Consider the following 115,343-nt stretch of genomic DNA (forward strand, 5'->3'; position numbering starts at 1 on the left):
AGAAAATCGGGTCACCCACGCCTGCCAGCGGCCCCATCAAACCCACTTTGATACCGTTAATGGCACCATCGTCGATCTCTGCGCCGTTCGCGCGCTGCTCTTCCATCGCCAACGTCACGCCCAGTACCGGTGCGGCAACGTACGGATGGGTGTTAAAGAACTCCAGATGACGTTTAATCGCCTGGCGACGCGCTTCGTTGTTTTCCGGATAGAGGCGTCTGATTGCCGGAACCATCGAGAAACAGAAGCCCAGCGCTTGCATACGTTCGAAGTTCCATGAACCCTGGAACAGGTTAGAACGAAGGAATACGCCACGAATGTCACTCTGGGTGAGTTTTTTCTCAGTCGGAGTTTTAGTCATATCAACCATGTCGTTCACCTGTTAATCCAGTTCGTTATCAAGATCGTTGGAACCCGCTGCCGGAGCCGCGCCACCTGCAGAACGGTTATATTTCGGGCTAAGCTGAATGTAGAGAATGGCCATAACCGCGCCGATAACACCCAGCGATACAAGGTTGAAGTTGGTGAATGCGGCAGTCACGAAGCCGAGATAGAAGAACGGCATCAGGTAACCTGCGCGCATCATGTTGATGACCATCGCATAACCAACGACCACAATCATGCCACCGGCGATATTCAGACCGCTGGTCACCACTTCCGGAATGGCGTTCAGCATGTTCTGGACTTCGCTGGTTCCGACAGAGATTGCCACGATCACCGCAGGAATGGCGATACGCATGGCCTGTAAGAACAGGGAAGAAACGTGAATCCAGGAGAGGGCCGTGAGGTTGCCGTTATCCGCCGCCTTATCCGCCGCGTGCTGGAAGCCCACGGTAATAGTACGAACGATAATGGTGAGCACCTGGCCTGCCGCTGCCAGCGGAATAGCCAGCGCGATACCTGCACCGATACTCTGGTTGCCACCGATAACCAGAATGGTTGAGATAATGGACGCCAGCGCCGCATCAGGCGCAACTGCCGCACCGATGTTCATCCAGCCCAGTGCGATCATTTCCAGCGTACCACCGATGATGATACCGGTTTTCATATCGCCCAGAACAATACCCACCAGCGTACAAGCCACCAACGGACGGTGGAACTGGAATTCGTCAAGTATCGACTCCATACCGGCAATACATGCGACGACGAAAACCAGCACAATCTGAAGAGTGGTAATCTCCATTGTACTTCTCCTATAGCTAAATCAGACGTAAGTGTGAAAACTGAGTCAATCAGGTCGTCGCGGTTATTTCGCCACTTTGCTGATCAAATCCATCATTTTCAGTTTCGGATCGTTTGAAACTTTACGGACTTCCAGCTCAATGCCGCGATCGTTCAACTTCTTGAACGCTTCGATATCTTTTTCATCCACTGAAACGGCGTTATTCACCTGGGTTTTCCCCTGACGATAAGCCATGCCGCCGATATTGACGGAGGTGATATTGACACCGCCCTCAACGATACGCTCCACATCTGTCGGGTTAGTAAACAGCAGCATCACCCTTTCTCGTGCGTATTTGGGGTTGTTGTAGACACGAATCATCTTATCAACGTCCACCACATGCGCCGTCACGCCCGGGGGCGCAACCTGAGTTAGCAGGGTTTTACGTACGGTATCTGCCGCGACTTCGTCGCTAACGACAATAATACGTGTGACGTTGGTTTCTTTGGTCCAGCGAGTCGCGACTTGGCCGTGGATCAAACGGTCATCGATACGGGCAAGGCCGATAACCATATAATCGTCCGGCCCCATCGGTTTCGCGGGTGTTGCCGCTTTTGCGACGGTAGAAGTGGGTGCAGCAGCAGGCGCGGTTTTTTCCACCGGCTGCGCTTTCAGCGCTTTGACGCCTTCGCGTCCGGTTTCAACCGCCAGCGCGACCAGCTCATCGAACGTGGGATTATCATCCCTGGCCATCAGTGTTTCCACCAGCATCGGGATGTTGACACCGGCGATCACCTCATAATGCTCTTTATCGACGACAATGCGGCTGGCGGCATTAAATGGGCTGCCACCCCATGTATCGACGAGAAATAGCACGCCTTTGTTGGTCTCCAGTTTCCCCAATTGTGCATTGTATTTTTCGATTAACGTTTCCGCATTTTCACCGGGAACGAAATCAATCCAGCCGACGTTTTCCTGCTCGCCCAGCAGCATCTCGGCGGTTTTAAGCAGTTGTTCCGCAGCCCAACCATGTGTGCCTATAACAATAGCAATAGTCACTTGCTACCTCCTTCTTCTTGTCGTTAACACACCATCAATTGATGTATTGTGAATCTGTCCCGGTAAACCGAATCGATTCAGATAAAAGTTAAAGAGAACACCTATGACTTCCGGGAATTATTTTAGATAGTGAAAAAATAATTTATGTGATGAAGATCCGTAATTTAGCTTTACTGTAAATGAAATTTTGAGGCGCAAAATATCCTCACATTTTGCAAAGTCTGGTAAATCTTTGCCAACGCCAAACTCTCTCTGTTATGTTTACCCTCCGTTTAATTCATCAGGAGTATAGGGCAGCAGCCCACCGTATGGACCGTCACCGACGTCAGTTCGCCTTTTGGCCTTCCCGCGCCACGCATTCCGGTGTTTCACACCACTTTCCAAATATGTTCGATGTCATCACGCCTGCGCAACTCAGTGCGCCGTATAACATTTCCCTTTTCAGGAGCCTGTCATGGAATTCTTAATGGATCCCCAGATTTGGGCGGGATTGTTGACACTTGTTGTTCTGGAAATCGTACTGGGTATCGATAATCTGGTATTTATCGCCATTCTTGCCGACAAACTGCCACCCAAACAGCGTGATAAAGCGCGTTTGATCGGTTTGTCGCTGGCGCTGGTTATGCGACTCGGTTTGCTGTCGCTTATCTCCTGGATGGTCACGCTGACGCAGCCGCTCTTTTCTGTCTGGAATTTCACCTTCTCAGGGCGTGATTTGATCATGCTGTTTGGTGGTGTGTTCCTGCTGTTCAAAGCCACTACAGAGCTACATGAACGGCTGGAAAACCGCGAGCATGACGATGGACATGGCAAAGGCTACGCCAGTTTCTGGGTGGTCGTGGCGCAAATCGTTATTCTTGATGCCGTCTTCTCCCTCGACGCGGTGGTCACCGCCGTGGGGATGGTGAACCACTTACCGGTGATGATGGCTGCCGTGGTGATCGCCATGGCCGTGATGCTGCTGGCCTCAAAGCCGCTGACCAACTTTGTGAACCAGCATCCGACGGTAGTGGTTCTGTGTCTGAGCTTCCTGCTGATGATTGGCCTGAGCCTGGTGGCCGAAGGTTTTGGCTTCCATATTCCGAAAGGCTACCTGTACGCCGCGATTGGTTTCTCAATTATCATCGAGTTCTTTAACCAGATTGCTCGTCGTAACTTCATTCGCCATCAGTCGCATTTGCCGCTGCGTGCCCGTACCGCTGACGCGATTCTGCGCCTGATGGGCGGTCGCCGTCAGAGCAACCCGCAGATTGAAGCGGACAGCAACGCGCCGGGGCCGGTGCCTGAAGGCGCGTTTGCTGAAGAAGAGCGTTATATGATCAACGGTGTGTTGACGCTGGCGTCCCGTTCGTTGCGCAGCATGATGACGCCGCGCGGGGATATCAGTTGGGTAGATGCGAATCTGAGCGTCGATCAGATTCGCCAACAGCTATTGTCCTCTCCGCACAGCTTGTTCCCGGTTTGTCGTGGCGAGCTGGACGAAGTGATTGGTATCGTGCGAGCTAAAGAGTTGCTGGTCTCACTCGAAGAAGGCGTCGATGTTGCCGCTATCGCGTCTGCTTCCCCAGCGATTGTGGTTCCGGAAACGTTGGATCCCATCAAGCTACTTGGCGTTTTACGCCGTGCTCGCGGAAGCTTTGTTATCGTCACGAATGAATTTGGTGTGGTGCAGGGGCTGGTCACGCCGCTGGACGTGCTGGAAGCCATCGCGGGTGAATTCCCGGATGCGGATGAAACGCCAGAAATCGTTGCCGATGGCGACGGCTGGCTGGTCAAAGGCACCACCGATTTGCACGCACTGAAGCACACGCTCGGCCTCGATAATCTGCTCAATGACGACGACGATATTGCTACCGTCGCCGGGCTGGTGATTGCGGCGAAAGGGCAAATTCCACCGGCTGGTGAAGTGCTTGAGATCGCGCCGCTGCACATCACGGTGGTGAAAGCCAATGATTACCGCGTAGATCTGGTTCGTATTGTTAAAGAACAACCGATTCACGACGAAGAGGAGTAATCCTCAACCCGGGATCAGCGGTGCGACCTGGTCGTTTTGCCTGGCCGGTGGGGCAGTGTTCCCCGCCAGCCAGTCAGGAAAATCCTCAATCGGCATTGGTACCGCAAATAAAAACCCCTGCAAAGTCTGAACACCCTGCTGGCGCAAATGCTGCGCCTGCTGCTGGGTTTCCACGCCTTCCGCCACCAGTTCAATATTCAGGCGTTGCCCAAGAGCAATAATCATATCGGTTACGGTCGAGTTCACCGCATCCGTGCCGATGGCGGCGGTATAAGATTTATCGATTTTCAAAATGTCCGGGTGCAACTTCTCCAGCCAACTGAGGGAACTGTTGCCGGTACCAAAATCATCAATTGCTATCTTCACCCCGTAACGGTGCAGCTCGCGCATCATGCGCGGATCAACATCCAGCAGCGCGTCACGTTCGGTGAGTTCGATCGTCAGTTGCTGAACAGGTCGTCCGGTAAACCATAGCCGATGCAAATCCTTGAGCAATTCGCCGTGGCGTATATGGCTCGGCGCGACATTAACGCCAATATGAAAATGCGCATCGGCCGGAAACAGATGCAGCTGACGTTTTGTTTCGATCAACACATAGCGGGTAAGTCGAGCGATCAGGTGTTGATCTTCTGCGATCGGGATAAACACTTCCGGCGAGATCCACCCCTGGCGCGGATTATGCCAGCGCAGCAGAATTTCAACGCCCACACACTGTAGGCTCTGCGCATGCACCAGCGGCTGGCAAAACAGCGCGAATTCGCGCCCGGCCAGCCCGAGGTTGATCTCGCGGGAGAAGCTCATACGGTTGGCGGTCGCAAACCAGGCGATAAAACCGGTCAACAGCCCCATCATCAGCGCCAGAGGTAACTGGGAAGGCAGATGACGAAGCGCCAGCCGCGTGGAGCCCGGTCCACTTACGCTGACCGTAAACGGAAAATTCTGTGAGGCTCGCTGATAACGTTTTTCATCGGCTAAAAGCGGCAAATCCGTCAAAACACTTTTGCCGTGAACCAAATGCCGTCCGGCGACGCTCAGAATGACACCCGTTATCAACGGCGCTTGCGGTTCCAGCATCAAACTGCTCAGCAACTCAATATTCACCGCTTCGATCACACCACTTTGCCCGTCTGGCGTGGTGGGGTACCACATGATCAACACTGGGCGATCTTTTAACAGTGATTGATCCGTTGAAAGCACCAGTAGCGGCTGGCTGGCGGGCAGAGCCGGTTGTAGTTGGTGAATGGGAACATTGCGGTTACCGAAGATGCTTGAGCAGTAGAGAATGCCATTTTCGATAAGGCCAATGGCCCGCACAGTTTGTAGGCTTGCCGCCTGTTTGCGCAGTTGCAAATGCACATCAGAACATGCCACGCCAACCAGCGGAGCCAACGCTTTGCGGCTGGATATCAGCGGTAGCATCAAGCGATCGAGCGTCGCAACGGCGTGGTGGGTGAACAATGCGACGCGCTGTTGATTTAAATTACGCTCCGAAATAAAGCGAAACGCCAGCGTCACCATAAGCGCGACAATGCCCGCCAGAACGCAAACAATGGCGCGTCGTCGTCGATAGCTTTTAATGATTCGCTGAGCCGTCTGCATGCCATGTTCGCCTGTGAAGTCTCTGGTCTGAATACATCCCCAGAACAAAGAAAGTGTAGTGGGGATTTACACAAGTCACGAGAAGATCGGCGAAAAATCATTTATCTGCAACGCACGGGCAAAAAAACGCCACTCGGCTGAACGGCGTTTGGGGGAGTGGGTGTTAATCACACTGAACTTTGATGGCGAGACCGCCGCGTGATGTTTCACGGTATTTGGCGTTCATATCTTTACCGGTTTCGTACATGGTCTCGATAACCTTATCAAGCGAAACGCGCGGTGCGCTGGTGCGGCGCATCGCCATACGTGAGGCGTTGATCGCTTTTACCGAGGCAATCGCGTTGCGTTCAATGCAAGGCACCTGTACCTGGCCAGCAACCGGATCGCAGGTCAAACCGAGGTTATGTTCCATGCCGATTTCCGCCGCTACGCACACCTGCTCCGGGCTTGCTCCCAGCAGTTCTGCCAGTCCCGCCGCAGCCATTGAACAGGCCACGCCGACTTCGCCCTGACAACCCACTTCCGCGCCGGAAATAGAGGCGTTCATTTTGTACAACGTGCCAATGGCACCGGCGGCGAGGAAATAGCGGATATAAATATCCGGGCTCACGGATTCGATAAAGTGATCGTAATAGGCCAGTACCGCCGGAACGATGCCGCAGGCGCCGTTGGTCGGTGCGGTAACCACACGGCCACCCGCTGCGTTCTCTTCATTGACCGCCAGCGCGAACATATTCACCCAGTCGACGACATTCATCGGATCGTTGGACAACTTGTCGCTGGCGACCAGCAAACGGCGCAACGCGGAAGCACGGCGCGGAACGCGCAACGGCCCCGGCAGCACGCCTTCGGTATTCATCCCGCGATCGATACAAGCTCGCATCGTTGACCAGACATTGGCGAAATACGCTTCAATCTCTTTTTTCGAATGCAGCGCCAGTTCGTTTTGCATCACCATGCCGGACAACGAAAGGCCGGTTTCTTTGCAATACTCCAGCATCTGCGTCGCGGAATTGAACGGGTAGGGAACGGTGACGGCACTAAGCGTTTCTTTGCCGAAATGCTCTTCATCGACGATAAAGCCGCCGCCAATGGAATAATAGGTTTTGCTGTAGACGGCGTTCTCACCGCTCAACGCAGTAATCCGCATGCCGTTTTCATGCAGCGACAGGTTATCGCTATGAAAACGCATGCCATCATTTTGTGGGAAATCCACTTCGTGACGACCCTGCGCCAGTAACAGGCGGCCACGACTTTCAACGTCACGGATAAAACTGGGAATCGCATCGATATCCACAGTAGCGGGTTCATTTCCCGCCAGCCCCATAATAATGGCGATATCGGTATGGTGGCCTTTCCCGGTAAGGGAGAGTGAGCCGTAAACATCGACCGCCACGCGGGTGACGCTTTCCAGCAATCCTTTTTCGACCAGGTCATCGACGAACTGCTTACCGGCCTTCATTGGGCCTACAGTGTGAGAGGATGAGGGACCGATCCCCACCTTAAACATGTCGAATATACTAATCACATTAACGCTCCTGACAGGGTTACTGGAGGTTCCAGTAACGATGTAATAACTGCGCATAGTGTAAGAGGGAAGTCTCGTATCAGCTTAACTATTCACATGAATTAAACTAATGAACAACCGCGAATAAACTAATAGCGCGAACGCTGTCACAAAGATGTTATGCGTAAAGTATAGTCAAGGTCTCAGGCCAATTTGCAGCGCCAGTGAACGAATAATCCCCGCCGTCATGCCCCAGACAAAATAATGCTGATACCAGGATAACCACACCCGATGCGCATTGCCGTGACGGTGGATGTCCAGGGGATGATAACGCCCAAGTCGCAGCGCTTCGGCGAGCGGCATTTCAAAGACAGCCGACACTTCATCTTCGCTGGCGTGATAGTGCAAATCCGGGGGAATAATGCCGACGACCGGCGTGACCTGAAAGCCGGTGACGCTATCAACAGGCGGCAAAACGCCAATCACTTCAACCGCTTCCGGTGGGATAGCAACTTCTTCGTGCGCTTCGCGTAGCGCGGCGGCGATAAGCGTCGCATCCGTGCTGTCGACCGCGCCGCCGGGAAAGGCCACCTGACCCGCATGTTTGCGCAAGAGCGATGAACGCTGAGTCAGCAGCAATCCAGGCTGTTCACGGCGCACGACAGGCACCAATACCGCCGCCTGGCGCGCGTTGATCGTTGCCGTATTCAGTTGCGGGCGTAAAAGTTGAAAACGCGATAAAAAATCATCCAGTGTTAAAGCAGGTTGCTCCACGAATCATCTCTCCAGTTGCCGCAAGATACGGTTAACTTTATCAAAGGTTTCCTGATATTCCGCTTCTTCCTGGCTATCGGCGACGATCCCACCTCCGGCAGAGCAGTAAATTTGCCCGTTGCAGGCGGTTAATGTGCGGATCGTGATGCTGGTATCCATATTGCCGCAAAAACTGAGATAGCCGATGCTGCCACACCAGGCGTTGCGCCGGTGCGGCTCCAGTTCATCAATAATCTCCATCGCCCGGACTTTTGGCGCACCGGTAATGGAACCGCCCGGAAACGCGGCGCGTAACAAATCCGTGGCATGCCGTCCGGTGGGGAGCTTCGCTGTCACGGTGCTGACCAAGTGATGTACCGCAGGGAAAGGCTCAACGACGAACAATTCCGGTACGCGCACTGAACCGGGAGTCGCGACTCGACCAATGTCATTACGCATTAAGTCGACAATCATCAGGTTTTCAGCGCGATCTTTCGTTGATGCGGCAAGCTTTACGGCCTGCTGCGCATCGGCTTGCGGATCGGCGAGGCGCGGCAAAGTGCCCTTGATCGGGCGGGTTTCGATGTTATCGCGCTCAAGGCGGATAAAGCGCTCCGGCGACAGACTGAGAATCGTTCCTTGCGGCAGACGTAAAAAAGCGCTGAACGGCGCACGATTCTCACGGTTTAACCGGACAAAAGCCTGCCATTCATCGCCGGTATATTGCGCCTGAAAACGTTGTGCGAGGTTGACCTGGTAGCAGTCACCGCTGTGCAACCAGGCTTGCACCTGGCGGAATTTTTCGCCGTATTCGGCGCGACTCATATTGGCTTGCCAGCCGGACGTCAAGTGGAAATCATCCTGCGGCGGCGCGTTTTGTGCTTGCAGCCACGCCAGGCGAGCATGTACATCGCCGTGGCTTAATAACGTGACTCTCTGCAACTGGTGATCGACCACCAGTGCCCAGTCATAAATGCCGATCGCCATATCCGCCAGCGCGATATCCTGTGTGGCGTGGGAGGGCAGCCTTTCAAAACGCCGCCCTAAATCGTAGCCAAATAAACCCATTGCGCCGCCCAGAAAAGGCAAATCCGGGTTCGGTTCGCAGTGCAAATTGCACTTATCCAACGCCTGTTGCAGCAATTGCAACGGATCACCGCTATGCTCATCTTTATCGTTAATGGTGGTGGTTTCGCCACGCGTTATGATTGTCATCAGCGGGGCTGCCACCAGAATATCGAAGCGGTTGTGCGGGTGATCCGCGTGACCGGAATGCAGCAGCATGACCCACGGTTGTGCGTTAAGCGGGGCGAAGTAGTGCTCAGCGGCGTCCGGGCGCCACGGCAACGAGATAACGTTGGGGGATAATGTGTTCATTGATCCTGACTCGTGTGTCTTCGCTGGCGAAGAGCGCAGACGCGTGAAATAATTAGCGCCGTCAATTTAGCAGGAGTTCACGATGTTTGCAGGTTTACCGTCCCTCAGTCACGAACAGCAGCAAAAAGCAGTGGAGCGTATTCAGGAGCTCATGGCCGGTGGCATGAGCAGCGGGGAAGCGATCACTAAAGTGGCCCAAGAGTTGCGCGCCAACCATACCGGCGAGCGGATTGTGGCGCGTTTTGAAGATGAAGACGAAGACGAGTAATTACGCCGCGGCAATAATTTTGATTTCAACTTTGTAACGCGGATTCATCAGTTTAGCCTGAACGGTGCAACGCACCGGCGCATGACCGGCAACGACCCACGCATCCCAGGCTTTATTCATGGCGGCAAAGTCGTTGCTATCGGCGAGAAAAATGGTGGCATCAAGAATACGGGACTTATCGCTGCCTTGCTTTGTCAGAATCGCGTCGATTTGCGCCAACGTATTGGTTGTTTGCTCGAACGCATCGGCGTCCAGGTTTTCCGGCACGCCGGTGTAGTAGATCGTCTGGTTATGGATGACTACATCAGACCAACGAGCTTCCGCATCAATACGCACAATTGTCATAACCTTTTCCTTTCTGTTTTCCATGTATTCGCGGGCAAGAGTGCCACAAAAACCTGGCTGGCGTAAATCCGCTCACCCTGACATAATCACTGTCGATTTAACCAGGGGGTAGTGTGACGGACGATTTTGCAACAGATGGCAGTCTTGCCAAAGCGATACCGGGATTCAATCCGCGCGAGCCGCAACGTCAGATGGCGTATGCCGTTACCGAAGCGATTGAAAAAACGCAGCCGCTGGTGGTCGAAGCGGGAACCGGTACCGGGAAAACCTACGCCTACCTTGCCCCCGCGTTACGCGCCGGTAAAAAAGTCATTATCTCCACTGGCTCGAAAGCCCTACAAGATCAACTCTACAGCCGCGATTTGCCGACGGTTGCCAAAGCGCTGGAATTTACCGGGCGCACGGCGCTGCTAAAAGGGCGCTCAAACTACCTCTGTATCGAACGTCTGGAACAGCAAGTGCTGGCCGGTGGCGATCTGCCTATACAGACGCTGAGTGATGTGATCCTGCTGCGCTCCTGGTCTAACCAAACGACCGACGGCGATATCAGCACCTGCGTCAGCGTGGCGGAAGACTCACAGGCCTGGCCGCTGGTTACCAGTACCAACGACAACTGTCTGGGCAGCGATTGCCCGATGTACAAAGACTGCTTTGTGGTGAAGGCGCGTAAAAAGGCGATGGACGCCGACGTGGTGGTAGTCAACCACCACCTGTTTCTTGCCGATATGGTGGTGAAAGAGAGTGGTTTCGGCGAATTGATCCCCGAGGCGGAGGTGATGATTTTTGACGAAGCGCACCAGCTTCCGGATATCGCCAGCCAATATTTTGGTCAATCCCTCTCCAGCCGTCAGTTGCTCGATCTGGCTAAAGATTTCACCATCGCCTACCGCACCGAATTAAAAGATACCGCGCAGTTGCAGAAATGCGCCGATCGGTTGGCGCAAAGCACGCAAGATTTCCGCTTACAGCTTGGCGAACCCGGTTATCGCGGGAACCTGCGCGAGCTGCTGGCCGATGCGCATATCCAGCGTGCGCTGCTGTTGCTCGATGACGCTCTGGAGCTGTGCTACGACGTGGCGAAGTTGTCGCTCGGGCGCTCTGCTTTATTGGATGCCGCGTTTGAGCGCGCGACGGTGTATCGCGCCCGGCTGAAACGCCTGAAAGAGATCAACCAGCCCGGCTACAGTTACTGGTACGAATGCACTTCGCGCAACTTTACCCTGGCGCTGACGCCGTTGACGGTGTCGGACAAATTTAAAGAGGTGATGGCGCAGAAGAAGGGCAGTTGGATCTTCACCTCCGCAACACTTTCGGTGAATGATGATTTGCATCACTTTACTGCGCGTCTCGGTATCGACGACGCCGAATCGCTGCTGTTGCCAAGCCCGTTTGATTATGAGCGCCAGGCGCTGCTGTGCGTGCCGCGTAATCTGCCGCAGACCAATCAGCCCGGTGCCGCGCGCCAACTGGCGGCAATGCTTCGGCCAATGATTGAAGCGAATAATGGTCGTTGTTTTATGCTCTGCACCTCGCACGCCATGATGCGCGATCTGGCTGAGCAGTTTCGCGCCACCATGAGCTTGCCGGTTTTGCTGCAAGGGGAAACCAGTAAAGGCCAACTGTTGCAGCAATTTGTCAGCGCCGGTAACGCGCTGCTTGTGGCCACCAGCAGTTTCTGGGAAGGGGTTGATGTGCGCGGCGACGCGCTGTCGCTGGTGATTATCGATAAGCTGCCGTTTACCTCGCCAGAAGATCCGCTCCTGAAAGCGCGTATGGAAGATTGCCGCCTGCGCGGTGGCGATCCCTTTGATGACGTGCAATTGCCAGATGCGGTTATCACCCTGAAACAGGGCGTTGGCCGCCTGATCCGCGACATCGACGATCGCGGTGTGTTGGTGATTTGCGACAACCGGCTGGTGATGCGCCCATATGGCGCGGTGTTCCTTGCCAGCCTGCCGCCCGCGCCGCGCACGCGGGATATCCGGCGTGCCGTTGAGTTTCTTGCTTCTCCTCCGGCGCAGTAATTTGCTACGGACTGTGGTAAGATGCGCGCCATTTTGTTGAAAGTGGACTGCTATACCCATGCGAATTCTGGCTATTGATACCGCCACAGAAGCCTGTTCTGTTGCCCTGTGGAATGATGGTACGACCTTCGCTCACTTCGAACTTTGCCCCCGCGAACACACGCAACGCATCCTGCCTTTGGTCAGGGATGCGCTTGGCGATGCTGAACTAAAATTACAACAATTGGATGCACTTGCCTTTGGGCGTGGCCCTGGGAGTTTCACCGGGGTGCGCATTGGCATTGGCATTGCGCAAGGTCTGGCGCTCGGTGCTGAATTGCCGATGATCGGCATTTCGACGCTCGCCACGATGGCGCAAGGCGCATGGCGTAAAACTGGCGCAACCCGTGTGCTGGCGGCAATTGATGCCCGCATGGGGGAAGTTTATTGGGCCGAGTATCAGCGCGATGCCGACGGCGTCTGGCACGGTGAAGAGACGGAAGCGGTGCTCAAACCGGAAGCGGTGAGTGAACGTTTGCAGCAGCTTGATGGCGGTTGGGCGACGGTGGGTACTGGCTGGCCTGCATGGCCGGATATGGCTGCCAATAGTCCTGTGACCTTGACCGATGGTGAGATTTTGCTGCCGACGGCGGAAGATATGCTGCCCATCGCTCGCCAGTTGTTTGCCGCGAATAAAACCGTCGCCGTTGAGCATGCCGAGCCGGTTTATTTGCGTAACGAAGTGGCGTGGAAGAAACTTCCTGGCCGGGAATGAATCTCAGTACTACCAACTGAGTTAAGGAGTCGCATCATGGCGAATCAAAAAGGGGTAATGCGCTGGTTGCTGGCAGGGCTGGCAACGGCGGTGTTGAGTGGTTGTGTTTCTGTGCCTGACGCGATTAAAGGAACCAGTGCCACTCCGCAAGAAGATCTTGTGCGAGTGATGAATGCGCCGTCGCTGTATGTAGGCCAGGAAGGGCGCTTCGGCGGGAAAGTTGTCGATATCCAGAATCAGCAGGGGAAAACCCGGCTGGAAATTGCCTCAATGCGCCTTGATAGTGGCGCCCGGCCTATCCTGGGCGAACCTTCCGTTGGGCGGATCTACGCCGAAGTAAACGGCTTCCTCGACCCGGTCGATTTTCGCAACCAGTTAGTGACGGTCGTCGGCCCGATTACCGGTACTGCCGAAGGCAAAGTCGGTAATGCGCCTTACAAATTCATGGTGATGCGGGTCGACGGTTACAAACGCTGGCGCTTGACTCAGCAGGTGATGATGCCACCGCAACCTATTGACCCGTGGTTCTGGGGCGCAGGGCCGCATCCGTGGCGCGCAGGCTACGGCGGATGGGGCTGGTACCCTCCTGAGCCTGCCCGCGTCGAGACGGTCGTTACCGAGTAATTTCTTGTTTTGCCAAGAAAAAGAGACAGCGGCCTGGCCGCTGTTTTTGTATTGATTGATTTATAAGAAAAATAATTAGTGATGTGCTTCGCAACCTTCATACCGGTTAATTAATAAACTGGTACGCTGAGTTAATATTATGTTAATGACTTGTTTATTATCTGGGGTTGCGATGACACAAAATACGTATTTTAGAGGTGATTCATTGAAGAAGGTTTGGTTAAACCGTTATCCCTCCGATGTGCCTGCGGAGATCAATCCCGACCGTTATCAATCCCTGGTTGAACTGTTTGAGAATTCCACGGCGCGTTATGCTGACCAGCCCGCATTTATCAATATGGGCGAGGTGATGACGTTTCGTAAGCTGGAAGAGCGTAGCCGGGCATTCGCCGCTTATCTCCAGCAAGGTTTAGGGTTACAGAAGGGCGACCGGGTCGCCTTAATGATGCCAAACCTGCTGCAATATCCTGTCGCGTTATTTGGCATTCTGCGCGCGGGCATGACTGTGGTGAATGTGAACCCGCTTTATACCCCGCGTGAACTGGAACATCAGCTTAACGACAGCGGTGCGGCGGCGATTGTTATCGTCTCTAACTTTGCCCATACGCTGGAAAAAATTGTCGATAAAACCCAGGTGCGCCACGTCATTCTGACGCGCATGGGCGATCAGCTTTCCACGGCGAAAGGCACGCTGGTGAATTTCGTCGTCAAGTACGTTAAACGCCTGGTACCGAAATACCATCTGCCGGATGCCATCTCGTTTCGCCGTGCGCTGCATAACGGCTACCGCATGCAGTATGTGAAACCGGAAGTGGTTGCGGATGATTTAGCCTTCCTGCAATACACCGGCGGGACGACCGGCGTGGCGAAAGGCGCGATGCTGACTCACCGCAATATGCTGGCGAACCTCGAGCAGGTAAATGCCACTTACGGCGGGCCATTGTTACATCGTGGCAAAGAGCTGGTGGTAACCGCGTTGCCGCTGTACCACATTTTCGCGCTGACGATGAACTGCCTGCTGTTTATCGAATTGGGCGGACAAAACCTGCTGATCACCAACCCGCGCGATATTCCCGGTCTGGTCAAAGAACTGAGCAAATACCCGTTCACCGCGATGACCGGGGTGAACACGCTGTTCAACGCCTTGTTGAACAATGAAGAGTTCCACAAACTCGACTTCTCCTCGATGCACCTTTCCGCTGGTGGCGGTATGCCGGTGCAACAGGCGGTCGCCGAGCGTTGGATGAAGCTGACCGGTAAATATCTGCTGGAAGGTTATGGCCTGACAGAGTGTTCGCCGCTGGTGAGCGTTAACCCGTACGATATTGATTACCACACGGGCAGCATCGGCCTGCCGGTGCCGTCGACAGAAGCCAAACTGGTCGATGACGACAATAACGAAGTGCCGCCGGGCCAGCCGGGCGAGTTGTGCGTGAAAGGGCCGCAGGTGATGCTCGGTTATTGGCAACGCCCGGACGCAACGGATGAGATCCTGCGCGACGGCTGGTTGCATACCGGCGATATCGCGGTGATGGACGATGAAGGTTTTCTGCGCATCGTCGACCGTAAGAAAGACATGATCCTGGTCTCCGGTTTCAACGTCTATCCGAACGAAATCGAAGATGTGGTGATGCAACACGAAGGTGTTAAAGAAGTGGCTGCTGTCGGCGTACCGTCAGAAAGCAGCGGCGAAGCAGTAAAACTCTTTGTCGTGAAAAAAGAGGCGTCACTGAGTGAGGCTGCGCTGATCGCTTTTTGTCGCCGACAACTCACCGGATACAAGGTGCCGAAGCAAGTTGAATTTCGCGATGAGCTGCCAAAATCGAACGTAGGTAAGATTTTGCGGCGAGAATTGCGTGACGAAGCGCGTGGCAAAGTGGACAATACCGCCTGAGCTATGCGTTAGTCTCCCGAACGCCGGTCAATCCGGCGTTTTTTATGGGCGCAAACTGAAGAGAAGATGATTTGAATTACCAGATGATAACGACGAACGACGCGCTGGCGGCTCTGTGTGAGGCCGCCAGTGCGTTTCCAGCCATTGCCCTGGATACCGAATTTGTCCGTACCCGCACTTACTATCCGCAACTGGGGCTGATCCAGCTGTACGACGGCGAACGTGTGGCGCTGATCGATCCGCTGACCATCACCGACTGGACGCCGTTTCGCGATTTGCTTACCAACACCCGCGTGACCAAGTACCTCCACGCGGGAAGCGAAGATCTGGAGGTTTTCCTCAATGCCTTTGGCGTACAGCCGCAGCCAATGATTGACACGCAGATCCTCGCCGCGTTTTGCGGTCGCCCGCTGTCATGGGGTTTCGCATCGATGGTGGAAGAGTTCACCGGGCTTGTGATCGATAAGAGTGAATCCCGTACCGACTGGCTGGCGCGCCCGCTCACCGAGCGCCAGTGCGATTATGCTGCCGCAGACGTCTGGTATCTGTTGCCTATCGCCGGTAAGTTGATGGCGGAAACGGAGCAGGCAGGAAGGTTGGATGCCGCGCTGGATGAGTGCCGTTTGATGATGCAGCGTCGCCAGGAAGTGCTGGCGCCCGAAGACGCGTGGCGTGAAATCACCAACGCCTGGCAATTACGCACACGTCAGCTTGCCTGCTTGCAGCTCCTCGCCGACTGGCGTTTGCGCAAAGCTCGCGAACGTGACCTGGCGGTCAACTTTGTGGTGCGCGAAGAGAACCTGTGGGCGGTGGCGCGTTACATGCCGGGCAGCATGGGCGAACTGGATAGTATTGGGCTTTCCGGCAGCGAAATCCGCTTTCATGGCAAAACCCTGCTGGCGTTAGTTGCGCAAGCGCAGGCGCTCCCGGATGAAGCATTGCCTGAACCCTTGCTCAACCTGATGGATATGCCGGGTTATCGCAAAGCGTTTAAAGCCATTAAAGCGCTGGTGCAGAGTATTAGCGAAAGCAAAAGTATTAGCGCGGAGCTGCTGGCCTCCCGTCGCCAGATAAATCAGTTATTAAACTGGCACTGGAAATTGAAACCGCAAAATACAGCACCGGAATTAATTAGCGGCTGGCGCGGAGAAGTGATGGCCGATCAGCTAAATGCGTTGCTAGCGGAATATCCGCGATAAAGACTGTAAATAATTACAGTATATTTGCGATGAAAAACAAAAAAGGCAGAAAATATTCTGCCTTTTTTAATTCCCATAAATAGCGGAATTTATTTCGTTTCTTCTGCTTCTGGCAAAGTAACGTTAAGTTCCAGAATGGAAATATCGTCCCCTTTTTGTTCCAGTTGCACCGACACCATTTCCGGATCAATCTGCACGTATTTGCAAATCACTTCCAGAATATCCCGCTTTAACTGCGGTAAATAATGCGGTTCAGCGTCACTGCGACGACGTTCTGCAACAATAATTTGCAGGCGCTCTTTAGCGATGCTGGCAGTGTTCTTTTTTCTGGAGAGAAAAAAGTCGAGTAATGCCATAACTTATCCTCCGAACAGGCGTTTGAGGAAACCTTTCTTCTCTTCTTCAATGAAGCGGAAAGGACGTTCTTCTCCCAGCAGACGGTCAACGGCATCGGCATAAGCTTTGCCGGCGTCAGCATCGGTATCCAGAATAACCGGTTCACCCTGGTTTGACGCGCGCAACACGGATTGATCTTCCGGAATCACGCCAACCAGTTTGATGCGCAGGATTTCCAGCACATCTTCCATACTCAGCATGTCACCACGGCTAACGCGGCCTGGGTTGTAGCGCGTCAGCAGCAGGTGCTCTTTAATCGGCTCATCACCGTTTTCCGCACGACGTGACTTGGAAGCCAGAATGCCGAGGATGCGGTCAGAGTCACGCACGGACGACACTTCCGGGTTGGTGGTGATAATGGCTTCGTCAGCGAAGTAGAGCGCCATCAGCGCGCCTGTTTCGATGCCAGCCGGGGAGTCACAGACGATAAAATCGAAGTCCATCTTTTTCAGATCTTCGAGCACTTTATCGACACCTTCACGGGTGAGGGCGTCTTTATCGCGCGTCTGCGATGCCGGGAGAATGTAGAGATTTTCAGTACGTTTATCTTTGATCAACGCCTGGTTCAAGGTGGCGTCGCCCTGGATGACGTTAACGAAATCGTAAACTACGCGGCGCTCACAACCCATGATCAGGTCAAGGTTACGCAGACCAATATCGAAGTCGATAACGACCGTCTTCTTGCCCTTTTGGGCTAAACCAGTAGCGATGGCCGCGCTGGAGGTGGTCTTGCCAACGCCCCCTTTACCCGAAGTAACAACAATAATGCGTGCCATAGGAGTTCCTTGTTAAAAGGGCTTAATTTAAGGGTTGAACTGTCAAAGCGTTACCTGCCAATTGCAGGCGCGCCGCTTTGCCATAAAATTCGGCTGGGATTTGGTCGCTCAGCCAGTATTCCCCCGCAATGGAGACCAGCTCCGGCGTGAGATGTGTGCAAAATATTTGTGCGTCTTTATCACCGCTTGCGCCTGCCAGTGCCCGGCCGCGCATCATGCCGTAAACGTGGATGTTGCCATCGGCAATTAATTCCGCGCCTGCGCTAACATGACTGGTAACAATGAGATCACAGTTTGGTGCATAAATGCGTTGACCGGAACGAACCGGGGCATCAATCAACCGTGTTTTTGTGACCGGGGTAGCAACTGACACAGGTTCAGAAGCCGCAGCTTTGCGCGGCGCTTTCTCTTTGCCTTCAGTCAATAAGGGAAACCCGGCGCGTTCGATTTCCGCTTTCAGTTCAAGGTTCTTACAACCGCTGATACCGACAACGCGCAAGCCGGTTGCGGCAATGCTCTGCTGAAGCCGGGGCCAGTTGACCGGGCCTTCCAGCGCGGAGACATTCACAACAACGGGAGCATGCTGCAGAAATGCAGGAGCCTGAGCGATTTTGTCTTCTAACGCCTGACGAATAACCTCGGGTTTTGCATCATGCAAATGAACCACGGATAAGGTAAAACTACTGCCTTTTAGCTCGATGGGCGTATTTGACATCCTGACCTTACTCATTTTGCTATAAACACCCGAAAACGGGGTGATATTCTGAAGACTATCAGGCATGTTATAGTCACTATTATATTCAGGCAAGTAACCACCCGCTAATTCCGAGTAAAAGTATGTTTTGTGTGATCTATCGAAGTACCCGACGTGAGCAGACTTATCTGTATGTCGAAAAAAGAGACGATTTCTCCCGCGTGCCGGAAACATTAATGCAGAGTTTCGGCCAGCCGCAGTTGGCAATGTTATTGCTACTCGACGGAAGCAAGAAATTGGCAGGCGCGGATCTGGATAAAGTAAAAGAATCCCTCACCTCGCAGGGTTATTATTTACAGCTCCCTCCGCCCGCAGAAAATTTATTGAAACAACACCTTGCCGCGAGTGGCAAAGAATAAACGAGCATATTGACAACGGCGGAATTTCCCGCCGTTTTCTTTTTTCTGCCTCCATCAACGCTCGTCACATTTTGACATTTGACAAACCGCCGGGTGGCGCGGATAGTCATTTTTCGCTCATGTTCAATGTGTTACCGGAGGGGCAATAATGTATCAACATCATAACTGGCAGGGCGCTCTGCTGGATTTCCCGGTGAGTAAAGTGGTTTGCGTTGGCAGCAACTATGCAAAACATATTAAAGAAATGGGGAGCGCTACCCCGGAAGAACCGGTGTTGTTTATCAAACCCGAAACCGCGCTTTGCGATATCCGCCAACCGCTGGCACTGCCGCAGGAATTTGGTTCGGTCCATCATGAAGTGGAACTGGCGGTACTGATTGGCGCGACGCTGCGCCAGGCCACCGAAGAACATGTCCGTAAAGCGATCGCCGGTTATGGCGTGGCGCTGGATCTCACCTTGCGCGATCTGCAAAGCAAAATGAAGAAAGCGGGGCAGCCGTGGGAGAAAGCGAAAGGGTTCGATAACTCTTGCCCGGTTTCAGGTTTTATCCCGGCGGCGGAATTCACCAGCGATCCGCAAAATACGTCGCTCGGCCTGAAAATCAACGGTGACGTTCGCCAGCAGGGCACTACCGCTGACATGATCCATAAAATTGTGCCGCTGATTGCCTATATGAGCCGTTTCTTCACCCTGAAAGCTGGGGATGTGATTCTGACCGGGACACCGGACGGTGTCGGCCCGCTGAACAGCGGTGATGAACTGGACGTTAGCTTTAACGGCCTTTCATTGACTACCCGCGTACTTTGACACAGTTTGCCGCCTTTTATTGGGCGGCAAAACTTGCATCCGCATGCCAGACTGGTTATAAGGTGCACCCTGGATTCAAATGGCGGATTTCATCATGAGCGACACTCCTTTCTGGCAAAGCAAAACTCTCGACCAAATGACGGACGCGGAGTGGGAGTCGCTGTGTGACGGCTGCGGGCAATGCTGTCTGCATAAGTTAATGGATGAAGACAGTGACGAAATCTATTTCACCAATGTCGCCTGTCGCCAGTTGAACATCAAAACCTGTCAGTGCCGTAACTACGAACACCGCTTCGAGTATGAGCCGGACTGCATCAAGCTCACCCGCGAAAATTTACCCACCTTTGAATGGCTGCCGCCAAGCTGCGCTTACCGCTTGCTGGCGGAAGGTAAAGCGTTGCCGATTTGGCACCCGTTACGCACCGGATCAAAAGCGGCAATGCACGCCGAACGCATTTCTGTACGTCATATTGCGGTAAAAGAATCGGAAGTGAGCGATTGGCAAGACCATATCCTCAACAAACCCGAATGGGCGGATTGAGATGTTGAATTGAAAGGATTTTTGCCTTACTGATTTTGTGCTTGGGGCATCAGTGGGGCAAAACCTCCAAAGTTAACGTTCAAGATTTCCATTTGATTGCTGTTATTATCGGCCAGCCAGGTTTTTTCGTCCCTTGCACCGAAGCCGGCTATTTCAAACACTGGCGGGGAGAGTGTCGATTCGCCGAATAACTCCCTCACAGGCCAGACCAACACGGCGCGCGTGTATAAAGCGAAGCCCGACATTTACGGGCAGGTCCGCTCTTTCCCTGACCTGATTCAGGAATCCCTCTTTGAATATGTGCACCAGACCGACAGTGACGGCGGCCTGAAATATGTTACCGAATGGATGTGTTTCGGCGTCGGCCAGTACGATTACGAATCAGTTCGCTATTCCGAATCAAGCCTCGGGTCGATGGCTGGTGCTGGATATCAGGTCTATCAACCAGGCACGGTTATCCCAACCATTAATGAGGGATATGGATTTGACGACGTAGACGGGCAGGAAGTGCCGGGGCCGAATGAAAGTGATAGCTTTCCAATAGAAACCGCAACAGCCAATACAGTTGTCAGCGGGAGCTATGCTGGTGGCCAGATTGCAGTGAAAATCGTCAAGCAGGATGCTTTCGATTATTTCATGGGTCTCGTTCTACCACATTCGGTCACGTTTACGATCAACGTCACTTATAACACAACATCCGGGAGCGTCACGCAGGATGTCGTGTTTTCCGGTTCGCTGATTTCAGCCGTTCAGACTGACGATGGCTCAGTGACAAACCCGGTCAGATGGTACACCTTCACGATGAATAATCTGAATGGCCCTTCTGACGTCCCGGCAAACGCAACAATCAATACGACAAAATTTATCCTGAATGACAATCAGGCGCTGATCGTTGGTCCGTTTTTCTCGCCCGTTGAATCGACACAACTGTGGGTTCATACCCAGTCTTCTCTTGGCGGAAGAAATGATACTGCCTGGAATGTAGTGATCTGGAAAATTGACGACGATTACAATCAGGTTCCGGGGATACAGCAAACATTCAGCTACCACCAGAGCACGCCGCATAAATCAACCAGCGAAGTTTTTTACCGGACCGACAGGATCATACCATCCGGTGGTTTTGGTAAATATGCCATCAGCTTTCAGCGGACGAATAACTCCGCTGACGCTTCGATTCTAAAGATCGAATAAATCCATGCAGTCAATATCAGGACGAATGTCGTTCACCCGACCGACACACTGGTGCGGGTGCGAGCGACAGAGAACGCGCCGGGAAGCCGTGAGCGTAAATATAATGCGCTGGTGACTCGCCGAACGATCACATACAGCCTCAACCCCCAGACCGTTGATTACACACTGCGCGCGTCACGCTCGTTTGCTGATGCTGTGGCTCATGAGTGGCTGATTATCGGCGAGCAGCCTGTAAGTAGCATTGACCTTTAAGGGCTCTACTCCATTGCTGAAAGCTTACCTGACGAACGCCTCGGTTTCTTCGACTACACGTTTGGCGATGAGAACGACTCACTCGGTGACCGCGTGCAGGCGATCTGCTATGCGGCGTCGGTGGTGGCGTACTGGGACGATAGTGTTCTGACGTTCACCCGTAGACTATCCGGCGGCGGTATTTAACCGGGCAAACATGAAGACGGACGAGTACAAGATCACGTACGAAGCCACGCTTCCCGGCGGTTATGACGGCGTGCAGGTGTCTTATGTTCACCCGACTACCAACAACAAAACGTACATCAACTATCGTATGCTGAACGGCGTCATCGTCGAGCAGGAGGCAGAGAATCCTAACAAGATAGAGATCGTCGGGTTCCGCAACGAGTATCAGGCGCGGGAGCGCGCGCTGCGGGAAACCAGACGCCTGATTTACTCCCGTGTGAAGATGAACGCTAAGGTTTTCGAAGACGGGATCATTCAGGTGGGCAGCGTCATCCAGATGCCGGATATTTATGACAGCAATCAGCAGCAGGGTTATATAACCGGCCGCTCCGGTAATGACTTTGATACCAGCGAGACGATCACATTTACCGGTTCCATGTATGTTCTGGTGACCGATAACTTGGGAAACCCAACGCTTCGCTATCCGGCAACAGCGCGCAGCGATACGAAATACGGCGTCACTGCGGAAGTGCCTGACATCCAGCTCAACATATGGGACGGAGACACGCAGCTACCTTCGCGTTATCTCATCGCGACGGTGGAAGAACTGGATAGCCAGCTATGGACGGTCAACAGCATCAAACCCAACACAGATAACACAGTCTCCCTCACCGTCGCCGAATACAGCGATCTGATTTATCCATAACGACTTCTTTCTTATCAACCCAACCCGGCCAATGTGCCGGGTTTTTTTATGGAAAAAATATGGCTACCACACCAACTAATCTGCCAGTACCGAGTGAAAGCTCGCGCGGCCTGAAATTCAATGCCGGGAAATAGACGAATTCGTAACCTCGCTGGCGCATCAGTACATTGACCGCTTTGGAAATGCTTATTACACAATTGAAGGGTTGAAGCCCCTTATTTTGCAGGCCATTTATGACTATGGCTGGCAGCCTGTCGGGACATTTCAGGACGGAGTCACACTGAATAATCCCAACAGCCTGATTCAGGATGAAACCGACGGGGTCTGGTATCGCTGGGATGATGCATCCACATTACCGAAAGTGGTGGCGCCTGGCTCAACTCCTGCGGGAACAGGCGGCATCGGGGTGGGAGCATGGCAGGCGGTCGATATCAGCGATGTTCTGCGTAAAGACCTGGCTGAGCCGGACGGTTTCAAGCTCATCGGGCAGGTTCCGGATATTGCAACGCTGCGCACTATGGCTGGTGAGAATGGCAAAGCTGTTCTGGTAACTGAATATCGATCCGGCTGTGGTTTTGGTGGCGGGCAGTTGTTCTGGGATTCATCAAGTACCGATGCGGATAACGGCATTACCATTTTTGCTGTGACAGGCGTAACAACCGGGCGCTGGAAACGTAAGTATAAAGGTTTCATTGACGCACACTGGGCTGGTCTGCCGCTTAATAGCGCGACTGACGATTGCTATGCGCAAATGCAGGCTATTGAGCAGTTGATGTTCAATGAGCATGTGTCGTGCTATTTCCACAACGGCACTTACAACATCATCAGCCAGAATATGCCATGGAAAAATCCAGATGTTCCCCCCTCTGATTACAAAAATTACGGCGGAGCTTCTATTATCTGTGATGGTCCAGGGGTAATTTTTAAAACAACATCATCATCAGGTGCTGATGTTTTTAATATAATGGTGTCTCTAATTTTGGTATGAATGGATTTCCTACCATCACAGCATCCCTGACAGCAACATCTGATGCCGGATCAAACGGCCTTTCATTGACATATGGTGGTAAAAATATTTATGCAGAAATTGAATGTACTGATTTGCCTTTTACAGTGAAATCAGATCATCTCGATGGTGGTAAGGCTGTAACAATACAACCAAATTTAACCGGACTTAGCATCGATAATATAAAAATTAACTGTAGGCGCGCTAAAAACGTATCTTACGGATTCGGTGCAGATATTAATATGGATTGGTTGCTGTCAAAAAAATGACATCCATAGATGTGTTCATTGATGTTGATACAGCATATAGAGGTATTTCCATCGGAGGGACAACCCCATCCACAAACAGTAAATTTTATGCAGGGTTAAGGGTTCGTGGGTTAAGTAAAACTGCCAGCAGCACGTTGTTCTCGTAAGAGGATGGGGTGTTGATGTTAATATGCATGCAATTAATACATTAGCTAAGTCCACTCTGCCAGCTTATGCACCTTACGATACAGCGATACGCATTCTACAAATGCTTGGATGTAAAAACAGTAAAGTGGTTATAAATGGGATATACAGGATATTGACACATTATATGCTGTTGGTGGTACCACATATTCAGCCAGCATTGCTGGTAATACGAGTGGTTGCGACATAGACCTTTCTGTAATGTACGACTCAACGTCAAATGTATTTGACGTTATCAACAGTAATGGGAACACGATAGCTAACTGCACAGTTAAACTGAACAACTCCGTTGGGACGGTAAATAATACGGCAATAGTTTCAGGAAATTCTTCTCTTACAATAAATGGTGTTAGCGTCTTACCAAAAGTAGTTTCTGTTGGTGGTGCTGACGTAACGGATACATCAGGAGCAACTGTAGCAGGTTTCACTGCTACTGGTTATCTCAAGTCAGGAGCAATCAACTCAACATCCGCACTTGGTACATACAAAGGGAAATCACCTGTATATGCGGCTGATGGAGCAACTGTTCTTGGGTGGACTCCATACTACAACAGTTAGGTTTTGACGCCAGTACGGTATACATCTAATATCGCCACAAATCACTTATCAGGGTATACCGGTTTGAACATCAGACAACTTGACATGCTGCGAGGGATTGCAGCGCTTCTTGTAACGCTTTTTCATATGAAGCCATTCATAGAGTACATTTCTCCTGGTAACTCCCACTTTTTTAATGGTGGAAGTTACCTTGGCGTGTCTGTATTCTTCATTCTGTCCGGGTTCGTTATCGGTATTGCCACATCCAGAGATACTGACTTTGTCTCATTCTTGATCAAGCGTGTTTTCAGGGTTTACATTCCTGCTGTTGTGGCAACGATTCTGTACCTGCTGGCGTCTGGGAAGGATATAAAAATCAGCAGTGTATTAATTCTATTTCCGGATGGTGGGACTGCTCCTTACTACGGTTATGGACCATTTTTCATCACCTGGACTCTGGTCTACGAATTACTTTTTTATGTTGTTTTTGCATTTTCAATGATGTTCTCTCCGGCAAAAAGATTAAATGTTGCTGCGGGAATTATCATTTTTAATGTCACTGTTTTGCAATTTTTAATAAATGGTTCATTAACTTTAACGCCTGGGTTTTCTAATTCTGTCAATAACAGCCGTTCTGTGGTTTGGTCATTTCTGACAAACCCTATAAATTTATTGTTTATAATAGGGATGTTTTACTTTAAATATTTTGAATGTCTTAAGATGGTTGTATCTAAAGTAAGAAAGGGAACTCTTGCTTTTTACATTTTGATAGGTTCGTCTTTATCATTTTCTGGTTATTTCTTTATGTCGGGGCACGGAATATTACAAATGGGGGCGTTTTCTACCGTGCTGTTTGGTTGTTTCTTGCTAGTTCATTTCATGCAAGATGAGGAGGATAGTCCTTCATATATAGAAAGAGCTCTAATGTGGCTCGGGGGAATATCTTACTCACTGTATCTATGTCACTACATAGCAATAAATTTGCGAGTTTATTATTTTGAATGGCTGAATCTTAAAAATGTTCATTATCACTTTGTGGTGATACTTGCATGTGTATTTGTTATCAGCATTATCTTTTATTATGTTGTTGACAAGCCTGTTCATATCGCTGGAAAAAAAATGGCTTCACTAATAATAAATTACAGAGCTAAAAAAGCATTGATTTCGAGATGATGATTATTATAGATGCTGTTCTCAGCAAAGTTCCATCAAGAAAGGCGCGCTGCTCGTCCTGGATATGTCGGCCACGCCGGTCGAAGGATCGATAGTGATGTGTCATATGGATGAGAGAATCAGAATGTTGAGGCTGCGTTTGTATCCTCGACCTGGGCTTGAGGAACTGGATCGCCCGGAGGTCAGTTATGCGATGACGCATGACGATTATGAAGGAAGGCTGGTTTTTAAAGGCGTGATCACGTACATCATCAACGACGCGAGAAGCGGCGAGTCCGATGATAATCCGGTGATGTGATAAATGGGACATGCATGGGGCAAAAAATTAGCGCAAAACAACTCAAAACCTATGAAGATGTCGATTCGCTTTGCGCTAATGCATTGCTTTTAACCTGCTTCCTTTTTACTTCAACACACTGTCAAATTTAATTACCGCCTGTCCTCAACAAACCGAATGGGCGGATTGAAGTACCTTATATGATACTGATGAGCTGTGGAGACCATTCAATACCGATCTCCACAGCATCACGATCATTTTGCGGGTTGCGAGAGTGGAAGCCCTTTTTTCCCGGCATAAAAGACCACAAGGGTTGCTCCCTCGTCCCCCGTATACCCGCGATGAACAGTACCCACTGTTTCGGGTAGCGCTTCTCCTGCTTTAAAAATACGTTTTTCGCCACCAGATTTTTTTTCCACCGTCAGAACACCGCTGAGCATATAAGCCGCATTCGGGGCTGGATGTGTATGCCAGTCGAGATGCGTTTGTGGTGCAACAGTAATTTTGAGAACAGTAAGCTGCGGCGTACCTTCCGGATAGGTCTTGTAAACAGACCCGTCCCATGCTTTTTCCGTCTCCAGCAGTTTTTCAACCTTTACACCCGCATTGGAAGCACTCTCTGCTTGAGTGATGTCAGGGCTAAGGAGAAAAACAAGAGGGAGAGTAAGTGAGAACGTACTCATCGACAGACGCATACAGACTCCTCTTGCATAATCAGGAAATGAATCGCTGGCATGACTTGCACAGAGGGCTACTAAAGGCGAATTGATAGAGCAATCATGCCGTTAGACGAAGATATTTGTCGTGTATTTGGTGTGAAGCAGTGTGAGCAAAAAATTGCGCAGCCACCAGTCGGGAAGATTACGCCAGGAACTGGCGTTAGCACTTAGCAGAAAATGTCAGAATGGTTACCACTTCTAATCAATTTCGATGAGTGATGAGCATCGGCATAATTAAATGAAAACGCTCCCGAAGGAGCGTTCTCTTAACGACCAAACAGGTCGCGTTTTTTCGGTTTAAACGGCTGGGCAATCAGCACCAGTAGAGCAACAACCAGGTAAGCCATGAAAATCCCTAACAGCCATTGCGGCATTTCTAATGTCAGAAATTCCCACTGACGCTCTGCGCAATCGCCGGAAGCGACAAATACCTGCGGCAGCCATTTATCCAGCGGTAGCCACGTAGGAAAACGTGCGGCAAAGTCGCAGGTCAAAAAAGGTGAGGGGTGCAGTTGAATCATGGTATGTTCCCACGCCAGCTGAATACCGCGCCATGCGCTGTAAATCCAGATAGCAAGGGCAACAAAACGAAGTGGCGTTTTCGGTGCAATAGCACCAACAATTCCAGCGCCCATGACGCCAAACAGCGCGCTGCGTTCATAAATACATAATACGCAGGGTTTCAGCAGCATGACATGCTGGAACCACAGCGCGACCATCTCAAGTGCAAACGCCGTCAGTGCCATCAGAAGCCAGGCACCGCGCCCGTGTGAGCACTTGTTTAAATATCGCAACATAATCATTTCCCTGGAAGATGCGTAGACAAAGCAGTGTAAACGAAATCAATGCCGAGGCCACTAGCGCACTGCAAAATAATGCGTAATTGAATGTTTAGCATGCGAAAAGTAAAACCAAATTGGGGGGTATTGCATTTTCATTCGTAAATATTATCTGACTGAATATTACGTGTTGCACCTGACAGCCATTTCGAATGAAAGATCATAATGCGCTAATGATTAGCCTGGCTAATTCGTCAAAATGAAACACCGATCCCCTTTTTTCTTCCTGCCCGACGCTATCTGACCCGCATTCGCTCTGGTATGATGAGTGTCCTTTGCTTAGCAGTGTAATGGAAATCTCTCTATGGTCATTAAGGCGCAGAGCCCGGCGGGTTTCGCGGAAGAGTACATCATTGAAAGTATCTGGAATAGTCGCTTCCCTCCGGGCTCGATTCTTCCTGCTGAACGCGAACTCTCTGAACTGATTGGCGTCACACGTACCACATTACGTGAGGTTTTGCAGCGTCTTGCCCGCGATGGCTGGCTGACGATTCAGCACGGCAAGCCCACGAAAGTGAACAATTTCTGGGAAACTTCAGGCCTGAATATCCTGGAAACGCTGGCGCGGTTGGATCATGAAAGCGTTCCGCAATTGATCGATAACTTGTTATCCGTTCGCACCAATATTTCAACCATCTTTATTCGCACCGCGTTTCGTCAGCATCCTGATGATGCATTAAAGGTACTGGCCAGTGCGCGCGAAGTGGAAGATCACGCTGACGCATTTGCCGATCTCGATTACAACATTTTCCGTGGTCTGGCATTTGCTTCCGGCAACCCGATCTACGGCCTGATCCTCAACGGAATGAAAGGGCTGTATACCCGAATCGGTCGCCATTACTTCTCCAGCCCCGAAGCGCGTAGCCTGGCGCTGGGCTTTTACCATCGCCTGGCGGAAGTGTGCGAACATGCGCAGCACGACCAGGTTTACGAACTGGTCCGTCGCTACGGTCACGACAGTGGTGAGATTTGGCACCGCATGCAGAAAACGATGCCTGGTGATTTGGCGCTCCAAAGTCGATAAGCAAATAACCCCTCTACGAACAGAGGGGTTTTGTTTTACAGGCTGTTTGTGCGCGGCGGGCAACGTTCCAGCAATTCCACGCTGCCATCCTCATTTTGCTGCTCCAGCAGCACATCAAACCCCCACAGGCGGTGCACGTGTTTCAGCACTTCGCGGCGGCCTTTGTCGAGCGGCGCACGGTTATGCGGGATATAACGCAATGTCAGCGAACGATCGCCGCGCAAATCCACGTTCCATACCTGAATGTTCGGTTCAAGGTTACTGAGGTTGTATTGCGACGAGAGTTTCGAGCGGATCTCCCGGTAACCCTCTTCATTATGAATTGCCGCAATCTCAAGATAATTGTTGCGATCGTCATCCAGCACCGTGAAGAAGCGGAAATCGCGCATGATTTTCGGTGACATAAACTGGCTGATAAAACTTTCATCTTTAAAGTCACGCATCGCGAAATGCAGCGTCTCCAGCCAGTCGGATCCGGCGATATCCGGGAACCAGTAACGGTCTTCTTCCGTTGGCGATTGGCAAATCCGCTTAATGTCCTGGAACATGGCAAAGCCCAGTGCATAAGGGTTAATACCGCTGTACCACGGGCTATTATAAGGTGGCTGGAACACCACATTGGTATGGCTATGCAGGAACTCCAACATAAACCGGTCGGTGACTTTCCCTTCGTCATAAAGATGATTAAGGATCGTGTAGTGCCAAAAAGTCGCCCAGCCTTCGTTCATCACCTGCGTCTGTTTTTGCGGGTAGAAATACTGGCTGACCTTGCGCACGATGCGCAGGATCTCGCGCTGCCACGATTCCAGCAGCGGCGCATTTTTTTCCATAAAGTAGAGCAGATTCTCCTGTGGCTCCGCCGGGTAGCGACGCGTCTCGGCGACGGTTCTCTCTTCTTCGCGTTTCGGCAGCGTACGCCACAGCATATTCACCTGGCTTTGTAGATACTCCTCACGGCTTTTCTGCCGTGCTTTTTCCTCTTGCAGCGAGATTTTTTGCGGGCGCTTGTAGCGGTCTACGCCGTAATTCATTAACGCATGGCAGGAGTCGAGCAGTTTTTCGACTTCATCAACACCGTACCGTTCCTCACACTCCGTAATGTATTTACGCGCGAAAATCAGGTAATCGACAATCGAGCTGGCATCGGTCCAACTGCGAAACAGGTAGTTATTTTTGAAGAAGGAGTTATGTCCGTAGCAGGCGTGCGCCATCACCAGCGCCTGCATGGTAATGGTGTTCTCTTCCATCAAATAGGCGATACAGGGGTTAGAGTTAATGACGATTTCGTAGGCGAGCCCCTGTTGCCCATGTTTATATAGCCGTTCGGTTTCAATGAATTTCTTACCAAACGACCAGTGAGGGTAATTAATTGGCATGCCGACGCTGGAGTAGGCATCCATCATCTGTTCTGAGGTGATCACTTCGATTTGATGCGGATAAGTATCCAACCGATAGAGTTTCGCCACCCGGTCAATCTCCGCCAGATAAACATCCAGCAGATCGAAGGTCCAGTCGGGTCCATCGCTCAGACGAATAGAATCCTTATTCATTGAGTCAATCGTAGCCATTAGCGCGCCCTCGTTGTTAACGACGATCTCTGTATGGAACGTCTCTTTTCAAGCATAGAACACCCATTTAAAACTGTGCGCCAGGCAAAGATTTTTCTTCGCGATTTTTCTGCACATCAACAGCGTTAATTGCTAATTGATCGAAATATTATGCTGCGACGAAATGGTGCGCAGCAGGAGATGCTAAATATCCTCAGCCCCTGTAGCGCGGCGGCATTGTGAGGGAGGTCACCATAAAAAAGCCGTATGTTGAATAATATTTTCATCTGGGTTATCAATTTGTAATTAGATGATTGTGCTTTACTCACGGGAGAGGGATATGCGAGTAGTTGTATTAGGCAGCGGCGTTGTGGGCGTTACCAGCGCCTGGTATTTGCGCCAGGCAGGGCATGATGTCACGGTAATTGACCGCCAGCCTGGCCCAGCGCAAGAAACCAGTGCCGGTAATGCCGGGCAAATTTCTCCCGGTTATGCCGCGCCGTGGGCTGCGCCTGGCGTACCGCTAAAAGCCATTAAATGGATGTTCCAACGCCATGCTCCACTGGCTATCAGCCTTGATGGTTCGTCATCCCAGCTTAAATGGATGTGGCAGATGCTGCGCAACTGCGATACCCGCCACTATATGGAAAATAAAGGGCGCATGGTGCGTCTGGCTGAATATAGCCGTGATTGCCTAAAACTGCTGCGCGAAACCACCGGTATTCAGTACGAAGGGCGGCAGGGCGGGACGCTGCAATTGTTCCGCACCGCCGAGCAGTACGAAAACGCCACCCGCGACATTGCGGTTTTGCAGGATGCTGGAGTGCCCTACCAATTGCTGGAATCCGCGCGCCTGGCGGAAGTTGAACCGGCTCTGGGCGAAGTGGCAAACAAGCTGACCGGTGGGTTGCGTCTGCCGAATGATGAAACCGGCGATTGCCAGCTTTTCACTCAGCATCTGGCGACCATGGCGGAGCAGGCGGGTGTTGTATTCCGTTTCAACACGCCAGTGGACCGTCTGCTGTATGAAAGCGAAAAAATTTACGGCGTGAAATGCGGCGACGAGGTGATCAAAGCCGATGCCTATGTGATGGCCTTTGGTTCCTGGTCCACCGGCTTACTAAAAGGCATTGTCGATATCCCGGTTTATCCGCTCAAAGGTTATTCGCTGACCATTCCGATTGCGCAAGAAGATGGCGCGCCCGTTTCCACTATTCTCGATGAAACCTACAAAATCGCTATTACCCGTTTCGACCAGCGCATTCGCGTTGGCGGTATGGCGGAAATTGTTGGCTTTAATACCGATCTGCCGCAACCACGACGCGAAACGCTGGAGATGGTCGTGCGCGATCTCTTCCCGCGCGGCGGGCACGTTGAACAAGCGACGTTCTGGACCGGTTTGCGTCCCATGACGCCGGACGGCACGCCCGTTGTTGGCCGCACACCGTTTAAAAACTTGTGGCTTAACACCGGTCACGGCACGCTGGGTTGGACGATGGCCTGCGGTTCCGGGCAATTATTGAGCGACCTGATGTCTGGCAACACGCCAGCTATTGCCGCTGATGATTTGAGCGTGGCGCGCTATCTGCCTGGCTTTTCTCCCGCCCGGGCACGACACTTACATGGCGTTCATAATTAATTCTAATAAGGAACAACGATGTCTCGTCCGGTTCTGGCCACGCTTGATTTGCAGGCGTTGGGTAATAACTTGCAGGTCGTGCGCCGTGCTGCGCCAATGTCAAAAGTCTGGTCGGTGGTTAAAGCCAACGCTTACGGCCACGGTCTTGATCGTATCTGGTCCGCACTGAATAAAACCGATGGCTTTGCCATGCTCAATCTGGAAGAGGCGATTTTACTGCGTCAGCGCGGCTGGAAAGGGCCTATCCTGATGCTGGAAGGCTTTTTCCATGCCGATGAACTGCCGCTGTTTGATCAGTATCGTCTGACCACCAGTGTGCACAGTAACTGGCAGATCAATGCGCTGAAGGCTGCGCACCTGCAAGCGCCACTTGATGTCTATTTAAAGATAAATAGCGGCATGAACCGCCTCGGATTCTTGCCTGAGCGTGTTCACAGCGTCTGGCAACAACTGCGCAGTTTTACCAGTGTGGATAACATTACGTTGATGTCGCATTTCGCAGAGGCAGAACGGCCGGATGGCATTGCTGAACCGATGGCGCGTATCGAACAGGCGGCCGAAGGGATGGAGCTGCCGCGCTCGCTGGCTAACTCCGCTGCCACGTTGTGGCATCCTGAAGCCCATTTCGATTGGGTGCGTCCGGGCATTGTGCTGTATGGCGCGTCGCCATCTGGTAAATGGCAAGACGTTGCTAACAGCGGCATTCGACCGGTAATGACCCTCAGCAGTGAAATTATTGCCGTACAGACATTAAAGTATGGGGAAGCGGTGGGTTACGGTTGCCATTTTCGCGCGCAAGCGGAACAGCGTATCGGCGTCGTTGCCTGTGGATATGCTGATGGTTATCCGCGCCTGGCACCGTCCGGTACGCCGGTGTTGGTGGACGGTGTTCGCACGACGATTGTCGGTGCGATTTCCATGGACATGATTACGGTTGATCTTACGCCTTGCCCGCACGCCGGGATTGGCGCACCCGTTGAGTTGTGGGGCAAGGAGATCAAAATCGATGAAGTGGCATCCGCTGCCGGAACGGTAGGGTACGAATTACTGTGCGCATTAGCACCGCGCGTGCCTGTTGTGACAATGTAACTTCAAGCGAGGCGGTCACTCCGCCTCGTCTTCCGCGACTCTGACACCGACTTTCAATACCGCGTTGTCGGCTTTTTCCGCAACGGTCCAAATCATCCCGGCAAATTCCACCTGGTCGCCGACAACTGGCGCGGCGCCAAGCAGTTGCTGCACGATATCGCCCAGCGTTTGCTGGTTATCGCGATGCTCCAGCCCCTCTTCGAGACCGTAGATCAACGCCACATCGGCAAATTTGGCATCCGCTTCGAGAATAAAATCACCGAAGAAACGCTGATCCAGTGACACCGGCGGCGACTGGCTAAACAGTTTGCCGAGCGCAGGCAGATCTTTTTCGCGCCCAATTACGCACAGCACATCGCCTTCGCGCAGGCGGGTGCTCCCGGTGGGGTGCAACAGGCTGTTATCGCGAAACAACGCCGCAATACGCGTCTCTTCCGGCATATGCAAATCACGCAGCGCCGCGCCAACACACCATTTATCTGCACTCAGTTGATAAACAAACTGCTCGAACGGGTTTTCCGGGTGAATATCGAGCCCAACGCGGGAAACCGGCCAGCCAACTGGCGGCACTACCACTTTGGCTTTTTTCGCCGCCCATGATAGCGATGTTCCCTGGAACAGTAGAGAAATCAGCACCACGAAGAAAGCAACGTTAAAGAACAGACGGGCGTGATCCAGCCCGGCCATCATCGGGAACGTGGCAAGAATAATCGGCACCGCGCCGCGCAGGCCGACCCAACTGATAAAGATACGTTCGCGCAGGTTAAAGCCGCGAAACGGCAGCAAACTGGCGAACACCGACAGCGGGCGAGCAACAAAAATCATCCACGCGGACAAAATCAGCGCAGAAGCTGCAATCGGCAACAAGTCGGAAGGGGTCACCAGCAGGCCGAGCACAAGGAACATGGCGATTTGCGCCAGCCAGGCCAGACCATCGAAGTTCTGCAAAATTCCGAAACGGTTACGAATCGGGCGATTGCCCAGCACGAAGCCACATAAATAAACCGCCAGAATGCCGCTACCGTGCAGAGCAGTGGTTAAAGAAAACACCAGGATACCGCCGCTCAATGCCAGCAAGGGATAAAGACCAGGCGGCAGCGCGATGCGATTGATCATCTGCTGTAGCAGATAACCTCCTGCGCCACCGAGCAGAATGCCGAGACCAAACTCCTGCACGATATGCACGAGGAACATCAGGTCGAGATCGGCTTTATGTTTTTGGATCATTTCGATAAGCGTAATGGTGAGAAACACTGCCATCGGATCGTTACTGCCGGATTCGATTTCAAGCGTTGAACCGACACGTTCGTTAAGCCCTTTGCCGCCGAGCAGGGAAAACACCGCCGCCGCATCGGTCGAGCCGACAATCGCGCCGATCAGAAAGCCTTCCATGATATTGAGCTTGAACAGCCAGGCGGCCATCATGCCGGTTAAACCGGATGTCACCAGCACGCCAATGGTGGCGAGGGAGAGTGCAGGGCCAAGCGCGACGCGAAAGGAGCTGGCGCGAGTACGCATGCCGCCGTCGAGTAAAATAATCGCCAGCGCCAGGTTACTGACCATGTAAGCGAAAGGATAGTTATCGAACGGAATACCACCGATACCGTCAACACCGGCTAACATGCCTATTGCAAGAAAGATGACCAGAATCGGAATACCAAGGCGGGATGAGAAAGAACTCAATAAAATACTGCAGGTTACAAGAACTGAACCCAGAATAAACAGACTGATTATCGCCTCAGCGTCCAATGTTATGCTTCTCCTTATCCTCACCGTAGGGATCCAGACCGCGTCTGCCGCCTGGATTTATAACTGCATATTATAATAACGGCAGAAACAGCGTTTTAATAAGGGCATTAAGCACTTTTTTTATGCCGAGATTGTGGGATGGCCTGAAAGTATCAATTGCGATTTTTCAGCATGTTGCAATATGGCGTGTGCGCCTAAAGGCAACGTGACGGTTTGTGGCTCATGGCCGAAGGGCAGACCGGTGATCACCGGGATAGCCAGATGCTTGCGCAGATATTCCACCATCTTATTAAGATTGTAGCCCGCATCATACTCATTGGGCTTTGCGTGAGAAAAACTGCCGAGGATCAGCGCCCGCTGCTGTGCCAGAATTCCTGCGTGAAATAGTTGCAACAGCATGCGCTCAACGCGATAAGGGTGCTCATTGATGTCCTCGACCACCAAAATACCGCCCGGCATTGAGGGCAACCATGGCGTGCCGATAAGCGATACCAACATTGCCAGGTTTCCCCCCCACAATGTTCCTTCGGCATGACACTGTGGGCCTTCGCCATTCCACTCTACGCTAAAAGTTTCATTGCTTATGGCGCGCCAGAAGTGCTCAACAGTGAACGCATCCAGCGTTTCTGCGCCAAAGTTGCCCGCCAACATCGGCCCGCTGAAGGTAATGACATTACCCGTGGCCAGTAACCCTAACTGAATAGTGGTGAAATCGCTGTGACCGCAAATCACCAGCGGCTGCGGCTGCGGCTGTTGCTGGCGCGCTACTAGCGCCTGCCAGTCGATATCGGCAAGCAGACGGCTGGCGCCGTAGCCGCCGCGCACCGGCATCACAATGATGTTATCGCCCGTCAACTGCGCCAGTGCATTGATATCCGCCAGCCGCTGTGAATCGCTGCCGGCAAAGCGTTCGTCACGCCGGGTAATCACTTGCAGGTTTTCGATTTGATGGCCCTGTTGTGCGAGCCGTTCGACGCCGCGCGCCGCCGCGCGTTGGTTTAAGCAGTAACCGGAAGGGGCAATCAAGTGGAAGGTGGGCATGGCATTTCCTTGCTGACATCTATACACAAACGGTTATCATGCCGCTAACCTGTGTCGTTGTCATCCGCAGCGATGAATACTCAAATAAGGATTTTTTGGCGTGAAATTAAGATGGTTTGCTTTTTTAGTCGTTCTGCTTGCCGGATGTAGCTCAAAGCAGGATTACCGTAGCCCGGACTGGAACCCGGAAGTGCCGGTGAAACGTGCCATGCAGTGGATGCCAATCAGTGAAAAAGCTGGTGCGGCGTGGGGCGTGAGTCCTCGGTTATTGACCGCTATGATTGCAGTGGAATCAGGCGGTAACCCGGAACTGGTGAGCAAGTCCAATGCCGTGGGGTTGATGCAGTTAAAAGCGTCGACGGCTGGCCGTGAAGTTTATCGCCATATGGGCTGGAGCGGACAACCTTCGACAAGCGAGCTGAAAAACCCGGAGCGCAATATTTCAATGGGCGCTGCCTATCTGAGCATTCTTGAACATGGCGCGCTGGCGGGCATTCGCGATCCGCAAGTCATGCAATATGCTTTGGTGGTCTCTTACGTTAATGGCGCAGGCGCGTTATTGCGAACCTTCTCTTCGAACCGAAGCGAAGCTATTGAAGAGATAAATGATTTAAGCGCTGACGCCTTTTTGAAGCACGTGGCGGATGAACATCCCGCGCCACAAGCGCCGCGCTATATTTGGAAAGTACAAAAAGCGATGGATGCGATGTAATTAGCGCACCCGACTGGCGCGTTCGCGCGCCTCGCGCTCCAGGGCAAAAATAATGCGCTGGAGCTCGCGCTCAACACCGGGGCTAACATTCAGAAAGCGGAAACTCAGTCGCGGCGTCACTATTGTTTCATTCTTCCCGTCGACCACTTTTCTCTCACCAATCGCAATCAGCTGCGCATCAAAATAGAATTGCCCCCATGACGCCATATCCAGCTCAACCTGAGTAAAGCGCATTCCCGGTTGTAGCGTTTCAGGCAGTTCGCCATCCAGTAACGCGCCCATACCGCCTAATGACAGATCGAACAGACGAAAGCGGATTTGGCTTTTATCCGGCATCGTTGCTTTGCAGAAATAGGCCGGGTGGAGCGGGGCACTGATGCGAAAATATTCCCGGCGCTGGATAAACCACAGCGTTTCCGGAAGAGGAGTAATGAAGGCAGGCAATGCCTGAAAATCGCCCGAAGTGAGCTTATTCAGTGTGAATTCGACTTTTGCGCCATGCGTTTCTGCGGTAATGGTTACCTTCCCGGCGCGCTGTACTGCATTATTTTCGTAATCCTGACTGCCAAAATCCATCACCAGCTCTTCTGGATTTACTTCCAGTATCTTGCTAATGAATTGACCGCTGCCCCAGGTGATGCAAACAGGCACCTGGTTTTTTTGCAGGTCGCGTAACACACCCAGCACGGCCAAAGGATTTTGTTTCAGGAACTGCTCACTGTAATTGCTCACGCCGAATGGCTCCTTGATGACTGACACACCGTCGATGCTTTATCGGCAATTTATGCCAAAACTTAATACAAACGATGCAATTTTTTTACATTGGGTTTGAATTAAGTCTGTGAGTTGAAAATGTTTTTAGGAGAGGCTTCTATACTTTAGCCAGCGCACTGCCGTTGTGGTGAGTACGTGTACACGACATAAACAGAAGGAGAGAGTGAATATGGGTATTCTTTCGTGGATTATTTTTGGTCTGATTGCCGGAATTATCGCCAAATTCATTATGCCAGGACGCGATGGCGGTGGTTTTATTTTGACTTGTGTGCTGGGGATTGTAGGGGCGGTAGTCGGTGGTTGGCTCGCCACCCAGTTTGGTTACGGTGGCGACATTACCGGGTTCAACATGCATAGCTTTATTATCGCGGTGATTGGCGCAATCGTGGTATTGGCTATCTTCAGATTGCTACGCAGGAATTAACGTTCAAATAAGTGAATGCGTAAAAAAGGCCGCAAGCAGTTGCGGCCTTTTTTTGTCGGTGTGATTTACTGCGCCATTTTTTGTGCGGCAGGTTCCGTTGCTGGTGCTGGGGATGTGGCCTGAGCTGGTTCTGTTTGCGGCACGCTGTCGCACGGTTTCTCTTTCGGACAGATCAGATCGAGCATTTTCAGCGTCACGCCGTTCGTCCAGCCGAAACCATCCTGCAGAGGGTATTCTCCACCGCCGCCGCCCGTTCCGGTGCTGCTGACATCGTATTTCTCGACCAGTTTCTTCTCGCGATCGTAGGTGTGCTGCACATTGCTGAGGAAGCGCCAGCTCACATTCATCGCCAGCTTTTTATGGTCGTAATTTTGCAGACCGGCGGTGGCGACCCATTGCAGTGGCGCCCAGCCGTTTGGTGCATCCCATTGCTGGCCGCTATTGACGGTGGTGGTCGAAATGCCGCCCGGTTTCAACAGACGCGCCTGTGTTGCCGCTGCGACTTTATCTGCGCGATCTTTCGCCGCCGCATTGACGAATAGCGGGTAGAGCGCGGCAGCGGTCAGCTGATTACGCACTTTGTTGGTCTTCAGATCGTAATCGGCGTACCAACCCTCTTTTTCATTCCACAGATTGGCTTCGATGCCTTTTTGTCGCGCATTGGCCAGCGAATCATACTGGTTGGCTTTGGCCGTATCGCCCGCGGCCTGGTAACCACGAGCCAGCATTTTTTCCATCTTGAACATCAAGGCATTCAGATCAACCGGCACAATGCTGGTGGTGCGAATGGTGCCAAGCTGGTTTGGATCGTCCATCCAGCGAGAACTAAAATCCCAACCTGATGCGGCGGCGGAGCGCAAATCGCGATAAATGTCGGTTGCAGGTCGATTAGGGTTGTTTTTCGCTGTGGTCACATCATCCAGCCAGGATTCCGGGCGCGGTGTGTCACGATCGTCCCAGTAACGGTTCAGCACAGTGCCGTCGCTCAGTTTGACAACACGCTTACTCGCCTGGCCGGGTTGCAGGGTATCGGCACCTTCCATCCAGTAGCGATACTCTTTCTCCATTTGCGGCAGCCAGGTTTTCAGCGCGTCATCGCCATCGTGCGTTGCCAGTAATTCAACCATTAAGGAGAAGAAGGGGGGTTGGGAACGGCTTAAATAATAAGTGCGGTTGCCGTTCGGAATATGGCCCCAGGTATCGATCTCATGGGCGAAGTTGGTGACCATATCTTCAATTTTGTCCCAGTGCCCGCTTTCGGCGAGACCGAGCATCGTGAAATAGCTGTCCCAATAATAGACTTCACGGAAACGCCCGCCAGGAACGACATAAGATTTCGGCAACGGCAACAGAGAATCCCATTTCCCTGCGCTATCTGTTGTACGCGTCAGTTCAGTCCACAACCCATCAATGTGCTCGCGAAGGTTTTGTCCTTCCGGCGGCACATACGCTTCTCCCTCTTTAGGCAGCGTGAAATTCACATTAACGAAGTGGCGTAAATCAAAGCTCGTTTGATTACGCTGCATGCGGTAATCCGCAAGGATCATCAGCGGGTCGCCTTTAGGTACGGCATCAGCAAAGGTTTTTTGATCGGGAAATAATTTTGCGGTCTGCACATCGTTAAATAACGGACCCAGCAGAATATCTGGTGACTGTGGCTGATTTTGTGGTTCATCGGCAAAAGAATGGGGAACAACAGCAAGTAATGCTCCACCCAACGCGAGTTGCATAACTAAAAACAGGGTGCGCGGCTGGCGCAGAACAGGTCGTATCATCGATTTCTCCTTAGCTGGCGGGCAACAGTGCTGTTGCAATCAACCTTGACCAAAACCATAGTCGAATATCAGATAATTCGTGTGTCGCGTTTGGCATTTTACGTGATTCCAGACAAATTACCCGTCTGGCTGTGAGGGGAGGCAATAAAAAGGGGGGCTTTCTTTCAAAAATGAACACATCATCGTTCTCAGCTTAAAAAACGGACTACGTTTAATTGCGATCAAATTGCCCTAAAGGCTAAAAATCACCCGAAATCGCGCAGAATCACTTCTGCTGAATGGTTTCATTTATTATTGATATATTGAAATGTAGTCTTGCTAAACAGTTTCATACGCAAAATGTTTTGTTAGGCAACTATTGGCGTTTTAGAAAAGAAATAGTTTTGTGCGTGACTATACTGATTGGTGAATATCATTCATTTCGGCAAGATATATTTTATCTGATGCAAAGAAAACTCCGAAATAACCCCATTCACTGCAAAGTCCTTGCATTCGTTCTGGAATAATAACTACCAAATATTGTAGTATTGATTGCACGATTTTAATTTTTAGGACTACTCTTATCCCATAATTCCGAGTATGTGCTACTAAGAAATCATATAAAATATTTATTAATATTCATGTAGTTAGCAATGGATCTCTTAAGTGGTTAATGTTTTTCAAATGTATCTTTATTGTTTCTCATCTTAAGTGAAATTATTTCTTGAGATTTATCCTAATTTGCAAAAGAATTAAATAATAGTATTTCAACAGGTCGGAGATCATATTGAATTGAATTATCTGATCTGTAAAATCATGTCACGATAATCAATGAAAAGTAATATTATTGCTGCCTTCCATAGTGACAGGCTCGTGCGGTAGCTATGCGTTTTATTCATTATCGGGTCGTTTATCGGACAAGGAATTGAGTCATTTTGAGCGATTTAAATTCCCCTTTCCAGAACGCGCTACGTCAACACAGTAATATATTTGCAATGGAACAAACCCTATGAACATGCGAATCGTATTGGCTCTTCTTTTTGTTTTTGGCGTTACCGGTTGTGTACCTAAGCCGAAACCCACCCCGTCCGATGACACCATTGTTACCAGTGAAGTCAATGGCGTGACACTGACCCACCGTTATGCAGTCCTTCCACCGAAGGAATTCCAACCTGTTAAGCAAGACTATCGCGCACTTTATCCGTCATCGGTAATGAGCACACCGGATTTCGGCGGCAAAGTGATTCGTCAACTGGAAGCCGGTAAAACCTATGTCGTATTGGGACAGGTTGAACATTTCTGGATGGCGCTGGCCGATGAAGGTCAGGAAGAGCTGATTGGCTATGTGCCAATGCGCGCGGTGGTAAAAAGCGATCTGTACGAACAAACATTGCGTAAAGACAGACGCAAAGTTATTCGTAAAAAACAAACCTGCGTAACGGTTGATGGCAGTGGCAAAGCCTGCAAAAACGCTAACTCTGGGACCTGGATCATCGATTAATCCAGCCGTGATGAGTACCTGTTATGAATAATAATTCGTTTGTACGCCAGATTAGCCTGGCGTTTTTCTTTGTGCTGGCCACCCTGGCCAGCGGTTGTGGTTCATCTTCACACAGCGTACCTACCAGCTATAACCTTCAGTTCAGGGCTCATCCGCAAATCAATGAGTCCGCTCCCCTCAAAGTCAGGGTGTTGTTATTGAAATCAGACGCGACGTTTATGTCCGCTGACTTCTGGTCACTGCAAAACAACGCGGATACCGTGCTGGGTGCCAATCTGCTGAACAGTGATGAATTTTTCCTGATGCCCGGTCAGTTATCTAAAACGCTGAGCGGTAAAAGTTCGCCGGAAGCGCGTTATATCGGGGTGATGGCAGAGTATCAGTCACTGGACGGCAAAAAATGGCGGATGTCCTTGCCTCTTCCGGTTCAGGGAGAGTCGCATTTTTATGAATTCTGGAAATCGTCGTCGGATGAGTTGGAAGCCAACATCTTTCTCGACATTAACGGAATACGCGTGATTTCCAAATAGCGCCATCCCGAACAGGAAAACAGTATGAACAAAGCAGAAAAGGTCGTCTGGACCGAAGGTATGTTTCTGCGCCCTCATCACTTTCAGCGTGCGGAAAGCTACTTGCAGCATCATATTCGCGAGTGGGGGACACTGCAGCGCCCATATCTTTGGGGCTACCTTGATATCGAGCTGGACGACGCCATGCTTCGCCAGGGCTGCATTGCATTAAGCTATGCCAGCGGCTTGCTACCAGACGGTACATTCTTCTCATTCAATGATGCCCGCCAGGCACCTACACCGTTGGCGATCCCGGATAACATCAGCAATGAACGTGTTGTTCTTGCGCTGCCTGCCCGCCGTGGTGGGCGTGATGAAGTGATATTCAGCGAAGAGAAAGATTCTCTGGCGCGTTATATCACCTGGGAAAGCGAAGTCGATGACGACAACGCCATGTCGGTCGGCCCTGCGGCGGTGCAGTTTGGGCGCTTGCGCCTCAAGCTGATGCTGGAAAAAGATCTCAGCGCCGAGTGGACAGCCATTGGCGTGGCGCACGTGCTCGAAAAACGCAACGATAACCAAGTACGCATCGATAGCCGCTATATCCCGCCGATGTTGAACGCCGTTAACAGCGCTTCGCTCTACGCAACCATCAACGATCTGCAAAGCCTGCTGGTGCAACGTAGCCAGCAAATTGGCCAACGTCTGCGCCAGCCGGGGCGTTTTAACACCTCTGAAATGGTGGAGTTCACGCTGCTGGCGTTGATCAATCATCATGTTGGGCAGATCTCTCATTTAAAAACGCTGCCGATGATCCATCCGGAAGAGTTATGGCGCAGCTGGCTGGCGTTTGCCACCGAGCTAACTACATGGACGGCATCCCGCTCTCCCGACGAGTCACTGCCAGTCTATGACCATGACGATCTCGCCGGTTGCTTCAGCAAATTGCAATTGATGCTACGCCAGGGCCTGTCGCTGGTCATGGAAGAGCACGCTATCCAGCTGCCGCTGACCGAACGGACGCACGGTCTGAATATTGCGACTTTGCCGACCACCACCATGGCGCGCGAGTTTGGTTTTGTGCTGGCAGTCAAGGCCAGCGTTCCTGGCGAGATCCTGCAAACCCATTTCCCGGCGCAGATGAAAGTGGCGCCCGTCACCAAAATCCGCGACCTGGTTCAGCTACAACTGCCGGGCATGATGCTGCGCGCCATGCCTGTCGCACCGCCGCAAATTCCATGGCATGCCGGTTACAACTATTTCGAGTTGGAAAAAGGCGGCGAGCTCTGGAACGAAATGGAAAAATCGGGCGCGTTCGCACTGCATCTGGCGGGCGAATTCCCGGGTCTTGATATGGAGTTTTGGGCCATCCGTAGCCCGACTGAATAACACAGCGAGCGCACAATATGCAGGAACAACATGCCTCCGGCAGCGATGCCACCCTGGCAGGAGCAAGTGGCAATAATCCGTTAGTTGCAGCCGCTAACCCGCTGCTCAACGCGATACCGCAGATCCGCTATTCGGTCTCTCATGACGATCAAAGCGGTCTGCGTCAGCACCTGATTGATGAAATCCGCCGTTTTGAAGTGCGCTGCCAGCAATCGGGTCTGGCTTATGAGGTTATCGTTGGCGCGCGTTACTGTTTATGCACCGCGCTGGATGAAGCCGCCGCACTCACGCCGTGGGGAAGCCGTGGCGTCTGGTCCGGCAGTGGTTTGTTGGTAACGTTTCACAATGAAACCTGGGGCGGTGAAAAGTTCTTCCAGTTACTTGCGCGTTTGTCGCAAAACCCGCGCGAACATATTGCGCTGCTGGAACTGATCAATTTCTGTCTGCTGCTGGGCTTCGAAGGGCGTTACCGTGTAATGGACAACGGTCGTACGCAGCTTGAAACCATCAAACAACGCCTATGGCAAATGATCCGCGGCGTGCGTGGTAACTATCCGCCGCCGCTCTCACCGCACCCGGAAGATCAACCGGTCATGCGCAAGCTGTGGCGTCCGGTGATCCCTTTGTGGGCGTGCGTTGGCCTGGCAGGTTTCCTGGCGTGTCTGTTCTATATTGTCCTCAACTGGCGTCTGGGCGACAGCACCAGCCCGGTACTGGCAAAAATCTATCAGACCTCATTGCCCGAAGCCTCAATCCAACAGCCTGTACAAAATGTGCCGCCAGTTCTCAATTTGCGCGCGTTCTTGCGTCCTGAAATTCAGGCCGGTTTGGTGGCTGTGCGGGATGAAGCCGACCGCAGCGTCGTGACATTAAAAGGCGATGGTTTGTTTACCTCTGGTTCGACGGTCGCGCGTGAAAGCTACGAGCCGGTTATCGACCGCGTCGCGCAAGCGATGAACAACGTCAGCGGCAGAATTCTGGTCGTCGGCTATAGCGATAACGTGCCGATTCGCAGCGCGCGCTTCCCGTCAAATTATGAGTTATCACTGGAACGTGCGCGTTCGGTACAGTCGCTGCTGCAAAAACACCTTTCGCAGCCAGAACGCGTGAAAGCCGAAGGGCGAGGGGAGATGAACCCGATCGCGCCAAACAACACGGCTGAAAACCGCGCGCGTAACCGCCGTGTCGAAATTACTTTGCTGGTGTCGCCGGATAATACGGCCGCCGAGCTGAACGGATTGCTGCAAGGAAACTAAGGATGAATATGTTGCTTTCATTGCTGACCAACCGCATTTTGTGGGGGTTCCTTGGCGTAACGGGGCTGGCTGCTGTTATCTGGATGATTGGTCCGTTGCTCTCTGTCGTGGATTCCCGCCCGCTTGAGTCAGAGCAAAACCGCATGATAACCATTGCGGTGATGTACCTGATTTGGGTTCACAGCCACATTGTGCCGCGCCTGTATAACGCCTGGCTCAACCGTAAGCTGATGGACAACCTGAAAAGTGACGAGGCGAAAGATCCTGGCGAACGTCATCGCCTGACGAACGACGATCAGGTGCTGAACGAACGTTTCGAAGAAGCGGCACAGGTGCTGAAAAAGGCGCACTTCAATCAACCTGGTCATCGCGGTCAGTGGGCACAGCGTTTCAGTACGCAATACCTCTATCAATTACCGTGGTATGTGATTATTGGCGCCCCCGGTTCCGGTAAAACTACGGCACTCGTGAACTCTGGCCTGCAATTCCCCCTCGCCGACCGGTTTGGTAAAACCGCGCTGCGCGGGATTGGCGGGACGCGCAACTGCGACTGGTGGTTTACCAATGAAGCCGTGCTGCTGGACACCGCCGGGCGTTACACCACGCAGGAGAGCGAGCAAGTTCAGGATGCGAGTGAATGGACGAAGTTCCTCGGTCTGCTGCAAAAATATCGCCGTCGTCAGCCGATCAACGGCGTCATCGTCACCATCAGCATTGCCGATCTGCTGACTCAATCGGCAGAAGCCTCCCGTGAACAAGCGCTAAACCTACGCCAGCGTCTGACCGAACTGCACGAACAATTGGGTATCCGCTTCCCGGTGTATGTGCTGGTCACTAAAGCGGACTTGCTGAAAGGCTTTCGTGCTTACTTTGCGGGCTTTGATAAAGCGCAACGTGACCAAATCTGGGGCTTCACGTTCCCGTGGGAAAAAGCCAAACTGGCGGACTTCGATCTGCAAGGCAGTTTTCTTCAGGAGTTCGCATTGCTGCAACAGCGGCTGGATGCGGCTCTGCCGGATACGTTACTGCGTGAAAGCGACGCGCAGGCCCGCGCCGAATGTTTCCTGTTCCCGCAGGAGTTCGCTGCACTTCGCCCGCTGCTCTCTGATTATCTGAATACCATTTTTGCGCGTTCTAACTTCGAAACAGAGTTCTCTCCACGCGGTATCTATTTTGCCAGCGGTACGCAGGAAGGCCTGCCGTTTGACCGCGTAATGGGCGAGCTAAACCGCGCATTGTCTCTACCGCAAGGGAAATCCGGCGAGAACTGGGACTCCGTCAGTAAAGAGGAGCCGGTACCGGGTGGGAAAGGGCAAAGCTTCTTTATTAAACATGTGCTGCAAAACGTCATTTTCCAGGAAGCGGGCATTGCCGGGCAAAACCGCTGGTGGGAACTGCGTAGCCGGGCGGTGATTTGGTCTGGTTATGCGGCACTGCTGGCGCTGCTTATCATCATTAGCGCATTGTGGTTTACCAGTTACGGCAACAACAAAGATTATCTCGACGAAGTGCAGGCAAAAGTGCCAGCGTTGGATCAGCAGATCAAAGCGTTGCGTAACCGCCAACAGGGCGATTTGTTTGCGCTGCTACCGCTGCTAAATGGCCTTTCCGCACTGCCGCAAAGTGAAGAGTTCGACATCAATAACCCACCGATTACCCGTCGTATGGGGTTGTATCGTGGGAATGACGTCTCTGACGCTTCGCAAGCACTGTATCAAAAAGCACTTCAACAGATGTTGCTGCCGGAAGTGGCGATGCGCATCACGACCTGGCTACGTAACGACAATGGCAGCGATGTGGAATACAGCTATGAAGCGCTGAAAGCCTACCAGATGCTCTACCAGCCGAAACATTATGACGGTAAGTTCCTGCATTCGTGGGTGATGCTCAATCTGGAGCGTAATCTGCCGCAAAATGTGACTAAAGCGCAGATTCGCCAACTGGAATGGCATCTTTCGCAACTGCTGGAACTGCAAATTCAATCTTCACCGTATGCCAAAGATGAGACGTTGATCAGCCGCGAGCAGGCGCTAATCAACCAGCAACCGCTCTCAACACGCGTTTATGGTCGCCTGAAACGTTTGCTGGTGCGTGATGAAAACTTAAAACCGGTGTCGCTGGCGACGCTGGGTGGCCCGCAAAGCGAGCTGGTGTTTTCACGTAAAAGCGGCAAACCGGTGAATGAAGGGCTGCCGGGTTTGTACACGCCGGACGGTTACTGGAACAGCTTCAATGCGCAAATCGCACCGGTGACCGCGTCATTACATGAAGATGATGTCTGGGTACTGGGCGCGACAACGCAACCGGAAGATAAACAGCAGACGGATAACGCGGTGCGCCAGTTGTATGCCCGCGACTTTATCACCCTCTGGGATAGCTTCTTAAGCGATATCCAGTTGAACAACAGTGCGGATCTGAATCAGCGTATCAACACCGCGCGTTTGCTGTCCGGTAACAACTCGCCGCTGCGCCGCCTGGTGATGAACCTCAGCCAGCAACTCAAGCTGGCTCGTGATGAACCGGGTGAAGAAGAGAAAGCGAAAAGCACCGAGAGCGGCAACCGTGGAACTCAGATGCTGGAATCGTTGTTCAGTAAGCATGAGAACGGAACCGCAGCCGGTAATGCCGCCGCCAATCAAACGCCGGAACAGCGCGTGACGGAGCATTTTGCGCCTATTATCGAACTGGCTCAGCCGTTGGAAAAAGGCGGCAAAACCATCGTCTTTGATGATTTCCTCAAACAAGTGGATGAGCTTTATCGTTACTTGACTGCCGTGCAAGATGCCGCCAACAGCGGCATGCCAGCGCCAGGTGGTGAAGCCATCAGTCGCTTGCAGGCCAGCGCCGGACGCTTGCCTGGCGGATTACAAACCATGTTCAGCAATATGGCGGTGGGCGCCAGCAGCGATACCCAACGCCGGGATCTGGACAATGTGCGTAAACGTATCAGCGTCGAAGTCGGCAGCTTCTGTCGCCAGGCGATCGCCGGACGTTACCCGCTGGTACGTTCCGCCAACAGCGAAGTGACGCCGGACGATCTGGCGCGCATGTTCGCACCGGGCACAGGCCTGATGGATGTTTTCTTCCGCGATAATTTGACCAATAAAGTGGATACCACGCAGTCGACATGGCGCTTTATGCCCGGGATCGACGGTAAAACATTACCGGGTAGCGAAGGTGTGTTGGTGCCATTTCAGCAGGCGCAATCAATTCGCGATGCCTTCTTTGCTAACGGCAGCGCAACCCCCTCTTTTCGTACCACCGTGCGTACGGTGCGGATGGATAACACTATCCTGAACCTGACGCTCGATGTTGACGGTCAGATACTGCGTTACAGCCACGGCCCGCAGGCAGTACAAATTGTCAGTTGGCCGGGAACGGGTGGAACCAACCAGGTACGTATGCAATTGGGCTTAGCTAACGGAACGACCGCGACGCTGGTCACCAACGGTGCGTGGGCGTTGAATCGCTTTTTCGATAAAGCACGCGTGAGCCCTGGCAGCAGTAGCCTGAGCCGCCAGGCGACATTCACGGTTGACGGGCATCAGGTAACACTGGAATTTGCACCTAATAGTATCCGCAACCCGTTCCAGCTTCCCCGTTTCGCATGTCCTTGAACTGCAAAGGAACGCCTAATGACTACGACTTTTGCAATTAGCTGGTATGGAAAATTGCCCAGTGCGGGCGATTTTTTACAGCGCCGTTTCCCTGACGCTCTCCAGCGCCAATGGTCCCACTGGTTTCAGGTGGGGCTGATGAACTGGCAAAAAGAAGAACAGCGCGCCAGCGATCGGCAGTTCAGCAATGCGCCTATCTGGAATTTTGTTGTGCCACCGATGCTCGGTGGGCAGCAGGTACAAATGGGCTGCTTATTACCGGGGCGCGACAGCGTAGGCCGCCAGTATCCGCTCTGCGCGCTGATGGCGATTAACCCGCTGGAGTGGACGCCACGCCATCTGGCTCAGGCCGGTGACTGGTATGAGCAATTGGGCCGCACCATGTTACATGCCGTGCGCAATGGCTTCTCTCCGGAACAGCTCGACATGGCGCTGCTCTCCATTCCGCCGGTACAACTGGTGGAGCCGGAAACGCGCTCGGAAATTCTTGATGTCATTGGCTACGAAGGCGATGGCGAATCAACGATTGGCTGGCGACAGGCCGCTGAATGTTTCGATCCGCTGCGCCAGATCAGTTTCTGGTGGACCAACCGCAGCGACGGTTACCCGCTTTATACCCATGTGCATAGCGGTAATTTTACCGGGCAGCTGTTTACCTTGTTGTTTGACCCGGCGGGCGGCGCAAGACCCGGACGTCACGGTCTGTATCCACCTATGTTTGAAGAATAAGCAGGTTGCGGATGACTATTGAATCCTTACTCGCTCCGGTGGCCCCGGAGCAGCCGTGCGGTGAAAACCTGGAGTACGACGCCGATTTCCAGGCCATGGAACAGGCGAGTCTTGGCAAAGCCGAGCAGCAATTTGGTAACACTATTATTCCCGCCGAACCAGCCGACTGGACGCGCGTGGAAAAACTGGCCACCGGGCTGCTGGCGCGGACCAAAGATATCCGCGTGATGATGGCGCTGACTCATGCCTGGACTCGACGTCGCGGGCTGGAAGGCTATGCTGATGGTTTGATGTTGCTCGGGCAAGCACTGGCGCTCTACTGGGATCAGCTTTGGCCATCCCTGACCGACGGCGGCGAATTCGACCCGTTTTATCGTATTAACGCGCTGGCCGGGTTAAGTGATAAATCCGCACTCACCACCACGTTGCGCCAGTGCATCTTGTTACGCAGCAACGGTGACGAGCTGATCTTACGTGACGCGCAGGCGCTGCTTGATGGCAGTAAAACAGAATGTGCGGGCTACCCCGGCGGACGGGTACGTCTGATTGATGAACTGACGCGCGGCGGTCAGCCCGGTATTGATGCTATCGGACAAATCGAAGGGCGTCTGCAAACCATCCGTACATGGCTGCTGGAACAACTTGGCGAAAGCGGGGTGCCGGAAATGGAACAGTTACTCAAGACCGTCGGGATGGTCGCAGGTGTCAGCCGCGCTTCCCGTAGCGATGAGCAGCAAGAGACGTCAGAACAACCTACACAGGAAAGCAATGCATCACAGCCTGTAGCCGCAGTGCCGCTACCCGCGAATGCCGACTGGCGCAGTGCGCAGGTCACGACGCGAGCGGATGCGCAATTGATGCTGGAAAAAGTGAAACAGTACTTCGCCCAGCATGAACCCAGCCATCCCGCACCGCTGATGATTGACCGTGTACAGCGGTTAATCGAATTGGATTTTATGGAGATTATTCGCGATCTGGCACCGGACGGCGTCAATCAGTTGCAAAACATCTTTGGGCGTCAAGACTGACGCAAACCGCGTTATGAAGGCAGGCGTGTTGTCTGTCATCAAACCTTCACCGCGCATATTCGATGGAGAACATCATGGCAATGAGTAACAGTGGTCAGAAATTTATCGCCCGCAACCGCGCACCGCGCGTACAGATCGAGTACGACGTGGAAGTCTACGGCGCGGAGCGCAAAATCCAGCTTCCGTTTGTGATGGGCGTAATGGCGGATCTGGTAGGGAAACCGGTGGAGAACTTACCCTCCATTGAGGAGCGTAAATTCCTCGAAATCGACGTCGACAACTTCGACGAACGCATGAAAGCGTTGAAACCGCGCGTGGCGTTTAACGTCGACAACACCCTGACCGGTGAAGGCCGTCTGAACGTTGATTTAACCTTCGACAGCATGGACGATTTCCTGCCGGACGCTGTTGCCCGCAAAGTGGAACCGTTAAACAAACTGCTGGAAGCGCGTACCCAGCTTTCCAACCTGCTGACCTATATGGACGGTAAAAACGGTGCCGAAGAGCTGATTGCCAAAGTGCTACAAGATCCGACACTGCTGAAATCGCTCAGCCAGCTGCCGAACAGTGACGAGAGCGCGCAAGGTAAAGAGGAATAATTCATGAGCAATCCTTCTCAACAACATGAACAGCAGCAGGGCGCGCAGTCCTTTAGCCAGGACGAATTTAGCTCGCTGTTGAATAAAGAATTCCGCCCGAAAACCGATCAGGCGCGTTCGGCAGTAGAAAGCGCGGTGAAAACTCTGGCGCAGCAGGCGCTTGAAAATACCGTCACATTCTCTTCTGATACTTATCGCACCATTCAAAATCTGATTGCCGGTATCGATGAGAAGCTGTCACAGCAGATCAACCAGATTATTCACCATGATGAGTTCCAGAAACTGGAAAGCGCGTGGCGCGGTTTGAGCCATCTGGTGAATAACACCGAAACCGATGAGATGCTGAAAATCCGCTTTATGAGCATCTCCAAGCAGGAACTGGGCCGCAACCTGAAGCGCTATAAAGGCGTGGGTTGGGACCAAAGCCCGCTGTTCAAAAAAATCTACGAAGAAGAGTATGGTCAATTCGGTGGCGAACCGTTTGGCTGCCTGGTTGGCGACTATTACTTCGATCACAGCCCGCAGGATGTTGAGCTGCTTGGCGAAATGGCGCGTATCGGTGCGGCGGCGCACTGTCCGTTTATCACCGGCACTGCACCGAGCGTAATGCAGATGGAGTCCTGGCAGGAACTGGCGAATCCGCGCGATTTGACCAAAATCTTCCAGAACACCGAATACGCCGCATGGCGTTCGCTGCGTGAATCTGAAGATGCGCGTTACCTGGGCCTGGTGATGCCGCGCTTCTTGTCGCGTCTGCCGTACGGGATTCGCACCAACCCGGTTGATAGTTTCGACTTCGAAGAAGAGACCGAGGGTGCGAACCACAACAATTACTCGTGGGCCAATGCCGCTTACGCCATGGCGACGAACATCAATCGCTCCTTCAAAGAATACGGCTGGTGCACCTCCATTCGCGGTGTGGAATCTGGCGGTGCGGTAGAAAACCTGCCTTGCCATACCTTCCCGAGCGATGACGGCGGCGTGGACATGAAATGCCCGACCGAAATTGCCATCAGCGACCGTCGCGAAGCGGAACTGGCGAAAAACGGCTTTATGCCGCTGATCCATCGCAAAAACTCTGACTTCGCGGCCTTTATTGGTGCGCAATCGCTGCAAAAACCGACCGAATATCACGACGCCGATGCAACTGCCAACGCACGTCTGGCTTCTCGTCTGCCTTATCTGTTCGCCTGCTGTCGCTTCGCGCACTACCTGAAGTGCATTGTGCGCGACAAAATTGGCTCCTTCCGCGAGCGCGATGAGATGGAACGTTGGTTGAACGACTGGGTAATGAACTACGTCGACGGTGACCCGGCTAACTCTTCGCAGGAAACCAAAGCGCGTAAACCGCTGGCGGCCGCGGAAGTGCAGGTTCAGGAAATCGAAGACAACCCAGGCTACTACGCAGCAAAATTCTTCCTGCGTCCGCACTATCAGCTGGAAGGTCTGACCGTTTCTCTGCGTCTGGTTTCTAAACTGCCGTCGCTGAAAACCAAAGAGGCGTAAGCCTGGCAGGCCGTAAGCATTAAAACGCTTGCGGCCTGGATTCATTTTCACAAACAGAAGGATATGTGATGAAAATGCATATAGTGGTTGCCGGCAGCCTGGTGGTTTTATCTGCTCTGGCGTCTGCCGAGACGAAAACCTATCAATATCCTCAGGCGGATCCGTTACCAGAGGATTCAACGACAAATTTACTTCGCGATCCTGCATTGTTGAATGGTTTCGACGTAAATATGAGCGCACAACGTTTTGCTGATGCCTGGTTTTCTAAAACTAACGAGCGCGAACGTATTAAAGCGGATATGTACCTGCTGGGGGTACTTGATACGACTGAGGGGACAATCTGGTGCGGCTATAACCGGCTTCTGCCATCGTCAATACATGAAAATCTTTACTCATATTTTGAAAATCTCAGTGCAGAGAAAGGAAAACAACGCGCATCAAAAACAATTTCTGATGCTATGACTGAATTGATGCCGTGCAAAAAGGAGAACAAGAAATGAGGCCGCTATATGAACAGCTTAAACGTTATCATCGTTCTTCCTTAAAACATCGCCCTGGTTTTCTTTCCCCTGAGGAGTTATTTAAAGAAATTGGTTATGACTACAAAAAGTTGAAAGCTGATAACCCCGATTTCGAAAATACTTGCGCCGTGCGGATGAGTTTGGCGTTGCTGAAGAATAATATCGATTTTATCGGACGCATCATCATTAAAGACGGGCCATATAAAGGTAAAAAGATAGAGCCGGGCGCTAAACTTCTCGCTGATCAACTCTATAAACAAAATGTGTTTGGAAAGGCTGAATTATATAGCGACATCCGTGAAGCAGGGAGGAAATTACGCAATCGCAAAGGCATTGTTTATTTCCACAAGATTGTCGGTTACGGTGGCGGCCATATTGATTTACTTGAACCCGTGGGCGACAACATGATGGACTGCAATAGTGGATGTCACACAAACTGCAAAGAGATTTGGTTTTGGGAATTGAAGTAACGCTTTATCAGCGTTTCGCCTGAAGATTAATTGAGTATTTGACTAAAAATATCTTCACAATGCCTAAAGCGAATTCTCAAAAGCGCCATGAGTTGTACGTATTATAGTTTTTTAGTTGCGGCGTAGATGTTAATTCAGCACAAGATAAGCGGGCAAAAGACGTACTGGTTGAAAATCCGGATTATACCCGGAATCAGGATTGTCCCAATTAATCATTGCGGAAAACATTTTTAATTTGATGAATTCTTTCTTTCATATCGAGAGAAGAATTTCTGAAAAGATGAGCATCTTTTCAGAAAGAAAAGAGGCAGAGGTAAAATATGGATGGTTTTATTCGGCCCCATGCTTACCCATTTGTCATATAAGCGCTTTTTCGAAAGCAATATTTATCATTAACGAAGAGTAAATATTATGGCTATTGATATGTTTCTGAAGGTCGATGGAGTTACGGGTGAATCTAAAGACTCTAACCACACCGGCTGGACTGATATCACATCTTTTTCCTGGGGGGCTTCACAACCCGGAAACATGAGTGTTGGCGGTGGCGGCGGTGCCGGTAAAGTCAATTTCAACGACCTGCATGTTAACGCACTCATTGATAAATCCACGACGGCTATCCTGAAGCACTGCTCCAGCGGCAAGCATCTGACCAAAGTTGAACTGTCTGTCTGCAAAGCAGGCGGCCAACAGGTTGAATATGCGCGCATCACGCTGGAAGACGTGCTGGTGACCTCCGTTCAGTACACCGGTGCTGATAACGGCGACACCGTAGGCGTGACCTATGCATTCCAGGCTGCGAAAGTGAAACAGCAGTACTGGGAGCAGTCCACTTCCGGCGGTAAAGGTGCTGAAACCAGTGCTGGCTGGAACATCAAAGAAAACAAAGAAGCATAAGTATGAAGAGCGATCCCGCAAGGGATCGCTAATCCTTCCCGTACCGGTTCGACAGAACCTCTATCGTTTTGGTGACTTATCAGCAGTGTAAAAATCAATATGGAATCGGGTATTTGAACGGGGGAGATAATCCGGTAAAACATGAAAACGTTGGATCCGACGCAACCGCACCGGTCTTTGAAACCCAATAAAAATGCCTACGTAGTCAAACGCAGCCGCTTTACAAAAAACGGCACCGTTTGAGTGCACATAACTCCAGCAGGAATACGCGATGCGATTCACTATTATTACCAGTAAACCCGGTCATCAGCCGCCGCAAAGCCGCTGCGACTTTTACCCTCCGGGCGGCACCATTGGCCGCGGCACTGATAACAATTTGGTGCTGCCGGACAATGACCGCTCCATTTCTCGCCTGCAAGCCATTGTCCATATTTCCGGAAATGGTGAATGTCGCGTCACCAATCGTGGCAACGTCACCCGCGTGGTGCTAAATGATATTCCCCTTGAACGTGGGCGTCAGGTTGAACTTCAGGACGGGGATATCCTCACCATTGATGAATACCGCATCGAAGTGACCGACTTAATTCAGGATACGCAGCCAGTAAGCCGCATGGCGGAGGAGATGTATCCGAAACCCGCACAAGCACCGGTGGCAAAATCTGCGCCAGCACCGGCACAGAAAAACGCACCAGAAAGTGCTCCCGCATCCGTTCCAACCGAAATTTGGGACAGCCTGATGCAGGAATTTTCCATCTCCGACAGCATCTCCAGCAGCCGCGCAAAATCGCCGGAATCGCAGAATCTCAATCCTTTTGCCGCACCAAACGAGCCGGAACGTAATCCGGAAGATCCGCTCTCATTACTGAATAACAATGAGCCGCTGGTTGCGCCAAAATCCCTCGCTTCAGACCAATTGTTCAACGATGAACAACTCTTCAAAAACGACAGCATCTTTAACGATGCAACACCGTCTACGCTGGTGCCGCCGGTAGAGCCTGCGCCGAAGCAGCAAACGCCAGAGGCGGACGAACTCGATCCGCTGGCCCTGTTTGGCGGTAATGGCAGCGCGCCGCAAGCGCGTAGCGATGATCCGCTCGGCTTGCTCAGCGGCGCCGTACCGCTGGCCCATGCCGATGAAATCGCACCTGCCAAAAAAGAAGAGCCAGTGCCACAACCTATTATCACTGACCTGAACGCCGTGGAACCGCAGCCGCCGCAGCCGATCATTACCGAGCTGCGCCCGGAAGATTTGAGCGGTACGCCGCTGTTTGCCGACGAAGAACAGATTACCGCGCCGGAAGAGCCGCAAGATTACGCGGGCATTACGCTGCCGACGCCGCAGGCGGTGCAGCGCAGCGCCGCGCAAACGCCAAAAGGTCGTCTGCGTATCGATCCGGTACAGAGCAACGGCGCGAAAAGTGCCCCGTCATCCAGTACTGGCGACAGTGGCGACGTGCTGAAAGGTGAATTGCTTGATGCGCTGCTCGAAGGCATGGGGCTTGGCGACATGCAGCCGGTGCCGCAGTTCGATAAAGAGAACATGCGCCAGTTCGGCCAGATGCTCAGCATGTTTTCGCAGGGCACCGTCGCGCTGTTATCTTCGCGTTCTATTTTGAAACGCGGTGTAAAAGCGGATATGACCATGGTGCTGGACGATGCCAACAACCCGTTCAAGCTGCTGCCTTCCGGTAAAACCGTGTTGATGCAGATGTTCGGTAACCGCATGCCGGGCTTTATGCCGCCGAAAAAATCTGTGCGCGATGCGCTGATCGATTTGCAGGCTCACCAGTTAGGGATGATTTCCGGTATTCGCGCCATCATCGCCGCGATGCTGCAATCCTTTAACCCGGAACAACTGGAAGATGACGCTAAACGTGATGGCGCCACCGCGCGGCTCGGTGTGCTCTCTAACCGCAAAGCCGCGCTGTGGGATTACTATGTGCGTACCTATGCACAAACCGCCGGTGAGATTGACGATGACTTCCACACGCTGTTCGGCGAAGCGTTCCTCCACGCTTACGACATGGAAGTGAACCAATACAAAGACTCACAAAGCGGATCGGAAGAATGAATATCAGCACCGCCTCAATATCAAGACAAGGCGAGCGTGCCAGTAATCAGGATCAGACCGGAGAAACCATCGGCGAGCGTGCCGCCTGCTTTGTGGTCTGCGACGGTATCGCCGGTTTACCCGGCGGGGACGTAGCTGCCGAGCTTGCGCGAAACGCCATCATTACCGAGTTCGACGGCGATGAACACCTGAATGCCCAGTACATTCGCCAGTATGTCAATGGTGCGAATAGCGCCATTCGTAAAGAGCAGAAAGCGGTGCAGGATTATCACCGCATGGGCACCACCATGGTCAGCCTGTTCATCGACCGGGATTATCAGTTAGCTTACTGGGCGCACGCCGGGGACAGCCGCTTGTATCTCTTTCGTCGCGGCTGGCTGTACCATGTGACCACCGATCACAGCCTGGTTCAGCAGATGAAAGATGCCGGGCATCAGGTGGAAGGCATCAACGGTAACTTGCTCTATTTCGCACTTGGCCTGGGGGAAGATGAACGCGAACCCAGCTATAGCGATGTGGTGCCGATTGAAGATGGCGACGCCTTTTTGTTATGTACGGATGGTTTCTGGCATGGCGTCAGCGAAGAACAGATGCAACAGTCGCTACATATGGTGAATACGCCGGATGAGTGGCTGACATTAATGAATCAAATCCTGCTGAAAAACGGTGTCGGGGCGCAAACCCAGCAGGATAACTATAGCGCCGTAGCGGTGTGGATGGGCACGCCTCAAGAGACCACGCTTTTGCACACGCTCTCTGAAGCCGCTCAGTTTTTCCCTCTTCGTGATTGATACAGCATACAAGGACTTTTATGAAACTTTGGCTATCGGGTTTGGCCCTACTTGCAGTGTGCGGCGGCGCGCAGGCAGAAAACTTCCGCATCGTGCAATCGCCTTCGCAAAAACTGGATGTCTGGATCGATAACGTCGCGGATAACACACCGAAAAGCTGGTGCGCAAAAACATTGCCGCTGCGTATTGTCGCCGGGGGTGACAAAAAGCCATCGGTATTGAACAACTTCCTGCCGCGCCTGGGCGCGCTGCTGGAAAACCAGTGTGGCACCCTGACGCAGGTGCACTGGAAATTAACCGACCCGCAAGGCACAACGCTTGCCGAAGGGACGGCGGATAAAGCCAAAGAGTGGCAGCCGGTCGTGACCTCAAACGGCGCAACGGCAGCACAAACTAACGCCTTTCCGCAGCCTGTCGGTCGCGCTGAAGATCTCTCCCCACCGGCCAACCGCGCGCCATGGCAGGAATTCACCTTGCAGGATGGTTGCCATCTGCGCACTTTCTGGCAGGGCGGTGCCAGTGCTCCGGCGTTGTTTATCCCCGCTAAAGAAGACGGCAAATGTGAAAAAGGCGGCTGGCTGAACGGGCGCAACGACATTACCCAGGTCAGCAATGGCAGCGAAAAGAAAATCACCATGACCTTTGTTCATGGCTTCCCGGTAAGCGGCCTGAGCGACAAAGTGGATGCCGACCGTCTGTTGATCACCACCGTCAATAACGAACGCATGGTAGCCAGCGAAGGTAGCCTGGCGCAGAGCTGGATGATCCTGCCTTACGTTAACAGCCTGAATGGCTGGCAAGCCAACGGCACCGTTGCCGTGGAAATTTCCCGTGAAGTCGCCAGTGATGACGCGCGTTTGCAGGCCCGCCTCGATGAAGTGCGCAAAGTCTGGACGCCGTGGTTTGAGCCAGGCACGCGCCTGAATATTTTGCTGATCGATTCGCTGCACCCGCAGTTGCGCGACCCTGCCGTTGGGGCGTACAAAACCGTCAACTAAGGAGCGGCTATGAACATGTTGTTTCAACAACTGGCGGGCGAGTCCTTGCAGGACAGCTTGGCGCAGCTGGAAAGCCGCATTCGCACCCAGCCGGGTGATGCTGATTTGCGCGCCGCGTTTGCGCAATTGCTTTGTCTGGACGGCAACTGGCCGCGTGCGCTGGCGCAGCTTAAAAGCTGGCAGGCTTTAAAACCTCAGGCGCAGCCGACAGTAACGTTACTGGAACAGGCTATTGAAGGTGAACGCCAGCGCGCCGAGGTGATGGCAGGGCGCGCGCGCCCGGTTACGCCAGACGAGCAATGGCCGTGGCTGGCGGCGATGGTCAGCGCACTAGATCCGCAAGCAACGGAGGCGAACGATCATCGTGAAACGGCACTGGAAATGGCGGACGCTAATCCTGGGCAACTCACCACGCAGGACGGCCAGACAGTAACATTCGACTGGTTGATGGATGGCGATTGCCGATTTGGCCCGGTGTGTGAAGCGATCGTCAACGGCCGCTATTTCTGGCTGCCATTCAGCGCTATTTCCGCCATGCAATTTCAGCCACCGGCCAGCGTTACCGACCTGGTATGGCGACACACGCTGGTGCGCCTGCAAGACGGCAGCGAGCAGGTGTGCCAAATCCCGGCGCGCTATCCGCTGGATGTCAATGTTGATGACCGTTTCAAACTCTGTCGCGTTACCGAGTGGCAGCAGTTACCGGGTGATGCGCCGCATTACCTCGGGCAGGGGCAAAAAGTCTGGCTCAATGACAGCGCTGAATATTCCCTGCTCGACCTGGCAACATTGAGTTTCAACGTGGAAGCCGTGCATGAGTAGCTCTGCGCAAGGTGATGATAACGACCTGTTGCGCAGCGGTTGGCGCTCGCGGCGCGGGAAAGAGACCGTCGGCGCGCGCGATAAGATGCAGCCTTCGCTGCTTGATCGTCTGACCGATGACGCGCCGGACAAAGTGCAGGAGCCGCTGAACAGCAATCTGGTTTCGCATTCGGCGCTGCGCCGCCAAATTCTGCGCGATCTGCAATGGCTGTTTAACACCATCAACAATGAAGCGCAGCAGGATCTCTCCAGGTTTGATCAGGTACGCCGCTCGGTGGTGAACTTTGGTGTTTCCCCGCTGGCAGGCAAGCGCATGTCCGATATTGAATGGCAGGATATTCAACGCAAACTGACCGACGCGATTTTGCACTTTGAACCGCGCATTTTGCCGCAGGGATTGCAGGTACGTTGCATCTCCGATACCCAGTCGCTGGACCTGCATAACGTCTTAACGATTGAAATCAAAGGCCGCCTGTGGTGCGTGCCGTATCCGCTGGAGTTCCTGTTCCGCACTGATGTGGATCTTGAAAACGGGCATTTCGAGTTGAAAGACGCGGGGTAACGATGGACAGCAAATTACTGGAATACTACAACCGCGAACTGGCCTGGCTGCGTGAAATGGGACAGGAGTTCGCCGGGCGTTACCCCAAAGTGGCCGGGCGCCTGGGCATGCGCGGTATGGACGTCTCCGACCCTTATGTCGAACGCCTGATGGAAGGTTTCGCTTTTCTGACCTCGCGCGTGCAATTAAAAATGGACGCCGAGTTTCCCCGCTTTTCCCAGCGTCTACTGGAAATGGTCGCGCCCAACTACCTGGCACCGACGCCTTCCATGGCGATTGCCGAACTGCAACCGGACAGCGCCAAAGGCGATCTGAGCAATGGTTTCGTGGTCCCGCGCGGCACCATGATGGACAGCCAGGTGATGAAAAAGAACGGCGTCACTTGCAGTTACACCACGGCGCATGATGTCACGCTGCTGCCGCTGAAAATTAGCCAGGTTGAACTGGGTGGCGTTCCCGCTGATTTGCCGTTGGCGCAGGTGGGTTTAAGCCAGCGCGGCGCGCAGAGCGCATTACGCATTCGCCTGAGTTGCGATGGCCCGGTGAATCTCAGCCATCTCGATTTTGACCGCCTCGAACTGTTCCTTAGTGGCCCGGATATGCAGGCATTAAAACTGCTGGAACTGTTGATGGGCCACCAGGTTGGCATCGTGTGCCAGGCGAACGGGCAGAACTCGGCGGTGCATGTGCTGGGCGATGACGCGCTGCGCCAGGAAGGTTTCGATGCCGATCAGGCGTTGCTTCCGGATGATTTACGCAACTTCGACGGTTACCGCCTGTTGCAGGAATATTTCGCGTTTCCGGCGCGTTTTCTGTTTATCAGCCTGCAAGGGTTGAGCGCCATGCTGGCGAATAGCGGCGAGGCGAAATCGTTCGATATCATCATTCTGCTGGATAAAGCCGATGCGCAACTGGAACGGGTGGTCGATAAAAACCACCTGGCGCTGCACTGTACGCCAGTTATCAACCTGTTCCCGAAAGTGGCCGAACGCCAGAAATTGAGCGACAGCCTGCACGAATACCATCTGGTGGTCGATAACATCCGCCCGCTTGATTACGAGATTTACGCGGTTACCAAAATTCACGCCAGCGTTGACGGTCAGCGCGACGAACAGACATTTCGCCCATTCTGGAACAGCTGGAGCCAGGATGAGGGCAACTACGGCGCCTATTTCTCGGTGCGCCGCGAACAGCGCGCATTATCTGAACATGCGCAACGTTACGGCACGCGCACGGGTTATATCGGTTCCGAAGTTTTCGCCTCGTTGGTGGATGAACAGCATGCGCCGTGGCGGGAAGATTTACGATACATCACCGCGGAAGTGCTGTGCACCAGCCGTGATTTACCGCTAATGCTGCAACAGGATATCGGCCAGTTTGTCATGCCGGATTCGCTGCCGGTGAAATCATTACAACTGCGCAAAGGGCCGACGCCGCCACGTCCGGCGCTGGCAGAGGGGTTAAGCACCTGGCGCTTGATCAGCCAGTTACAAATGAACTATCTCAGCCTGATGGACGGTGAAGAGGGCGAAGGCGCTGCGGCGCTGCGCCAGTTGCTCGGGCTTTATACCCGCCTGGCGGAAGCGCCGGTTGCCCGTCAAATTGAAGGTGTTCGCCAGTGCGTACTGGAACCGGTGCACCGCCGCGTACCGGAACCGGGGCCGATCGTTTTTGCTCGCGGCGTGGGCATCACGCTGACCGTTGACGAACAGGCGTTTTCCGGCTTCAGCCCGTGGCTGTTTGGCAGCGTGCTGGAGCGCGTCTTTGCCCGTCTGGTCGGCATGAACAGCTTTACTGAGTTCACCTTGAAAAGCCAACAGCGTGGTGAAGTCGGCTACTGGCCGCCGCGCATGGGCAAGCGAGCGCTGATATGACCGATACGCTCGCCCGCGCGCCCGCTATTGTTCGCCTGAATACATTGCCGGATGCCTTCTGGCAAAACGTGATGGCAACTCCTTGGCGTTACGATCTTTTTACGCTGCTGCGCCGCGTAGACGCGCGCGGCGGTGAACGTTATCCGCTGGGACGCGCGCCCTTGCCGCGTTTTGAGTCTCTGCGTATTGGTCAGAAACCGTCGCTGGGTTTTGCCCCCTCGACACTGGCGGGCGTTCGCAAACGTGAGAACTCGTCGCTGTACGATGTGTCGATCCTGAGTTTTGGTCTGTTTGGCCCCAACGGCCCGCTGCCGGTTCACCTGACGGAATACGCCAGTGAGCGTATCGATCATCATCAGGATGACAGCCTGAGCGCCTTCGCGGATGTGTTTCATCACCGGCTGACGATGCTTTTTTATCGCGCCTGGGCGGATGCGCAACCGACGGTATCGCTCGACAGGCAGGACAACAACCGCTTCGAACAATACATCGCTTCGCTGATTGGCATGGGGCAACCGGGGCAACTGGAGAAAGGCAGCCTTAGCGCACATTCACGCTTTGCCGTCGCAGGGCATTTAACCCGCAATGGCCGCGATCCGGAAGGGTTGGCGAAGATCCTGCGCGGTTACTTCAATGTGCCGGTAAACATCGTGGAAAACGTCCCGCAATGGATGCCGCTTAGCCCGCGCGAGCGTGCGCGTCTGCAAGGTGGACGACACGCGCCACGTCTTGGGCAGTCCGCTTTTCTTGGTGAGGCGGTTCGTGATGTTTGCCATAAATTTCGCATCGACATCGGCCCGCTTCCCGCAGAAACCTACCGGCGTTTTATGCCGGGTGAAAAATATGTCATCGCGCTTCGCGACTGGGTGCGCCAGTATCTGGGCATCGAGTACCAATGGGCGGTGCGTGTGATTTTGCGCAGCGAAGATGTCGCGGGCGCAGCGCTGGGTGGCGATAGCCGCCTGGGGTATAGCGCCTGGTTGGGAGCACAGCCGCAGCCAGAAGCGCGTGGAGATTTGGTTTTCAGCCCGGAGGGGTGACCTTCGATTTAGACCCTTATCTGACGTATGCACAAATCATTCGAGTTGCATCGCGGCGGCAAGCCGGTGTATCCCCAGGAGCTTACTGAAGTAAATGACTGGGGTGCGCTGGCGTAGCCAACAAAGAGGCGGCTCGAAGGATGAAGTGCAAATTAATTATGAATAACGGAAGAACTCATGTCAGAAATCAGCCGCGCCGTATTATTCGGCAAACTCGACACACTGCTATTCACCTCGCTGGAAAGCGCCACTGCGTTTTGCAAATTGCGGGGCAACCCTTATGTAGAGCTGGTTCACTGGTTGCATCAGTTGATGCAACAGACGGACGGCGACCTGCAACAGGTGATTCGTCACTTTTCCCTGGATGAAGAAGCGCTGACCCGCGATATCGTCGCGGCGCTGGATAAACTGCCACGCGGCGCAAGCTCGGTGTCGGATCTGTCGGAACATATCGATACGGCCGTTGAACGCGCCTGGGTCTACGGCTCGCTCAAATTTGGCGTTACGCGCATTCGTGGCGGCCATCTGCTGGCCGGGATCCTCAAAACCTGGAGCCTTGCCAACGTCCTGAAAGGCATTTCGCCGCAGTTTGAACGGGTCAGTGCCGATGCGCTGTTGGACGGTTTCGACACCATTTTCGCTAACAGCAAAGAGACACAGCAGTCGACCACGGCGCTGAACGACAACAACGGCGTTACCGCACCGCAGCAGCAGGGTACGCTGGCGCAATATGGGCAGGATCTGACAGCGCGCGCGCGTGACGGGAAAATTGACCCGGTTGTCGGGCGCGACGAAGAGATCCGCCAGATGGTCGATATTCTGATGCGTCGTCGCCAGAACAACCCACTACTGACCGGTGAAGCGGGCGTCGGTAAAACGGCGGTTGTTGAAGGTTTGGCCCTGCGCATTGCGGCGGGCGATGTCCCGGAGCCGTTGACTGATGTGCAACTGTGGCTGCTCGATATCGGTATGTTGCAAGCGGGCGCTGGCATGAAAGGCGAGTTCGAAGCGCGTTTGCAATCACTGATTAACGAAGTGCAATCCAGCCCGACGCCGATCATTTTGTTTATCGATGAAATCCATACGCTGATTGGTGCCGGTGGGCAGCAGGGCACAGGCGACGCCGCCAACTTGCTAAAACCGGCGCTGGCGCGTGGGCAATTGCGCACCATCGGGGCAACGACCTGGGCAGAATACAAAAAATACATCGAGAAAGATCCGGCGCTGACCCGCCGTTTCCAGACCGTACAGGTGGCTGAGCCTGACGAAGAAAAAGCAGTGCTGATGCTACGCAGCACCGTCTCCGCGCTGGAAAAACATCACCGCGTGCTGTTGCTGGATGAAGCGGTGGTTGCTGCCGTAAAACTTTCGCATCGCTACATTCCGGCGCGCCAATTACCGGACAAAGCCGTCGCGCTGCTGGATACCGCCTGCGCACGCGTGGCGGTCAGCCTCAGCTCTCCACCGCCGCAACTGGAAGATTGCCTGCACCGTATTGCCGGGCTGGATGTGGAAATCGAGATCGCTAATCGCGAAGCAAAAGTGGCGGTAGGCGATGGCGAACGCGTGGTGAAATTACAGGCTGAGCTGGAACAACTCGGCGTGCAGCGCGATGAACTGACGCAGTGCTGGGAGCAGGAGCAGGTGCTGGTTGACGAAATTATCGCGCTGCGTGCGCAGTTGCATACCTCTCCGGAAGAGACGCTGGCGGATCTGCGCGAGGCGCTAACGCAGAAACAGGCTGCGCTGCGGGCGTTGCAGGGCGATGCGCCGCTGCTGTTTACCTCGGTGGATGCCAATGTGGTCGCCGCCGTAGTTTCCGACTGGACCGGCATTCCGCTGGGGCGGATGGTGAAAAATGAAATCGACGCAGTGCTGAAATTGGCCGACACGCTCAATGAGCGCGTTATCGGCCAGCGCCACGGCCTGGAATTGATCGCCAAACGTGTTCGCACCTCGCGCGCGCGCCTTGACGATCCAAACAAACCGGTTGGCGTGTTTATGCTCTGCGGCCCGTCCGGCGTGGGTAAAACGGAAACCGCGCTGGCGCTGGCCGAATCGCTGTACGGCGGCGAGCAGAATGTCATCACCATCAATATGAGCGAGTTCCAGGAAGCGCATACGGTCTCCACGCTGAAAGGCGCGCCGCCGGGCTACGTGGGTTACGGCGAAGGCGGCGTGTTGACCGAAGCGGTGCGCCGCCGTCCTTACAGCGTAGTGCTGCTGGATGAAATCGAAAAAGCGCACCCGGATGTGCATGAAATCTTCTTCCAGGTGTTCGATAAAGGCTGGATGGAAGACGGCGAAGGCCGCCATATTGATTTTCGCAATACCATTATCATTTTGACGTCCAACGTCGGCACCGAACTGATCACCGGCATGTGCGCGGATCCTGACTTGATGCCGGAACCGGACGCTTTGCGCGACGTGCTGCGCCCGCCGCTGTTGCAGGTTTTCCCGCCAGCGCTGCTGGGGCGTTTGCTGGTGGTGCCTTACTACCCGCTCAGCGACGAGATGCTGGCGCTGATCGTGCGATTGCAGCTTAAACGCATTCAGCGTCGACTTGCGGATAACCACGGCATTGTCTCGGAAGTGGATGACAGTGTGGTCGAGCAAATCGTTGCGCGCTGTACGGAAGTTGAATCGGGCGGCCGTATGGTGGACGCCATCCTTACGAATACCTTGCTGCCGTTAATGAGCCAGCTATTGCTCGACGCCAGCGCGCGCGACGAGCAATATAAGCGCTTACGCGTCACGTTTGAGCAGGGTGAGTTTCACTGTCAGTTTGCGGCGTAAAGCCATTATCAAGAGAGTTTTCCAATATGACGGATCACGATAACAACCGGAGTGTACCGAACGCGCTGCCACCGGGATATCGCTTCAACGAGTTCGAAATCAAAGAAGTGATCGGTGGTGGGGGTTTTGGCATCGTCTATCGCGCCTGGGATCACCAGCTTGAGCGAACCATCGCGATTAAAGAATTTATGCCCTCTTCGCTGGCAGTCCGCAACGACGACATGACGCTGGTGCTGCGCAGCGAGCGTTTCAGCAAAGCGTTTACCGCCGGGCTGAACAGCTTTATCCAGGAAGCCCGCTTGCTGGCACGCTTTAACCATCCGAACCTGTTGCATGTGCTGCGTTTTTGGGTGCAGAACGACACCGCTTATATGGGCACGGTATTTTACAGCGGTACGACGCTTTCGCGCCTGCGCGAGAAGAACCCGGCGCAGATCAACGAAGTGTGGATCCGCCGTATGCTGCCAATGCTGCTGGGCGCTATCAAAACTATTCACGACGAAGGTTATCTCCACCGCGACATCTCGCTGGATAATATTCAGATTCAGGAAAATGGCTTGCCAGTACTGTTGGACTTTGGTTCGGCGCGTCGCAGCATCGGTTCGGTGTCTGACGAAACCGAAACCATGCTTCGCCCTGGCTATGCGCCGATTGAACAATATACCGATGACAACGAAAGCGAGCAGGGGCCGTGGACCGATATTTACGCCCTCGGCGCGGTGCTGCATACCTTAATCATCGGTTCGCCGCCGCCGGTCAGCGTGGTGCGCAGTATTCAGGACACCTATGTGCCGTTGACGCAGCGCGGTCTGCCGGGTTACTCCGTGTCGTTGTTGCAGGCTGTCGATCGCGCGCTGGCGCTGAAAATGGAAGATCGCCCGCAATCCGTGGATGAATTCGCCGCGATGATTGAGATGCCCGTCGCAGGTATTGATGATGTGATGAATGTGAAACAGCCAGGCACCATGCTGGTTCCGGTGGAAGAAACCCCGGAAAAAGTGGAAGTGGCAGGTTGGCAGCGTTACAAAGTGCCTGGTCTGGTGGCGGCTGGCGTGATCGTCGGGCTGATTGCCGGTGGCATGTTGTTCAGTGGCAGTTCTGAGTCTGGGAATGAAACGGCAGAGACAGCCAGCAACACTCAGCCGGAGCAGCAGTCCAATGCACCTGCTGAACCGCCGCGCCAGCGAGAGCAGGAAGTGCCGGCTGAGCAATCCGCAACGCCTGCTCAGGCACAGAATGAGAATGCGACGCCAGTCGCCACGCAAGCGGCGGTCGCGCAAATATTTATCCGTATGAATGAGGGTGAAAAGCTGACGCTTAATGGCGAAAGCCAGTCCGTTTCGCCTGCCACTAATGGTTTCGCTTCGTTGAAGCTACAACCGGGTCGCTACGAGCTGGTACTGCAAGGCAACGGCCAGACGCGCAGCCAGACGGTTACTATCGCCAGCCCTGGCACCTGGCTGATTAACCCACAACCGCAATAGTCATTGTGCCGCCAGGGCATGACTGCCCGGTAACGCGCAGGAGGGTCCGCTTCCTGCGCGTATCATTTTTGCATTGCCGCATGGTGCAATGGCTTCTTATTTCAAAACAACGTTAGTCTCGCCCGACATATTAAAAAGACAGAACTATGAATTTATTAACACACAGTAATCATGGTGGCAGTGAATTTACGTTTGTCGTGTCTCGCGCAAGTGCACAAGCCGATGATAAGGTCCACACGGTCGCCGCCAGAAAAATACGTGAGCTGGAGATGACATTAACCGACTTTCATCTTGAGTCATCGCAAATGATGGAAGTGGATGGTAATCCCGCCGTTGAGCTTTTTTATCAATTCAAAAACGACAACCATGTCATTTACCAACGCCAGACAATTATCCTGCTGGTGGATCCTGCTACGGGCAAAAAAATGGTCAGCTATGTTGGCACCTGCCCAGGCGAATTTAGTGAGTCTTTTCAAAAGCAGTATCAGGAAATAATTCAGAGTCTTAAATTCCATCGTACGAAATAATTGTGCGGTATCAGGTTCGTATTTCCACGACAAAGGTTTATTAAGGATCGAATCATGCAGGATAGGATCACGGTCAGGCTGCCGGTAGAGGGCCTGCTTTTCTGGAAACTCTCCGGGCGCGAGGCGCTGTCGGAGCCGTTCACGCTGGCGCTGACCGTGCTGGGCACGGATGCGCGTCTTGACCGCAGTAAGCTGCTGGGCCAGCCGGTGACGGTGAACATTCCCGCGCAGGGGCTGACCGGCAGCAGCCGGTATCTCAACGGTAAAATCACCCGCGTTGCGGTCAGCGCCACCGAGCTTTCCGGCACGCGCTACGCGGTGTACCGGCTGACGGTGGAGCCGGATGTCTGGCCGATGAAGCGCGACCGCAACCTGCGCATCTTCCAGGGGCAGACGGCTCCGCAGATAGTCAAGACGCTGCTCGGCGAATACCTGGTCAACACCGAGGACAGGCTGACGGGCAGCTACCGGGTGTGGGACTACTGCGTCCAGTACCAGGAATCGAGCCTGGACTTCATCAGCCGCCTGATGGAGCTTGAAGGCATCGCTTACCATTTCCGCCACGAGGCCGACCGTCACATTATGGTGCTGACGGATGCCGCCAGCGAACACCCGCCCTTCAGCGGCTACGAAACCATCCCCTATCATCAGACTCCCTCCGGCGGCAGCACCGACGAGGAAGGCATCAGCCAGTGGGCGCCGGAAGACAGCGTGACACCGGGCATCTACAGCCTCGACGACTACGACTTCCGCAAACCCAATGCCTGGCTGTTCCAGGCCCGCCAGAATCCCTCCTCACCGCAGCCGGGCAGCATTGATGTCTACGACTGGCCGGGTCGTTTTGTCGAGCACGGCCACGGCGAGTATTACGCGCGTATCCGCCAGGAGCGCTGGCAGGTGGAGCATCAGCAGATTCAGGCCACGGCAACGGCCATCGGCGTGGCGCCGGGCCACACCTTCGCGCTGTATAACGCCCCGTTCCTCAGCGACAACGGGGAATACCTGACCACCGAAGCGAACTACTTTTTCGAGGAGAACCGCTACGCCAGCGGCAGCGACAGTGAAACGGTGCACCGCATCGACTTCACCGTTATTCCGTCATCAGTGGTGTTCCGCCCGGCGGCAGTGACGGCATGGCCGAAAACCTACGGGCCGCAGACAGCGAAAGTGGTGGGTCCGGAAGGGCAGAGTATCTGGACGGATAAATACGGCCGGGTGAAGGTGAAGTTTCACTGGGACCGTCTGGCGAAGGGCGATGACACCAGTTCGTGCTGGGTGCGCGTCTCCAGCGCGTGGGCCGGTCAGGGTTTCGGCGGGGTGCAAATCCCGCGCGTCGGGGACGAAGTGGTGATCGATTTCATCAACGGCGACCCGGACAGGCCGGTGGTGACCGGGCGCGTGTATAACGAGGCGAGTATGCCGCCGTGGTCATTGCCCGATGATTCAACCCGCATGGGTTTTATGACCCGCAGCAAAGACGGCAGCAAAGACAACGCCAGCTACCTGTTTTTTGAAGATCGATCAGGCAGCGAATCCGTCGAGCTTCACTCCGAGAAAGACATGAAAGTGTCGGTCGAGAATGACAAGACAGTGAATGTTGATGGCAACCGCACCACGACGATCCTGAAAGAGCAAAAAGATGACGTCACTGGCGATGGTACTTTTTATTACCGGGCAAAACACACCACGACGGTGGATGATGCGGAAACCACCACCTTCAATAACAGCCAGACGGAAACCATTAAGAATGGACGCACGCTGAATATTACCAGCGGCGGCGATGTAGTTAATGTTAAAGGTGGGCGCATTACTGACATTGAAGGTACGGAGCTACACCATGTTACTGAATTGGTAACGGAAAAATATGATAGTGGCCAGATGAAAACAATTGTGTCTGGCGGTAAGGTAGAAACTATCGATGGTGGTGTTACGGTAGATGTGAATAGCGGAAATTGGACACAAAATGTTAATGCAGGAACGATAACAATTTACAGCCCGAATGTAATAACCATAAAAAGTAAAAGTAAGGTAAGCATTGACGTTCCCTTTATGGAATCCCGGGCATCTTCTCATAAAGAAAGTTTCGTAGGTAACAACTTCAGTATGACTATCGCATCGGAAAGCATTACTGGTGTTTCAGCTTCGCGAACTGGCGTTTCGCTTGCTCACAGTAATGTATCTGTTTCACACAATACCTTCGGCTATAGTAATAAGGCTATGGAGATTAAAAAAATTGTGACGGTTGTAAAATCTGGCGGATTATCGATGTCATCTAAGTTGTTAACTTTATTTTTATGAAGGCAGGTAAAAGAATGGATAATGTTTTTATTATATCGATGATCGTCATTGCACTCGTTTTTGGCGTATTTCCCATGGCGAGATTTTTATATACGAACGTCTATCCCTATCTCAAAGACGGGTTTTCACAAGATTTTGTTTTGAAAAATGGAATAGCCGCCAATGCAGACATTATTTATACATCTCAAACAAGTAGCTGGGATGGCAATAAACCAGTATATCAATTGACGCTTCGATTTATGACCAGAGAGCAAGAGTTGATTGAAGCAACAACTATGAAAGCCTTAACCTTTAAAGAAATTGAGCACTTTAAAGAAGGCAGTGGTACAACGATAAAATACGATCCAAAGGATCCAAAGAAAATTGCTATTTATGATAAGCCGCTAGTACTTGGAGAGTGATCTTAATCACGAAATTATCACCCGCGGTGATGATTTCGTTAATATTAAAGATAGGCGTATTACGGATGTTGAAGGTACGGTGTTGCACCATGTTACCACAGAATAACCGAGAACCTTGATAACGGTCTTGAAAGTACTATAACAAACAAGAGCGCGAGAAAATATTCTTGGTAGAAGGCGGTGGTGTGAGTGACACTATTATTTCCATGAAGCCGATGTGGTGTTTGTTAATAACAATCCTGTTGTTGAAATGACGTTAAGAATTGAAGGTAAAAGCAAAAATAAGCCATGGTTAATCGAGAAGCATAATGGAACCATTATGTTTATTACGCTTGATACATGGCAATTTGGTCATGCATATCAAGTTAAAATAAATGAAAAAACAAAAAATATCTTTTGTTAGGGATGATAATGGTAGGCCTTTGTTATCCAGACAGACATAATCTTCTGAACGCACAGAAATAAATCCTTCCCGTCAGGGTCATAACACCAACACAACTCTTAATCTTCCTAAGGATGTTATATGAAGATTATCAAACCGCTGCGGCTTAGCGTTTTAAACCGCCCGTTTCGCCTGCAGGGCCAAAATCATCTGGGTGTTTCCGTTATGGCGCTCGCTGATATGAGCGCCTCGCCGCAATTACGACCCGAAGTGGAACTGTGGCAACTCGCTGCCAACGAACTGCAAACCAGCGGCGGTGTGCTGGATATGGCCATCCCCAAAGCGCGTGCCGAATTCCTCGCTACAGGTTATGCCTACACGCAGCACCATCAGGACAAAACCGCCTGCGCGGTGCGCATCGAAGTCGAGAACCTCACCAAAACGCTGGCGGTGACCGGCGATCGCTACTGGGCAGGTTTGCGATCCACCGCGCCGCAACCTTTTGAGCAAATGCGTCTCGACTGGAGCCGCGCGTTTGGTGGCGAAGGGTTTGAGGAAAACCCGCACGGCATCGGGGCAGTGGTGGAAAACCACAACGGCACGCAATTTCGCCGTTTGCCCAATATCGAAGCCCTCAATCAGCGCGTGACTTCACCGCGCACAAAACCCGAACCCGCCAGCTTCGGCCCGCTGGATTTACTCTGGCCGCGCCGTTTTCGCCGTATGGGCAAAAACTACGACGCCCGCTGGTTGCAGAACGATTTCCCCGGCTTCGCGCCAGATATCGACTGGCGAGTTTTTAATGCCGCAAGCCCGGACCAGTGGTGGGAAGAGCGAGATTCACTGCCACCTCAGGCTGCCTGGCGCATCTGGAATATGCACCCGCAAAAACATCTTCAGGAAGGCACGCTGCCGCCCTGGCAAGCGCGGTGTTTTATGCAGCGCCAGCGAGGCGATGAGATCCTGTTCGAAGAAATCGCCCTACGTGCGACCACGGTGTGGTTTTTCCCACATCTGGAGCAGATGGTGCTGATCTGGCAGGGTAATCAACGCATTAATGAAGACGATGCGGCAGATGTGCTGCAACTGATGCCTGCACTGGAGAAATCCGGCGCATCGCGCTCGGTCAATCACTATCGCAAAGTGCTCAAACAGCGTCTGGACAAAGAGAAAGGCGCACTGTTTGCCTTTCGCGAAAAAGATCTGCTGCCAGAGGAGGTTATCGGGCCGTGGATCGATAACGAAGTGCAGGAAAATCACAGTCCGATGCGTGATAACCAGAATAACCGCGCATTGCAATTGCGAGAGCAGCACCGCGCCATGTTGGAAGAGCAGGGCGGTGACGTCAGCGCGTTACTGAAAGAGAGTGATGAGCCGGAACTTCCTAAGTTAGAGGATCTGCCGGAATTCATAGAGGAAATGGAGCGTAAAGCGCAGGAGATGCAACAACAGGCCGAAGCGCGCAAAGCCGAAATGGAAGCGCGCTACCCGGAAATGGCGAACGACGATAACCGGCCGCGCGGCCCGGAATCGATGCATCGCATGCAGGAGCTGCTGGAGCGCAACGCCAATGAAATGAGTGAGAAGAAGCTGGCGCAAAGCCGCGAAGCGCTCCACAAGATGTACTTGTTGTCGGCGGCGCAGCAACCACCCGCCATCAAACTGACCGGTGATATCGCGCTGATCATTCGCCAGCGCGCCGAGCGCACGATGGCGCAGGGCGGGGATTTCAGCAGTCTCGACCTGACCGGTGCGGACTTCTCCGGTATGGATCTGCGCGGCGCGAATTTTCACAACGCATTGCTTGAATGCGCCAATCTCCGCGGTTGCCAACTTGATGGCGCGAATTTTTCGCAGGCGATGCTGGCGCGCGCCGATTTGCAGAATGCGTCGCTGCGCGAATGCTGCCTCGAAAATGCCAGCCTGGCACTGGCGCAATGTAAACAAACACAATTCCAGGGGGCGCAGTTCAGTGAAACCGACATGACCGGCGCACTCTTCGAAGCCTGCGATTTCAGCCGCGCCCGCATGGACAACTTGCTGCTGCGCGAAACGGGCTTCAGCCACTGCGTTTTCCAGCACGCGACGCTCAATAACTGCGTATTCATGGAACTCACCCTGCCGCAACCGGATTTCAGCCACGGGGTAATGAACAAAACCAGCTTTATCAAATGTGAACTGCACAGCGCCGTCTTCGCTCATGCGCGACTGGACAGTTGCTCCTGGGTTGAAAGCCAACTGGAAAGCGCTGTTTTCATCGGGGCGACGCTCATTTCCAGCGCCGTTGCATCGGGCGGTACGCTCGCGGGAGCGGATTTCAGCGGCGCGCATCTGAAACAGAGCAATCTGCGTCAGGCGGTGTTAACCGGCTCGCGTTTTACGCGGGCGAAACTGGATAACAGCGATCTCAGCGAAGCCCAGTGTGAAGGCGCTGATTTTAGTGGCGCCACGCTTACCGGCAGTTTGTTTATCCGCACTGATTTTCGCGGCGTGCGATTCAACGATGCCAACCTGATGGGCGCCATGTTGCAAAAAAGCCGCCTTGAGGGTGCCGATCTGAGCTATGCAAATCTGTTTCGTGCCGATTTGTCGCAATCCATCACCAGTGATGCGACACAATTTCAGGGCGCTTATACCAAACGGGTGAAAACCTTGCCGAAGCGAGATGGAGAGGTGATATGAGCGCATTAACGGCGGCGGAGTTACAGCAGAAAGTCAAAAGCGGTGAAGCGATTATTGAGCTCAATCTGGACGGCTGCGACTTGCAAAACTGCGATTTATCCGGCGGTATTTTTCAGGAAGTGTCGCTGCAAGGCGCCAACCTGCAAGGCGTAAATCTGAAAGAAACAGTGTTCACCGAATGCCAGCTAAGCGAGGCCACGCTGGCGGCGGCGCAACTGGAAGAAACGGTATTTAACCAGTGCGATATGCAGGCTTTGAACGCCAGAAATTCGACGCTGAACCGCTGTGTATTCAATGACTGTAATCTGGCGAACAGCGATTTTTCCCATTCGACATTCGATTCCAGCCAGTTTATGCGCTGCCCGTTGGCAAACAGCGTGTTTACCGGCTCGACGCTGGAACGCTCGACCTTTTACGAAAGCCCGCTTGAAGGCGCAAAGCTGGATAACTGCCGCAATATGATGACCACCTGGTTTGGCATCGATCTGCGCGACGCTGATCTCCAGGGCAGCCAGTTTGAGCGCGCGGTGTTTTTCAACTGTGACCAGCGAGGGAAAAACTATGCGCAGCATAAATTTACTGGCTGCCAGTTCACTGATAACCAGCTTGATGGTGCCGATTTTGCCGGTGCGCAGCTGACGCAGTGCAACTTTAAAGGCGCCTCGTTAAAGCAGGCGCAACTGTGTAATGTCAACGCCACACAAGCGCTGTTTATGGAGGCCGATTTGAGCGGCGTTAACGCGCAAAGCAGCCAGTTCGATCAGGCGATTTTTGTCGGCGCGACGCTGAATCAGGCGAGTTTTAAACAGAGCCGTTTTTTTCAAAGCATTCTGCAACTGGTCACGGCGCAACAGGCCGACTTCACGCTGTGCGATTTCACTTATGGTGATTTTTCTGGTGCCGATGTGCGTGACGCCGACTTTCGCGGCGCGGCATTTTCGCGCACCCGTTTTCACCGCGCCCGGCAGGACAATGCCCGTTTTGCCGATCGCAAAGGCATTCTCGAATACGACGAAGAGTTACTGGCGGCGGAAGCCTGGAGCGCCGAACGCCACAGCAAAATCTACGGAGACCCGCAATGAACAATATCAACCACCAACTGGTTATGGCCGCCATCCCATCCGGGCAATTCTCAGCGCAAGTGACGCACTGCTTCGATGACGGCAGCCTGATGGTCGAAAGCGAAGGGCGCGGCTGGCACTGCCGCCGGGCGGTCAGCTGCGTGATTGCGCCGCAGGCCGGCGATACCGTGCTGATCAGCGCCGTTGACAACCAAATGTGGTTGCTTGCCGTGCTGGAGCGTATCAATCCACATAGCGCGGAACTGAGCGTGCCAGGCGATCTGCACATTTCCAGCCAGGGCGCGCTAAGCCTGAGCAGTGAAGCGCTGAATATCAACGCGGCGAAGGGCGATTGTCATATCAACGACATGAATTACAGCGGCGAGAAAATCTCCGCCTGGGTGTCGCTGTCGCGCATTGTTGGCAAGCGCGCGGAATCGGTCTGGCAGACGATGACGCAAATCAGCCAGCAACTATTTCGCACCACGCGCCAGACTGAGCATGTCCGCGCCGGGCAACTCGATGTGAAAGCGGAAGATTACTTGCGCCTGCACGCGCAAAACACGGTGATTACCTCGAAGGCCATCACTAAAGTCGATTCTGAACAGATTCATATGGGGTAAGGAGACGAGATGTTTGCCAACTGCCAGCTAATGGGTGTCGATCTGGCGTTTCCGGATGTCTGCCTGACACCGATGCCAGCGCCCACGCCGATTCCTTATCCGGATATCGCGCTTGGGCCGACCGCCATTCCTAACGCGCTCAATATCCTGTTTATGGGGATGCCGGCGCACAATATGGCGACGGTGACGCCGTTGACCAACGGGGACAACCCCGGCGTGGCAACCGGTGTCGCGTCCGGCACGGTGATGGGGCCTTCGCGCCATCTGACCGGTGCCTTCACTGTGCTGCTTAAAGGCACGCCGGCCACACGCTTAACCAGCATCAGCCTGCAAAACTCCACCAACGCCATTGGCATGCGTATTGTCCCCAGCCAGTTCAAGGTACTGATGCTGGCACCTTAATAAGCACTGACCACACAGCAATTTTTACACTCAAAAAACAAACGCACAGACATGAACAAGTGCGCTTTCAGGTGATTATTTTTTTACGGACTCAATGTTATGGAAAACAGAATATCGGTAACGCTGCCGGTAGAGGGCCTGCGTTTCTGGAAACTCTCCGGGCGCGAGGCGCTGTCGGAGCCGTTCACGCTGGCGCTGACTGTGCTGGGCACGGATGCGCGTCTTGACCGCAGCCAGCTGCTGGGCCAGCCGGTGACGGTGAACATTCCCGCGCAGGGGCTGACCGGCAGCAGCCGGTATCTCAACGGTAAAATCACCCGCGTGGCGGTCAGCGCCACCGAGCTTTCCGGCACGCGCTACGCGGTGTACCGGCTGACGGTGGAGCCGGATGTCTGGCCGATGAAGCGCGACCGCAACCTGCGCATCTTCCAGGGGCAGACGGCTCCGCAGATAGTCAAGACGCTGCTCGGCGAATACCTGGTCAACACCGAGGACAGGCTGACGGGCAGCTACCGGGTGTGGGACTACTGCGTCCAGTACCAGGAATCGAGCCTGGACTTCATCAGCCGCCTGATGGAGCTTGAAGGCATCGCTTATCATTTCCGCCACGAGGCCGACCGTCACATTATGGTGCTGACGGATGCCGCCAGCGAACACCCGCCCTTCAGCGGCTACGAAACCATCCCCTATCATCAGACCCCCTCCGGCGGCAGCACCGACGAGGAAGGCATCAGCCAGTGGGCGCCGGAAGACAACGTGACACCCGGCATCTACAGCCTCGACGACTACGACTTCCGCAAACCCAATGCCTGGCTGTTCCAGGCCCGCCAGAATCCCTCCTCACCGCAGCCGGGCAGCATTGATGTCTACGACTGGCCGGGCCGATTTGTTGAGCACGGCCACGGCGAGTATTACGCGCGTATCCGCCAGGAGCGCTGGCAGGTGGAGCATCAGCAGATTCAGGCCACGGCAACGGCCATCGGCGTGGCGCCGGGCCACACCTTCGCGCTGTATAACGCCCCGTTCCTCAGCGATAACGGGGAATACCTGACCACCGAAGCGAACTACTTTTTCGAGGAGAACCGCTACGCCAGCGGCAGCGACAGTGAAACGGTGCACCGCATCGACTTCACGGTGATTCCGTCATCAGTGGTGTTCCGCCCGGCGGTGATGACGGCATGGCCGAAAACCTACGGGCCGCAGACGGCGAAGGTGGTCGGTCCGGAAGGGCAGAGTATCTGGACGGATAAATACGGCCGGGTGAAGGTGAAGTTTCACTGGGACCGTCTGGCGAAGGGCGATGACACCAGTTCGTGCTGGGTACGTGTTTCCAGCGCGTGGGCCGGTCAGGGTTTCGGCGGGGTGCAAATCCCGCGCGTCGGGGATGAAGTGGTGATCGATTTCATCAACGGCGACCCGGACAGGCCGGTGGTGACCGGGCGCGTGTACAACGAAGCCAGCATGCCACCGTGGTCGTTGCCCGCCGCCGCCACACAGATGGGCTTTCTCAGCCGCTCGAAAGATGGCTCGGTGGATAACGCCAACGCCCTGCGCTTTGAAGATAAAGCCGGGGAAGAGCAGGTGTGGATCCAGGCCGAACGCAATATGGACGTGCACGTTAAAAATGACGCTTCACGCTCAATTGGCAGCAATCACAGCCACTATGTGCGTAAAAATGAGCTGCATCGTGTCGAAGCGAACCAAACCCGGGCGGTGAAAGGGCGGACAGAAAACCTGACCGGCAAGGGCAAACTGGATGCGGCAGTCGAGCAGTTTATTCTCGCCTCCGGCACGCAACTTCGCCTGGTTTCCGGCGACAGTGCTATTGAGTTAAACGCGAACGGAAAAATTAATCTGATCGGTAAATCCTTTAACTTCTTTGTTGAAGAAGATGGGCATATCACTACGGGCGGCAAGCTGCATCTGAATAGTTCGGGGGCAAAAGCCCCGACGGCAGCGCCAGGATCGGGGCATAAAGGGGATATTGATACGGCGGTTCAGGGATTTTTTGCGCCACAAGGCAGTGTTAAACATGCTGCGCCGGTTGCAACGGCGGCACCGTCAGTCGCGCAAAAGCCGGTCGCAAAATATACAGCGCCACCACCTTTGAGAGGCGATTATGTTTATAAAAATGATCCGACGAGCTCTCAAATAATGCCATTTGATGAAGACACCATTAATCAAATCAATAAATCACCCACGCTTCAGACACAGCTTAGAGAATTAAAGCAGAAGGACTGGGCAATCCAGCCGGGGGCGGCGGGGGGCGGTAGCTACGCCATTGGAGAAAATAGGCTAATTGTCATTGATCCCGAGCATATGGCGACGACCAATGAAACAGTCGAAACGCTGGCGCACGAAGCAGGCCATGCGATGTATCCGGTCACGCCGGATTTCTCCAGTCGTGAAAATTATATTAATAGTCAGTTGATGGATGAGGGCGGCGCGACGCTGAATAACATCAAAATCCAGCGGGAGATCCTGGCCAATGGGGGTATAGATATTGGTGTCGCCGCAGGCAGCGATGCAACTGAAGCAGCTTACAAACAAGCCTATGACAAAATGGTCAGTGGTGAAATATCCCGTAACGATGCCATGCAAGCCATTGGTAAGGTTGTAGGTAAATACGAAGTTGCTTCTGGAACCGTTCAAAAATATGACGATTATTATGGGAGTCAGTATGACCAATAGGATGGTAATAAATCTGTCGGCGCTTCTATTCTCTTCTGTTTTTACTTTTACTACGCATGCGGAACAAAAAAATATGAACCATGATTCTCTGTGGCAGATTACAAAGGCATTGAAGTCGGTATGGGGTAAAAAGGTAAATGCAGTCAGTGCCCTCCTGGACCAGCCGCTGGTTCCTGTTACACCGACGGCGAATGATCGTTTTACGTCTGCGCCTTTTACGCTGAGTGACGGGATAACGATCAGTGATCTGGATGTGCGTCTTCGAGCGAATGGCGATGGTACAGTTGCATTGGTATCTTTTTCTGTTAGTGGTCAATGCATTACGCTCGAAGAGGTTAAAGACCACTTTCCAGACGCGACCCTGCGTTTCGTGCCTCGTGCAAAATTGCCAGGGAGAACATTCGGTTATCTCACCACACGTGACGACAATAATCTTGCATGGGGGTTCGGTTTCCCGGCGTTAAACCGGAAGTGCCTTAGCTCCATCACCATGACGCACTACGAATCATAATATTTCGCTGCTAAAAATTGCCGCCAGTTTATTTTCTGGCGGTGAGGTCATTCTTATTCTTTGCAGTTCTTTATTGATTTCTACACCTCAGCAATAGGTTTCTATTATGGAATATATTCTCCAGGAAGGTTCCTTCTCTCTTTTTTCTGCCAACTGGCAGGACACCAGCATGACCCTGCTTCGCGATGAGGAAAGCGGTCTATCGCTTATTGTCAGCCGTGGGGCGATCCCTGACGGCAGCGACTTTGAAAAAGAATTCCATCGCCAGTGGGACGTGCTGCGTTCGCAGATGGGCGAGATCACGCAAAGCGAATTTCAGCGCGTACTTGTCGGGCAAAACAATAAAACCCGCGCAGTGGAAGTGGAAACGGTATTCGTCCGTAACGATCAGCAAATCTGGCAAAAGCAGTTTGCCGTTCAGGTCCCGGGTGCTGCGGTGGTGATGATCTTTACTCTTTCCGCTCTGCGCGCCTTCACGGATGAAGATTCCGCCCGCTGGAGCGCCATCAAACAAAGTCTGAAGCTGCACGAATAACGGAATCGGTAGCATGAGCGACAAACACGCCGCCCGCCAGGGCGATCAAATTATTCACTCCAGCGTTTTCGCCGATATCACAAGCCTGGTCGCGGAAGGTGTAGCCTATGCGGCGATCGGTTCGGCAGTGGCATTTGCCGCAACCGCCGCAGCGCCGCTGTTGGGCGCAGGTGCCGCCGCTGCCAGTGTGGCCTCTATCGGCTCAAGTTGTATTTTGAGCGGCATTGTCGGCGGCATCCTCGCCAATGTCGCCGGGATCACGGATGACATTAGTCATGCAGCCAATAGCCTTGGCGACGCATTGTTCCCTCCTTCTCCTGCGGGAACCATTGTTACCGGCTCATCGAATGTGTTGACCAACAACAAGTTGGCAGCGCGGGCTGCCGGGGAATTAACCTCCGGCGAAACGCCGCCCGCGCAGCCGCAATCGGCGGAGAGTTTTGCCGACTACGCCGGGGTGTTACTTGCAGGGGCGAAACATTTTGGCAGTGAGATGTGGCAGCCAACGGTGGGCTCGGTGGACGCCGGAACCTCGCCGCTGGAACAGGATAAAGTTGTCTGCGACAAACACGCGGGTCCGCAATACCTGGCGCAGGGTTCCAAAAGCGTATTCATCAACGGGCAGCCCGCCGTCAGGGCGAAAGACAAAACCACCTGCGAAGCGGCCATTTCCGATGACGTCTCGCCAAACGTGATTATCGGCGGCGACACCCTCACCGTACGTGATATCAAAAGCGGCAAAGTGCCAGGGCTGGCGGTCGCGATGATCGCGCTTTCTTTGGTCCGTGGTCGCCCCGGAAAAATACTTAAAAATATGCCCTGTGCACTCGCTTCTGCGGGGAGCGGCATGCTGGCGGATATGGCGGTTAATGCTGTTTTTGGCTCATCGCACCCGGTGCATGCCGCAACAGGTGTAAAAGTCCTTAACGATGAAAATGAACTCGATTTTGTCTTGCCAGGACGTTTTCCGCTCCAATTTCAGCGTAGTTACAACAGCCTGACCACACGCGTCGGGCTTTTTGGCCTCGGCTGGGCGACCGTTTTTGACAGCTACCTGGCTCTGAACGGCGAAGAGGTCACCTGGTTCGATGAAACCGGACGTGAATTACGTTTCGAACTGCCTTCGGTCACGAGCGCGTTATACAGCATTAGCGAAGGGGTAATCATCCGCCGCAACGAAGCGGGTGATATTGCCATCGCTGATGATGACGGCGCGGTCTGGCGGTTGTTTAAGCCGACGCGGGAAAACCCCGCGATTCTGCGGCTGGCATCGCTCAGCGATGAGTACGGCAACGCGCTGGAAACCGGCTGGGATGAGCATGGCAGGTTGGTGCGCATTCACGATGCGCCTTGTGCTATAGACGTGTCGCTGGCGTATGAGGATGACCGTTTTCCTGAGCGGATAACATCTGCCAGCCATTTTGACGGTGAACGTCACTGGCCGCTGATGCGCTGGGGCTACGACGCGCGCGGGCAACTCACCACGGTGACCGATGCGACAGAGATTGTCCGCCGGGAATTTCGTTACAACAATGATGGGCTGATGGTCTGGCACCGCGTAGCCAGCGGGCTGGAGAGCGAATATCGCTGGGCGATGTTTGACCATTGGAGAGTGATCGAAAACCGCACAAATACCGGAGACGGCTGCCGCTTTGCCTACGATCTCGATGCCGGTTTAACCACTGTTACGCACTATGACGGCCATGCGCGTCAACATTACTGGAACACACAGGGGTTGATTGTGCGTTTCGTTGATGAGCGCGGTGAGAGCTGGCGCTTTGAATGGAATGACGATGAGCAACTGACTCGCCGTGTTGATCCGCTTGGCCACGCGATGACCTTCGTCTATGACGAGATGGGTAATCGGGTGCAAGAAACCGATGCCGAAGGGCGCTCTCGTTTCACGCACTGGTTGCAGAACCGCGCGCTGCCTGCGGTGATTACCGAACCCGGCGGCAGCGCAACATGCTTTTATTACGACGAACATTTCGGCCTGGCGCGTACCGTGGATGCCCTCGGGCAGGCAACAGTCCGGCGACGCGATGAATTTGGTCAGGTTATTGAAGAGTTTGATGCGGCAGGAAACCGTCGGCAGCAGGAGTATAACGACGCAGGTCAGGTCATCCGTGAAACCGATTGCTCCGGGCATGTCACGCGTTATCACTATCATCCTCTGGGCTGGTTGCAGTCCATCCAGGCGGCAGATGGCGAAGAGACGCGCTACCACTACGATGCCGCAGGACGCCCTGTACAACTGGAGCGGGCGGAAGGTTGGCAGGAAACGCTGGTCTGGAACGAGCAAGGTCTTCCGGCGCAGCATGAAGCGCCGGACGGTAGTCGCAGTGAATTTCGCTATGACACGACCGGCCGATTGGTTGCGACACGCAACAGCATGGGGGAGGAGATCCGCCGCAGTTGGGACAGCCGCGGACGCCTTATCGCTCTGCATAATGAGAACGGCGAAGCTTATCAGTTCCGCTGGGGGGCGGATTCTCTGTTGCTGGAAGAGCAGGGGCTGGATGGTGTCATAAGCCGCTATACCTATGATGCCTGCGGACGCACGCTGACGCGCACGTTTGCCGCCGATCATCCGCAAGCGATAACGCATCGTTTCAACTGGAGTACGGCCGGGCAACTGCTCGCGCGGACAACGCCGGAAGGGCAGACGCGCTGGCACTGGTCTGCGACAGGGGTTCCTGAGCGCATCAGCCAGCATCCGCAACTTGATGAAAACAGCTGGAGCACGCAAGCCGAGCAAGAAATTATTTTCACTTTTGACGCGCTTGGACGTGTGACGGGGGAGCAGGGGGAAAATGGAACCCTGGCCTGGCGCTACGATGCGCTGGGCAATCGCACGTCTACGCAGTTGCCTGATGGACGCGCGTTAAAACATTTTTATTACGGCAGCGGCCATCTGTTGAGCATCGTGCTGGATAACCTGCCGATCAGTGATTTCAGCCGCGATACATTGCACCGCGAAGTGAGCCGAACGCAAGGACTGCTGACCACCCGCAGCGACTACGATCGTCTCGGGCGGCTGCATCATCGTGATGTTTTTACTGGTAATGCGCAGCGCCCGGCGCCGCGCCGCTGGTCACGCCGCTGGGATTACGATCATCGCAATAACCTGGTTCGTGAAGAGCGCGACGATAATCCGTTCAACTGGTATCGCTGGAAATATGACGATGCTGGACGTCTGTTAACACAGGATGGCACGCTGCCGGGCCAGGAGCAGTGGCGCTGGGACGGCGCAGGTAACCCGGTGGATAATCCGCTGCAGCAAGCTGTTCAGCACAATCGCGTGACACAGTTGAATGGCATCCGCTGGCGGTATGACATCCATGGGCGCACCGTAGAAAAGGATAACGGTCAGACGTGCTGGCACTACCGTTATGACGGCGAGCATCGTCTTACGGATGTTATCAGTCAGTCTCGCGATCGTAATAAGCCGCAGGTGCAGGTCAGCTTTCGCTATGATCCGCTGGGGCGACGTATCAGTAAAACGCGGCGCCAGATGCGTGCAGGCCAGGCGATCGGCCGCACTGTTACCACGCGTTTTGTCTGGGATGGTTTCCGGTTGTTGCAGGAAATCCACGACAATGTGCCGCTGACGTATGTCTACAGCGACCAGACGAGCCATGATCCGCTGGCGCGCATTGACGGCATTAACGATCCGGAAATTTACTGGTTCCACTGCCAACCAAACGGTACACCGGAGCGCCTGACCGATGCCGAAGGGGAGATCCGCTGGGAAGGGCAAAACAGCGCGTGGGGTAAACTGTTGCGCGAACCTCAGCTGCGCGCGCCGGAATACGCCCAGAATCTGCGCATGCAGGGGCAGTACCTGGATCGTGAAACGGGCTTACACTACAATCTGTTTCGTTACTACGACCCGGACTGCGGCAGATTTACTCAGCAGGATCCGATAGGTCTGGCAGGTGGGATAAACCTCTACCAATACGCGCCAAATGCGCTCGGGTGGGTGGACCCGTGGGGGTTGAGCCAGCGGAAATGTTCTAATACCAACATACATTCAGGAAACAACACGTCTAATATTAGACATCAATCTGGTTCAGCAATAATCCACTGGCATGACAATCGCTCACGGAATAATAGATTTGGTCATTATTCTGTTGAAGTGAAGATTAATGGCATGAGTTTACATACACACCAAGCAGGAGCGCCGGGAGAATTAACAATGATAACCACTCGCGGTTTTGAACGTTTACCTCCAGCAGCAAAAATGGCCGAACTTAAATTGCCGAAAGCTGATGAAGCCGTTAAATATTTGGGTGGGGTGCTAGATAAAAATGGACCTATTTATGATCTTAAAAATCAAAGTTGCGTGACACATGTCTGTGATGTCTTAAGAAGTGGAGGGGTAGAGGTTCCTACTGAACCTGGCGCGCAAATGAAGTTTCTTTTGAAATTATTAAAATAAGAGGTGGTTATGTTTTCATTATGCCCAATTCATTCTGTTGCTCGAGATGTTACGGTCTCAAAAAATATAAGCAAAGCATTAGAGGGAAACGTAATTATTGAAGGTGTGGTAGAGGTAGTGATTGTCATGCCTGATGAGCATATGGCAAAAGAACATCTATTTGTTGACTTGGAATTGTTGAAAACTCTTGGCATAGAAGAAAGGAGTGGCATTGTTTTATATGATAGAGATAAAACTAATAAAAAAATGAATGATAGATTGGTTATTAATAAGTTGTCAGGGTATCTCTGCAGCGCATGTCCTATTTGTTTAAGTGAAAAACTGGGTTTAAAATCATCTATCTAATTATTAGCCAAAATCAAACCTCCAGTGGGAAATATTTAGATAACCTGGAACTACTCGAAAGCAAAAGTACAATAGCCTGTAAACAAGCTGCCAAAAATGGCTCACCAGTCAAAGCAGGTCATATAAAAATAATACCCAAAAACAAACTTGATGTTATTTAAAGGGTTTTAAGTAATGCTACCGCTTGAGGGTAATTATTGAGGTTACATGCCGCTATGTGTACTGAAATAGCTAAAGTTATTTATTCACAACGAGCTTATTTCGCTTTAATAATGTCAGGTAGTAAGTATATTATTTCTGCATTGACTTCTAACCTTTATCCAAATTTACATTTGGATTTTAGTAAGGCCATAATCTATTAATTGCAATACTAATATATTTAACTCTAAGGAACGAATCCACAATATGCATCGTATCAACCCTGATAAAAGCGAACTGCTTCCTGCTTTTTTGGCTTGCTTATTATTCGGTTCATCCTTTGCTATTTCAGCAGAACTTCATCTCAATCAATATGACAAATTAGAAACCATTGAAGGTGTTACTTCGAACAAAGAAGTAGAAGCACAACTCAAGAAACTGTTGGGCGATAAGTACGACGACTTCATTCTTAATTTCGATCTTTATGGTGAACCACATCATACGGCAGACGGCGGGTTGTTTGTTGAAGGGTTCTTGCAGCACCTTGCGTTAGAAAACGCGTCTGCTTTCGTCATCTATCCGGATGGCAAGTTGTCTGCCGCGTGGGTATTACCGGGCGAAAAGATGATTCACTACCGGACAAACCGCGCCGAGAAAGGTATTAATCGCGATATCCAACAGTGGGCGAGCAAGTTTGATGATAAGACATTCGAGACATTGCCTGCGCAGTCTGCCGATCTCTTTTCCGGCAAATGGCAAGGGGATGACGATTTCACATCAACATTCAGCCTCAAACTCTTGCAGCAGAATAATAAACTCACCGGCTCATATTGTTTTATTACCCGGGGCGGTAACCGCATCGATTGCGCTGATGAAGAGCAGAATAATCTCTCTGGTGAGGCCAAAAACAATGTTGCCACCATCACTTTTGATTCCACTTTCGGTGGAAAAAATGGCAAAGCAACGTTGGTTGTCGATGGAGAAAAGATGCAATGGCAGCTTACTCAGCCACCGGCAAAGGGCAATTACTATGCACCGGAGTCTTATCACCTCGTAAAAGATCACGCCAATGCAGGCGCTGCCGCGCGATTGCTGAGTACCAGCAAATTCACTATTGCTATCCGCAATAACTGTGGCGTGTTCAGTACGCCCTGCGATGACATGCTCTACACCGGCGTGCGAAACAGCGATAACACTATGATCAGCCTGAAGGGCAAAACGGTGCGGGGTCGCGACAACCGCGTTGTTGGTTCCGAATTCAGCAACGGCAATGTCACCTATCGGGTCAATTACCAGCCACCAGAACTCATTGTGGCGCAGGGTAAAAAGATCCTCGTCAACCAACCTGCGCAATGGCAGAAGTAACACTCATCTAAGGCTATATAAACGATACGTGAAAATCGCTGAAGAGAAGGGGATGCGATTGAAATGATGAATGTTGATGGACAGGTAATACGCCTAATCGAATCGTGAATAAAAACCCCCGGCAGGTTTCCTCTCCGGGGGTTTTTGTCATTTAGCGCTGGCTACAGCCTGTGCACTGTCTGTTCTGGATCTGCTGGAAGAAGTCATTGCCTTTATCATCCACCAGGATAAACGCCGGGAAGTTCTCCACTTCAATCTTCCAGATAGCCTCCATACCCAGCTCTGGATAAGCGACGCATTCGAGGCTCTTAATGCTCTGCTGCGCCAGTACCGCCGCCGGGCCACCAATGCTCCCCAGATAGAAGCCGCCGTGTTTAGCACAGGCATCTGTTACCTGCTGGCTGCGGTTACCTTTCGCCAGCATAATCATGCTCGCACCGTGAGATTGCAGCAGATCAACGTAGGAATCCATACGGCCCGCGGTGGTTGGGCCAAGTGAACCAGACGCATAACCCTCCGGCGTTTTTGCTGGGCCTGCGTAGTAGATCGGGTGATCTTTCACGTACTGCGGCAATTCTTCGCCGTTATCAATCAGTTCTTTCAGTTTCGCGTGGGCAATATCACGCGCCACGATAATGGTGCCGTTAAGCGATACGCGCGTAGAAACCGGGAATGCGGAGAGCTGTGCGAGGATCTCTTTCATCGGCTGATTTAGATTGATTTTCGCCACATCACCTTCGCCCTGCTGGCGCAGTTCTTCCGGTATGTACTGGCCCGGATTGTGCTCCATCTTCTCAATCCAGATCCCTTCGCGGTTAATCTTCGCTTTGATATTACGGTCGGCAGAGCAGGAGACACCCATACCAATCGGACAGGATGCGCCGTGGCGCGGCAGACGAATTACGCGGATGTCATGAGCAAAGTATTTGCCGCCAAACTGGGCGCCCAGGCCCAGATCCTGTGCTTCTTGCATCAATTCCTGTTCCAGTTGCACATCGCGGAACGCCTGGCCGTGCTCGTTGCCTTCGGTCGGCAGACCGTCATAGTAGCGCGTGGAAGCCAGTTTCACGGTTTTCAGCGTGGATTCTGCGGACGTTCCGCCAATCACAAAGGCGATATGGTACGGCGGGCATGCCGCGGTACCGAGGGTACGCATTTTCTCAACCAGGTAGTTTTTCAGCTTAGCCGGGGTGATCAGCGCTTTGGTTTCTTGATAGAGATAGGTTTTGTTCGCTGAACCGCCGCCTTTCGCAACGCACAGGAATTTATACTCATCCCCATCCACGCTATAGAGATCAATCTGCGCAGGCAGGTTCGTGCCGGTGTTCACCTCGTTGTACATATCCAGCGGGGCGTTCTGTGAATAGCGCAGGTTATCTTGGGTGTAGGTGTTATAGACGCCGCGTGCCAGCGCCGCTTCATCGCCGCCGCCGGTCCATACGCGTTGACCTTTTTTCCCCATAATGATTGCCGTGCCGGTGTCCTGGCAGGTCGGGAGAATCCCTTTCGCGGCAATTTCCGAGTTACGCAGGAATTGCAGAGCAACGTATTTGTCGTTTTCGCTCGCTTGTGGGTCGGCCAGGATCGCAGCAACCTGTTTCTGATGAGACGGACGCAGCAGGAAAGAGGCGTCATGGAAGGCCTGTTGCGCCAGCAGCGTCAATGCTTGTGGCTCAACCTTCAGCACTTCCTGACCATCAAAATCGGCGATGGAAACATGTTCGCGGCTCAGCAAATAATATTCCGTATTGTCTTTCGCCAGCGGGAACGGGTCCTGATAAACAAAAGGTTTGTTCGACATAGCTCTTTACTCCATAAAAATAAAACCGCCGGGCGAACCCGACGGTTGTGAATCAGAACATCATGGTAATCCACGGATAACCAATCAACAGCAGGGCGGCAAGGAAGATGGCACCGAAGATAGTGCCAAGACGCCAGTAGTCTTTCGTCGGCAAATAACCGCTGCCGTAGTAAATCGGGCTTGGGCCTGTACCGTACGGAGTGATTATGCCCATCACACCGAGCGAGGTGCACAGTACCAGCACGACGACTTCCATATTAATGCCCGGGATAGTGGCGGCGATGGTCAGCATCGCTGGCAGCAGGGCGGTGGTGTGCGCAGTGGTGCTGGCAAACAGATAGTGCAGCAGGTAGAACGCCAGCAGCAGGGCGATAGTCGCCATCCCCGGAGAAATACCGGCCATCAGCAGGCCGCCTTCTTTACCCAACCAGGCGATAAAGCCGGTAGAGGAGAGGCCGTCAGCCAGTGCCACCAGGGTGGCGAACCAGACAAAAGTGTTCCACGCCGGTTTGTTGCTGGTAATGTCGTTCCAGGTCAGCACGCCGGTCCACAGCATCAGCACCACAACCAGCAGGGCAGCCAGTGCCGGTTCGATAAAGTCGGCGGCAAAAATCCACATCAGCAGCGCACAGCAGACAAACACCAGCAGCAGGATTTCATTACGGGACATCTTGCCCAGTTTTTCCAGCTCACGGCTCGCCCACAGCGGCACTTCATCATTCACTTTCACTTCTGGTGGATAAAAAATGTAAGCCAGCAGTGGCATGGTCAGAATCAACAGGATACCCAGTGGCAGGAAGGCGATAAACCAGGTGCCCCAGGAAATGTTAATGCCCACGATGCTTTTCACCAGCGCCAGCGCCAGCAGGTTCGGTGCCAGCGCAGACAAGAACATTGAACTGGTGATACAAGCCGCGGTTATCGCTACCCACATCAGGTAGGAACCGATACGGCGCGAACTCGGATCGTTAGGTTTAGAACCGTACAGCGGCGGCAGGTTGGCGATGATCGGGTAGATAGTCCCGCCACTGCGCGCTGTGTTGGATGGTGTAAACGGTGCCAGAAGCAGGTCGGCGAAGGTGATGGCGTAACCGAGCGTCAGGCTGCGGCGGCCAAGGTATTTCACCAGAATCAGCGCCAGGCGACGACCGAACTGCGTCTTATCGTAACCGGCGGCAAACATAAACGCGCCGAAGATAAGCCAGACGGTGGAGTTACCGAAACCGCTAACCGCCCATTTAAAGGACTGGCCTGCCAGCTTGAATTTCGGGTCCGCCAGTTGCTCCGGGCTAAACAGCAGCCACTGGCTACACAACGCGATAACCACCACACCGGTCATACCGATAACGGCGCCCGGTAACGGCTCGAAGATCAGGCCGACAATGACGCCGACGAAGATCGCGAAGTAGTGCCAGGCGAAAGGCGGTAACCCTTCCGGCACCGGAACAAACAGCAGGAGGACGGCCACGATAATAGGCAGCGCCATCATTATCAGGCGGTTTTTATTTCCGGCCTTTGCACTATCTGCATTGGCAGAGGGTGAAGTTGTTGTTTTCTCGTTCATAGTGAGCATCTACAAGTAGTTAAAAATTCGGATGTGCAATGGAATAGATTTGCGATTTATTTAGTTTCAAAAGTTACTTTAGTTATTAATATCGCGCTTTCTTATTCCGTATGCGGTTACTTAACGCAACTTTTACGGCGATAAATAAAAAATCTGAGTGTTTTTATATATTGCTCTTCCACTCGAGAATACTCTTGATTGAGATCAAGAAAAAGAAAAGAGTAGTCCTTTTTTTAATATAAAGAATACCCACAATGAATTATGTGGTTAATTTCACAAATTGAGATTAAATGTTAAATAATGGAGCTGATAAAAAATCTCATTTCGCCTGTTTTTGTTGTAACTTACTGATAATTATAATTTTGTATTGTATAAGCAAAAACTAAAGGTACAAAGAAAAGTAATCGCAATGTTACCGGTAATTAAATATCTGTAAATACAATATTCAAAAATGATAATACAGTGGAGGTAGCTGTGTTATTAAGGGGGTTAAATACTTTTATAACTAACGTAATTAATTTAGTAAATAGAATTCGCGGTATATTAAATACACGACGCCAGGATTAAAAAGAAAACGAAAAATAAATCCGTCACCGAATTCAAATTTTTCAATTTTAGATGTGGAGTTTTATTATGACCAGCAACGAACGCATTCTCAGCCCTTTCACCTTGCCTAATGGCGCGGAACTGAAAAACCGTTTGTTAATGGCACCTATGACCACCTGCACAGGTTATTTCGACGGTACTGTCAGCAGTGAGCTGGTGGAATATTATCGTGCCCGCGCAGGTAGCATCGGTACCATTATTGTTGAATGCTGTTTTGTCGATGATCTCGGGTTGGCATTTCCGGGTGCCATCGGCATTGATAATGATGAAAAAATAGCGGGCCTGGCGAAAATCGCTGCCGCTATTCAAGCCGAAGGTTCGAAAGCGATTCTGCAGATTTACCACGGCGGCCGCATGGTTGAACCAAAACTGATCGGCGGTCGTACGCCGGTTGCGCCAAGTGCCATAGCTGCGCCGCGTGAAGGTGCAGCGATGCCGGTCGCGCTGACGACTGCCGAAGTGGAAGGGATGATCGGGAAGTTCGGTGAGGCCGTGCGCCGAGCCATTCAGGCCGGTTTTGATGGCGTCGAAATTCACGGCGCAAACACCTATCTGATCCAACAATTTTTCTCGCCGAATTCAAACCAGCGTGATGACGAGTGGGGCGGCAGCCGCGATAACCGCGCGAAGTTCCCGCTGGCCGTGCTGGATATCACCCATAAAATGGCGCGTCAGTACGCCGACGACGCCTTTATCATCGGCTACCGTTTCTCGCCGGAAGAGCTGGAAGTGCCCGGCATCCGCTTTGAAGACACCATGTTCTTGCTGGAAAAACTGGCTGCGCGCGGTGTTGACTATATGCACTTCTCCTTAGGCGCGGCGCTGCGTCCATCCATCAACGACACCACCGACCCAACGCCGTTGATTGAGAAATATTGCGCAATGCGTTCTGACGCGCTGGCGCAGATCCCGGTAATGGGCGTGGGCGGTGTCGTCAACGCCGCTGACGCTGAAGAAGGGCTGGATCACGGCTATGATTTGATTGCCGTGGGCCGTGCCTGCATCGCTTATCCGGACTGGGCTGAGCGCATCGCTAATGGCGAAAATCTGGAGCTGTTTATCGACAGCACGCAGCGTGAAGCGCTGCAAATCCCGGAACCGCTGTGGCGTTTCTCACTGGTGGAAGCGATGATCCGCGACATGAGCATGGGCGCGGCGAAGTTCAAACCGGGAATGTTTGCTGAAACCGTGCAGGATGACAGCAACGAATTAGTGATCAACGTGAGTCTGGAAACCGATCGCATTGTCGATATTGAACTGGCTTCCGGCCCGATAGGAAACGTTGAATTCACCAGTAGCTTCGACGAGATTCGTGGCCGCATTCTGGATGCGAACTCCCCGCATGTTGATGCGATCTCCGGCGCGACCAGCCAGAGCGAAGCGGTCAAAAAAGCCGTCTCGAAAGCGATGGTTAAATCGAGCAAAGCACGCGTCGTGGAAGAGGGCGGCGATGTCAGTGCGCCGAAGAATTATGACGTTGTTGTGGTCGGTAGCGGCGGTGCGGGTCTGGCAGCGGCTATTCAGGCTCATGACGAAGGTGCCAGCGTACTGATTGTCGAAAAAATGCCGACCATTGGCGGTAACACGATCAAAGCGTCGGCAGGCATGAACGCGGCGGAAACCCGCTTCCAGCGTGTGAAAGGCATTCAGGACAGCAAAGATCTTTTCTATGCTGAAACCCTGAAAGGCGGCGGTAACAAAAACAACCCGCAACTGCTGCGTCGATTTGTGGAAAATGCGCCGGAAGCCATCGAATGGCTGGCGCGTCGCGGCATTATGCTTAACGACATCACCACCACTGGTGGGATGAGTATTGACCGTACACACCGTCCGCGCGATGGATCGGCCGTCGGCGGGTACCTGATTAGTGGCCTGGTGCGTAACGTCACCAAACGTAACATCGACGTAATGCTGGATACCTCGGTTGAAGACATTCTGTTCGAACAAGGCGAAGTGCGTGGCGTGCGTTTGCTCACTGACGAGCAGGAAGCCGTCAATGTACAGGCGAAAAGTGTGATTGTGGCAACCGGTGGTTTTAGCGCCAACAGTGCGATGGTAGTAAAATATCGCCCGGATCTGGACGGTTTCGTGACCACCAACCATAAAGGCGCGACCGGTGCGGGTATCGCACTGCTGGAGCGTCTGGGGGCTGGTACTGTCGATATGGGCGAAATTCAGATTCACCCGACAGTAGAACAAAATACCTCGTATCTGATTTCCGAATCGATTCGTGGTGGCGGCGGTATCCTCGTAAGCCAGCAGGGTAACCGCTTCTTCAACGAGATGTCGACCCGCGATAAAGTCTCAGCGGCGATTATCGCGCTGCCGGAACATTACGCGTATATCGTGTTTGACGAACATGTTCGTTCAAAAAACAAAGCAGCGGATGAGTACATTGCCCGCGGTCTGGTGACCAGTGCGAGTTCACCGCGTGAGCTGGCGGATAAACTGGGTATCGATTATCACGCGTTCCTCGCAACACTTGAACGCTACAATGGTTTTGTGGAAAAACAGCTCGACGAGGACTTTGGCCGTACAACCGCGCTGCGCGCCCCGATTAACGAAGGTCCGTTCCACGCGATCCAAATTGCGCCGGGCGTGCACCATACGATGGGCGGTGTCACCATCACCACCGATACTGAAGTGTTGAACACCGAAAATCAGGTGATCCCTGGTGTGTATGCGGCGGGCGAAGTGGTTGGCGGCCTCCACGGCGGCAACCGTATCGGTGGTAATGCCGTGGCCGATATCATCATTTTCGGTTCTCTGGCGGGTCACCAGGCAGCAATGCGCGCCAAACGGTAACAAGTTGCCGGGTGGCACAGCGTTTACCCGGCCTACAAACCCGTAGGCCTGATAAGCAAAGCGCCATCAGGCAATCAGCATTGATAAACTATCGCCGGATGGCGGCAAATGCCTTATCCGGCCTACGGGGTTCGCGCCAGATTTGTAGATTAGTAGGCCTGATAAGTGAAGCGCCATCAGGCAACCAGCATGAATAAACCATCGCCGGATGGCGGCTACGCCTTATCCGGCCTACAGGGTTCAAACCCGATTTGCAGATTGGTAGGCCTGATAAGCGAAGCGCCATCAGGCAATCAACAGGAGTAGGCGATGTCCGATAACCGTGTCTGGAGCTACTCTGCTGTACTGATGGGTTCGCCCATTCTGCTCAAACTCTTTACCCACGATGAAACCCTCGCGTCCCGCGTCTTCGCCCTGATCAAACGCTACGAAGACCTGTTCACCGTAAACCGCGCCGATTCCCAGCTCATGGATATCAACCGCGCCGCAGGACGGCATCCTGTGGTTGTCAGTCGCCCGGTATTCGAACTCATCAAATGCGCCAAAGCCGCCAGCATGGTGCACAACAGCGCGTTCAACCTGGCTATTGGCCCATTGGTCAAACTCTGGCGCATCGGCTTTAAAGGCGATTGCGTCCCGCCCGCTGAGGAAATTGCCGCGCGGCTGCGCATCACACGTCCGCAGGACGTTATTCTTGATGAGGCCGCCGGGAGCGTGTTCCTGGCGCAGGTGGGCATGGAGATCGATCTTGGCGCGATCGCCAAAGGGTTTATCGCTGATCGAGTGCGGGACTATCTGCATCAGCAGGGCATCCACAATGGGCTTATCAACCTCGGCGGTAACGTGCAAACCCTTGGAACGCCGCAGGGAAACTGGTCAATTGGGGTGAAAAAACCGTTTGCTGAGGCCGACGCGCTGGTGGGTTCGATCGAAGTGGTTAACAAATCGGTGGTGACTTCCGGGACTTACGAACGCTATTTCGAGCAGGATGGTAAACGCTGGCACCATATCCTCGACCCGCGCAATGGCTACCCGTTGGATAACGAACTCGACAGCGTCACGATCATCTCAAGCGACTCCCTCGACGGCGATATCTGGACCACGCTAATCTTCGGGCTTGGCGTCGAAAAAGGTTGTGCGCTGCTGAAACAACGCGATGATATTGAAGCGATTTTCGTCACCAAAAACCGCGACATTATCCTTTCCTCACAGCGCCAGTTCCGTTTTACCCCTCTCGACGACAGCTACCGGCTTACTGACAGTACTGTTTAAGCAGGCCGTACTGCTCAGCAATCAATTGATAACGGTACACCGGGCGACCAGTCGCGCCGTAGTGAATGGTGGTATAGAGAATATTGATCTGCGCCAGCCAAATCAGGTATTTCCGGCACGAAACGCGCGAAATATTCACGGCGCTCGCCAGCTCATCCGTTGAAAATTCAATCCCTGGATGGCTATCAATCCACTGGCAAATAGTGCGCAGGGTTTGCGCCGTTAACCCCTTCGGCAGCCGCCGCGTATCCGCCACTTCTGGTGCGCCGCCGTGCAACAGGCGGTCAACGTCGGACTGCTCGTAATAGGGGTGAGCATCCATCAGTTTGCGCTTTTCGCGCCAGGTGGTGAGCGCCTCTTCAAAACGCGGGAACTGGAACGGCTTAATCAAATAATCCACCACGCCGTAATGCAGCGATGTCTGGATAGTGGCGGCATCGGCAGACGAGGTGATCATAATCACATCGATAGCGCGACCGCTGGCGCGAATCGTTGGCAGCAAATCGAGGCCGCTGTCTTGCTGCATATAGACATCCAACAGCACTAAATCGATTTCACGTAACGGATCGTTAATCATCTCCTCGGCCTGGCGTAGCGTCGACGCCGTGCCGCAGCACTGAAAACCGGCAATCTGCGCCACATACATGCGGTTCAGCTCGGCTACCATGGCATCATCGTCAACTATTAATACATTTATCACGCGGTCTTCCTTTCACTATCCCAGGGGAGATGGACAAAAAATTGGGTAAAGACACCGGGTTCGGACTCAACGGTAATCGTGCCGCCAAGCTCGGTAAGCTGTTGGCTGGCAAGGAACAGCCCAACACCCCGGTTATCGCCTTTGGTGGAGAAGCCTTTGCGGAAAATCGCGTCGATATCGCCCGGCGCAATGCCCGGCCCGTCATCGCTCACTTCTCCCGCCAGCCAGCCGTCCTGATAATGCAGCAGCAAGCTGACTTCGCCTTCCGGCTGGTCGCTCATCGCATCCAGCGCGTTCTCAATCAAATTTCCCAGCACGGTCACCAACACGGTCACCTGCTTCTCGTTCGGGTTATCCGGGACCAGGCTCTCATCCGCCAGCGCCAGCGTAAAGCCGCGCTCTTTCGCCCGGTTGATTTTCCCTAACAAGAACCCCGCCACGACCGGGGATTTAATGCGATGTTGAATCGCACCGATTTCGCTCTGGTAATTCTGCGCCGTTTGCAGCACGTATTCCTCAAGCTTGTCGTAACGTCTCATATTCAACAGGCCGAGAATGACATGCAACTTGTTCATGAATTCGTGCGAGGTGGCTCGCAAGGCATCGACATAATTGACCATCCCGTCGAGGCGCTGCATCAACTGGCTGACCTCAGTCTTATCGCGGAAAGTACTGATTGCGCCGATAATGTTCTCCTGGCTGCGCACCGGCACGGTGTTGCTCAATAGCAGCAGGCCGTTGCAACCTAACTCGCGGTCATAAATCGGCACGCCGGTTTGCAGCACGTCGAGCAGATCCGCCAGTAACGGTTCATGCCCCGCTGAACCGCTCGCGTTGGTGAGCAACATCCGCCGCCCGGCATGATTAAGCAACGTCACGCGCCCGTCGGCATCAACAGCAATTACCCCTTCTTTCAGGGACTGCAACATCGCCTGGCGTTGCTTAAACTGGGCGGAAATCTCGTGTGGTTCCAGCCCTAACAATATGCGTTTCAACACCCGCACCAGTTGCCAGACGCCGATTACGCCCATAAAGGCGCTAAACAGCAGTGTCCACATCACCGCCCAGCGGCTGCGGCTGACTTGTTCGTCCACCTTGCTCAGCGAAATACCCACCACCACAACGCCGATTTGCTGGTATCGCTCATCGTAGACGGGCGTAAAAACGCGCAATGCCGGGGCCAGCACGCCGTGGTTAATCGCCACATTCTCTTTGCCTTTCAGTGCCGGAAGCAGGTCGTCGCCAATAAAGTTTTGCCCAATGATCCCCGCGTTCGGGTGCGAATACCGGATGCCCTGCATATTGGTCACCACGGCATACAGCAGGTCGTTACGCGCAGCGACGGCCTGGGCCAGCGGCTGGATAACGTTGCTGGTGGGCGGCAGCAACAAACCGCGCTTAACCTCGGGCGCATCGGCGAGGGTGCGGGCAACGGCCAGCGCTGTCTCTTTGACGCCATCGCGCGTGGCATTGCTTATCTGCCAGAACCACAGCGCGCACGCCAGTAACAAAACCGATCCGGTGACGCTGCAAACCATCAGCGTGACCGTGGTGCCGAGCTTCATAGGGCGTTTACGTGGTTTTGCCGCTGGCGGCGATAAGTGATTCATGCCAAACCCGATTATTAACAACGAGGGGCGTATTATCACCGATGGCGGCGGTTTCATAAAGCAGAGTAATGAATGCACATCTGACAAAGGAAACGGGAAGCGTGACCTCATTCGCAGGTAAGGCAGAGAAATAACCTTATAGTGCGTGTGGAACCTTTGAAAAGGAGCAGTGTATGAGCAGTAAGCCAAACGGTTCAATGACAGAACGTCGCAACCCTCGCTCGACCGATATCGACCGGCTCGCCACCCTGGACATGCTGGCGCTTATCCATCAGGAAGACAAATATGTTGCAGAGGCCATCACCGCCTGCCTGCCGGAAATCGCAAGGCTGGTGGATAACGCCAGCGCGACGGTTCACCAGGGCGGCAGAGTCGTGCTGGTTGGTGCCGGAGCTTCCGGGCTGGCGGCGCTGCAAACGGCCCGTGATTTCGCACCGGATAATCACCACGATGTTATCGGCCTGCTGGCCGGTGGCGCACAGGCGAAAGGGCCTGAACAGGCGCGCGCCGCGGCGGATTATGCGCGTGGAATTGCAGATTTACGGGCCATCGACTTTAACCCTCGCGATATGTTAGTGGCGCTTTCGGTGAGCGGTAAAACGCCGTGGACGAGCGGGGCGCTGCGCCATGCCTGGTCGCTCGGCGCGCGTGTCGCGCTGATTACCCGCACCCAGCAGAGTGAAGCCGCGCAACTGGCGGATATTTTGTTGGCGCCGGACGCCGGGGCGGAAGTGGTGAGCGGCTTCAACGAACCCAAAGCACGTCTCGCCCAGCAGCAGATATTGACCATGTTGGCAACCGGCCTGGCCATCCGCACCGGTCGGGTGTTCAGCAATTTGCGTGTTGATGTGCAAGCGAGCGATACCCACTGGGCCGAGCGGCAAATCGCGATTGTTATGGCGGCAACGCAATGTTCCCGCGATCAGGCGAAAAGCGCATTGGCGAGCGCGAATCATCACTGTCGCAGCGCCATTTTGATGTTGCTCACCGGGCTGGATGCGGCCCATGCACAAGCGTTGCTGGCGGAAAATAACGGTCATTTACGCGTTGCGCTTCATGAGGCAAAAACAGAATTTGCCGGGTGATCACTGCGCATTATCGGTTGCATTGCGCAGCCGATAATGCCTCCTCTTTTTTATTTCTTACGCTTTATTGTTAAGCCGTTTTTTATTTCATCGGCTTAAGATAAATTCCACGAAAATAATTTCCTCACAAAAAGTAGTTGTGATTTTTTTAATTTAAAAAAGCAGGGGAGAAATAAAGCCAAGGTTTGGCAAAGATGTGAATGATATTTTAAATTAACGTAAAAGTACGTTAATATCTGCGCCACGAATTCCTCATTGCTATGTAACTTTATAATTATGCCTGCAATTAAAAAGACAATTATCACCCTGAGCGCCGTCGCGATGCTCGTAAGCTCGGCGACCAATGCGTTTGCCCAAGAGAATCAAAAGACTGACTTCCTGCTGATTGGCGGCGGCATCATGAGTGCCTCGTTAGGCACCTGGCTGCAAGAACTGCAACCGGAGTGGAAACAGGTGATGGTCGAGAAGCTCGACGGCGTTGCGCTGGAGTCTTCTAACGGCTGGAATAACGCCGGTACCGGTCACTCTGCCAACATGGAACTGAACTACACGCCACAGCGTGCAGACGGTTCGATTGATGTCAGCAAGGCGCTGGAAATTAACGAACAATTTATGATTTCCCGCCAGTTTTGGTCTTCCCAGGTGAAGCGCGGAATTTTGAATAACCCGCACGCCTTTATTAATTCCACGCCGCATATGAGCTTTGTGTGGGGCGATAATGTGGATTACCTGGCAAAACGTTATGCCGCATTGCAGCAAACGACGTTATTCCAGGGTATGAAATTCTCGACCGATCATCAGCAAATTAAGCAGTGGGCTCCGCTGGTGATGGAAGGGCGCGATCCGAACCAGAAAGTGGCCGCCACCTGGACGCCGGTAGGCACCGATGTGAACTACGGTGAAATTACCCGTCAGTTGGTTGGCAGCCTGAAAAAGAGCAAAAACTTCTCGCTGCAAACCTCCTCTGAAGTGACGGATTTTAAACGCAATGCCGATAATTCCTGGCATGTAACCATCAAAGACGTGAAAAGCGGCGACGAACATTCCATCGACGCAAAATATGTCTTTATCGGTGCCGGCGGCGGCGCGCTGAAATTGTTGCAAAAAACCGGTATTCCGGAAGCGGACAACTACGCGGGCTTCCCGGTGGGCGGTTCCTTCTTGATGACCGAAAACCCGGCTATCACCAGCATCCATCAGCAGAAAGTGTACGGTCAGGCTTCTGTGGGCGCACCGCCGATGTCCGTTCCACATATCGATGCGCGCTTTATCGATGGCAAACGTGTGGTGCTGTTCGGGCCGTTCGCGACCTTCTCCACCAAGTTCCTGAAAAACGGTTCGTTCTTTGATCTGTTGAGCACCACGACCACCAGCAACTTTATGCCGATGACCCACGTAGGTCTGGATAACTTCGATCTGGTGAAATACCTGGTTGGCCAGGTGATGCTGAGCGATGAAGACCGTTTCGACGCGCTGAAAGAGTACTATCCGCAGGCGCGTAAAGAGGACTGGAAACTGATCCAGGCCGGCCAGCGCGTACAGATCATCAAGAAAGATGAAGACAAAGGCGGCGTGCTGAAACTCGGCACCGAAGTGGTTGTCGATCAGCCGAAAACCCTTTCTGCGCTGCTGGGCGCGTCACCGGGCGCATCCACTGCGGCGCCGATCGCCCTAAATGTCATCAAGAAGATGTTCCCGGAGCAGTTCAACTCGCCGCAGTGGCAGAGCAAGATTAAAGAGATCGTGCCGAGCTACGGCCAGGAGATGAACGGCAACGTGGCGCTGACGCAGCAGGTGTGGGACGACACCGCTGCGACGTTGCAACTGGTTAAGCCGCCGGTTATTCAGATGAAAGACCAGGTCACGGCTGAAAAACCGGCAGAACCGAAAACGGAAAACGCGCCTCAGCACGACATGGCGCTGTAAAAGAGAAGGGCGCACTGCGGTGCGCCTTTTTTATGCCTTACAGATGCGCGCGAAACCAGTCGGCCTGCACGCGGCTGACACGTTCGAAATGCTCGCCGCTGTAGATGTCGTAGTGACGGGCATCGGGTTCTTCATACAACTGTTTTTCCTGCGCGGCGACAGCGTCAAACAGCGCCCGGCCATGTTCCGGCGGGTTAACGATATCCTGCCCGGCAATCACCACCAGTGTTGGACACGTGACCTGTGCGGCATACTGCGCCGGTTTATAATGCAAGGTTTCCTGAACGGTCAGAAACGGGATCTTGATGTCCATCTCCGGGAAACGAACACGGTATTCTTCAAAAAAGGCCTTCGATTCGCTGTCTGAAACCACGCGAGTGATGGCTACTAACATCGTTTTCCCGGTTGTTTTCTGCTTTTCCGCCATCTTGTCCAGCGTGGCGATAAACCCGCTTTTCTCTTCCGCGCTCATATGGCCGGTAACGATGGCTTCCCCGTCGGCAAACGCCAACTGGCTGACCACGCATTTGATTCTGCTATCCTGCGCCGCCGCCGCAAAGACATGGCAGCCACCAAATGAAGTGCCCCACAACCCAATACGATCGGCATCAAGCGCAGGCTGTTGGCGCGCCCACTCCACCACAGAGAGAATATCGGCGATTTGCATGGTCGGGACCAGGCGACCACGTTCACCTTCACTGTCGCCAAACCCGCGGTAGTCAAATGTCACCGTCGCGAACCCGGCCTGAGCAAACGCTTCGGCAAAAGCGGGAAGGAGAATTTTGCGGATGCCACAGAATCCATGGCACAAAACGATGGTCGGGTGCGGTTCCTGACCGGCGGGGAGATGAAGCGTAACGGCAATGCCAGTGGTGAGCAGGTGTGTTGAAATATCCATAGCGCTTATGATTACCCCTTTCATTATTTATCTGAATTATCAAAATGTTAGCAGTAAAGGTGTATAGTAACTGCCTGCTTGCTATTTCTCCACACGCCGACAGCACACGCTGTCCATTTTGTGCGGCCACGCACGGTATTCCAGACGTTGGCAATTAAAGAAAAATTTAAGCTTTACCCTTAATTCCGATCTTCGCTGTAAAGCGCGGCAGTGTAAGTGACCTGTCCGCATTATTAATTCATTTAAGAATAATCGCAACAACTGGAAAAATATCTCTATTTACTTCAATGTTTATGCTTTGTATATTCGCCACGCTTTTATATCAGAAATAATATCCGCAGATCAGGATTACGCTATTTATTAAATAGCGCTGCTGACCCTGGTAATATCGTTGATATCAGAATTGTTTTGGAGAATAACAATGAGCACTAAGAATTTAAGGGCGGCGCTTTGCGTCGCTGCCGCTCTATTGCCGTTAAGTATGATTAACGCCGCTTCAGCGAATGAAAAATTGGTCAGGATCGTCAACGGCACACCTGCTCAGGCTGGTGAATTCCCGGAGTTTATCACCATCAATGCCAACAACACGCTCAGCGGACACAAGTGCGGCGGCGTGTTGGTTAACGCGCGCTGGGTGTTGACTGCCGCACATTGTGCCGCGGTATTCGATCCCGCAACGGCGAATATTTTAGTCGGTATCGAAAGTTATGAACCGTTAAAAATAAAAGACAGTGTGACCATTGAAAAAGTGGTAATACATCCTTCCTACGATACAACGACAATGGAAGGAACAGCTAAATATGATCTTGCGTTAATTAAATTGACCCGTGACGCAAATAGCTCAAATTTCGCAACGCTTACCGGAATTAATACACCGGATACTCCGCCAGCAGCACTGGAGGATATTCCGCTGACAGGCATCGGCTTTGGTGATAATGAAAACGGCATCAGACCCAATGTGCTTTATAAAGGTCATTTAAGCGTGCTGGCCGATAACATGTGCACCGATGTTCCGCAGTTCTATCCGCCAACTTATTATGATCCCGCGATGCATATTTGTGCGGGATACGCCACAGCTGGTGGCGATTCCGGCGGTCCGCTGTATGCAACCTATAACGGAACGCGCTATGTCGTCGGGCTGGTCTCGCGTGACTTGATTCTGCCTGCGCAACAGTTCACTCGCGTCAGTTACTATGCGGACTGGATCGCGAACACCACCGCAGAGTAAATCAGCAACCGGGCAGGCGTTGCCGCTCAACTGTGCATCAGCTTGTTTTTCTCCAGACGCCGGTACAGCGTGCTACGGGAAATGCCCAGTTTTTTGGCCGCAAGGCTCATATTGCCTTGCGCCTCGGCAATCGCCTGCTGTTCATCTGCGTGCCGCGCCGGTTCAGCGAATTGCGCAGGTAAAATTTCACCCGGCAAATCCGCAAGCGTAATACGATCGCCATCCTCTGCCAGCGCCATTAATACGCGTAACTGACTTAACAACTGCCGCACATTTCCCGGCCACGGGCGGCGGGCGAGGGTGGTGACCACCTCATCACACAGCGTCAGGCCGCGGTTTGGCGCGCCAAGCTCCTGCCACAGCTTGTGAATAAAGCCTTCGACATGCAGCCATTCGCGCAGCGGCGGAATGCGTAAATGAAATTCCTGAATGCGATACAGCAAATCTTCCCGAAATGTCCCGGCGTTAACCCGCGCGCCCAAATCCTGGTGCGTGGCGCAAATCAGCGCAAAGTTGACCTCAACCGTGCTGTTCGCGCCAAGCGGCGTCACTTTTTTCTCCTGCAACACGCGCAATAAACGGGTTTGCAACGCCAGCGGCATATCGCCGATCTCATCCAGAAACAGGATACCGCCGTCGGCTTCGCGGCATTTACCGATATAGCCTTTCGGGCTGGCACCGGTGAACGCACCGGCAACATAGCCAAACAGTTCAGACTCAATCAAATGTTCCGGCAGTGCGGCGCAGTTAATCGCCACGAAATTCCCCGCGCGCCACTGGCTGCGCTGGTGGAGTTCGCGCGCCAGGTGCTCTTTGCCGCAGCCAGTTTCGCCGGTGATGCAAAGCGCAATTCCGGCATTCACAATGCGCAACGCTTTCTCTTTCTCGCGCGCATTTTCATCTTGCTGATGAGCAATGCTGCGCGCGCTGAAGCGGCGTGCTGGCAGCGTCTGGCGGGCATAGTAGTGGCGACGGTTGCTGGACTTGAGCGCCGTTTCGCCTGCCCGCAGATTAATGCCTGGAAACAGGGTGTGAATATCCAGCGCGCCGAACTGGTTTGCCGTCAGCGAAAACTCATCCATCGCCAGCTTGTTGGCACCGAGCAGGGTGTTGTCTTCAAAAATCAACACCAATTCCTGGGCGCTGCCGAGCACCTGAGGATCGTGGTGCAGGCTGAGCAACCAGCGATCGGCGCCGAGCGCACTGCTCGCCCAGGCATGTTCAATTTGGCACACCGCGCGGCGAATCAGCGCAGCAGCATCATGGCGCGGCGCCTGCGCGGGTGTCGAGAGATCCAGCACCCCGGCGATACGCCCATCCGGGCGGAATATCGGCGCGGCAGAGCAAAACAACCCGGCGTTGCGGCTGAGAAAATGTTCGCCGCCTGCCACCTCGCAGTGACGTTGTAACGCTAATGCCGTGCCGATGGCATTGGTGCCGCGCGCAGGTTCGCCCCATAAATTGCCGGGCGCGAGCGCATAGCGCTGCGCTTTATGCAGAAAATCGCGATTGCCATACGTTTCGAGCACCAGACCGCTGGCATCGGACATCACCATAATCGACGGATGGCTGGAGAGTTCCGGGCGCAGGCGCGCCAGCATTGGCGCAACCAGCTGGTTGATCCAGCCATTTTCAGCGCGGGCATCTTTCAGCATCGAGGAGGCAACCCAGGGCTGCGCGTCATCCTCTCGGGTCAATCCGTAACTCGAACTGCGCTGCCATGAGTCTTCCAGTTGATAAGGCAGGCTCGCCTGGTGAAAGGCGGGGGATAAAGCGCGGGCGCGTGGTGCCATAGGACTCTCCGACCATTGAGATGTTACATTTGTGTAGCATATAAGTGTCACGCCTGTGTCGACGAGCGACACACTTCCTACATTGCGAGTTGTGCTTTTTTGCTACTGCCCGTGACAGTCTGGTTTATTTCTTTCTCTTACTTATTGATTTTGTTGAGCAAAAAACATTCTTCTTTCCACTGGTTGATTTGGCATAAGAACTGCTTATGTCCTTTCGTCCGCCCTGTGCGCGAGACGCCTCACCTGTAGCGAATAATAAAAGAGGAACATCCTATGAAATATCTGCACCCTGGCCTTGCTGGCGCGAACGTGTCATTTAAAGCGCGTTATGGCAACTATATTGGCGGCGAATTTGTTGACCCGGTGGAAGGCCGTTGGTTTACCAACACCTCGCCGGTCACCGGACAGGTGATTGCCGAGTTCCCGCGCTCTAACGCGGCCGATATTGATAAAGCACTGGATGCCGCGCACGCCGCCGCCGCCGCGTGGGGCAAAACCAGTGTGCAGGAACGTTCGAACGTATTGCTGGCGATTGCCGATCGCATTGAAGCGAACCTCGAACTGCTGGCGCTGACGGAAACCTGGGATAACGGCAAACCGATTCGTGAAACCATGGGCGCAGATATTCCGCTGGCAGTCGATCATTTCCGCTATTTCGCGGGCTGTATTCGCGCGCAGGAAGGCACTGCCGCGGAGATCGACAGCAACACCGTGGCCTATCACATTTACGAGCCGCTGGGCGTGGTCGGGCAGATAATCCCATGGAACTTCCCGATTCTGATGGCGGCCTGGAAGCTGGCGCCCGCGCTGGCAGCGGGCAACTGCGTGGTACTCAAACCCGCCGAACAAACGCCGCTCGGCATTTGTGTGTTGATGGAGTTGATTGGCGATCTGCTGCCAAAAGGTGTGCTGAATGTGGTTCACGGTTTCGGCACTGAAGCGGGCGAACCGCTGGCGCGCAGCAAACGCATTGAAAAAATCGCTTTCACCGGTTCAACGCCGATTGGCCGCCACATCCTCTCTTGCGCGGCGGAAAACATCATTCCGAGCACCGTCGAACTGGGCGGCAAATCGCCCAATATTTACTTCGAAGATGTGCTGAATGGCGACCCGGATTACATCGATAAAGCGATTGAAGGCGTGGTGCTCGGCTTCTTCAACCAAGGAGAAGTGTGTACCTGCCCGTCGCGCGTGCTGGTGCAGGAGTCCATCTACCCGCAGTTCGTCGAAAAAGTGATTGCCCGCATGGAGAACATTCGTAAAGGCGACCCGTTTGACACGGATACCATGATCGGCGCACAAGCTTCGCAAGAGCAGTACGAAAAAATCCTCTCCTATATCACCATCGCCCGTGAAGAGGGTGGCGAAATCATTACCGGCGGCGCGCATGTTGAACATGGCGACGCGCTGGAAAACGGGTATTACATCCAGCCCACGCTGATTAAAGGGCACAACGGCATGCGCTGTTTCCAGGAGGAGATCTTTGGGCCAGTGATTGGCATCACCACGTTTAAAGACGAAGCGGAAGCGTTGCAGATTGCCAACGATACGGAATTCGGCCTGGGCGCCGGGTTGTGGACGCTGGACATCAATCGAGCGTGGCGCATGGGGCGCGCGATCAAAGCCGGTCGCGTATGGACCAACTGTTACCACCTCTATCCGGCACACGCCGCGTTTGGGGGGTACAAAAACTCGGGCGTCGGGCGTGAAACCCACAAACTGGCGCTGAGCCACTACCAGCAGATCAAAAACCTGCTGGTCAGCTACAGCGGTTCGCCGCTGGGCCTGTACTAATTATCCATCAGGATGAGGTGATAATATGCAACTGAAAACCATGAAAGCCGCCGTCGTAAAGGCGTTTGGCGAGCCGCTGGTGATTGAAGAGGTGATGGTGCCTGCCGTTGAACCGGGCAAAATCCTCGTCAAAATCGCAGCGACCGGCGTCTGTCACACGGATCTGCATGCAGCGGAAGGCGACTGGCCGGTGAAGCCGAATCCGCCGTTTATTCCCGGCCACGAAGGTGTCGGGCATGTAGTGGCGGTGGGGCCAGGCGTGACGCATGTGAAGGAGGGCGACAGAGTCGGCGTGCCGTGGCTTTACTCAGCCTGCGGGTATTGCGAACACTGCCTGGGCGGGTGGGAAACACTCTGCCATTCACAGCAGAACTCCGGTTATTCGGTCAACGGCAGCTTTGCCGAGTACTGCCTGGCGGATGCGAACTACGTCGGGATCTTGCCGGACAATGTCGGTTTTAATGAAATTGCGCCGATCCTCTGCGCCGGCGTCACGGTCTATAAAGGGCTGAAAATGACCGAAGCACGCGCCGGGCAGTGGGTTGTGATTTCCGGTATCGGCGGGTTGGGACACTTGGCGATCCAGTACGCGGTGGCGATGGGCATGAACGTGGCGGCGGTGGATATCGACGATGAAAAACTCGACTTTGCCCGTCGGCTCGGCGCATCGGTGGTGGTGAACGCCCGCGAAGAGGATCCCGGTACGCGTTTTCACGCCGAGTTTGGCGGCGCGCATGGCGTGCTGGTCACCGCGGTGTCGCCCAAAGCCTTTGAGCAGGCGACCACCATGATGCGCCGTGGCGGCACTATGGTGCTGAACGGGTTGCCGCCGGGGAAATTCGATCTGTCGATTTTCGATATGGTGCTGGATGGCACCACCGTGCGCGGGTCGATTGTTGGCACGCGTAAGGATTTGCAGGAGGCATTGGATTTCGCCGGGCACAATAAAGTGCATGCGGAAATCGCCGTCGAACCGCTGGAAAACATCAACGGCATTTTTGATCGCATGCGCGCCGGGAAAATCACCGGCCGCATTGTGGTGGATATGTCGATGTAACAAAGCAAAACGGGGCGCAATGCCCCGTTATTTTTACACCAATGGTAGGCCGGATAAGCGCAGCGCCATCCGGCAACTCATTACAAACCGCGTTGTGCCATCAATTTCGCCAGATCAACCAGCCGGTTGGAGAAACCCCACTCGTTATCATACCAGGCGAGAATTTTCACCAAATTGCCGCCAATCACCAGCGTCGATAGCCCGTCGATAATGGATGAACGCGGGTCGCCCTGGTAATCGCTGGAAACCAGCGGTTCATCGCTGTAACCGAGAATGCCTTTCAGCGGCCCGTTTGCCGCCGCTTCGCGGAATGCGGCATTCACTTCATCCACGGTCACCTCGCGTTTGAGCGTCACGGTCAGGTCGACAATCGACACCACCGGCACCGGCACGCGCAACGAGTAGCCCGTCAAACGCCCGTCCAGCTCCGGGATCACTTTGCCCAGCGCTTTCGCGGCACCGCTGGAATACGGCACAATCGACAGGGCGGCGGCGCGTGCGCCACGCAAATCTTTCTCCGGCTGATCGTGCAGCGCCTGGCTGTTGGTATAGGCGTGGGTGGTGTTCATCAGGCCATGCTCAATGCCAAACTGCTGATGCAGAACCTGCGCGGCAGGCGCCAGACCGTTGGTGGTGCAACTGCCGTTGCTGACCACAAAGTGGCGCTGCGGATCGTACTGCTGGTCATTTACCCCCAGCACAATCGTCAAATCGTCATTTTTCCCCGGCGCGGAGATAATGACGCGTTTCGCGCCGCCGCTGCTGATATGTACCGCCGCTTTTTCCCGGTCGGTGAAAAAGCCGGTCGCTTCAATCACGATATCGACACCCGCGTCGCGCCACGGAATATTGGCCGGGTCGCGCTCGCTGAATACGCGAACCGCTTTGCCGTCGACCAACAACTGGCCTTCGCCCGCTTCAACCGGGACGGGCAGGGTGCCGAGCAGGGAATCGTGTTTCAACAAATGCGCCAGCGTTTTGCTGTCGGTCAGATCGTTAATCGCCACAATCTGTATATCCGCGTTGCCAAGTGCCGCACGCAGAACGTTGCGCCCAATCCTGCCAAAACCATTAATGCCGACGTTAACCATAATGAACTCCTTGTGTCAGGTATCTGCGTTCACTGTAGGTTTGATGGGCGATGGCGTAAATGACAAAAAAGGATCACTTTACGCCATTTTGCGGCTATGGAAGCGCTGGCGGTATTCGCCGGGTGTTAGGTGCAACTGGCGTTCAAAAATGCGCCGCAGGTTAATACTGCTGCCAAAACCGCTGAGAGTGGCAATGCGATCCAGCGTGTCGCTGGTTTGTTCCAGACGATCGCGGGCGGCGGCGAGACGCGCTTCGGCGACATAACGGGCCGGGGAGACGCCCGTCTGGCGGGTAAAGACGCGGGTGAAATTGCGCGGGCTCATCGCCACCTGCGCGGCCAGGGTTTCGACGGATAAATCGTCTGCAAGGTGTTCCAGAATCCAGCTTTGCAACTCACTGATCGGCCCGACGCTGCTGGCCTGTTGCAAGTGAAAGCGGCTGAACTGCAATTGCCCGCCGGGGCGGCGCAGGTACATCACCAGATCCTGCGCTACATCGCGGGCGAGGGTAAAACCGTAATCCTCTTCAACCAGCGCCAGCGTTAAATCAAAGCCGGAACTGACGCCGCCGGACGTCCATATCGGCCCATCCTGAATGTAGAGCGGGCCACCTTCGACCTGAATTTTTGGAAATTGTGCCTGCATGGTTTCCAGCAAGCGCCAGTGGGTGGTTGCGCGCCGACCGTCCAGCAAACCGGTCTGCGCCAGCAGCATGGCGCCGCCGCAAATCGACACAACGCGCCGGGCGTGCGGCGCGGCGAGATGCAGCCAGTCCACCACGGCGGTGCCTTCGTCTTCATCAATGCCGCGCCCGGTAATCATAATGGTGTCCCACGGTTGACGCGGATCGATTTCCGGTAAGCGATGATCCGCCAGCAGGTTTAACCCGGACTGCCCGTGGATCACCTGGTGCGGCTGCGTGGTGGCGATGGTTATTTTGTAACGCGGTGAGTGCGTATCAGTGGGATGCAGGCGATTAGCCTGCATCAGAATGTCGGCGATACCGGCGGATTCGAACAGCATGCCGCCATCAGGAACGATAATCAGGAAAGTTTTCATGTCCTGAAAAGTACGCTCCCTACACAATAAGTCAACGGGCAGTGACGATCTGACGGCGTAAGCAGCCAGAGTCATTCTCTTATGAGCTATAGGATGATCCTATGTAATCATAAGAAATGATTAACAGTTTTCGTCAAAGCTCTATTCCACGTTGATGAGCTAATTAATTGCCAAAATGATGGATAAAAATTAACGACACCTTCCATGCCTGTAACGTTTTGACAGATTCTAAATATATTCATTATGCAGGTATTAATCTGCGCAATAGACAAAATAATCCCTTGTAAGTAGGTGTGTTTTATTTAGCGAATCGGTTATTTATCCGCGTCCTTATAAATAACTTAGCGGTACTTCGATTTAATTTAAATAATCACTGGCGTTACTAATCCATGATTCTGTGACAAAAACGCGGGCTTAGGGGGTATTTCTGACGATTTTTTACCTTTCGCGGAAAGCTATATCATTTTTTCTTTTGGTTTTGAGATGAATCTTAGAATGAATAGCGAAGCGGACAGGCGATGCCTGTAAGCCGGTTTTCAATGGCTGAGCATTTTGCTTATTTAATGGAAAAATTGTCGGCTAATTTTGCAAAACGGGTCTATAAAAATAAGGGCAAGAATGTTCAATAAGCAGCACTGCGCGGAGACGATTCCATGTCCAGAGCAAAAGCTTACAACCTGAAGCAGGCATATCAAATGGTTAGCTCGGGAAAGCACCAACAGGTCGAGCTGGCATTTGATGTCGATGCGGATACGTTCTTTATGTTAACCACGAACTACGGGATGAGCGGGGCAAAAATTGACCGCCACGATAATCATTTTGTGCTCAAGCTTGAGCAAGAAGAATCGTCAGCCTCTGGCTGAAGCGATTGATTTTAAAGAACTATACTGGCCCGCAACGCGAAAGGTGTACCGGATTCTTCCGAAAGCCATGCTGATGTCACATTCGCGTTACATTTCTCCCCTTTAATAGCCGCGAGCCTGCCGGATCCTGTTGCAAACGGCTCGCGGCTCCATGTGTTGTTACCCTGATTTTTGGCGGCTTTCCCCCTTGCCGTCGACCCAGACTCGTTGTCACTACACTTTCCCGGCCAACGCCGGGATTTTTTTGCCTGCAATAAAAAAGCCTGCGGGCCTTTTCAGGCGTCGCAGGCTTGCGTAAGGAAGAGGGGATTACAGCAGGTCGAAGCGATCCAGGTTCATCACTTTCGTCCACGCGGCCACGAAGTCGGTAACGAATTTCTGCTTGCCGTCGGCGCTGGCATAGACTTCAGCCAGCGCGCGCAGCACCGAGTTGGAACCGAACACCAAATCCGCGCGCGTGGCGGTGTATTTCACTTCTCCGCTGCGGCGGTCGCGGCCTTCAAACAGTTCGGACTTCTCATCCGTGGCTTTCCACGCGGTGCGCATATCCAGCAGATTGACGAAGAAATCCGTGCTCAGCACGCCCACCTGGTCGGTAAAGACACCGTGTTGGCTGCCGTCATAATTGGCACCCAGCGCGCGTAAACCACCAACCAGCGCGGTCATTTCCGGCGCGGTCAGCGTCAGTTGCTGCGCTTTATCAATCAGCAGCGTTTCGGTGCTGATGCCATCCCACACGCGGCGATAGTTACGGAAACCATCGGCCAGCGGTTCCATCAGCGAGAAGGATTCGACATCGGTCTGATCCTGGCGCGCATCGACACGGCCCGGCGTAAAGGGAACCGTGACCTGCACACCCGCCGCGGCGGCGGCTTTCTCAATCCCGACCACGCCCGCCAACACAATCACGTCCGCCAGCGATGCTTTGCCGGAGGTTTGCTGAATGCTTTGCAACGCAGGCAGTGCCTTCGTCGCAATGGCGTTCACTGGCCAGTTTCTTTGTGGATCCAGCGCCAGACGCGCGCCGTTGGCACCGCCGCGTTTATCACCGCCACGGAATGTCGACGCCGATGCCCAGGCCACCGACACCAGTTCGCTTACGGATAAACCCGACTCGGCAATGGCCGCTTTCAGGTTCGCGATATCCGCACCATTTGGCTGATGCACGGCGTCCGGCAACGGATCCTGCCAAATCAGATCTTCTTTCGGCACTTCCGGGCCAATGTAACGGGATTTCGGCCCCATATCGCGGTGCGTCAGTTTGAACCAAGCGCGGGCGAACGCTTCATTGAAGGCTTGCGGATCGTTGAGGAAACGGCGCGAAATTTTTTCAAATTCCGGGTCGAAACGCAGCGTCAGATCGGTCACCAGCATGGTCGGCTTGCGTTTTTTCTCAGGATCGAACGGATCAGGAATAATCGCTTCGGCGTCTTTCGCTTCAAACTGAATGGCGCCGCCAGGACTGCGGGTTTGCACCCACTCATATTTGAACAGGTTCTCGAAGAAGTAGTTGCTCCATTGAGTTGGCGTTTGTGTCCAGGCCACTTCCAGCCCGGACGTGATGGCATCGGCACCTGCGCCACTGCCAAAACTGCTGCTCCAGCCGAGACCTTGCGCTTCCAGCGGCGCGGCTTCCGGTTCCGGGCCAACGTGATCCGGCGAGGGTGCGGCACCGTGCGTTTTACCCAGCGTATGACCGCCGGCAATCAGCGCCACGGTCTCTTCGTCATTCATCCCCATATTCCCAAACGTCGCGCGAATGGCTGATGCGGCGGAAACCGGCTCACCGCTGGCATTTGGCCCTTCCGGGTTCACATAAATCAGCCCCATTTCCGTTGCGCCGATGGCGGCCTGCGCCAGGCTTTCCGGGTGGCGATGGCTCAGCCACTCTTTCTCGTTACCCCAGTCGATATCCAGATCCGGTTCCCAGACATCTTCACGGCCTGCGCCAAAACCGAAGGTGCGGAAACCGGCATTTTCCAGCGCGACGTTGCCCGCCAGAATAATCAGGTCGCCCCAGGAAATTTGCTGACCATATTTCTGTTTCACCGGCCACAGCAGGCGGCGGGCTTTATCAAGGCTGACGTTATCCGGCCACGAGTTCAGCGGCGCGAAACGTTGCTGACCGCGCCCGGAACCGCCGCGCCCATCAACCGTGCGATACGTGCCCGCGCTGTGCCAGGCCATACGAATAAACAGACCGATGTAGCTGCCCCAGTCGGCGGGCCACCACTCTTGCGAGTCGGTCAGAACATTGCGGATATCGGCTTTCAGTGCGGAGTAATCGAGGTTTTTGAACGCGTCGCGATAACTGAAGTTTTCGCCCAGCGGGTTGGAACGGTTGGAATGTTGATTCAGCAGGTCAACGCGGAGTTGGTTCGGCCACCAGTCACGGTTGGCGGTGGCACCGTCGGATTTCGGCTTGCTGGCGTTATCATGGAAAGGGCATTTCTCGACGGATGTAGCAGGGGTTAAATCGTCTGACGTGCTCATATCTGGCTCCATTTTGCGTGTGTAATGGCGTTACGATATACACTGCTTCCAGTTAAAGGTACCTGAATGAATCTACGGATTTGATAGTTAATACCTTTCTAAAAAACAAAAAAAATCGACAAAAATCACATAACTAAAACCTGTAACGCTTAAACCATAGCAATTCACCCACTGCCGCTACGTTTTATTTGCCGCTTGTTTGATCCCGGCCCGAAAACAGCACAGGTTGGCGAGCATCACATCCGCTGCGTTTGCGCCTGTTATTTCGCCGACAAATCCCTACACTGGAAAGCCGTCGCACCAGGAACCTTTCGCCATGAGCAAAATGAACAGCACCGTCTTTGACGCGTTTCGTTGCCTGAATTTACTGGCAACCGGCAGCCGCGCGTTTGGCATTCGCGAGATTGGCCGTGAGCTGTCGCTGGACTCCGCCAAAGTGACGCGTCTGATGCAAACATTGCTGGCGCTGGAGATGGTGCAGCAGGACGCGAAACGCAAATACCGTCTCGGCATGGGCATTCACCGTTTATCGGCGAGCGCCATCCACAACTCGGCTTTTTACACCGCAGTACTGGAGATGCTGGAAGAAACCGGCAGCCACAATGTCTCTATCGTGATTGGCGTGCTGAGTGGCAGCCATGTGGTGTATTTGCTGCACACGCGCGGCGGGAAAAGCATTGCGCGTGCGATTGGCAACTATGAATCCTGGCCGATTCGCGACTCGGTAATTGGCATCAAACTGCTGTCGACCATGAGCGATGAGGAGATCGTCGAGCGCATTGGCATCCACGATTACCATTTGCTGCAAAAAGAGATTGAACAGGCGCGCCAGCACCAGGTGTTTGGCAACGCGTGGGCGCCTGGCGATTACCGGCTGGCCTGTATTATTCCGGGGATGCAGGCGGCGATTGCCTTGTCCAATATCGGCGGTGACAAAGTGGATATCGACAGCCTGCGCCAGTTTCTGGTGTCGGCGGCGCGCAAAATCAGCGGGGAGTCATTCCCCGCGGTTCAATAACTGCTGGCAGTGCAGGGCGGTGGTGGCGACGCGTTGCCCTGGCCGATAAAGCGATGAACCGATGCCAACGCTGTCGTAATAGCGCAAATAATCTGCCGCATTGTCACAATCGACACCGCCGACGGCAGAAAACAGCACACTTTGTGATAACGGACCTTTGATCATCTGCGGGTAGTTCAGCGGCAGCGCACTGGCCGGGAAGATCTTCAGCACGTCCACCCCCAATTCGCAGGCGCGAAAAATTTCGCTACTGGTAAACACCCCTGCGCACACTTGCAAACCCTGCTGTTTTGCGGCAACGACCACGCGTTCATCGAGATTGGGCGTCAGGATAAACCCCGCGCCCGCATTGGCGCAGGTGACAACGTGTTGCGGCGTCAACACCGTGCCCGCGCCAAGATGAATAGCGTCGCCAAACACCTCGCGCACGCGGGTGAGGCTGGTGGCCCACTCCGGCGAATTAGTGGTGATCTCCACGCTGTTGATGCCGTGGTCGCGCAGGCAGGCGATATGCTCGATACATTCTGGTGGCGTGATGCCGCGCAGGATCGCCACAATCTGGTTACTCTCTTTCACGAAACACCTCATTCAGCCCGGCAATGAGCGCACGCTCTGCTTCAAGGGATGTGCAGGGCAAACCGAGCGCTTCGCAGGCCTGGCGGTAAAGCGGCAGCAGCGCGTCGCTGCCGATAAAACACACTGGCGCATTTCGCGGATGGCCTTGCAGAATTTCATGACCGATCAGCAAACCCGATAGCCACGCACCCGCCAAAGAGGCGTCCAGATCGCCCAGAATGTAGCGCCCACGGCAACGAAACAGCTCGCAGACCAGCGTGGTGTGCCCCGCTTCAATCGATTGCGCGGTGGCGACACCTTGCAAAAATTCCTCCGGGGAGGTGATCTGCGTGGGCAGGCCTTTGCCGACAATCGAGTGGTTGAGCACCAGGTGATAAAGCTCACCGGTCATCAAGGTGCGCAGCGATGTCACGGTTTGGTTGGCGCGATCCACCGTCAGCCATTTGCTGTGTGTGCCGACCGCTGCGAACGTTTGGTTGTCCGTTAACGTGAGCGCACCGGCCAGTTGCATCTCTTCGCCTCGGCAGATTTCATGCACCCGGCGGTCGCAAATGCCGGGCCGCAAGGTCACAGGATTCGGCAGGATGCCGGTGAGTTCGCGGCCTTTCGCCGTGAGATCGGCAAAACTCAGCGGTAATTCCAGATATCCCGCGTCGGCAAGCCCGATATTGCTGCCAATCATGCCGCACAGCAGCACCGGCAGTTGCTCATCCCAGGCATCGCCGAGGCGCAAAAGCTGCGCGCGCAAAATCTCCGGCAAATCTTCGCGTTCACATTTTCCCACCCCGCAGCTTGCTTCAACCGTGCGGATCACCTTGCCATTGCGCACGCTCAGGGCGCGGAAATTACTGGTACCCCAGTCGACGGCGATATAGTTCATTGGTTCGCCTCCAGTACCGCCAGCGGCAGGGCGGCAGTGAGATCGCGCAGTTCGTCGCGTGTTACCTGGTCAATGCGTTTAGCCGGTTCGCGCACCACGTCGGTGGCAAAAATGCCGCCCTGGTGCAGCACAGTTTTATGCACTGCCACGCCAATCCCCGGCTGGACGCCGTAACGCAGGAAGGGCAGATAACGGTAGAACAGCGCCTGCGCGTCACGCGGGTTGTGCTGCCAGGCGTTAAGAATGGCGTTAATCACCTCAGGGAATTCGCAGGCGGGCATGGTGCCGACAATCCCCCGGCGCAGTTCTTCATAGAGAAACCCGCCATTCAGGCCGCCGAACAGCCCAACGCGATCGCCAAGCGCTTTTTTCAGCGCGGTGATTTTCAGCGTTGTCGGCGGTTGTTCCACCTTGATGTATTTGATGGTCGGAAAATCCTCACACAGCTTCACCAGCGTTGGCACCGCAATGTTCACCCCGGTCATCAGCGGCGCGTCCTGAATCATAATGTCGATATCGCAGGCTTCGCAGATATCGCGCCAAAAGTTGTAAATTTCGTCCGGGCCGGGTTTCACCACCGAGGGCGGGTTGACCATCGCCACCTGGGCGCCCCAGCGCTGCACGCGCTGAATATCTTCAATGGCGACGGCGGATGACGCGCCGCCCGCCGCCGCAACAAGAGGCAACGCGCCGGTCAGGCGTTTCACACAGGCAAACAGCGCCTCTTTTTCCCCGGATGTCAGCGCATACCCTTCCGACGCATTGCCAAACAACGCCAGCCCGTCGATCCCCTGGGCCAGCAGAAACTTCACTAACTTTTCGATAGACGCAAAATCCACCGCGCCGTGCTCATCAAATGCGGTTGCCAGAATCGGCACATTGCCCTTTAACATGTTGCCCCCATAACAGATGCCCGTACTTTTTCTTCGTTGATTGAAATGCCCAGCCCCGTACCTTGCGGCAGGGCGTAATGCCCCTGTTCACAGACCAGCGGGGTATTGAGCAATTGGTTGGCGATGGCAAACACCGGCGGTTGGTATTCGAGCATAAACAGGTTCGGTAGCGCGGCGGCGACGTGAATAGACGCGGCAATGCACGGGCCTAAGCCAACGCTCAAATGCGGTGCGACCTGCAAATTCCAGGTTTCTGCCAGCGAGGCGATATGCATTAATTCGCTGATACCGGTGCGCCCGACATCGGGCTGCAAAATATCCACCGCGCGCTGTTCGATAAACGGTTTGAACTGGTAACGGGTACGCTCGGTTTCGCCGAGCGCAATCGGCAGCGGACTTTTCGCCCGCAGTTCGCGATGCCCGGCAATATCTTCCGGCAACAGCGGCGCTTCCAGGAAACCTAAGCCCAGCGGATGCAGGGCATTGGCCAGTTCCGCCGCCTGCGCCACGCTGTAATTCCAGTGCGCATCAAGGAAGATTTTCGCCTCGTCGCCCAGCGTTTCGCGAATGGCTCGCACGTTGTCGATGTCTTCGCGCACGCCATAGCCGAGCGCCAGTTTCACGGCGTTAAAGCCTTTCTCCTGCCAGCGTTTCGCCAGCGCGCAGCGGGCGGGCAAATCCGGCTCCGGCAGCCCGGAAACATAACAGGGAACCGACTCGCGGTAGGCGCCGCCGAGCAATTGATAAACCGGTTGTTCGAGGATCTGGCCTTTCAGATCCCACAGCGCGATATCCACAGCGGCCAGTGCGTCGATGTGATACCCGGTGATATGCCCGCGATCGCGCATCGCGTCGTACATCCGCGAGTTCAGCACCTGGCTGGCTAAGGGCGATTGCCCCTTCAGCAACGGCGCGAACAGGTGCGTAATCAGTTCGGCAATCACTTGAGGCACCACCGGGGCCAGCGCTTCTCCCCAGCCAACATGCCCGCTGTCAGTGGTGATTTTTACGAGGCACGTTTCCATCTTGCGCGAGTAGACGCAGCGGTATTCCGGGCGGTAGTAATAATCCGCGTCGTGTTCTTGTGATTCACCGCCCAGGTAAACCTGCTGCGGGGTGATTTTGAGCGGAAAACAGTCGATCTGGCTGATCTTCATGACAACTCCGGGTCAGGTTAATCGAGGACTTTGCCGGCGGTTTCTTTGGCAATCCACACGACAATAAACGAGATAAGCGCCGTTCCCATGACGTACCACGCCGGGGAGAGCGGGTCGCCGGTAAGCGAAATCAAGCCTGCCGAGGCGAACGGCGTGACACCGCCGAACACAGCGACAGTCAGGTTGTAAGCGATGGCGATACTGCCGTAGCGAATCGCGGTCGGGAAAAGTTCCACCATCGCCGCGCCGCAGCCGCCATTAAACATCGCGACAAACACGCCGAGCAGGCTCATGGCGGCAATCGACGCGCCAACGGATCCCTGGCTCATCAGTAGCATTGCCGGCCAGGTGAACAGAATAAAACCGCCGCAGCCCATTAACATGAGCGGGCGACGTCCCCAGAGGTCGGAAAGATAACCGGTGAGCGGCATACATATCGCGACGCTCAACAGCCCAAGCGTGGTGATCAAATACGAGTCGGTGCGGCTGTAGTGCAGGTGCGTGGAGAGGTAGCCCGGCATAAAGGATTGCAGCACCCAGCTACTGACCGCTTTCACCACCACAAAACCGGTGCAGAACAGCAGGGCGTTCATCGAGGTCGAAAGCGATTTGCGCAGCGGGGATTTTTCCAGCTTGCCGCTGGCTTTCAGCTTATGAAACTCTTCGGAGTCTTCCATATTGCGGCGCATATACAACCCGCCAAGCCCCAACGGCGCAGCCAGCAGGAACGGAATGCGCCAGCCCCAGTCGTTCATTGTGCTTTCGCCCAGCCAGTGGGTCAGCATCAGCACCAGCCCGGAGCCGCAAACAAAGGCCATAAAGCTAAAGTTTTCGCTCCAGCAGGTCAGCGTGGCGCGGCGATGCGGTGGGGCGCTTTCGGCAAGATAAGTGATCACGCCGGAACTCTCGCCGCCAGCGGCAAAGCCCTGGAGCAGGCGGGTTAACACCAGTAGGATCGGCGCAACAATGCCCGCCTGTTGCCAGGTGGGCAAAATGCCCATGATGAAGGTGGAAATGGAGGTAATGACAATC

96 protein-coding genes and 1 pseudogene (2 of these 97 running past the window's edge) are annotated in these 115,343 nt (G+C 53.6%); 65 read left to right on the plus strand and 32 right to left on the minus strand.

Going from position 1 to position 115,343, the window contains the following annotated elements:
* The 3 genes from AAEY27_RS09705 to manX all read right to left on the minus strand — a co-directional run.
* Positions 1 to 370: the beginning of a PTS mannose transporter subunit IID gene (locus tag AAEY27_RS09705; protein WP_342324969.1), read on the minus strand. It extends 482 nt beyond the left edge of the window; only the first 370 of its 852 coding nucleotides appear in the window; the start codon lies at positions 368 to 370; its stop codon lies off the left edge, out of view.
* Between the two features lie 12 nt (positions 371 to 382).
* The gene (locus AAEY27_RS09710) at positions 383 to 1,183 is read right to left on the minus strand and encodes a PTS mannose/fructose/sorbose transporter subunit IIC (RefSeq protein ID WP_342324971.1); all 801 of its coding nucleotides are present in this window, start codon (positions 1,181 to 1,183) and stop codon (positions 383 to 385) included.
* A 63-nt stretch (positions 1,184 to 1,246) separates the two neighbouring features.
* Positions 1,247 to 2,221 (minus strand): PTS mannose transporter subunit IIAB, encoded by a 975-nt coding sequence (gene manX, locus AAEY27_RS09715; RefSeq protein ID WP_342324972.1) that lies wholly within the window; start codon positions 2,219 to 2,221, stop codon positions 1,247 to 1,249.
* A 308-nt stretch (positions 2,222 to 2,529) separates the two neighbouring features.
* On the opposite strand from manX, the gene AAEY27_RS22420 reads away from it, so the two are divergent.
* Both AAEY27_RS22420 and yoaE read left to right on the plus strand, forming a co-directional pair.
* Complete coding sequence (locus AAEY27_RS22420; protein ID WP_425294661.1) at positions 2,530 to 2,688, plus strand: protein YoaL; 159 nt, start codon at positions 2,530 to 2,532, stop codon at positions 2,686 to 2,688.
* Positions 2,676 to 4,235 carry a CNNM family cation transport protein YoaE gene (yoaE, locus tag AAEY27_RS09720; RefSeq protein ID WP_342324974.1) on the plus strand — a complete coding sequence of 520 codons (1,560 nt, stop codon included), beginning with the start codon at positions 2,676 to 2,678 and terminating at the stop codon, positions 4,233 to 4,235. The genes AAEY27_RS22420 and yoaE overlap by 13 nt, the downstream gene beginning before the upstream one ends.
* Before the next feature lie 3 nt (positions 4,236 to 4,238).
* On the opposite strand, the gene AAEY27_RS09725 is transcribed toward yoaE, so the two are convergent.
* From AAEY27_RS09725 to pabB, 4 genes are all read right to left on the minus strand, one after another.
* A complete protein-coding gene (locus AAEY27_RS09725; RefSeq protein WP_342324975.1) occupies positions 4,239 to 5,834 on the minus strand; it encodes an EAL domain-containing protein in 1,596 nt (531 codons plus the stop codon).
* 163 nt (positions 5,835 to 5,997) lie between these two features.
* On the minus strand, positions 5,998 to 7,362 hold the full coding sequence (gene sdaA, locus AAEY27_RS09730; RefSeq protein ID WP_342324976.1) for an L-serine ammonia-lyase: 1,365 nt from the start codon (positions 7,360 to 7,362) through the stop codon (positions 5,998 to 6,000).
* Positions 7,363 to 7,536: 174 nt separating this feature from the next.
* Positions 7,537 to 8,115, minus strand: coding sequence for a CoA pyrophosphatase (locus tag AAEY27_RS09735; protein WP_342324978.1), 579 nt, complete (start codon positions 8,113 to 8,115; stop codon positions 7,537 to 7,539).
* Positions 8,116 to 8,118: 3 nt separating this feature from the next.
* On the minus strand, positions 8,119 to 9,471 hold the full coding sequence (gene pabB, locus AAEY27_RS09740) for an aminodeoxychorismate synthase component 1 (RefSeq protein ID WP_342324979.1): 1,353 nt from the start codon (positions 9,469 to 9,471) through the stop codon (positions 8,119 to 8,121).
* Between the two features lie 82 nt (positions 9,472 to 9,553).
* On the opposite strand from pabB, the gene AAEY27_RS09745 reads away from it, so the two are divergent.
* Positions 9,554 to 9,739, plus strand: coding sequence for a YoaH family protein (locus AAEY27_RS09745; RefSeq protein ID WP_342324981.1), 186 nt, complete (start codon positions 9,554 to 9,556; stop codon positions 9,737 to 9,739).
* On the opposite strand, the gene AAEY27_RS09750 is transcribed toward AAEY27_RS09745, so the two are convergent.
* Positions 9,740 to 10,084, minus strand: coding sequence for a RidA family protein (locus AAEY27_RS09750; RefSeq protein ID WP_342324983.1), 345 nt, complete (start codon positions 10,082 to 10,084; stop codon positions 9,740 to 9,742). It lies immediately after the preceding gene.
* 113 nt (positions 10,085 to 10,197) lie between these two features.
* Here AAEY27_RS09750 and AAEY27_RS09755 point away from each other — a divergent pair, with 113 nt between their 5' ends.
* The 5 genes from AAEY27_RS09755 (at position 10,198) to rnd (ending at position 16,579) form a co-directional block, all read left to right on the plus strand.
* Positions 10,198 to 12,108: an ATP-dependent DNA helicase gene (locus AAEY27_RS09755; protein ID WP_342324984.1), complete on the plus strand. Its 1,911-nt coding sequence runs from the start codon at positions 10,198 to 10,200 to the stop codon at positions 12,106 to 12,108.
* 58 nt (positions 12,109 to 12,166) lie between these two features.
* Positions 12,167 to 12,862 (plus strand): tRNA (adenosine(37)-N6)-threonylcarbamoyltransferase complex dimerization subunit type 1 TsaB, encoded by a 696-nt coding sequence (tsaB, locus tag AAEY27_RS09760; protein WP_342324985.1) that lies wholly within the window; start codon positions 12,167 to 12,169, stop codon positions 12,860 to 12,862.
* A gap of 36 nt (positions 12,863 to 12,898) precedes the next feature.
* Positions 12,899 to 13,486 (plus strand): Slp family lipoprotein, encoded by a 588-nt coding sequence (locus AAEY27_RS09765; RefSeq protein WP_342324987.1) that lies wholly within the window; start codon positions 12,899 to 12,901, stop codon positions 13,484 to 13,486.
* A 205-nt stretch (positions 13,487 to 13,691) separates the two neighbouring features.
* The gene (gene fadD, locus AAEY27_RS09770) at positions 13,692 to 15,380 is read left to right on the plus strand and encodes a long-chain-fatty-acid--CoA ligase FadD (RefSeq protein ID WP_342324989.1); all 1,689 of its coding nucleotides are present in this window, start codon (positions 13,692 to 13,694) and stop codon (positions 15,378 to 15,380) included.
* Between the two features lie 71 nt (positions 15,381 to 15,451).
* Positions 15,452 to 16,579, plus strand: coding sequence for a ribonuclease D (gene rnd / locus AAEY27_RS09775; RefSeq protein ID WP_342324991.1), 1,128 nt, complete (start codon positions 15,452 to 15,454; stop codon positions 16,577 to 16,579).
* A gap of 89 nt (positions 16,580 to 16,668) precedes the next feature.
* Here rnd and minE read toward each other — a convergent pair whose 3' ends face one another.
* The 3 genes from minE to minC are packed head-to-tail and all read right to left on the minus strand — an operon-like array spanning position 16,669 to position 18,466.
* Entirely contained in the window at positions 16,669 to 16,935 is a 267-nt protein-coding gene (gene minE / locus AAEY27_RS09780) for a cell division topological specificity factor MinE (RefSeq protein WP_342324992.1), read from the minus strand.
* A gap of 3 nt (positions 16,936 to 16,938) precedes the next feature.
* Positions 16,939 to 17,751: a septum site-determining protein MinD gene (gene minD / locus AAEY27_RS09785; RefSeq protein ID WP_342324994.1), complete on the minus strand. Its 813-nt coding sequence runs from the start codon at positions 17,749 to 17,751 to the stop codon at positions 16,939 to 16,941.
* A 22-nt stretch (positions 17,752 to 17,773) separates the two neighbouring features.
* Positions 17,774 to 18,466, minus strand: coding sequence for a septum site-determining protein MinC (gene minC, locus AAEY27_RS09790; protein WP_342325531.1), 693 nt, complete (start codon positions 18,464 to 18,466; stop codon positions 17,774 to 17,776).
* A gap of 122 nt (positions 18,467 to 18,588) precedes the next feature.
* On the opposite strand from minC, the gene AAEY27_RS09795 reads away from it, so the two are divergent.
* The 9 genes and pseudogenes from AAEY27_RS09795 (at position 18,589) to AAEY27_RS09835 (ending at position 25,993) form a co-directional block, all read left to right on the plus strand.
* Positions 18,589 to 18,864, plus strand: a complete 276-nt coding sequence (locus AAEY27_RS09795; protein WP_342324995.1) for a YcgL domain-containing protein — start codon at positions 18,589 to 18,591, stop codon at positions 18,862 to 18,864.
* A gap of 148 nt (positions 18,865 to 19,012) precedes the next feature.
* Entirely contained in the window at positions 19,013 to 19,672 is a 660-nt protein-coding gene (locus AAEY27_RS09800) for a fumarylacetoacetate hydrolase family protein (RefSeq protein WP_342324996.1), read from the plus strand.
* Positions 19,673 to 19,766: 94 nt separating this feature from the next.
* Complete coding sequence (locus AAEY27_RS09805) at positions 19,767 to 20,213, plus strand: YcgN family cysteine cluster protein (RefSeq protein WP_342324997.1); 447 nt, start codon at positions 19,767 to 19,769, stop codon at positions 20,211 to 20,213.
* Between the two features lie 120 nt (positions 20,214 to 20,333).
* Positions 20,334 to 22,527, plus strand: a pseudogene (locus AAEY27_RS09810) (host specificity factor TipJ family phage tail protein); the annotation flags it as partial.
* Between the two features lie 205 nt (positions 22,528 to 22,732).
* The gene (locus AAEY27_RS09815) at positions 22,733 to 23,515 is read left to right on the plus strand and encodes a hypothetical protein (RefSeq protein ID WP_342324999.1); all 783 of its coding nucleotides are present in this window, start codon (positions 22,733 to 22,735) and stop codon (positions 23,513 to 23,515) included.
* Positions 23,512 to 23,802, plus strand: a complete 291-nt coding sequence (locus AAEY27_RS09820; RefSeq protein WP_342325001.1) for a hypothetical protein — start codon at positions 23,512 to 23,514, stop codon at positions 23,800 to 23,802. Before AAEY27_RS09815 ends, AAEY27_RS09820 begins: the two co-directional genes overlap by 4 nt.
* A gap of 384 nt (positions 23,803 to 24,186) precedes the next feature.
* Positions 24,187 to 24,543 carry a hypothetical protein gene (locus tag AAEY27_RS09825; protein WP_342325003.1) on the plus strand — a complete coding sequence of 119 codons (357 nt, stop codon included), beginning with the start codon at positions 24,187 to 24,189 and terminating at the stop codon, positions 24,541 to 24,543.
* A 63-nt stretch (positions 24,544 to 24,606) separates the two neighbouring features.
* A complete protein-coding gene (locus AAEY27_RS09830; RefSeq protein ID WP_342325005.1) occupies positions 24,607 to 25,695 on the plus strand; it encodes an acyltransferase family protein in 1,089 nt (362 codons plus the stop codon).
* Positions 25,696 to 25,834: 139 nt separating this feature from the next.
* The gene (locus AAEY27_RS09835; protein ID WP_342325007.1) at positions 25,835 to 25,993 is read left to right on the plus strand and encodes a hypothetical protein; all 159 of its coding nucleotides are present in this window, start codon (positions 25,835 to 25,837) and stop codon (positions 25,991 to 25,993) included.
* Between the two features lie 233 nt (positions 25,994 to 26,226).
* Here the strand turns inward: AAEY27_RS09835 and AAEY27_RS09840 are convergent, their stop codons facing one another.
* Entirely contained in the window at positions 26,227 to 26,667 is a 441-nt protein-coding gene (locus AAEY27_RS09840) for a cupin domain-containing protein (RefSeq protein ID WP_342325008.1), read from the minus strand.
* Positions 26,668 to 26,957: 290 nt separating this feature from the next.
* Positions 26,958 to 27,488 (minus strand): disulfide bond formation protein DsbB, encoded by a 531-nt coding sequence (gene dsbB / locus AAEY27_RS09845; RefSeq protein ID WP_342325009.1) that lies wholly within the window; start codon positions 27,486 to 27,488, stop codon positions 26,958 to 26,960.
* A 346-nt stretch (positions 27,489 to 27,834) separates the two neighbouring features.
* Here dsbB and fadR point away from each other — a divergent pair, with 346 nt between their 5' ends.
* Positions 27,835 to 28,554 carry a fatty acid metabolism transcriptional regulator FadR gene (gene fadR, locus AAEY27_RS09850; RefSeq protein WP_342325010.1) on the plus strand — a complete coding sequence of 240 codons (720 nt, stop codon included), beginning with the start codon at positions 27,835 to 27,837 and terminating at the stop codon, positions 28,552 to 28,554.
* 35 nt (positions 28,555 to 28,589) lie between these two features.
* Here the strand turns inward: fadR and AAEY27_RS09855 are convergent, their stop codons facing one another.
* Positions 28,590 to 30,122, minus strand: coding sequence for a SpoVR family protein (locus tag AAEY27_RS09855; protein WP_342325012.1), 1,533 nt, complete (start codon positions 30,120 to 30,122; stop codon positions 28,590 to 28,592).
* A 319-nt stretch (positions 30,123 to 30,441) separates the two neighbouring features.
* Between AAEY27_RS09855 and AAEY27_RS09860 the strand changes: the two genes are divergently transcribed.
* Both AAEY27_RS09860 and dadX read left to right on the plus strand, forming a co-directional pair.
* Positions 30,442 to 31,740, plus strand: coding sequence for a D-amino acid dehydrogenase (locus tag AAEY27_RS09860; protein ID WP_342325014.1), 1,299 nt, complete (start codon positions 30,442 to 30,444; stop codon positions 31,738 to 31,740).
* An 18-nt stretch (positions 31,741 to 31,758) separates the two neighbouring features.
* Positions 31,759 to 32,829 carry a catabolic alanine racemase DadX gene (dadX, locus tag AAEY27_RS09865; protein ID WP_342325015.1) on the plus strand — a complete coding sequence of 357 codons (1,071 nt, stop codon included), beginning with the start codon at positions 31,759 to 31,761 and terminating at the stop codon, positions 32,827 to 32,829.
* Between the two features lie 15 nt (positions 32,830 to 32,844).
* Here dadX and AAEY27_RS09870 read toward each other — a convergent pair whose 3' ends face one another.
* Both AAEY27_RS09870 and ldcA read right to left on the minus strand, forming a co-directional pair.
* Positions 32,845 to 34,578, minus strand: a complete 1,734-nt coding sequence (locus tag AAEY27_RS09870; protein ID WP_342325017.1) for a potassium/proton antiporter — start codon at positions 34,576 to 34,578, stop codon at positions 32,845 to 32,847.
* 120 nt (positions 34,579 to 34,698) lie between these two features.
* The gene (gene ldcA, locus AAEY27_RS09875; RefSeq protein ID WP_342325019.1) at positions 34,699 to 35,619 is read right to left on the minus strand and encodes a muramoyltetrapeptide carboxypeptidase; all 921 of its coding nucleotides are present in this window, start codon (positions 35,617 to 35,619) and stop codon (positions 34,699 to 34,701) included.
* Between the two features lie 100 nt (positions 35,620 to 35,719).
* On the opposite strand from ldcA, the gene emtA reads away from it, so the two are divergent.
* Positions 35,720 to 36,331 carry a membrane-bound lytic murein transglycosylase EmtA gene (emtA, locus tag AAEY27_RS09880; protein WP_342325020.1) on the plus strand — a complete coding sequence of 204 codons (612 nt, stop codon included), beginning with the start codon at positions 35,720 to 35,722 and terminating at the stop codon, positions 36,329 to 36,331.
* Here the strand turns inward: emtA and ycgR are convergent, their stop codons facing one another.
* Positions 36,332 to 37,063, minus strand: coding sequence for a flagellar brake protein YcgR (gene ycgR, locus AAEY27_RS09885; RefSeq protein WP_342325022.1), 732 nt, complete (start codon positions 37,061 to 37,063; stop codon positions 36,332 to 36,334).
* A gap of 211 nt (positions 37,064 to 37,274) precedes the next feature.
* Here ycgR and AAEY27_RS09890 point away from each other — a divergent pair, with 211 nt between their 5' ends.
* On the plus strand, positions 37,275 to 37,529 hold the full coding sequence (locus tag AAEY27_RS09890) for a GlsB/YeaQ/YmgE family stress response membrane protein (RefSeq protein ID WP_342325024.1): 255 nt from the start codon (positions 37,275 to 37,277) through the stop codon (positions 37,527 to 37,529).
* A gap of 65 nt (positions 37,530 to 37,594) precedes the next feature.
* Here the strand turns inward: AAEY27_RS09890 and AAEY27_RS09895 are convergent, their stop codons facing one another.
* Positions 37,595 to 39,304, minus strand: coding sequence for an alpha,alpha-trehalase (locus tag AAEY27_RS09895; protein WP_342325026.1), 1,710 nt, complete (start codon positions 39,302 to 39,304; stop codon positions 37,595 to 37,597).
* A 988-nt stretch (positions 39,305 to 40,292) separates the two neighbouring features.
* Between AAEY27_RS09895 and AAEY27_RS09900 the strand changes: the two genes are divergently transcribed.
* The 34 genes from AAEY27_RS09900 to AAEY27_RS10065 all read left to right on the plus strand — a co-directional run bounded on the left by AAEY27_RS09900 (position 40,293) and on the right by AAEY27_RS10065 (position 84,142).
* Entirely contained in the window at positions 40,293 to 40,784 is a 492-nt protein-coding gene (locus tag AAEY27_RS09900; protein ID WP_342325028.1) for an SH3 domain-containing protein, read from the plus strand.
* 23 nt (positions 40,785 to 40,807) lie between these two features.
* Positions 40,808 to 41,314 carry a type VI secretion system lipoprotein TssJ gene (gene tssJ, locus AAEY27_RS09905; protein ID WP_342325030.1) on the plus strand — a complete coding sequence of 169 codons (507 nt, stop codon included), beginning with the start codon at positions 40,808 to 40,810 and terminating at the stop codon, positions 41,312 to 41,314.
* A gap of 24 nt (positions 41,315 to 41,338) precedes the next feature.
* Entirely contained in the window at positions 41,339 to 42,682 is a 1,344-nt protein-coding gene (gene tssK, locus AAEY27_RS09910; RefSeq protein ID WP_342325032.1) for a type VI secretion system baseplate subunit TssK, read from the plus strand.
* Positions 42,683 to 42,699: 17 nt separating this feature from the next.
* The gene (locus AAEY27_RS09915) at positions 42,700 to 43,938 is read left to right on the plus strand and encodes a DotU family type VI secretion system protein (protein ID WP_342325034.1); all 1,239 of its coding nucleotides are present in this window, start codon (positions 42,700 to 42,702) and stop codon (positions 43,936 to 43,938) included.
* Positions 43,939 to 43,940: 2 nt separating this feature from the next.
* A complete protein-coding gene (gene tssM / locus AAEY27_RS09920) occupies positions 43,941 to 47,555 on the plus strand; it encodes a type VI secretion system membrane subunit TssM (protein ID WP_342325036.1) in 3,615 nt (1,204 codons plus the stop codon).
* Between the two features lie 18 nt (positions 47,556 to 47,573).
* Entirely contained in the window at positions 47,574 to 48,284 is a 711-nt protein-coding gene (gene tagF / locus AAEY27_RS09925; RefSeq protein WP_342325038.1) for a type VI secretion system-associated protein TagF, read from the plus strand.
* An 11-nt stretch (positions 48,285 to 48,295) separates the two neighbouring features.
* Entirely contained in the window at positions 48,296 to 49,312 is a 1,017-nt protein-coding gene (gene tssA, locus AAEY27_RS09930) for a type VI secretion system protein TssA (protein WP_342325040.1), read from the plus strand.
* A 74-nt stretch (positions 49,313 to 49,386) separates the two neighbouring features.
* The gene (tssB, locus tag AAEY27_RS09935; RefSeq protein WP_342325041.1) at positions 49,387 to 49,911 is read left to right on the plus strand and encodes a type VI secretion system contractile sheath small subunit; all 525 of its coding nucleotides are present in this window, start codon (positions 49,387 to 49,389) and stop codon (positions 49,909 to 49,911) included.
* A 3-nt stretch (positions 49,912 to 49,914) separates the two neighbouring features.
* On the plus strand, positions 49,915 to 51,417 hold the full coding sequence (tssC, locus tag AAEY27_RS09940) for a type VI secretion system contractile sheath large subunit (protein ID WP_342325043.1): 1,503 nt from the start codon (positions 49,915 to 49,917) through the stop codon (positions 51,415 to 51,417).
* Between the two features lie 68 nt (positions 51,418 to 51,485).
* Positions 51,486 to 51,917, plus strand: coding sequence for a Rap1a/Tai family immunity protein (locus AAEY27_RS09945; protein WP_342325045.1), 432 nt, complete (start codon positions 51,486 to 51,488; stop codon positions 51,915 to 51,917).
* Positions 51,893 to 52,408: a T6SS effector amidase Tae4 family protein gene (locus AAEY27_RS09950; protein WP_342325047.1), complete on the plus strand. Its 516-nt coding sequence runs from the start codon at positions 51,893 to 51,895 to the stop codon at positions 52,406 to 52,408. The genes AAEY27_RS09945 and AAEY27_RS09950 overlap by 25 nt, the downstream gene beginning before the upstream one ends.
* A 411-nt stretch (positions 52,409 to 52,819) precedes the next feature.
* Entirely contained in the window at positions 52,820 to 53,302 is a 483-nt protein-coding gene (locus tag AAEY27_RS09955; protein ID WP_342325048.1) for an Hcp family type VI secretion system effector, read from the plus strand.
* Between the two features lie 271 nt (positions 53,303 to 53,573).
* Positions 53,574 to 55,373: a type VI secretion system-associated FHA domain protein TagH gene (tagH, locus tag AAEY27_RS09960; RefSeq protein ID WP_342325050.1), complete on the plus strand. Its 1,800-nt coding sequence runs from the start codon at positions 53,574 to 53,576 to the stop codon at positions 55,371 to 55,373.
* Positions 55,370 to 56,164, plus strand: coding sequence for a PP2C family protein-serine/threonine phosphatase (locus tag AAEY27_RS09965; protein WP_342325052.1), 795 nt, complete (start codon positions 55,370 to 55,372; stop codon positions 56,162 to 56,164). Before tagH ends, AAEY27_RS09965 begins: the two co-directional genes overlap by 4 nt.
* A gap of 20 nt (positions 56,165 to 56,184) precedes the next feature.
* Entirely contained in the window at positions 56,185 to 57,162 is a 978-nt protein-coding gene (locus AAEY27_RS09970) for a hypothetical protein (RefSeq protein WP_342325054.1), read from the plus strand.
* Positions 57,163 to 57,171: 9 nt separating this feature from the next.
* The gene (locus AAEY27_RS09975) at positions 57,172 to 57,984 is read left to right on the plus strand and encodes a type VI secretion system accessory protein TagJ (protein ID WP_342325056.1); all 813 of its coding nucleotides are present in this window, start codon (positions 57,172 to 57,174) and stop codon (positions 57,982 to 57,984) included.
* Positions 57,977 to 58,546, plus strand: a complete 570-nt coding sequence (gene tssE, locus AAEY27_RS09980) for a type VI secretion system baseplate subunit TssE (RefSeq protein ID WP_342325058.1) — start codon at positions 57,977 to 57,979, stop codon at positions 58,544 to 58,546. The genes AAEY27_RS09975 and tssE overlap by 8 nt, the downstream gene beginning before the upstream one ends.
* Before the next feature lie 2 nt (positions 58,547 to 58,548).
* On the plus strand, positions 58,549 to 60,420 hold the full coding sequence (gene tssF / locus AAEY27_RS09985) for a type VI secretion system baseplate subunit TssF (protein ID WP_342325059.1): 1,872 nt from the start codon (positions 58,549 to 58,551) through the stop codon (positions 60,418 to 60,420).
* A complete protein-coding gene (tssG, locus tag AAEY27_RS09990; protein ID WP_342325060.1) occupies positions 60,417 to 61,460 on the plus strand; it encodes a type VI secretion system baseplate subunit TssG in 1,044 nt (347 codons plus the stop codon). Before tssF ends, tssG begins: the two co-directional genes overlap by 4 nt.
* Positions 61,461 to 61,637: 177 nt before the next feature.
* The gene (tssH, locus tag AAEY27_RS09995) at positions 61,638 to 64,256 is read left to right on the plus strand and encodes a type VI secretion system ATPase TssH (protein WP_342325062.1); all 2,619 of its coding nucleotides are present in this window, start codon (positions 61,638 to 61,640) and stop codon (positions 64,254 to 64,256) included.
* A 26-nt stretch (positions 64,257 to 64,282) separates the two neighbouring features.
* Positions 64,283 to 65,740, plus strand: a complete 1,458-nt coding sequence (locus AAEY27_RS10000; RefSeq protein ID WP_342325064.1) for a serine/threonine protein kinase — start codon at positions 64,283 to 64,285, stop codon at positions 65,738 to 65,740.
* A gap of 146 nt (positions 65,741 to 65,886) precedes the next feature.
* The gene (locus AAEY27_RS10005; RefSeq protein WP_342325066.1) at positions 65,887 to 66,267 is read left to right on the plus strand and encodes a DcrB-related protein; all 381 of its coding nucleotides are present in this window, start codon (positions 65,887 to 65,889) and stop codon (positions 66,265 to 66,267) included.
* A gap of 54 nt (positions 66,268 to 66,321) precedes the next feature.
* Positions 66,322 to 68,565, plus strand: coding sequence for a type VI secretion system Vgr family protein (locus tag AAEY27_RS10010; protein ID WP_342325068.1), 2,244 nt, complete (start codon positions 66,322 to 66,324; stop codon positions 68,563 to 68,565).
* 14 nt (positions 68,566 to 68,579) lie between these two features.
* Positions 68,580 to 68,966 (plus strand): DUF3592 domain-containing protein, encoded by a 387-nt coding sequence (locus AAEY27_RS10015; protein ID WP_342325069.1) that lies wholly within the window; start codon positions 68,580 to 68,582, stop codon positions 68,964 to 68,966.
* Positions 68,967 to 69,489: 523 nt separating this feature from the next.
* Positions 69,490 to 72,030: a DUF2169 domain-containing protein gene (locus AAEY27_RS10020; RefSeq protein WP_342325071.1), complete on the plus strand. Its 2,541-nt coding sequence runs from the start codon at positions 69,490 to 69,492 to the stop codon at positions 72,028 to 72,030.
* Complete coding sequence (locus AAEY27_RS10025) at positions 72,027 to 73,112, plus strand: pentapeptide repeat-containing protein (protein ID WP_342325073.1); 1,086 nt, start codon at positions 72,027 to 72,029, stop codon at positions 73,110 to 73,112. The genes AAEY27_RS10020 and AAEY27_RS10025 overlap by 4 nt, the downstream gene beginning before the upstream one ends.
* Entirely contained in the window at positions 73,109 to 73,714 is a 606-nt protein-coding gene (locus tag AAEY27_RS10030; protein WP_342325074.1) for a DUF3540 domain-containing protein, read from the plus strand. The genes AAEY27_RS10025 and AAEY27_RS10030 overlap by 4 nt, the downstream gene beginning before the upstream one ends.
* 9 nt (positions 73,715 to 73,723) lie before the next feature.
* On the plus strand, positions 73,724 to 74,116 hold the full coding sequence (locus AAEY27_RS10035; protein ID WP_342325075.1) for a DUF4150 domain-containing protein: 393 nt from the start codon (positions 73,724 to 73,726) through the stop codon (positions 74,114 to 74,116).
* 99 nt (positions 74,117 to 74,215) lie between these two features.
* Complete coding sequence (locus tag AAEY27_RS10040; RefSeq protein ID WP_342325076.1) at positions 74,216 to 76,807, plus strand: type VI secretion system Vgr family protein; 2,592 nt, start codon at positions 74,216 to 74,218, stop codon at positions 76,805 to 76,807.
* Positions 76,797 to 77,318: a hypothetical protein gene (locus AAEY27_RS10045; RefSeq protein WP_342325077.1), complete on the plus strand. Its 522-nt coding sequence runs from the start codon at positions 76,797 to 76,799 to the stop codon at positions 77,316 to 77,318. Before AAEY27_RS10040 ends, AAEY27_RS10045 begins: the two co-directional genes overlap by 11 nt.
* A 106-nt stretch (positions 77,319 to 77,424) precedes the next feature.
* Complete coding sequence (locus AAEY27_RS10050; protein ID WP_342325078.1) at positions 77,425 to 77,853, plus strand: DcrB-related protein; 429 nt, start codon at positions 77,425 to 77,427, stop codon at positions 77,851 to 77,853.
* 13 nt (positions 77,854 to 77,866) lie between these two features.
* Positions 77,867 to 82,294: an RHS repeat-associated core domain-containing protein gene (locus tag AAEY27_RS10055; RefSeq protein WP_342325079.1), complete on the plus strand. Its 4,428-nt coding sequence runs from the start codon at positions 77,867 to 77,869 to the stop codon at positions 82,292 to 82,294.
* Positions 82,295 to 82,303: 9 nt separating this feature from the next.
* The gene (locus AAEY27_RS10060; RefSeq protein ID WP_342325080.1) at positions 82,304 to 82,639 is read left to right on the plus strand and encodes a hypothetical protein; all 336 of its coding nucleotides are present in this window, start codon (positions 82,304 to 82,306) and stop codon (positions 82,637 to 82,639) included.
* Between the two features lie 405 nt (positions 82,640 to 83,044).
* Positions 83,045 to 84,142 carry a hypothetical protein gene (locus AAEY27_RS10065; protein WP_342325082.1) on the plus strand — a complete coding sequence of 366 codons (1,098 nt, stop codon included), beginning with the start codon at positions 83,045 to 83,047 and terminating at the stop codon, positions 84,140 to 84,142.
* A gap of 151 nt (positions 84,143 to 84,293) precedes the next feature.
* Here the strand turns inward: AAEY27_RS10065 and fumA are convergent, their stop codons facing one another.
* On the minus strand, positions 84,294 to 85,943 hold the full coding sequence (gene fumA / locus AAEY27_RS10070; protein WP_342325084.1) for a class I fumarate hydratase FumA: 1,650 nt from the start codon (positions 85,941 to 85,943) through the stop codon (positions 84,294 to 84,296).
* Between the two features lie 52 nt (positions 85,944 to 85,995).
* Complete coding sequence (locus tag AAEY27_RS10075) at positions 85,996 to 87,507, minus strand: anion permease (protein WP_342325085.1); 1,512 nt, start codon at positions 87,505 to 87,507, stop codon at positions 85,996 to 85,998.
* Between the two features lie 633 nt (positions 87,508 to 88,140).
* Here AAEY27_RS10075 and AAEY27_RS10080 point away from each other — a divergent pair.
* Together AAEY27_RS10080 and AAEY27_RS10085 are read left to right on the plus strand one after the other, a co-directional pair.
* Positions 88,141 to 90,918 (plus strand): flavocytochrome c, encoded by a 2,778-nt coding sequence (locus AAEY27_RS10080; RefSeq protein WP_342325087.1) that lies wholly within the window; start codon positions 88,141 to 88,143, stop codon positions 90,916 to 90,918.
* 309 nt (positions 90,919 to 91,227) lie between these two features.
* Positions 91,228 to 92,190, plus strand: coding sequence for an FAD:protein FMN transferase (locus AAEY27_RS10085; RefSeq protein WP_342325089.1), 963 nt, complete (start codon positions 91,228 to 91,230; stop codon positions 92,188 to 92,190).
* Here the strand turns inward: AAEY27_RS10085 and dcuR are convergent.
* Positions 92,171 to 92,890: a two-component system response regulator DcuR gene (gene dcuR / locus AAEY27_RS10090; RefSeq protein ID WP_342325091.1), complete on the minus strand. Its 720-nt coding sequence runs from the start codon at positions 92,888 to 92,890 to the stop codon at positions 92,171 to 92,173. The genes AAEY27_RS10085 and dcuR overlap by 20 nt on opposite strands.
* Positions 92,887 to 94,500 (minus strand): sensor histidine kinase, encoded by a 1,614-nt coding sequence (locus tag AAEY27_RS10095; protein WP_342325092.1) that lies wholly within the window; start codon positions 94,498 to 94,500, stop codon positions 92,887 to 92,889. Before AAEY27_RS10095 ends, dcuR begins: the two co-directional genes overlap by 4 nt.
* A gap of 173 nt (positions 94,501 to 94,673) precedes the next feature.
* Between AAEY27_RS10095 and AAEY27_RS10100 the strand changes: the two genes are divergently transcribed.
* On the plus strand, positions 94,674 to 95,585 hold the full coding sequence (locus tag AAEY27_RS10100) for an N-acetylmuramic acid 6-phosphate etherase (protein WP_342325093.1): 912 nt from the start codon (positions 94,674 to 94,676) through the stop codon (positions 95,583 to 95,585).
* 276 nt (positions 95,586 to 95,861) lie between these two features.
* Positions 95,862 to 97,511: a malate dehydrogenase (quinone) gene (gene mqo / locus AAEY27_RS10105; RefSeq protein WP_342325094.1), complete on the plus strand. Its 1,650-nt coding sequence runs from the start codon at positions 95,862 to 95,864 to the stop codon at positions 97,509 to 97,511.
* A 37-nt stretch (positions 97,512 to 97,548) separates the two neighbouring features.
* Here mqo and uilS read toward each other — a convergent pair whose 3' ends face one another.
* The gene (gene uilS, locus AAEY27_RS10110; RefSeq protein WP_342325095.1) at positions 97,549 to 98,409 is read right to left on the minus strand and encodes a UilS family quorum-quenching N-acyl-homoserine lactonase; all 861 of its coding nucleotides are present in this window, start codon (positions 98,407 to 98,409) and stop codon (positions 97,549 to 97,551) included.
* 421 nt (positions 98,410 to 98,830) lie between these two features.
* Between uilS and AAEY27_RS10115 the strand changes: the two genes are divergently transcribed.
* Entirely contained in the window at positions 98,831 to 99,637 is an 807-nt protein-coding gene (locus tag AAEY27_RS10115; RefSeq protein WP_342325097.1) for a S1 family peptidase, read from the plus strand.
* A gap of 26 nt (positions 99,638 to 99,663) precedes the next feature.
* Here the strand turns inward: AAEY27_RS10115 and AAEY27_RS10120 are convergent, their stop codons facing one another.
* Entirely contained in the window at positions 99,664 to 101,430 is a 1,767-nt protein-coding gene (locus AAEY27_RS10120; RefSeq protein ID WP_342325099.1) for a sigma-54-dependent Fis family transcriptional regulator, read from the minus strand.
* A 273-nt stretch (positions 101,431 to 101,703) separates the two neighbouring features.
* Between AAEY27_RS10120 and exaC the strand changes: the two genes are divergently transcribed.
* On the plus strand, positions 101,704 to 103,224 hold the full coding sequence (gene exaC, locus AAEY27_RS10125; RefSeq protein ID WP_342325101.1) for an acetaldehyde dehydrogenase ExaC: 1,521 nt from the start codon (positions 101,704 to 101,706) through the stop codon (positions 103,222 to 103,224).
* Positions 103,225 to 103,249: 25 nt separating this feature from the next.
* Positions 103,250 to 104,281, plus strand: a complete 1,032-nt coding sequence (gene adhP, locus AAEY27_RS10130; protein WP_342325103.1) for an alcohol dehydrogenase AdhP — start codon at positions 103,250 to 103,252, stop codon at positions 104,279 to 104,281.
* A gap of 80 nt (positions 104,282 to 104,361) precedes the next feature.
* Here the strand turns inward: adhP and gap are convergent, their stop codons facing one another.
* Both gap and AAEY27_RS10140 read right to left on the minus strand, forming a co-directional pair.
* Positions 104,362 to 105,372: a type I glyceraldehyde-3-phosphate dehydrogenase gene (gene gap, locus AAEY27_RS10135; RefSeq protein ID WP_342325105.1), complete on the minus strand. Its 1,011-nt coding sequence runs from the start codon at positions 105,370 to 105,372 to the stop codon at positions 104,362 to 104,364.
* Positions 105,373 to 105,450: 78 nt separating this feature from the next.
* Positions 105,451 to 106,431, minus strand: coding sequence for a GlxA family transcriptional regulator (locus tag AAEY27_RS10140; RefSeq protein ID WP_342325106.1), 981 nt, complete (start codon positions 106,429 to 106,431; stop codon positions 105,451 to 105,453).
* 653 nt (positions 106,432 to 107,084) lie between these two features.
* Here AAEY27_RS10140 and AAEY27_RS10145 point away from each other — a divergent pair.
* The gene (locus AAEY27_RS10145) at positions 107,085 to 107,294 is read left to right on the plus strand and encodes a hypothetical protein (RefSeq protein ID WP_342325107.1); all 210 of its coding nucleotides are present in this window, start codon (positions 107,085 to 107,087) and stop codon (positions 107,292 to 107,294) included.
* Positions 107,295 to 107,603: 309 nt separating this feature from the next.
* Here AAEY27_RS10145 and katG read toward each other — a convergent pair whose 3' ends face one another.
* Positions 107,604 to 109,787 (minus strand): catalase/peroxidase HPI, encoded by a 2,184-nt coding sequence (katG, locus tag AAEY27_RS10150; RefSeq protein WP_342325108.1) that lies wholly within the window; start codon positions 109,785 to 109,787, stop codon positions 107,604 to 107,606.
* A gap of 316 nt (positions 109,788 to 110,103) precedes the next feature.
* On the opposite strand from katG, the gene AAEY27_RS10155 reads away from it, so the two are divergent.
* Complete coding sequence (locus AAEY27_RS10155) at positions 110,104 to 110,805, plus strand: helix-turn-helix domain-containing protein (protein WP_342325109.1); 702 nt, start codon at positions 110,104 to 110,106, stop codon at positions 110,803 to 110,805.
* Here the strand turns inward: AAEY27_RS10155 and AAEY27_RS10160 are convergent.
* The 5 genes in view from AAEY27_RS10160 to AAEY27_RS10180 are tightly spaced (at most 17 nt apart) and all read right to left on the minus strand, a layout consistent with a single transcriptional unit that may run on beyond the window.
* The gene (locus tag AAEY27_RS10160; RefSeq protein WP_342325111.1) at positions 110,785 to 111,381 is read right to left on the minus strand and encodes a 2-dehydro-3-deoxyphosphogluconate aldolase; all 597 of its coding nucleotides are present in this window, start codon (positions 111,379 to 111,381) and stop codon (positions 110,785 to 110,787) included. The genes AAEY27_RS10155 and AAEY27_RS10160 overlap by 21 nt on opposite strands.
* Positions 111,368 to 112,261, minus strand: coding sequence for a 2-dehydro-3-deoxygalactonokinase (locus AAEY27_RS10165; RefSeq protein WP_342325113.1), 894 nt, complete (start codon positions 112,259 to 112,261; stop codon positions 111,368 to 111,370). The genes AAEY27_RS10160 and AAEY27_RS10165 overlap by 14 nt, the downstream gene beginning before the upstream one ends.
* Positions 112,258 to 113,154, minus strand: a complete 897-nt coding sequence (locus AAEY27_RS10170; protein WP_342325115.1) for a dihydrodipicolinate synthase family protein — start codon at positions 113,152 to 113,154, stop codon at positions 112,258 to 112,260. The genes AAEY27_RS10165 and AAEY27_RS10170 overlap by 4 nt, the downstream gene beginning before the upstream one ends.
* Positions 113,148 to 114,311, minus strand: coding sequence for a mandelate racemase/muconate lactonizing enzyme family protein (locus AAEY27_RS10175; protein ID WP_342325117.1), 1,164 nt, complete (start codon positions 114,309 to 114,311; stop codon positions 113,148 to 113,150). Before AAEY27_RS10175 ends, AAEY27_RS10170 begins: the two co-directional genes overlap by 7 nt.
* Positions 114,312 to 114,328: 17 nt before the next feature.
* Positions 114,329 to 115,343: the 3' portion of an MFS transporter gene (locus tag AAEY27_RS10180; RefSeq protein WP_342325118.1), read on the minus strand. It continues 305 nt past the right edge of the window; the window shows 1,015 of its 1,320 coding nt (coding positions 306–1,320); its start codon lies off the right edge, out of view; the stop codon is at positions 114,329 to 114,331.

Source organism: Kosakonia sp. BYX6 (assembly GCF_038449125.1).
GTDB classification, from domain to species: Bacteria; Pseudomonadota; Gammaproteobacteria; order Enterobacterales; family Enterobacteriaceae; genus Kosakonia; species Kosakonia calanthes.

Coding starts and splice junctions, on each gene's coding strand:
- AAEY27_RS09710 (WP_342324971.1), bottom strand. CDS start 1,183: ATGGAGATTACCACTCTTCAGATTGTGCTGGTTTTCGTCGTCGCATGT.
- AAEY27_RS22420 (WP_425294661.1), top strand. CDS start 2,530: ATGGACCGTCACCGACGTCAGTTCGCCTTTTGGCCTTCCCGCGCCACG.
- yoaE (WP_342324974.1), top strand. CDS start 2,676: ATGGAATTCTTAATGGATCCCCAGATTTGGGCGGGATTGTTGACACTT.
- AAEY27_RS09725 (WP_342324975.1), bottom strand. CDS start 5,834: ATGCAGACGGCTCAGCGAATCATTAAAAGCTATCGACGACGACGCGCC.
- pabB (WP_342324979.1), bottom strand. CDS start 9,471: ATGAACACATTATCCCCCAACGTTATCTCGTTGCCGTGGCGCCCGGAC.
- AAEY27_RS09745 (WP_342324981.1), top strand. CDS start 9,554: ATGTTTGCAGGTTTACCGTCCCTCAGTCACGAACAGCAGCAAAAAGCA.
- AAEY27_RS09750 (WP_342324983.1), bottom strand. CDS start 10,084: ATGACAATTGTGCGTATTGATGCGGAAGCTCGTTGGTCTGATGTAGTC.
- tsaB (WP_342324985.1), top strand. CDS start 12,167: ATGCGAATTCTGGCTATTGATACCGCCACAGAAGCCTGTTCTGTTGCC.
- AAEY27_RS09765 (WP_342324987.1), top strand. CDS start 12,899: ATGGCGAATCAAAAAGGGGTAATGCGCTGGTTGCTGGCAGGGCTGGCA.
- minE (WP_342324992.1), bottom strand. CDS start 16,935: ATGGCATTACTCGACTTTTTTCTCTCCAGAAAAAAGAACACTGCCAGC.
- minD (WP_342324994.1), bottom strand. CDS start 17,751: ATGGCACGCATTATTGTTGTTACTTCGGGTAAAGGGGGCGTTGGCAAG.
- minC (WP_342325531.1), bottom strand. CDS start 18,466: ATGTCAAATACGCCCATCGAGCTAAAAGGCAGTAGTTTTACCTTATCC.
- AAEY27_RS09795 (WP_342324995.1), top strand. CDS start 18,589: ATGTTTTGTGTGATCTATCGAAGTACCCGACGTGAGCAGACTTATCTG.
- AAEY27_RS09800 (WP_342324996.1), top strand. CDS start 19,013: ATGTATCAACATCATAACTGGCAGGGCGCTCTGCTGGATTTCCCGGTG.
- AAEY27_RS09805 (WP_342324997.1), top strand. CDS start 19,767: ATGAGCGACACTCCTTTCTGGCAAAGCAAAACTCTCGACCAAATGACG.
- AAEY27_RS09820 (WP_342325001.1), top strand. CDS start 23,512: ATGAATGGATTTCCTACCATCACAGCATCCCTGACAGCAACATCTGAT.
- AAEY27_RS09825 (WP_342325003.1), top strand. CDS start 24,187: ATGTACGACTCAACGTCAAATGTATTTGACGTTATCAACAGTAATGGG.
- AAEY27_RS09840 (WP_342325008.1), bottom strand. CDS start 26,667: ATGCGTCTGTCGATGAGTACGTTCTCACTTACTCTCCCTCTTGTTTTT.
- dsbB (WP_342325009.1), bottom strand. CDS start 27,488: ATGTTGCGATATTTAAACAAGTGCTCACACGGGCGCGGTGCCTGGCTT.
- fadR (WP_342325010.1), top strand. CDS start 27,835: ATGGTCATTAAGGCGCAGAGCCCGGCGGGTTTCGCGGAAGAGTACATC.
- AAEY27_RS09855 (WP_342325012.1), bottom strand. CDS start 30,122: ATGGCTACGATTGACTCAATGAATAAGGATTCTATTCGTCTGAGCGAT.
- AAEY27_RS09860 (WP_342325014.1), top strand. CDS start 30,442: ATGCGAGTAGTTGTATTAGGCAGCGGCGTTGTGGGCGTTACCAGCGCC.
- dadX (WP_342325015.1), top strand. CDS start 31,759: ATGTCTCGTCCGGTTCTGGCCACGCTTGATTTGCAGGCGTTGGGTAAT.
- ldcA (WP_342325019.1), bottom strand. CDS start 35,619: ATGCCCACCTTCCACTTGATTGCCCCTTCCGGTTACTGCTTAAACCAA.
- AAEY27_RS09890 (WP_342325024.1), top strand. CDS start 37,275: ATGGGTATTCTTTCGTGGATTATTTTTGGTCTGATTGCCGGAATTATC.
- AAEY27_RS09895 (WP_342325026.1), bottom strand. CDS start 39,304: ATGATACGACCTGTTCTGCGCCAGCCGCGCACCCTGTTTTTAGTTATG.
- AAEY27_RS09900 (WP_342325028.1), top strand. CDS start 40,293: ATGAACATGCGAATCGTATTGGCTCTTCTTTTTGTTTTTGGCGTTACC.
- tssJ (WP_342325030.1), top strand. CDS start 40,808: ATGAATAATAATTCGTTTGTACGCCAGATTAGCCTGGCGTTTTTCTTT.
- tssK (WP_342325032.1), top strand. CDS start 41,339: ATGAACAAAGCAGAAAAGGTCGTCTGGACCGAAGGTATGTTTCTGCGC.
- AAEY27_RS09915 (WP_342325034.1), top strand. CDS start 42,700: ATGCAGGAACAACATGCCTCCGGCAGCGATGCCACCCTGGCAGGAGCA.
- tssM (WP_342325036.1), top strand. CDS start 43,941: ATGAATATGTTGCTTTCATTGCTGACCAACCGCATTTTGTGGGGGTTC.
- tagF (WP_342325038.1), top strand. CDS start 47,574: ATGACTACGACTTTTGCAATTAGCTGGTATGGAAAATTGCCCAGTGCG.
- tssA (WP_342325040.1), top strand. CDS start 48,296: ATGACTATTGAATCCTTACTCGCTCCGGTGGCCCCGGAGCAGCCGTGC.
- tssB (WP_342325041.1), top strand. CDS start 49,387: ATGGCAATGAGTAACAGTGGTCAGAAATTTATCGCCCGCAACCGCGCA.
- tssC (WP_342325043.1), top strand. CDS start 49,915: ATGAGCAATCCTTCTCAACAACATGAACAGCAGCAGGGCGCGCAGTCC.
- AAEY27_RS09945 (WP_342325045.1), top strand. CDS start 51,486: ATGAAAATGCATATAGTGGTTGCCGGCAGCCTGGTGGTTTTATCTGCT.
- AAEY27_RS09955 (WP_342325048.1), top strand. CDS start 52,820: ATGGCTATTGATATGTTTCTGAAGGTCGATGGAGTTACGGGTGAATCT.
- tagH (WP_342325050.1), top strand. CDS start 53,574: ATGCGATTCACTATTATTACCAGTAAACCCGGTCATCAGCCGCCGCAA.
- AAEY27_RS09965 (WP_342325052.1), top strand. CDS start 55,370: ATGAATATCAGCACCGCCTCAATATCAAGACAAGGCGAGCGTGCCAGT.
- AAEY27_RS09970 (WP_342325054.1), top strand. CDS start 56,185: ATGAAACTTTGGCTATCGGGTTTGGCCCTACTTGCAGTGTGCGGCGGC.
- AAEY27_RS09975 (WP_342325056.1), top strand. CDS start 57,172: ATGAACATGTTGTTTCAACAACTGGCGGGCGAGTCCTTGCAGGACAGC.
- tssE (WP_342325058.1), top strand. CDS start 57,977: ATGAGTAGCTCTGCGCAAGGTGATGATAACGACCTGTTGCGCAGCGGT.
- tssF (WP_342325059.1), top strand. CDS start 58,549: ATGGACAGCAAATTACTGGAATACTACAACCGCGAACTGGCCTGGCTG.
- tssG (WP_342325060.1), top strand. CDS start 60,417: ATGACCGATACGCTCGCCCGCGCGCCCGCTATTGTTCGCCTGAATACA.
- tssH (WP_342325062.1), top strand. CDS start 61,638: ATGTCAGAAATCAGCCGCGCCGTATTATTCGGCAAACTCGACACACTG.
- AAEY27_RS10000 (WP_342325064.1), top strand. CDS start 64,283: ATGACGGATCACGATAACAACCGGAGTGTACCGAACGCGCTGCCACCG.
- AAEY27_RS10005 (WP_342325066.1), top strand. CDS start 65,887: ATGAATTTATTAACACACAGTAATCATGGTGGCAGTGAATTTACGTTT.
- AAEY27_RS10010 (WP_342325068.1), top strand. CDS start 66,322: ATGCAGGATAGGATCACGGTCAGGCTGCCGGTAGAGGGCCTGCTTTTC.
- AAEY27_RS10015 (WP_342325069.1), top strand. CDS start 68,580: ATGGATAATGTTTTTATTATATCGATGATCGTCATTGCACTCGTTTTT.
- AAEY27_RS10020 (WP_342325071.1), top strand. CDS start 69,490: ATGAAGATTATCAAACCGCTGCGGCTTAGCGTTTTAAACCGCCCGTTT.
- AAEY27_RS10025 (WP_342325073.1), top strand. CDS start 72,027: ATGAGCGCATTAACGGCGGCGGAGTTACAGCAGAAAGTCAAAAGCGGT.
- AAEY27_RS10030 (WP_342325074.1), top strand. CDS start 73,109: ATGAACAATATCAACCACCAACTGGTTATGGCCGCCATCCCATCCGGG.
- AAEY27_RS10035 (WP_342325075.1), top strand. CDS start 73,724: ATGTTTGCCAACTGCCAGCTAATGGGTGTCGATCTGGCGTTTCCGGAT.
- AAEY27_RS10040 (WP_342325076.1), top strand. CDS start 74,216: ATGGAAAACAGAATATCGGTAACGCTGCCGGTAGAGGGCCTGCGTTTC.
- AAEY27_RS10045 (WP_342325077.1), top strand. CDS start 76,797: ATGACCAATAGGATGGTAATAAATCTGTCGGCGCTTCTATTCTCTTCT.
- AAEY27_RS10050 (WP_342325078.1), top strand. CDS start 77,425: ATGGAATATATTCTCCAGGAAGGTTCCTTCTCTCTTTTTTCTGCCAAC.
- AAEY27_RS10055 (WP_342325079.1), top strand. CDS start 77,867: ATGAGCGACAAACACGCCGCCCGCCAGGGCGATCAAATTATTCACTCC.
- AAEY27_RS10060 (WP_342325080.1), top strand. CDS start 82,304: ATGTTTTCATTATGCCCAATTCATTCTGTTGCTCGAGATGTTACGGTC.
- AAEY27_RS10065 (WP_342325082.1), top strand. CDS start 83,045: ATGCATCGTATCAACCCTGATAAAAGCGAACTGCTTCCTGCTTTTTTG.
- fumA (WP_342325084.1), bottom strand. CDS start 85,943: ATGTCGAACAAACCTTTTGTTTATCAGGACCCGTTCCCGCTGGCGAAA.
- AAEY27_RS10075 (WP_342325085.1), bottom strand. CDS start 87,507: ATGAACGAGAAAACAACAACTTCACCCTCTGCCAATGCAGATAGTGCA.
- AAEY27_RS10080 (WP_342325087.1), top strand. CDS start 88,141: ATGACCAGCAACGAACGCATTCTCAGCCCTTTCACCTTGCCTAATGGC.
- AAEY27_RS10085 (WP_342325089.1), top strand. CDS start 91,228: ATGTCCGATAACCGTGTCTGGAGCTACTCTGCTGTACTGATGGGTTCG.
- AAEY27_RS10095 (WP_342325092.1), bottom strand. CDS start 94,500: ATGAATCACTTATCGCCGCCAGCGGCAAAACCACGTAAACGCCCTATG.
- AAEY27_RS10100 (WP_342325093.1), top strand. CDS start 94,674: ATGAGCAGTAAGCCAAACGGTTCAATGACAGAACGTCGCAACCCTCGC.
- mqo (WP_342325094.1), top strand. CDS start 95,862: ATGCCTGCAATTAAAAAGACAATTATCACCCTGAGCGCCGTCGCGATG.
- uilS (WP_342325095.1), bottom strand. CDS start 98,409: ATGGATATTTCAACACACCTGCTCACCACTGGCATTGCCGTTACGCTT.
- AAEY27_RS10115 (WP_342325097.1), top strand. CDS start 98,831: ATGAGCACTAAGAATTTAAGGGCGGCGCTTTGCGTCGCTGCCGCTCTA.
- AAEY27_RS10120 (WP_342325099.1), bottom strand. CDS start 101,430: ATGGCACCACGCGCCCGCGCTTTATCCCCCGCCTTTCACCAGGCGAGC.
- exaC (WP_342325101.1), top strand. CDS start 101,704: ATGAAATATCTGCACCCTGGCCTTGCTGGCGCGAACGTGTCATTTAAA.
- adhP (WP_342325103.1), top strand. CDS start 103,250: ATGCAACTGAAAACCATGAAAGCCGCCGTCGTAAAGGCGTTTGGCGAG.
- gap (WP_342325105.1), bottom strand. CDS start 105,372: ATGGTTAACGTCGGCATTAATGGTTTTGGCAGGATTGGGCGCAACGTT.
- AAEY27_RS10140 (WP_342325106.1), bottom strand. CDS start 106,431: ATGAAAACTTTCCTGATTATCGTTCCTGATGGCGGCATGCTGTTCGAA.
- AAEY27_RS10145 (WP_342325107.1), top strand. CDS start 107,085: ATGTCCAGAGCAAAAGCTTACAACCTGAAGCAGGCATATCAAATGGTT.
- katG (WP_342325108.1), bottom strand. CDS start 109,787: ATGAGCACGTCAGACGATTTAACCCCTGCTACATCCGTCGAGAAATGC.
- AAEY27_RS10155 (WP_342325109.1), top strand. CDS start 110,104: ATGAGCAAAATGAACAGCACCGTCTTTGACGCGTTTCGTTGCCTGAAT.
- AAEY27_RS10165 (WP_342325113.1), bottom strand. CDS start 112,261: ATGAACTATATCGCCGTCGACTGGGGTACCAGTAATTTCCGCGCCCTG.
- AAEY27_RS10170 (WP_342325115.1), bottom strand. CDS start 113,154: ATGTTAAAGGGCAATGTGCCGATTCTGGCAACCGCATTTGATGAGCAC.
- AAEY27_RS10175 (WP_342325117.1), bottom strand. CDS start 114,311: ATGAAGATCAGCCAGATCGACTGTTTTCCGCTCAAAATCACCCCGCAG.